The 114,872-nt window shown below is 50.6% G+C and carries 113 protein-coding genes and 1 riboswitch (1 of these 114 running past the window's edge); of the genes, 42 read left to right on the top strand and 71 right to left on the bottom strand.

The genetic code is table 11. The features are described 5' to 3' along the window. The 6 genes from EKM99_RS06615 to EKM99_RS06590 form a co-directional block, all read right to left on the bottom strand. On the bottom strand, window positions 1-1,354 hold the 5' portion of the coding sequence (locus EKM99_RS06615) for a glycoside hydrolase family 65 protein (protein WP_225419804.1). It extends 851 nt beyond the left edge of the window; the window shows 1,354 of its 2,205 coding nt (coding positions 1-1,354); it begins with the start codon at window positions 1,352-1,354; the stop codon falls past the left edge of the window. A 410-nt stretch (window positions 1,355-1,764) separates the two neighbouring features. After that, window positions 1,765-2,817 (bottom strand): alpha/beta hydrolase fold domain-containing protein, encoded by a 1,053-nt coding sequence (locus EKM99_RS06610; RefSeq protein WP_125582095.1) that lies wholly within the window; start codon window positions 2,815-2,817, stop codon window positions 1,765-1,767. Between the two features lie 216 nt (window positions 2,818-3,033). Further along, window positions 3,034-3,861 carry an alpha/beta hydrolase gene (locus EKM99_RS06605; RefSeq protein ID WP_125582093.1) on the bottom strand — a complete coding sequence of 276 codons (828 nt, stop codon included), beginning with the start codon at window positions 3,859-3,861 and terminating at the stop codon, window positions 3,034-3,036. After that, entirely contained in the window at window positions 3,848-5,224 is a 1,377-nt protein-coding gene (locus tag EKM99_RS06600; RefSeq protein ID WP_125582091.1) for an MFS transporter, read from the bottom strand. The genes EKM99_RS06605 and EKM99_RS06600 overlap by 14 nt, the downstream gene beginning before the upstream one ends. A gap of 752 nt (window positions 5,225-5,976) precedes the next feature. After that, window positions 5,977-6,759 carry a tyrosine-protein phosphatase gene (locus tag EKM99_RS06595; protein WP_125582089.1) on the bottom strand — a complete coding sequence of 261 codons (783 nt, stop codon included), beginning with the start codon at window positions 6,757-6,759 and terminating at the stop codon, window positions 5,977-5,979. Window positions 6,760-7,150: 391 nt separating this feature from the next. Further along, window positions 7,151-7,684, bottom strand: coding sequence for a PadR family transcriptional regulator (locus EKM99_RS06590; RefSeq protein WP_164511546.1), 534 nt, complete (start codon window positions 7,682-7,684; stop codon window positions 7,151-7,153). Window positions 7,685-7,886: 202 nt separating this feature from the next. Here EKM99_RS06590 and EKM99_RS06585 point away from each other — a divergent pair, with 202 nt between their 5' ends. Continuing rightward, on the top strand, window positions 7,887-8,423 hold the full coding sequence (locus EKM99_RS06585; RefSeq protein ID WP_125582087.1) for a phenolic acid decarboxylase: 537 nt from the start codon (window positions 7,887-7,889) through the stop codon (window positions 8,421-8,423). Window positions 8,424-8,495: 72 nt separating this feature from the next. Here EKM99_RS06585 and EKM99_RS06580 read toward each other — a convergent pair whose 3' ends face one another. From EKM99_RS06580 to EKM99_RS06570, 3 genes are all read right to left on the bottom strand, one after another. Then, on the bottom strand, window positions 8,496-9,101 hold the full coding sequence (locus EKM99_RS06580) for a Fic/DOC family protein (protein WP_125582085.1): 606 nt from the start codon (window positions 9,099-9,101) through the stop codon (window positions 8,496-8,498). Next, the gene (locus EKM99_RS06575) at window positions 9,098-9,547 is read right to left on the bottom strand and encodes a helix-turn-helix domain-containing protein (protein WP_125582084.1); all 450 of its coding nucleotides are present in this window, start codon (window positions 9,545-9,547) and stop codon (window positions 9,098-9,100) included. The genes EKM99_RS06580 and EKM99_RS06575 overlap by 4 nt, the downstream gene beginning before the upstream one ends. A gap of 92 nt (window positions 9,548-9,639) precedes the next feature. Continuing rightward, the gene (locus EKM99_RS06570; protein ID WP_125582082.1) at window positions 9,640-11,334 is read right to left on the bottom strand and encodes a subtype B tannase; all 1,695 of its coding nucleotides are present in this window, start codon (window positions 11,332-11,334) and stop codon (window positions 9,640-9,642) included. Window positions 11,335-11,512: 178 nt separating this feature from the next. Between EKM99_RS06570 and EKM99_RS06565 the strand changes: the two genes are divergently transcribed. Then, window positions 11,513-11,977 carry an NUDIX hydrolase gene (locus tag EKM99_RS06565; RefSeq protein WP_125582080.1) on the top strand — a complete coding sequence of 155 codons (465 nt, stop codon included), beginning with the start codon at window positions 11,513-11,515 and terminating at the stop codon, window positions 11,975-11,977. Between the two features lie 921 nt (window positions 11,978-12,898). Here the strand turns inward: EKM99_RS06565 and lepA are convergent. Together lepA and EKM99_RS06555 are read right to left on the bottom strand one after the other, a co-directional pair. Next, complete coding sequence (gene lepA, locus EKM99_RS06560) at window positions 12,899-14,695, bottom strand: translation elongation factor 4 (protein WP_125582077.1); 1,797 nt, start codon at window positions 14,693-14,695, stop codon at window positions 12,899-12,901. Next, on the bottom strand, window positions 14,673-15,347 hold the full coding sequence (locus tag EKM99_RS06555) for a TetR/AcrR family transcriptional regulator (protein WP_125582076.1): 675 nt from the start codon (window positions 15,345-15,347) through the stop codon (window positions 14,673-14,675). Before EKM99_RS06555 ends, lepA begins: the two co-directional genes overlap by 23 nt. Before the next feature lie 314 nt (window positions 15,348-15,661). On the opposite strand from EKM99_RS06555, the gene EKM99_RS06550 reads away from it, so the two are divergent. From EKM99_RS06550 to EKM99_RS06525, 6 genes are all read left to right on the top strand, one after another. Continuing rightward, a complete protein-coding gene (locus EKM99_RS06550) occupies window positions 15,662-16,792 on the top strand; it encodes a TcaA second domain-containing protein (protein WP_125582074.1) in 1,131 nt (376 codons plus the stop codon). Window positions 16,793-16,807: 15 nt separating this feature from the next. Further along, complete coding sequence (locus EKM99_RS06545) at window positions 16,808-17,248, top strand: zinc ribbon domain-containing protein (RefSeq protein ID WP_164511544.1); 441 nt, start codon at window positions 16,808-16,810, stop codon at window positions 17,246-17,248. Window positions 17,249-17,266: 18 nt separating this feature from the next. After that, the gene (locus tag EKM99_RS06540; RefSeq protein WP_125582070.1) at window positions 17,267-18,775 is read left to right on the top strand and encodes a zinc ribbon domain-containing protein; all 1,509 of its coding nucleotides are present in this window, start codon (window positions 17,267-17,269) and stop codon (window positions 18,773-18,775) included. A 16-nt stretch (window positions 18,776-18,791) separates the two neighbouring features. Continuing rightward, a complete protein-coding gene (locus EKM99_RS06535) occupies window positions 18,792-19,679 on the top strand; it encodes a zinc ribbon domain-containing protein (protein ID WP_125582068.1) in 888 nt (295 codons plus the stop codon). 131 nt (window positions 19,680-19,810) lie between these two features. After that, the gene (locus EKM99_RS06530; RefSeq protein ID WP_125582066.1) at window positions 19,811-20,338 is read left to right on the top strand and encodes a GNAT family N-acetyltransferase; all 528 of its coding nucleotides are present in this window, start codon (window positions 19,811-19,813) and stop codon (window positions 20,336-20,338) included. A gap of 182 nt (window positions 20,339-20,520) precedes the next feature. Beyond that, a complete protein-coding gene (locus EKM99_RS06525; protein ID WP_125582064.1) occupies window positions 20,521-21,180 on the top strand; it encodes an EAL domain-containing protein in 660 nt (219 codons plus the stop codon). A 60-nt stretch (window positions 21,181-21,240) separates the two neighbouring features. Here the strand turns inward: EKM99_RS06525 and EKM99_RS06520 are convergent, their stop codons facing one another. The 4 genes from EKM99_RS06520 to EKM99_RS06505 all read right to left on the bottom strand — a co-directional run bounded on the left by EKM99_RS06520 (window position 21,241) and on the right by EKM99_RS06505 (window position 25,751). Continuing rightward, window positions 21,241-21,954, bottom strand: a complete 714-nt coding sequence (locus EKM99_RS06520; RefSeq protein WP_125582062.1) for a response regulator — start codon at window positions 21,952-21,954, stop codon at window positions 21,241-21,243. Continuing rightward, on the bottom strand, window positions 21,951-23,555 hold the full coding sequence (locus EKM99_RS06515) for an ATP-binding protein (protein WP_164511543.1): 1,605 nt from the start codon (window positions 23,553-23,555) through the stop codon (window positions 21,951-21,953). The genes EKM99_RS06520 and EKM99_RS06515 overlap by 4 nt, the downstream gene beginning before the upstream one ends. Before the next feature lie 96 nt (window positions 23,556-23,651). Then, window positions 23,652-24,656 carry a 2-hydroxyacid dehydrogenase gene (locus EKM99_RS06510; RefSeq protein WP_125582058.1) on the bottom strand — a complete coding sequence of 335 codons (1,005 nt, stop codon included), beginning with the start codon at window positions 24,654-24,656 and terminating at the stop codon, window positions 23,652-23,654. Between the two features lie 21 nt (window positions 24,657-24,677). Further along, the gene (locus EKM99_RS06505; RefSeq protein WP_125582056.1) at window positions 24,678-25,751 is read right to left on the bottom strand and encodes an AEC family transporter; all 1,074 of its coding nucleotides are present in this window, start codon (window positions 25,749-25,751) and stop codon (window positions 24,678-24,680) included. A gap of 683 nt (window positions 25,752-26,434) precedes the next feature. On the opposite strand from EKM99_RS06505, the gene EKM99_RS06500 reads away from it, so the two are divergent. Then, window positions 26,435-28,084, top strand: a complete 1,650-nt coding sequence (locus EKM99_RS06500; RefSeq protein ID WP_125582054.1) for a peptide ABC transporter substrate-binding protein — start codon at window positions 26,435-26,437, stop codon at window positions 28,082-28,084. A 168-nt stretch (window positions 28,085-28,252) separates the two neighbouring features. Here the strand turns inward: EKM99_RS06500 and EKM99_RS06495 are convergent, their stop codons facing one another. The 6 genes from EKM99_RS06495 to EKM99_RS06470 form a co-directional block, all read right to left on the bottom strand. Further along, window positions 28,253-28,741, bottom strand: coding sequence for a hypothetical protein (locus EKM99_RS06495; protein ID WP_125582052.1), 489 nt, complete (start codon window positions 28,739-28,741; stop codon window positions 28,253-28,255). Between the two features lie 23 nt (window positions 28,742-28,764). Then, a complete protein-coding gene (locus EKM99_RS06490; RefSeq protein ID WP_125582050.1) occupies window positions 28,765-29,274 on the bottom strand; it encodes a hypothetical protein in 510 nt (169 codons plus the stop codon). Between the two features lie 108 nt (window positions 29,275-29,382). Further along, window positions 29,383-29,883, bottom strand: a complete 501-nt coding sequence (locus tag EKM99_RS06485) for a hypothetical protein (RefSeq protein WP_125582048.1) — start codon at window positions 29,881-29,883, stop codon at window positions 29,383-29,385. A 154-nt stretch (window positions 29,884-30,037) separates the two neighbouring features. Next, window positions 30,038-30,562: a hypothetical protein gene (locus EKM99_RS06480; RefSeq protein ID WP_125582046.1), complete on the bottom strand. Its 525-nt coding sequence runs from the start codon at window positions 30,560-30,562 to the stop codon at window positions 30,038-30,040. A gap of 11 nt (window positions 30,563-30,573) precedes the next feature. Beyond that, window positions 30,574-31,074 (bottom strand): hypothetical protein, encoded by a 501-nt coding sequence (locus tag EKM99_RS06475; protein ID WP_125582044.1) that lies wholly within the window; start codon window positions 31,072-31,074, stop codon window positions 30,574-30,576. 245 nt (window positions 31,075-31,319) lie between these two features. Continuing rightward, a complete protein-coding gene (locus EKM99_RS06470; RefSeq protein WP_125582042.1) occupies window positions 31,320-32,318 on the bottom strand; it encodes a LacI family DNA-binding transcriptional regulator in 999 nt (332 codons plus the stop codon). Window positions 32,319-32,556: 238 nt separating this feature from the next. Here EKM99_RS06470 and EKM99_RS06465 point away from each other — a divergent pair, with 238 nt between their 5' ends. Both EKM99_RS06465 and EKM99_RS06460 read left to right on the top strand, forming a co-directional pair. Beyond that, window positions 32,557-33,954, top strand: coding sequence for an SLC45 family MFS transporter (locus tag EKM99_RS06465; RefSeq protein ID WP_191983303.1), 1,398 nt, complete (start codon window positions 32,557-32,559; stop codon window positions 33,952-33,954). A 31-nt stretch (window positions 33,955-33,985) separates the two neighbouring features. Then, window positions 33,986-35,659, top strand: a complete 1,674-nt coding sequence (locus EKM99_RS06460) for a glycoside hydrolase family 13 protein (RefSeq protein ID WP_125582040.1) — start codon at window positions 33,986-33,988, stop codon at window positions 35,657-35,659. An 87-nt stretch (window positions 35,660-35,746) separates the two neighbouring features. Here the strand turns inward: EKM99_RS06460 and EKM99_RS06455 are convergent, their stop codons facing one another. From EKM99_RS06455 to EKM99_RS06445, 3 genes are all read right to left on the bottom strand, one after another. Then, on the bottom strand, window positions 35,747-36,298 hold the full coding sequence (locus EKM99_RS06455) for a phosphoribosyltransferase family protein (protein WP_125582038.1): 552 nt from the start codon (window positions 36,296-36,298) through the stop codon (window positions 35,747-35,749). Between the two features lie 3 nt (window positions 36,299-36,301). Then, window positions 36,302-37,378, bottom strand: coding sequence for an NCS2 family permease (locus EKM99_RS06450; protein WP_125582036.1), 1,077 nt, complete (start codon window positions 37,376-37,378; stop codon window positions 36,302-36,304). A gap of 191 nt (window positions 37,379-37,569) precedes the next feature. Further along, the gene (locus EKM99_RS06445) at window positions 37,570-38,250 is read right to left on the bottom strand and encodes a hypothetical protein (RefSeq protein WP_125582034.1); all 681 of its coding nucleotides are present in this window, start codon (window positions 38,248-38,250) and stop codon (window positions 37,570-37,572) included. Window positions 38,251-38,426: 176 nt separating this feature from the next. Here EKM99_RS06445 and EKM99_RS06440 point away from each other — a divergent pair, with 176 nt between their 5' ends. Together EKM99_RS06440 and EKM99_RS06435 are read left to right on the top strand one after the other, a co-directional pair. Next, window positions 38,427-38,849, top strand: coding sequence for a MerR family transcriptional regulator (locus tag EKM99_RS06440; protein WP_125582032.1), 423 nt, complete (start codon window positions 38,427-38,429; stop codon window positions 38,847-38,849). A 204-nt stretch (window positions 38,850-39,053) separates the two neighbouring features. Further along, window positions 39,054-40,322 (top strand): MFS transporter, encoded by a 1,269-nt coding sequence (locus EKM99_RS06435; protein WP_125582030.1) that lies wholly within the window; start codon window positions 39,054-39,056, stop codon window positions 40,320-40,322. 176 nt (window positions 40,323-40,498) lie between these two features. Here EKM99_RS06435 and EKM99_RS06430 read toward each other — a convergent pair whose 3' ends face one another. From EKM99_RS06430 to EKM99_RS06420, 3 genes are all read right to left on the bottom strand, one after another. After that, entirely contained in the window at window positions 40,499-41,686 is a 1,188-nt protein-coding gene (locus EKM99_RS06430; protein WP_125582028.1) for an NADH-dependent flavin oxidoreductase, read from the bottom strand. Continuing rightward, window positions 41,676-41,984, bottom strand: coding sequence for a hypothetical protein (locus tag EKM99_RS06425; RefSeq protein WP_125582026.1), 309 nt, complete (start codon window positions 41,982-41,984; stop codon window positions 41,676-41,678). Before EKM99_RS06425 ends, EKM99_RS06430 begins: the two co-directional genes overlap by 11 nt. A 78-nt stretch (window positions 41,985-42,062) precedes the next feature. Then, window positions 42,063-42,434, bottom strand: a complete 372-nt coding sequence (locus tag EKM99_RS06420; protein WP_125582024.1) for a winged helix-turn-helix transcriptional regulator — start codon at window positions 42,432-42,434, stop codon at window positions 42,063-42,065. A gap of 282 nt (window positions 42,435-42,716) precedes the next feature. On the opposite strand from EKM99_RS06420, the gene EKM99_RS06415 reads away from it, so the two are divergent. The 3 genes from EKM99_RS06415 to EKM99_RS06405 all read left to right on the top strand — a co-directional run bounded on the left by EKM99_RS06415 (window position 42,717) and on the right by EKM99_RS06405 (window position 45,475). Then, on the top strand, window positions 42,717-43,724 hold the full coding sequence (locus tag EKM99_RS06415; protein WP_125582022.1) for a carboxylesterase family protein: 1,008 nt from the start codon (window positions 42,717-42,719) through the stop codon (window positions 43,722-43,724). 216 nt (window positions 43,725-43,940) lie between these two features. After that, window positions 43,941-45,029 carry a S66 family peptidase gene (locus EKM99_RS06410; protein WP_125582020.1) on the top strand — a complete coding sequence of 363 codons (1,089 nt, stop codon included), beginning with the start codon at window positions 43,941-43,943 and terminating at the stop codon, window positions 45,027-45,029. Beyond that, window positions 45,026-45,475 carry an HIT family protein gene (locus tag EKM99_RS06405; RefSeq protein WP_125582019.1) on the top strand — a complete coding sequence of 150 codons (450 nt, stop codon included), beginning with the start codon at window positions 45,026-45,028 and terminating at the stop codon, window positions 45,473-45,475. The genes EKM99_RS06410 and EKM99_RS06405 overlap by 4 nt, the downstream gene beginning before the upstream one ends. 164 nt (window positions 45,476-45,639) lie before the next feature. Here EKM99_RS06405 and EKM99_RS06400 read toward each other — a convergent pair whose 3' ends face one another. Beyond that, entirely contained in the window at window positions 45,640-46,620 is a 981-nt protein-coding gene (locus EKM99_RS06400; RefSeq protein ID WP_125582017.1) for a cation diffusion facilitator family transporter, read from the bottom strand. Between the two features lie 392 nt (window positions 46,621-47,012). Here EKM99_RS06400 and EKM99_RS06395 point away from each other — a divergent pair, with 392 nt between their 5' ends. From EKM99_RS06395 to EKM99_RS06385, 3 genes are all read left to right on the top strand, one after another. Beyond that, on the top strand, window positions 47,013-48,185 hold the full coding sequence (locus EKM99_RS06395; protein WP_125582015.1) for an iron-containing alcohol dehydrogenase: 1,173 nt from the start codon (window positions 47,013-47,015) through the stop codon (window positions 48,183-48,185). A 549-nt stretch (window positions 48,186-48,734) separates the two neighbouring features. Continuing rightward, window positions 48,735-49,391: an HAD family hydrolase gene (locus EKM99_RS06390; RefSeq protein WP_125582013.1), complete on the top strand. Its 657-nt coding sequence runs from the start codon at window positions 48,735-48,737 to the stop codon at window positions 49,389-49,391. Between the two features lie 166 nt (window positions 49,392-49,557). Then, a complete protein-coding gene (locus EKM99_RS06385; RefSeq protein ID WP_125582011.1) occupies window positions 49,558-50,961 on the top strand; it encodes a DHA2 family efflux MFS transporter permease subunit in 1,404 nt (467 codons plus the stop codon). Window positions 50,962-51,056: 95 nt separating this feature from the next. On the opposite strand, the gene EKM99_RS06380 is transcribed toward EKM99_RS06385, so the two are convergent. Both EKM99_RS06380 and EKM99_RS06375 read right to left on the bottom strand, forming a co-directional pair. Then, complete coding sequence (locus EKM99_RS06380) at window positions 51,057-51,686, bottom strand: GyrI-like domain-containing protein (protein WP_125582009.1); 630 nt, start codon at window positions 51,684-51,686, stop codon at window positions 51,057-51,059. 441 nt (window positions 51,687-52,127) lie between these two features. Continuing rightward, window positions 52,128-52,598 (bottom strand): GyrI-like domain-containing protein, encoded by a 471-nt coding sequence (locus EKM99_RS06375; RefSeq protein ID WP_164511542.1) that lies wholly within the window; start codon window positions 52,596-52,598, stop codon window positions 52,128-52,130. 81 nt (window positions 52,599-52,679) lie between these two features. Here EKM99_RS06375 and EKM99_RS06370 point away from each other — a divergent pair, with 81 nt between their 5' ends. Beyond that, a complete protein-coding gene (locus tag EKM99_RS06370) occupies window positions 52,680-53,732 on the top strand; it encodes a helix-turn-helix transcriptional regulator (RefSeq protein WP_125582005.1) in 1,053 nt (350 codons plus the stop codon). Window positions 53,733-53,836: 104 nt separating this feature from the next. Here the strand turns inward: EKM99_RS06370 and EKM99_RS06365 are convergent, their stop codons facing one another. Then, window positions 53,837-54,376: a YbhB/YbcL family Raf kinase inhibitor-like protein gene (locus tag EKM99_RS06365; RefSeq protein WP_125582003.1), complete on the bottom strand. Its 540-nt coding sequence runs from the start codon at window positions 54,374-54,376 to the stop codon at window positions 53,837-53,839. Window position 54,377: 1 nt separating this feature from the next. Then, window positions 54,378-54,569, bottom strand: a complete 192-nt coding sequence (locus EKM99_RS06360; protein WP_125582001.1) for a DUF6440 family protein — start codon at window positions 54,567-54,569, stop codon at window positions 54,378-54,380. A gap of 254 nt (window positions 54,570-54,823) precedes the next feature. On the opposite strand from EKM99_RS06360, the gene EKM99_RS06355 reads away from it, so the two are divergent. After that, window positions 54,824-56,548 carry a phosphatase PAP2 family protein gene (locus tag EKM99_RS06355; protein WP_125581999.1) on the top strand — a complete coding sequence of 575 codons (1,725 nt, stop codon included), beginning with the start codon at window positions 54,824-54,826 and terminating at the stop codon, window positions 56,546-56,548. Window positions 56,549-56,639: 91 nt separating this feature from the next. Here EKM99_RS06355 and EKM99_RS06350 read toward each other — a convergent pair whose 3' ends face one another. The 5 genes from EKM99_RS06350 to EKM99_RS06330 form a co-directional block, all read right to left on the bottom strand. Beyond that, a complete protein-coding gene (locus EKM99_RS06350) occupies window positions 56,640-58,022 on the bottom strand; it encodes a sugar porter family MFS transporter (protein WP_125581997.1) in 1,383 nt (460 codons plus the stop codon). Between the two features lie 247 nt (window positions 58,023-58,269). Continuing rightward, complete coding sequence (locus EKM99_RS06345; RefSeq protein ID WP_125581995.1) at window positions 58,270-58,941, bottom strand: ABC transporter ATP-binding protein; 672 nt, start codon at window positions 58,939-58,941, stop codon at window positions 58,270-58,272. Between the two features lie 3 nt (window positions 58,942-58,944). Then, window positions 58,945-60,006, bottom strand: coding sequence for an ABC transporter permease (locus tag EKM99_RS06340; protein WP_125581993.1), 1,062 nt, complete (start codon window positions 60,004-60,006; stop codon window positions 58,945-58,947). A gap of 11 nt (window positions 60,007-60,017) precedes the next feature. Beyond that, window positions 60,018-60,527, bottom strand: a complete 510-nt coding sequence (locus EKM99_RS06335) for a TetR/AcrR family transcriptional regulator (protein ID WP_125581991.1) — start codon at window positions 60,525-60,527, stop codon at window positions 60,018-60,020. A 155-nt stretch (window positions 60,528-60,682) separates the two neighbouring features. Beyond that, complete coding sequence (locus EKM99_RS06330) at window positions 60,683-61,867, bottom strand: MFS transporter (RefSeq protein ID WP_125581989.1); 1,185 nt, start codon at window positions 61,865-61,867, stop codon at window positions 60,683-60,685. Between the two features lie 118 nt (window positions 61,868-61,985). Here EKM99_RS06330 and EKM99_RS06325 point away from each other — a divergent pair, with 118 nt between their 5' ends. Then, complete coding sequence (locus tag EKM99_RS06325) at window positions 61,986-62,459, top strand: hypothetical protein (protein WP_125581987.1); 474 nt, start codon at window positions 61,986-61,988, stop codon at window positions 62,457-62,459. 67 nt (window positions 62,460-62,526) lie between these two features. Here EKM99_RS06325 and thiW read toward each other — a convergent pair whose 3' ends face one another. Next, on the bottom strand, window positions 62,527-63,036 hold the full coding sequence (gene thiW / locus EKM99_RS06320) for an energy coupling factor transporter S component ThiW (RefSeq protein ID WP_125581985.1): 510 nt from the start codon (window positions 63,034-63,036) through the stop codon (window positions 62,527-62,529). A gap of 70 nt (window positions 63,037-63,106) precedes the next feature. Further along, a riboswitch (TPP riboswitch) is annotated at window positions 63,107-63,205 on the bottom strand. Between the two features lie 131 nt (window positions 63,206-63,336). Between thiW and EKM99_RS06315 the strand changes: the two genes are divergently transcribed. Then, window positions 63,337-64,143 (top strand): hypothetical protein, encoded by an 807-nt coding sequence (locus EKM99_RS06315; RefSeq protein WP_125581982.1) that lies wholly within the window; start codon window positions 63,337-63,339, stop codon window positions 64,141-64,143. A 53-nt stretch (window positions 64,144-64,196) separates the two neighbouring features. Here the strand turns inward: EKM99_RS06315 and EKM99_RS06310 are convergent, their stop codons facing one another. The 14 genes from EKM99_RS06310 to EKM99_RS16070 all read right to left on the bottom strand — a co-directional run bounded on the left by EKM99_RS06310 (window position 64,197) and on the right by EKM99_RS16070 (window position 76,851). Beyond that, window positions 64,197-64,472 carry a hypothetical protein gene (locus EKM99_RS06310; protein WP_125581980.1) on the bottom strand — a complete coding sequence of 92 codons (276 nt, stop codon included), beginning with the start codon at window positions 64,470-64,472 and terminating at the stop codon, window positions 64,197-64,199. After that, window positions 64,469-65,515, bottom strand: coding sequence for a tyrosine-protein phosphatase (locus EKM99_RS06305; RefSeq protein WP_164511541.1), 1,047 nt, complete (start codon window positions 65,513-65,515; stop codon window positions 64,469-64,471). Before EKM99_RS06305 ends, EKM99_RS06310 begins: the two co-directional genes overlap by 4 nt. A gap of 33 nt (window positions 65,516-65,548) precedes the next feature. Continuing rightward, on the bottom strand, window positions 65,549-65,881 hold the full coding sequence (locus EKM99_RS15785) for a hypothetical protein (RefSeq protein ID WP_164511540.1): 333 nt from the start codon (window positions 65,879-65,881) through the stop codon (window positions 65,549-65,551). Continuing rightward, on the bottom strand, window positions 65,871-66,524 hold the full coding sequence (locus EKM99_RS06300) for a response regulator (RefSeq protein ID WP_125581978.1): 654 nt from the start codon (window positions 66,522-66,524) through the stop codon (window positions 65,871-65,873). Before EKM99_RS06300 ends, EKM99_RS15785 begins: the two co-directional genes overlap by 11 nt. Then, on the bottom strand, window positions 66,517-67,566 hold the full coding sequence (locus tag EKM99_RS06295; RefSeq protein ID WP_125581976.1) for a sensor histidine kinase: 1,050 nt from the start codon (window positions 67,564-67,566) through the stop codon (window positions 66,517-66,519). Before EKM99_RS06295 ends, EKM99_RS06300 begins: the two co-directional genes overlap by 8 nt. 221 nt (window positions 67,567-67,787) lie before the next feature. Beyond that, window positions 67,788-69,506 carry a DUF5776 domain-containing protein gene (locus EKM99_RS06290; RefSeq protein WP_125581974.1) on the bottom strand — a complete coding sequence of 573 codons (1,719 nt, stop codon included), beginning with the start codon at window positions 69,504-69,506 and terminating at the stop codon, window positions 67,788-67,790. A gap of 190 nt (window positions 69,507-69,696) precedes the next feature. Beyond that, a complete protein-coding gene (locus EKM99_RS06285; protein WP_125581972.1) occupies window positions 69,697-70,590 on the bottom strand; it encodes a helix-turn-helix domain-containing protein in 894 nt (297 codons plus the stop codon). Window positions 70,591-70,601: 11 nt separating this feature from the next. After that, complete coding sequence (locus tag EKM99_RS06280) at window positions 70,602-70,925, bottom strand: metal-sulfur cluster assembly factor (RefSeq protein ID WP_125581970.1); 324 nt, start codon at window positions 70,923-70,925, stop codon at window positions 70,602-70,604. A gap of 35 nt (window positions 70,926-70,960) precedes the next feature. Next, entirely contained in the window at window positions 70,961-72,367 is a 1,407-nt protein-coding gene (sufB, locus tag EKM99_RS06275; protein WP_125581968.1) for a Fe-S cluster assembly protein SufB, read from the bottom strand. Continuing rightward, a complete protein-coding gene (gene sufU, locus EKM99_RS06270; protein WP_125581966.1) occupies window positions 72,367-72,834 on the bottom strand; it encodes a Fe-S cluster assembly sulfur transfer protein SufU in 468 nt (155 codons plus the stop codon). Before sufU ends, sufB begins: the two co-directional genes overlap by 1 nt. Next, window positions 72,815-74,059, bottom strand: a complete 1,245-nt coding sequence (locus EKM99_RS06265) for a cysteine desulfurase (protein ID WP_125582135.1) — start codon at window positions 74,057-74,059, stop codon at window positions 72,815-72,817. Before EKM99_RS06265 ends, sufU begins: the two co-directional genes overlap by 20 nt. Further along, entirely contained in the window at window positions 74,049-75,320 is a 1,272-nt protein-coding gene (gene sufD / locus EKM99_RS06260; RefSeq protein ID WP_125582137.1) for a Fe-S cluster assembly protein SufD, read from the bottom strand. The genes EKM99_RS06265 and sufD overlap by 11 nt, the downstream gene beginning before the upstream one ends. A 21-nt stretch (window positions 75,321-75,341) precedes the next feature. Next, a complete protein-coding gene (gene sufC / locus EKM99_RS06255; protein ID WP_125581964.1) occupies window positions 75,342-76,136 on the bottom strand; it encodes a Fe-S cluster assembly ATPase SufC in 795 nt (264 codons plus the stop codon). Between the two features lie 592 nt (window positions 76,137-76,728). Beyond that, window positions 76,729-76,851, bottom strand: a complete 123-nt coding sequence (locus tag EKM99_RS16070) for a hypothetical protein (RefSeq protein ID WP_263853862.1) — start codon at window positions 76,849-76,851, stop codon at window positions 76,729-76,731. A 154-nt stretch (window positions 76,852-77,005) separates the two neighbouring features. On the opposite strand from EKM99_RS16070, the gene EKM99_RS06250 reads away from it, so the two are divergent. From EKM99_RS06250 to EKM99_RS06240, 3 genes are read left to right on the top strand one after another with little or no spacing between them, the layout of a single operon-like run. After that, entirely contained in the window at window positions 77,006-77,233 is a 228-nt protein-coding gene (locus EKM99_RS06250; RefSeq protein ID WP_125581962.1) for a FeoA family protein, read from the top strand. 1 nt (window position 77,234) lies between these two features. Further along, window positions 77,235-79,223, top strand: a complete 1,989-nt coding sequence (feoB, locus tag EKM99_RS06245; protein ID WP_125581960.1) for a ferrous iron transport protein B — start codon at window positions 77,235-77,237, stop codon at window positions 79,221-79,223. A 14-nt stretch (window positions 79,224-79,237) separates the two neighbouring features. Further along, window positions 79,238-79,408, top strand: a complete 171-nt coding sequence (locus EKM99_RS06240; RefSeq protein ID WP_125581958.1) for a DUF1068 domain-containing protein — start codon at window positions 79,238-79,240, stop codon at window positions 79,406-79,408. Window positions 79,409-79,509: 101 nt separating this feature from the next. On the opposite strand, the gene EKM99_RS06235 is transcribed toward EKM99_RS06240, so the two are convergent. Continuing rightward, a complete protein-coding gene (locus tag EKM99_RS06235) occupies window positions 79,510-80,364 on the bottom strand; it encodes a glycosyltransferase family 8 protein (protein ID WP_125581956.1) in 855 nt (284 codons plus the stop codon). Between the two features lie 933 nt (window positions 80,365-81,297). Here EKM99_RS06235 and EKM99_RS06230 point away from each other — a divergent pair. From EKM99_RS06230 to EKM99_RS06220, 3 genes are all read left to right on the top strand, one after another. Then, the gene (locus tag EKM99_RS06230; protein WP_125581954.1) at window positions 81,298-82,560 is read left to right on the top strand and encodes an FAD-dependent oxidoreductase; all 1,263 of its coding nucleotides are present in this window, start codon (window positions 81,298-81,300) and stop codon (window positions 82,558-82,560) included. Then, window positions 82,560-83,831, top strand: a complete 1,272-nt coding sequence (gene preA / locus EKM99_RS06225; protein WP_125581952.1) for an NAD-dependent dihydropyrimidine dehydrogenase subunit PreA — start codon at window positions 82,560-82,562, stop codon at window positions 83,829-83,831. The genes EKM99_RS06230 and preA overlap by 1 nt, the downstream gene beginning before the upstream one ends. Before the next feature lie 222 nt (window positions 83,832-84,053). Beyond that, the gene (locus EKM99_RS06220; RefSeq protein ID WP_125581950.1) at window positions 84,054-84,623 is read left to right on the top strand and encodes a DUF1097 domain-containing protein; all 570 of its coding nucleotides are present in this window, start codon (window positions 84,054-84,056) and stop codon (window positions 84,621-84,623) included. A 670-nt stretch (window positions 84,624-85,293) separates the two neighbouring features. Here EKM99_RS06220 and EKM99_RS06215 read toward each other — a convergent pair. Both EKM99_RS06215 and EKM99_RS06210 read right to left on the bottom strand, forming a co-directional pair. Then, complete coding sequence (locus tag EKM99_RS06215; RefSeq protein WP_125581948.1) at window positions 85,294-85,539, bottom strand: antitoxin of toxin-antitoxin stability system; 246 nt, start codon at window positions 85,537-85,539, stop codon at window positions 85,294-85,296. 169 nt (window positions 85,540-85,708) lie between these two features. Beyond that, entirely contained in the window at window positions 85,709-86,722 is a 1,014-nt protein-coding gene (locus EKM99_RS06210; protein WP_125581946.1) for a C40 family peptidase, read from the bottom strand. Between the two features lie 440 nt (window positions 86,723-87,162). On the opposite strand from EKM99_RS06210, the gene EKM99_RS06205 reads away from it, so the two are divergent. Then, complete coding sequence (locus EKM99_RS06205; protein WP_125581944.1) at window positions 87,163-87,441, top strand: type II toxin-antitoxin system RelB/DinJ family antitoxin; 279 nt, start codon at window positions 87,163-87,165, stop codon at window positions 87,439-87,441. Between the two features lie 544 nt (window positions 87,442-87,985). Then, window positions 87,986-88,489 (top strand): DUF2798 domain-containing protein, encoded by a 504-nt coding sequence (locus tag EKM99_RS06195; protein WP_125581940.1) that lies wholly within the window; start codon window positions 87,986-87,988, stop codon window positions 88,487-88,489. An 801-nt stretch (window positions 88,490-89,290) separates the two neighbouring features. On the opposite strand, the gene budA is transcribed toward EKM99_RS06195, so the two are convergent. The 5 genes from budA to EKM99_RS06170 all read right to left on the bottom strand — a co-directional run bounded on the left by budA (window position 89,291) and on the right by EKM99_RS06170 (window position 93,843). Then, window positions 89,291-90,004 carry an acetolactate decarboxylase gene (gene budA, locus EKM99_RS06190; RefSeq protein WP_125581938.1) on the bottom strand — a complete coding sequence of 238 codons (714 nt, stop codon included), beginning with the start codon at window positions 90,002-90,004 and terminating at the stop codon, window positions 89,291-89,293. A gap of 231 nt (window positions 90,005-90,235) precedes the next feature. Then, a complete protein-coding gene (locus tag EKM99_RS06185) occupies window positions 90,236-90,802 on the bottom strand; it encodes a nucleotidyltransferase family protein (RefSeq protein WP_125581936.1) in 567 nt (188 codons plus the stop codon). Window positions 90,803-90,911: 109 nt separating this feature from the next. Further along, window positions 90,912-93,077, bottom strand: coding sequence for a hypothetical protein (locus EKM99_RS06180; protein WP_125581934.1), 2,166 nt, complete (start codon window positions 93,075-93,077; stop codon window positions 90,912-90,914). A gap of 149 nt (window positions 93,078-93,226) precedes the next feature. Continuing rightward, window positions 93,227-93,484, bottom strand: coding sequence for a Mor transcription activator family protein (locus EKM99_RS06175; RefSeq protein ID WP_125581932.1), 258 nt, complete (start codon window positions 93,482-93,484; stop codon window positions 93,227-93,229). A 104-nt stretch (window positions 93,485-93,588) separates the two neighbouring features. Next, a complete protein-coding gene (locus EKM99_RS06170) occupies window positions 93,589-93,843 on the bottom strand; it encodes a Mor transcription activator family protein (RefSeq protein WP_125581930.1) in 255 nt (84 codons plus the stop codon). An 89-nt stretch (window positions 93,844-93,932) separates the two neighbouring features. Here EKM99_RS06170 and EKM99_RS06165 point away from each other — a divergent pair, with 89 nt between their 5' ends. Next, the gene (locus EKM99_RS06165; RefSeq protein ID WP_125581928.1) at window positions 93,933-94,880 is read left to right on the top strand and encodes a helix-turn-helix transcriptional regulator; all 948 of its coding nucleotides are present in this window, start codon (window positions 93,933-93,935) and stop codon (window positions 94,878-94,880) included. 138 nt (window positions 94,881-95,018) lie between these two features. On the opposite strand, the gene EKM99_RS06160 is transcribed toward EKM99_RS06165, so the two are convergent. Next, entirely contained in the window at window positions 95,019-95,279 is a 261-nt protein-coding gene (locus EKM99_RS06160) for a Mor transcription activator family protein (RefSeq protein ID WP_125581926.1), read from the bottom strand. 257 nt (window positions 95,280-95,536) lie between these two features. On the opposite strand from EKM99_RS06160, the gene EKM99_RS06155 reads away from it, so the two are divergent. The 3 genes from EKM99_RS06155 (at window position 95,537) to EKM99_RS06145 (ending at window position 97,786) form a co-directional block, all read left to right on the top strand. After that, window positions 95,537-96,217, top strand: coding sequence for an N-acetylmuramoyl-L-alanine amidase (locus EKM99_RS06155; protein WP_125581924.1), 681 nt, complete (start codon window positions 95,537-95,539; stop codon window positions 96,215-96,217). Window positions 96,218-96,465: 248 nt separating this feature from the next. Then, complete coding sequence (locus EKM99_RS06150; protein ID WP_125581922.1) at window positions 96,466-96,789, top strand: DMT family transporter; 324 nt, start codon at window positions 96,466-96,468, stop codon at window positions 96,787-96,789. A gap of 214 nt (window positions 96,790-97,003) precedes the next feature. Further along, complete coding sequence (locus EKM99_RS06145) at window positions 97,004-97,786, top strand: SDR family NAD(P)-dependent oxidoreductase (protein WP_125581920.1); 783 nt, start codon at window positions 97,004-97,006, stop codon at window positions 97,784-97,786. A gap of 221 nt (window positions 97,787-98,007) precedes the next feature. Here EKM99_RS06145 and EKM99_RS06140 read toward each other — a convergent pair whose 3' ends face one another. From EKM99_RS06140 to EKM99_RS06125, 4 genes are all read right to left on the bottom strand, one after another. After that, the gene (locus EKM99_RS06140) at window positions 98,008-98,904 is read right to left on the bottom strand and encodes an ABC transporter ATP-binding protein (protein ID WP_125581918.1); all 897 of its coding nucleotides are present in this window, start codon (window positions 98,902-98,904) and stop codon (window positions 98,008-98,010) included. Between the two features lie 109 nt (window positions 98,905-99,013). Continuing rightward, a complete protein-coding gene (locus tag EKM99_RS06135; RefSeq protein WP_125581916.1) occupies window positions 99,014-99,886 on the bottom strand; it encodes an ABC transporter permease family protein in 873 nt (290 codons plus the stop codon). 54 nt (window positions 99,887-99,940) lie between these two features. Beyond that, the gene (locus EKM99_RS06130; protein WP_125581914.1) at window positions 99,941-100,738 is read right to left on the bottom strand and encodes a hypothetical protein; all 798 of its coding nucleotides are present in this window, start codon (window positions 100,736-100,738) and stop codon (window positions 99,941-99,943) included. A gap of 26 nt (window positions 100,739-100,764) precedes the next feature. After that, window positions 100,765-100,986, bottom strand: a complete 222-nt coding sequence (locus tag EKM99_RS06125; protein ID WP_125581912.1) for a hypothetical protein — start codon at window positions 100,984-100,986, stop codon at window positions 100,765-100,767. A gap of 983 nt (window positions 100,987-101,969) precedes the next feature. On the opposite strand from EKM99_RS06125, the gene aldA reads away from it, so the two are divergent. Both aldA and EKM99_RS06115 read left to right on the top strand, forming a co-directional pair. After that, complete coding sequence (gene aldA / locus EKM99_RS06120; RefSeq protein WP_125581910.1) at window positions 101,970-103,445, top strand: aldehyde dehydrogenase; 1,476 nt, start codon at window positions 101,970-101,972, stop codon at window positions 103,443-103,445. Between the two features lie 222 nt (window positions 103,446-103,667). Continuing rightward, window positions 103,668-104,792, top strand: coding sequence for an NAD(P)-dependent alcohol dehydrogenase (locus EKM99_RS06115; protein ID WP_125581908.1), 1,125 nt, complete (start codon window positions 103,668-103,670; stop codon window positions 104,790-104,792). Window positions 104,793-105,564: 772 nt separating this feature from the next. Here the strand turns inward: EKM99_RS06115 and EKM99_RS06110 are convergent. The 3 genes from EKM99_RS06110 to EKM99_RS06100 all read right to left on the bottom strand — a co-directional run bounded on the left by EKM99_RS06110 (window position 105,565) and on the right by EKM99_RS06100 (window position 106,740). Next, window positions 105,565-105,852 (bottom strand): helix-turn-helix domain-containing protein, encoded by a 288-nt coding sequence (locus EKM99_RS06110; protein ID WP_125581906.1) that lies wholly within the window; start codon window positions 105,850-105,852, stop codon window positions 105,565-105,567. Between the two features lie 162 nt (window positions 105,853-106,014). After that, on the bottom strand, window positions 106,015-106,524 hold the full coding sequence (locus EKM99_RS06105) for an AAA family ATPase (protein ID WP_164511539.1): 510 nt from the start codon (window positions 106,522-106,524) through the stop codon (window positions 106,015-106,017). Window positions 106,525-106,581: 57 nt separating this feature from the next. Beyond that, window positions 106,582-106,740: an AbrB/MazE/SpoVT family DNA-binding domain-containing protein gene (locus EKM99_RS06100; RefSeq protein WP_125581902.1), complete on the bottom strand. Its 159-nt coding sequence runs from the start codon at window positions 106,738-106,740 to the stop codon at window positions 106,582-106,584. Window positions 106,741-106,951: 211 nt separating this feature from the next. On the opposite strand from EKM99_RS06100, the gene EKM99_RS06095 reads away from it, so the two are divergent. The 3 genes from EKM99_RS06095 to EKM99_RS06085 all read left to right on the top strand — a co-directional run bounded on the left by EKM99_RS06095 (window position 106,952) and on the right by EKM99_RS06085 (window position 108,615). Continuing rightward, entirely contained in the window at window positions 106,952-107,281 is a 330-nt protein-coding gene (locus EKM99_RS06095; protein ID WP_125581900.1) for a toxin-antitoxin system HicB family antitoxin, read from the top strand. An 11-nt stretch (window positions 107,282-107,292) separates the two neighbouring features. Beyond that, the gene (locus tag EKM99_RS06090) at window positions 107,293-108,135 is read left to right on the top strand and encodes an SPFH domain-containing protein (RefSeq protein WP_125581898.1); all 843 of its coding nucleotides are present in this window, start codon (window positions 107,293-107,295) and stop codon (window positions 108,133-108,135) included. 93 nt (window positions 108,136-108,228) lie between these two features. After that, window positions 108,229-108,615 (top strand): MmcQ/YjbR family DNA-binding protein, encoded by a 387-nt coding sequence (locus tag EKM99_RS06085; protein ID WP_225419803.1) that lies wholly within the window; start codon window positions 108,229-108,231, stop codon window positions 108,613-108,615. 319 nt (window positions 108,616-108,934) lie between these two features. On the opposite strand, the gene EKM99_RS06080 is transcribed toward EKM99_RS06085, so the two are convergent. Next, a complete protein-coding gene (locus EKM99_RS06080) occupies window positions 108,935-109,180 on the bottom strand; it encodes a hypothetical protein (RefSeq protein ID WP_125581896.1) in 246 nt (81 codons plus the stop codon). Between the two features lie 5 nt (window positions 109,181-109,185). Beyond that, on the bottom strand, window positions 109,186-109,479 hold the full coding sequence (locus EKM99_RS06075; RefSeq protein WP_125581893.1) for a hypothetical protein: 294 nt from the start codon (window positions 109,477-109,479) through the stop codon (window positions 109,186-109,188). 608 nt (window positions 109,480-110,087) lie between these two features. Here EKM99_RS06075 and EKM99_RS06070 point away from each other — a divergent pair. Both EKM99_RS06070 and EKM99_RS06065 read left to right on the top strand, forming a co-directional pair. Beyond that, window positions 110,088-111,731 carry a peptide ABC transporter substrate-binding protein gene (locus EKM99_RS06070; RefSeq protein ID WP_125581891.1) on the top strand — a complete coding sequence of 548 codons (1,644 nt, stop codon included), beginning with the start codon at window positions 110,088-110,090 and terminating at the stop codon, window positions 111,729-111,731. Between the two features lie 164 nt (window positions 111,732-111,895). Continuing rightward, entirely contained in the window at window positions 111,896-112,405 is a 510-nt protein-coding gene (locus EKM99_RS06065; protein WP_125582131.1) for a GtrA family protein, read from the top strand. Between the two features lie 1,404 nt (window positions 112,406-113,809). Here the strand turns inward: EKM99_RS06065 and EKM99_RS06055 are convergent. Next, on the bottom strand, window positions 113,810-114,634 hold the full coding sequence (locus EKM99_RS06055; RefSeq protein ID WP_125581888.1) for a GW dipeptide domain-containing protein: 825 nt from the start codon (window positions 114,632-114,634) through the stop codon (window positions 113,810-113,812). Between the last annotated feature and the right edge of the window lie 238 nt (window positions 114,635-114,872).

The raw sequence follows: 114,872 nt of genomic DNA, 5'->3' as shown, positions 1-114,872 counted from the left end.
ACCGGTTTTCAGTACCCTCTTGATGCCAGGAGCCGAACGCTTCCCAGAAGTGAGCCGTTTCCAAAACCATTTCAAAGCCACACTGTTTGATGAAGTCGATGTCTCGGGTAATTTCGTAATACTTGCCGACCGCGTAAGCCACGTCAGCGTCGATGTGGTACTGCGCCGTGCCGGCCGGGTAGTAGGCCGAGGCCTCTTCACCGTTGATGGTCCGCCAAGCGAAGAGTGCCCCCGCCGAAACCCCCATGGCCCGCGCACGTTGCCGGGCTTTCGGCAGCGTTTGATAGCGGTACAACAGGAGTTGGCGCGCCATCTGCTGGTTGGTGTAAATGAAGTACGGCAACATGTACATTTCGGTATCCCAGAAGTAGTGGCCTTCGTAGTCGGACCCGCTGAGCCCCTTCGCCGCAATGTTCGTCCGCCCATCTCGACCGGCTGCCTGATTCAACTGGAAAACGTTGTAGTGAATCGCCAAATTCAGCTCGTCATTGCCGCTAACCGTGACCTCACTACGTTGCCAAACATCCTGCCAAAAGTCCCGGCTGTCCGCCAAGATAGCTGAAAATGAGTTGGCCATAAACGGTGCGGCCGGATCGATCGTATTCTGCTGACCAATTTCACCGACGTAGGCCTCGTAAGCCAGGCTGTGCGCGTCGTGATCACTCAAGTCGACCGTCTGCCGCAACAGACTGGCGCCCTCCGTCAACATCCCCATGTAAATCGTGACCGCCTGCTTGGTCTTCCGCGTCTTCACGTGATACCGTTGGAGGTTGCGCCCCACGAACTCGGTTTCACAAATCGGCAAGCCCGCCATCCGCGTCTTCCGGGGGTCAGCAGAGGCAATTGCTTCGGCCTCGGCCGGCACCGCAACGGCCTTGCTGACGACTAGACTCCCGGCATAATTGCCCGCGGTAAAGCCATAACTAGCAGCCCAGAATTCCGTTTGCGTTTGGCCAATCGCTGATTTCAAACTCATGGTAATCGTTTCGCCCTGCAGCGTTTGCAGCGTGTAGTGTTCGATCAGCGCCCCAGTGGTCAAATCCAGATCAACCGCCGTCCGTTCACTGTTGGTGAAGTCGTGCCCAGACGCCGTCGCCACGTGGATGTGCCGGAAGTCTGGTAAATTTAAAATCGTTTGGTGGTTCGTGGCGTAACCGATTCCCGCCTCCCCATAGGTGATGGGAGCGGTCTCATAAAATCCATTAATTAGCGTCCCACTAATGGGGTTGCCGGTAATCGGGTCGTTAGCCCGGACGCCGAAGTGGCCGTTAGCCAGTGAGAACACCGTTTCCAGGTATTCCGGCTGGTGATCAGCCACGTCGTGTAAAGTTAAGTGATAATCACGTAATGTCAAAGTTATCTCCCCCATACTTACTCTTTATTAACTGCTATGCGTACAACTGGTTGATAGATGGTACTTCATTGCGTCAGGTTCTGACGCCGCCGTATGCTATTGCTATGTGCCTGGCGCTAGATGGTAATCCCACACTGCAAACCTTTCAGACAACAACTTTTTAATCGAAGCCACTGATTTAAAGCTAAACCCAGTGTCAGCCGCAGGGATGGTGAAAATGGGTCAAGCCGTGGGAATTATCTTAGTAGCGCTTTTGGCTACTTAGATAATTGGTACCTTTGAGACTCGGGAAGCCGAGGCTCAAAGTAAGCCTGAAGACCGCCCTATGGCTTCAGGCGCCCGCCCACAGCGATCCGATCCCATTTTCACCATCCCGGAGGCGGTGGCAACCGCAACAACCAGTTTAGTCTTTAAATCAAACGCGCTGCCGTAGCCAAAGCGTCCTCCACCGCCGGCACGTTCCCAGTAAAGTTCAGGAAAGCGTGGCTGATACCGCCGTAACGGAAGTAGTTGGCGTCATCGTTGGCCTGCCCGACCTTGCGGATAAAGGCCTCATCCTGGAGCCGGAACGGATCGTACTCGCCGACCAGGACCGTAACCCGGTTGAACATTGCTGGATCTGCCAGCAGTGGTGACAGGAGTGGCGCCGTTAAGTCTACCGGCTGATCTGCCACGTAATAGCCACTCATAATCGTGTCCAACTGCTCAAACAGCTGGTAACTGCGGTGCAGCGCATCTCGTTGCTCTGCAACCACCGGAATGCTGCGGTCATCCCACAGCGGGCCATTTAAATCGGAGCCCTGAATCAGCGTTGGGTAGAACAGCATGTGGCTGGCAATCGTGCAGATGCCCATCGACTTGCAGAGCTGGCTGACGGCCAAGGCAATCGAGCCCCCAGCGGAGTCGCCCCCGAGTGAAATCTGTTGGTAACTCTGCGTCATGGCCGCGACCACCGCCAAGCCATCCAAGATACCCGCGGGATAGGCTTGTTCCGGCGCTAACGCGTAATCCACATTATAAACGACGCAGTTGGCTTGTTCCGCCACGAACTTCAGTGCCAGCAGGACATCTTCGGGTGTGCCGCCGTAATAGGCACCCCCGTGAAAGTAAATCAACGCCTTGTCCGCGGTCAAATGGTCCATCCGCGCAATCCGAATCACCCGGACCCGCCGATTCATCGACACAATCTGTTGCATTTCCACCTTCATCTCAACGTTGGTCAAGTCCCGTTGGCCCGAGGTTTCCGTCCCCTGACGCAGGCTAAACAAATCAGTTGGCAGCTGCGGATTCTCCTCGATTTCAGCAACGGTTTCCCAGACTAGCGGCTCAAACGTGTGGATCGGATCACGCTCCTTGATCCAGCTGGTGACGCCGTCTTCCACGCTCGTAACCCGCATTTGCTGTAGCCGTTGCAACTCGTCGTTGTACCCCAAAGACTGCTTGGTTGTCGTATCATTCAACATGATGATTACCCCTCTCAAAATAAATAACCATTACTCTCGATTAGTTATCGTTGAGCGCCCGTTCCGCAGTCCTGGTTTACCAGACGAATCCCCGTCCGTCCGGGTAAATGCGCTAATTCACTGACACTTAAAATTAACGTTCGGCTACGTTTTACCACCAAATGAAACCGGTGTAAACGGGTAACTAACGACTTTTAAAACTTTTTCAATCCGCACTCACCAGATCCGGTGAAGCCAGCGCAACTGCTCCGCAAACCAACCGGCAACGTCCGGCCGAATGTACTGCTGGCCAAAGATGGCATCGTGGGTGTGACCCGCCGCAAACGCCGTCACGTCACGCGCCAGGCTCAACGCGTGCGGACCGCGCGGATACAAATGAAATCGTACCGGCACCCCCAATTTGCGTAACGCCTGCACGTAACATTCGGCATTGGCAGGCGGTACCAGCTCATCGGTCGCCGTTGTCCAAACGAAGGCCGGTGGATTCTGGGCCGTCACCAGCTGGTCGGCCTCGGTCAAGCGCCACGTTCCGGCGATTCGCTGCTGTTCGGCAGCATCGTTAGGCCAGCCCAACCGCAACCCAATCACCGGATAGGCCAGGGTTGCCGCCCACACGGCACAATCCTGGCTGGCAAACCGCAACGTTCCGGCCAGTTGCGCCCACAGATCCGTATACAATGCCGCGAGTTGCCCGCCAGCGGAGAACCCGACCAGTAAAATGTGGGTCGCGTCAATTTCGTACTGCTCCGCGTGCCGGTGAAATTCAGCGACCACGTTTGCCAACTGATACAAAGCGGTTGGGTAGACCGGCTTTTGGCCAATCAGTTGGTAGGTGACGCTGGCGACCGCGTATCCCTGGGCCAGGTATTGCACGGCCACGATTTCATTTTCCCGGTCGCTGTGAAACCGATAACCGCCACCTGGCAGTAGAATCACCAACGGCCGCCGCGGTGGCTGGTTAAAGTCAGCGATGGCGGCCGGTTGGTAGAACGTCACGGCAACCGGATAAGCCGGCTGGCCGAATGTTAAATTAAGCGTTTTCATTTATTTTGTCTGCGTCTTCCTTCGCGGCCTTAGCGGAGGCAATTTCATCTTCATCCAACTGGTAACCGAAGAACAGGATGACCAGAATCAGCAAGGCCAAAATGACTGGTAACCAGACAAAGCTGGTACTGATGGCGGTAAGCGCCTTGGCGCCTTGAATCTTGGCAGTGGCTTGGAAACCACCCCAGGTCAGCAACCAACCAGAAACCAAGCCACCGAAGCCCATGCCCAACTTCGCCCCAACCATGGGAACGGAGGAGAGAATGCCGGGTTCGTCAATGTGCATTTCGGAACGGGCGTACTCAACCGTGTCAGCAATCATCACGAAGGAGATGGAGAACGCTGCCCCCATGGCAACCAGCGCGATGACGTTGCCGGCAAACAGTAACGGAATACTCTTGAAACTCATAATCGCTTCACCAATGGCAAACGTGATCATCGACAGGAGCATAACGTTTCTGTGTTTCATAAACTTACTAAGGAATGGAATGGAAATGTTCCCGATAACGGCCACGATAACCAGGCCGTTGAATGCCCCAACCAGGTCTGCTCGCTGGTAAACGTAGGTCAGATAGTAGACGGCGGTCTGCATCCGGATAACCCAGAACGTTTGTAACAGAATGAAGCTCAGACTCAGGATGACCCAAGGCTTGTTCTTGACGGCACCCTTTAAGGATTCACCAATGGAGAGGTGCCCCTTAATTTCTGGCGCGTCGGCGGAGTCATCTACGATATCATCTTGTTCACGTAAGTTGGCGAAGGCACCCAAGAACAGCACGATGATGGCGATCCCAATAAAGATCCCCCAAATCATCCAGCCCTTTTCAGCGTTCTTACCACCTAATTTCGCAACCATCGGTAAGGAAATGGCACCGATAATAGCGGTCCCAATGTTGGTCATTACCATCCGGGCACTGGCCAAGTTGGTCCGTTCGGCAGGATCCTTGGTCAAACTTGGCAGGATCGCCGTGATGGGCGTGTTGGCACCGGAATAAACTAAACTAAACAACGTGTAAACCAGGGAAATCCAAGCAAGCTGGAAAGTCTTGTTTCCCCCGAATGACGGGTTGAAGAACAGCAGCATGGTCAGAATCCCCAGTGGAATCCCAAACCATAAGAAGTATGGCCGCGCCTTCCCGTATTTAGAATGCGTGTGGTCAATCAAGAAGCCATAAACAACGCCATCAAAGGCATCAATGATCCGGACAACGAAGAACAAGGTCCCCACGAAGGCGGGCGAGATCCCCATAACCGTGGTGTAATAGAATAATAGATACAACCCAACAATTTGCCAAATCAGGTTCCCCGCCAGGTCGGTTGACCCGTAGAAGAACCGCTGTTTCCATAATTGCGCTTTACTCATGATGCTTTACCTCCCCCAAAGAATTTAGCCATCAACTAATATCTGTAACCGCTTACAAGTACATCATATCGGTTAAGGCCCTTAGCAGTAATCCTAAATTATGACCGGCGACTTACCTTTTCCAACCTCCTATCGATTTATCCCGTTTAGTTAGCCAGAATTGACTAACCAACCATTGCTATCGACCCTATCATACGCGATGTTGTCCAGAATCAGTAGTTGGGGGCCTTAATTAGTTATTCGTTTTAACCAAGTGAATTTGGTCTAAGTCAGCTGGGCGAAGCCAGCGCCTTACCGGGGCCGATCCACAAAATTAGTGGTTAATTGCCACCTGCGGCTGCCAGAGATTCCGTCTGCTGTGGGGACCGCCTGCGGCCTGAGGGACGGTCCTCCGGCTCGGTTTGAAGCCTGACAAAAATCGTCAGGCTCCAAACGCGTCCCACGCTGTAAGCTGGTGCCCAGCTAACACCGTCGACACAGCTGACTCCATCTCTGTCCTCCTCCAGTTATGATTGTTCTGTACCATGAAATTGATGTAACCATCGCTGACTTGGTAACTTTTGTCCACGATAATTGGTCACTATCTACGTAGACGTGAGTGAACCAAATTTTTGACATTATATCCCTACCACGTGGCGGGTTATACCAACGACTTTCTTTAGTTACGGACACAAAACAGCCGTATCCCTTAACGTGTAGCGGGATACGGCTGTTTAATCAGTCATTTAAGTTGTGCTCAAGTAACGTACGGCTTAGGCCTTCGTCAGGTAGTTAGCTTTGATTTGCTTGATTTGGGCTGGTGTGATCTTCAAGCCCTTCTTGATGTAATTGTTCATGGAACCATATTGATCCTTCACTTGGCTGTAGAACAAGTTCAGCAGTGCTGGCTTGGCCCATGTCACGTTCAGTTGCGTGTTGGATAATAAGTAATCGCGTTGGATGTCTTGCTTGCTAACGCCCAAGATGGTGTAGAGGATGGCTGCGGAAGTCCCCGTCCGGTCCATTCCGTGGGAACAGTGGAATAAGAGAGCGCCCTTCTTGTTTTTGGCAGCAGCGACCAATAATTTATGGTAGCTCTTCTTAGCGGCTGGCTTGTTGGCCATATCGCGGTACATGCCCTCGTCATCGTTGTCGTAGTTAGACTTCGTTCCTAAGATTGAAGACCCTAAGTACTTGGCACCAGCAATCTTCACGTCTGGCTTTTCAGTGATTTGGGACTTGGTCCGTAAATCAAAGACTTCCGTCACGTGGTATTTCTTAGCTAACTTTTTCGTGTCAGCCTTCGTCAGTTTGTCCAGCGAATCGCTCCGCAGTAACCGGTCCTTCTTCACGCGTTGGCCGGTCTTAGTCTTGTAACCGCCCATGTCCCGCATGTTTTCAGCACCCGCGAGCTTAATGGGTGCGTTGACCTTCTTAGAAATGGCAGGTTGCAAGTCCGCATCCGTTGGGGTGGTTGCTGCTTGAGCAGGTGCAGCGGTGACCCCGAGCAAAATTAAAGAACAACTGATTGAAGCTAAAACGGCACGAATTTTCATATAAATGTAATCCCCTTTCTGAGTAAGTTAACTTTACCAAGCCCACGTAAAGTTTCCGCAAGGTTCTTGTAAATTTTATGTATTAATCATTCGAAGTGTTATTTAAATATTTATAACGCATTATTTTTAAATTTATAACAAATGTGACTTGCAATGGCCCTGTGCAGAACCTGATTAATGGTCAACTTAAAAGGGTGAGCCACCAGTTAAGCCGGTTCACCCTTGCCTTGTTTTATGCGTCTGCTAATAACCAATCAACGATGTTGACCACGGGGATTCCTTATACCTCTATTGCTACAAATTTTACAATTTTTGGAAGTATACTTCCATTTCTACCGATTTCATGAGTTCTTGGAAGTTTAAATTCATTCCGTCAAGTTCAACGACCCACCTACCCCAAAAATTTCGTCAACCAGTCCACGTAGTACTGCTCCCGCCCAATCGCATGGTCCAAAATCAGGTAGTGACCGTACGCGCCATCGATGGCCGCCTGGTCCGGAAAGACCGTTTCCCGGCGTTGCTGTAAGTGGGCCAGCTGGGCACGATGCAAGACGGCTTGCTCCTGCAACATGGGCTGAAGTCGCGGATCATCAGACCTTTTAATGAAGTACAATTTTAAAATAAATTCATCCTTGGTCGCCGACAGTTCCGGTGACGGTTCGCCAACCCAGGTCACCAATTTCTCGTGTCCCGCCGGCGTGAGTGAGTACTGCTTCTTCGCCAGCTTTTCCCCGGTAATCGTATCTTCGTGGGTGATGTCGCCAGCCGTTTCCAACCGCTTTAACATCGGGTAAATTTGGCTGTGCTGTGCCTGCCAGAATTCACCGATTTCATTTTCAAAGGCCTTCGCCAGGTCGTAGCCCGTCTGTGGCCGTTGGTTCAGTAGGCCTAAAATAATATATTGTAGCCGATTTCGCTGACCGATAATCATCAGCCTCCTTCCGTGCGTTAAGCCGTGCCCGTTCATTCGGGCCAAACGCCTTGTCCTGTCTTAATTGAACCAGTTCCCACCCAAAACTTCAAGGAAAATTGTTGACAAGTGCGGTCGAAGTCGTTATGATAATCACGTAAATTAAAACATGTATTTAATTACATGTTTCTGACGCAGAATAGAAGGAGATTTTCATATGACTAAGACATTTAAAACCCTCGATGACTTCCTGGGAACCCATTTTATTTACACCTACGACAACGGCTGGGAATACGAGTGGTACGCGAAGAACGACCACACCGTTGACTACCGGATTCACGGCGGCATGGTCGCTGGCCGTTGGGTCACGGACCAGGAAGCCAACATCGTCATGCTGACGGCTGGCATCTACAAGGTCGCCTGGACGGAACCAACCGGAACGGACGTGGCGCTGGACTTCCTGCCCAATGAGAACAAGGTTAACGGCACGATTTTCTTCCCGAAGTGGGTCCAAGATCACCCAGAGATCACGGTCACTTATCAAAATGAGCACATCGACGTGATGGAAGCCGCCCGGGAAAAGTACGCCACGTATCCCAAGCTGGTCGTCCCTGAATTTGCCAAGATCACTTACATTGGCGACGCTGGCCAAAACAATGAAGACGTGATCAGTGAAGCGCCTTATCCTAGTTTGCCAGATGATATTCGTGCTGGTAAGTATTTCGATGCGGATTATCACCGCGTAAATAAGTAGTTGAAAAAGGTGTTAACCAGTCGGGGAAAGTCCCGGGGTTAACACCTTTTTACTGGCTATGATGACATGCTTTCAGTTGGCTTTAGCATGCAAGATCTGCTGGAACACGCCAGCCATCAGTTTGGCATCATCGGCGATACTGGCCGCCATGTAGGCCTCCTGATGCTCCTGGGTGAAGTCCAGCTGAAACCCTTTCTCCCGGGCCAACACCTCCGTGAAAACCCGCAGCGTCCGGCCGTTGCCCTCGCGAAAGGGGTGAAACATATTCATCTCCGTGACCAGCTCACCCAACGCGGCTGCGACGATGTCCTTATCGGCAGCCACGCTAACAAAGGCCGTTAACTGGCGCTGGATGTCCCACTCGGCATTGCCAAACAGCATGACCGGATGGAAATGTGTGACCTGATTGCCGGTAGTTTTGCTGAAGTCGACTTCCCGGTAATGGCCGGCCCAATCGTAGATGTCACCTAACAAAACGGCATTAATTTTTCGCAATTCGCCAACGTCCTTACCAGTTAACTGATAGCCATCGGGTAAAACGTAATCATTCTGCCGGATGAATTTTTGTTGAATCGCGCTAAAGTTGTATTCAATCGTGTGTAGCTTCTCAGCATCCGTAATCCCCAACTTGTTCTTGAGCGTGCCATTCGTCAGTAAATAATCCTCCCAGTTTTTCACTTGTTGGGCACCGAATTTCTAGCATTGATCTTGGCTAGAACCTCTTCCCCAGTCAATGGGCGGCCCAAATCGTCGGCTTCACGCGCCAACTCAATATCCGCCACCGTTGGTTCAAACCCCTCGTACATGTTACTGATAGTAGCGTCCAAGGTTGCCCGGTAAGTCTCTTCGGTACTGAACGGCACCCCCATAATCGTCAAAGCTTGGTCATCGTGTTCTAAATACATAATTTGATCATCCTCCTCTATACTAGTTAACTCCGTAAAAACCGCGTCATTTTTTGCCAAAAGTTGAATTAATTTTACCGCCGGACCGCTGGGCGTGTAATCCGCCTGTTCCCAATGCTGGACGGTTCGCACGGAAACGCTGAGTAACGCCGCCAACCGCTGTTGACTGATACCATAGTGTTGGCGGATGAATTTAATATTCTGAGCAGTTTGACTCATCGCAATCACCTCAGAGCTATTATACCCTTCAAGGGTAGTTAAACCTAAAAAAACACCCCGCTGATTTTCCCTGCGGAGTGCTTGTTTCAAATTTACTTGGCGATACTGTCGACCCATTTGAACATGTTGGTCATGTCGTAATCGCCCGCGTGACCGGTGTTCCACTGCACGTGGTAGTTCACGTCGACCCCAGCATTCTTCAATTTCTGCGCCAGTAAGGTTGGCACGGCAACGGAAGTGTTGCTGTCGGTCTCACCGTAACGAATCCAGAAATGCTTGGCCGTGGTGGCGGTCGACTTCTGCCCGATGTAATCCATTGGGTTCATTAATTTGATAATACTGCTGTCAGCCGTGGTCGCCCCACTCTTGGTGTTGTGGGTTTGGCTGAACTTGGTGAAATGCTTAGCATTCGTGGTGCTGTCCCCAAACTCAATGTTTTCAGCTTGGCTAACATCCAGCGCATCGAAGGCTGGTGGCGTCTTGGAACGGCCCACCGACTTGAAGTACTTGGTCAAATCAACGTTGGTGACCTTGCCACTCTTGATGGTCAACCACGGGTACTTGGACGCCTTGATGGTCGTGCCCTTATCCAGCGCGGTCTGAGCGGAATTCATAATTTGTTTTTTAATCAGGGTGGCAAATGAACCGGTGCCGTCACTGTTGAGTTTCAGCGTCTGACCATTGGCCTTGATGCCGGACTTGTTGACGTAGCTGACAAAGTCGCTCTGCAATTGCTTGGACAGCTTCTTTTGCTTGCTGGTCAACGTGGTCTGACTGCTGGACGCGCCCGGCGTCATGCTGGCACCACTGATACTGTTGACACCGCTAAATTCCCATTCGTAGGCCGTGTTGGCGTTATCCAGGTTGGTGATTGGCGCAAACACGAACGACGCGAAGATGTTGTCACTGGTGTTGGCGGCACCGATTGCCTTCAGGTATGGCTTGTAACCGGCACTGTTCCCGGTCGATCCCAGCAAGGCGGACATAGCACCCCCGGCACTGGTCCCATCGGAGATAATCTTATTGGTATTCCCAGCCAAGCGGGATTTGTTAAATTTCAAATACCGAACGGCGGCCTTCAAATCCACGATTGCGGACGGTGCCTTCCCGGTGTATTTGCCATTCTGCTTGGTATCGCGGCCCCGCGCACCCGGTGCGGCCACCACGTACCCCTTGGCCAACGCGGCTTGTGTGGCACTGGTACTGGAAGCACCACCGTTCGCGTTCAAGCTCGTGCTACTGGAACTGGACTTGCCAGAGGTGGTTGGTGCCTTGCCCGTAGGCTTGCTGGACGACTTGGTCCCGGATGGCGCACCGCCACCACCGCCCATGGCGCTCGCCGTTAATGTTCCGGCCGTTCCAGCCATGTACCCGCCAATATTGTTGGGCATGAAAATGGGTGCGGTCGACTTCGTGTAGCCGTTAATCTTTTTATTATGGAAGTATTTTTCCGGCACGTAGATATTCATACTTTGATATTTGGTACTGACGGGCTTGCTGACGTACACCAGATTCGTGTAGCAGCGCACCTTGATCTTCTTTTTATTAACGGTAATCGTCTTGGTCGTGTACTTGCTGGTATTCAGCTTCAGGCTCCGCACCTTACCGCTGTAACTGGTTCCCCCGCGATAATAACTGGCCTTGTGACTACTGTAGCTAACGTTGCTCAGCTTACCACTGGGCGCGCTGGTCGTCTTTTTGCTGGTCGACTGACTGCTGGAACAGGCCGCCAAACTCAGGACTGCCACCGCCGAAAGTGATAGCGCTAACATTTTTCGCTTAATCATGTGAATCCTCCTCGGTAGAAATGATTAATTGCACTTTCAGTATACCCGAAACCGTTCTGAAATGCAGTCCTTATATTGGGTAACTTATCCAGCCTATTACCGAATCCGTTGTGGTAAAATTCGCCATGCATTTGCGGTATACTGAAGGCAAATCTTCGGGAAAGTAGGTCATAGACTAATGGCAAATTATATTAAAGAAATCCGCAGCTTGGTGGGCCACAAGCCCTTAATTCTAAACGCATCGGCTGGCATCGTTGCCAACGACCAGCACGAGGTCCTGCTCAACCTGCGGACCGACACCCACAACTGGAGCCTGCCCGGTGGCTATCTGGAATACGGTGAAACCTTTGCCACGGCCATGGTTCGGGAATACAAGGAGGACGCTGGCCTGGACGTTGAGATTTTGAAATCGCTGGGCATTTTTGATCAAGGATTCACCGAGTATCCCAATGGCGACGTGACCCAGGTGATTTCGCAGTTGTACCTGGCGAAGCCAGTTGGCGGGCATACTTTGGATACCGCCACGGATGAAACGCTGGATCTGAAATACTTTCCGTTGGATGCGTTGCCACCGCTGTTGAACCAGCAGACCGCCGACATGCTCGCCGCCACCCAGTCTTACTTTGACGGGCTTTCGCGGTGAGGGGTCGCCTCCGGGATGGTGAAAATAGGACTGGAGCGCTGTGGGCGGACGTCTGAAGCCGGAGCGCGGTCTTCAGACTTAGTTTCGAGCCGCTGAGGTGCGCGTCTCAAAACTACCAATCCACTTGACGGCCCTTGCCGTCAAGTGGATTCCCACGGCTTAGCCTATTTTCACCATCCCTGCGGCTTACACAGCGTTAGCCCGTCAAAGACGGCGTGTTTTTCTCTGTTTGTGTTCAGTCGTTTGGACTGGTTCGCTGTGGGCGGACGTCTGAAGCCGTAGTGCGGTCTTCAGACTTAGCTTTGAGCCGCTGAGGTGCGCGTCTCAAGGCTACCAATCCACTTGACGGCCTCCTGCCGCCAAGCGGATTCCCACGGCTTAGCCTATTTTCACCATCCTTGCGGTTGACACAGCGTTAACCCATCAAAGACGGCGTGCGTTTCTCTGTTTGTGTTCAGTCGTTTGGACTGGTTCGCTGTGGGCGGACGTCTGAAGCCGTAGTGCGGTCTTCAGACTTAGTTTTGAGCCCCTGAGGTGCGCGTCTCAAGGCTACCAATCCACTTGACGGCCTCCTGCCGTCAAGTGGATTCCCACGGCTAAGCCTATTTTCACCATCCCTGCGGCTTACACAGCGTTAGCCCGTCAAAGACGATGTGGCTTTTCTCCTATTAAGATTGGATGTACCACTTACATTAGCTCAAAAAAATTTAGCCGAACTCTTCAATAGCTGACACAACATTAATCTATCGACACATTTCTCTGTTTCAGCAACACGTTCCAAAAGTTTTGATACCTTTTCCATTACACCAATCATCATCCCCAACCGTTCCACCATCTAAAAAGCCTGCCGCCGATTCAATCCGAATCATGCGCCAGGCTTATCTTTTGACCTTTTCTCAATTGCGTTTCACTTGTTCCAGTCTACTTTTCCAAATCCAACACCGCGTTGAAAACCTCCTGCGGCAACTCAATGTCACTATGGGCTGCCTGGCGCTTGTTCACGCTTTGGCGGCGGAGCAGGGCTTGCTTCTTGGATGTGCTGCGTTTTTCACCGTTGGCCGCGGCGTTCTTACGTAACGGTGGCACGTCAACTCTGGCCAGTGCTTTCCCCTCCACCACCGATTGGACCGGCATGGGGTTCAGTTTGCGGGGAATCACGAACTTTAATTTGTGCACCAGCTCCTGGGCCATCTGCGGCGCGTCTTCTCTGTGAACCACGAACGACAGGGCATCGACTCTGGCGTAATTCACGTGGACTTCCACCTTGACCACGTCGGCGATGTCGTAGCCCGCCAACTCGGTCGTCAGCGTCGCGTAGCCGTGAGAAACCGACTTCAGGGCGTTGAAGAAGTCGTACGCAATTTCCGCGAACGGCAACTGGTAGTCGAGGACCACCAAGTCCCCCTGGTTGCGCATGTCCTGGAGTTCACCCTTGTGCTGGGTCGCTAGCTTCATCACGTCGCTCAGGCTTTCACTGGTCGTGGTGATGGTCGCAATCGCCAGCGGTTCCTCCACGTAATCAATTTGGCTGTAATCGGGGAACTTGATTGGATTGTCAACGATGAGGGGTTCATCCACATTTTTCACATGCACGCGGTAGGTCACGTTGGGCGCCGTGGTTAAGACGTCGAGGCCGTACTCGTCATGCAGGCGTTCGCGGATGATTTGTAAATGGAAAATGCCTAAGAACCCGCAACGGAAGCCGGCACCCAGCGCATCGGAGCTCTCTGGTCGGTAGTGAAATGACGCGTCGTTCAACGCCAATTTTTCCACGGCCAATTGGAGGTCGTGGTAGTGATCTCCTTGCGGATAGAAGCCCGCGAAGACCATCGACTGGGACGGCTGGTAACCGGGCAAAGCGGTCGCCGTGGGTGTTGCTACACTGGTCAACGTATCCCCGACACGCAGTGCTTGTGGGTCCTTCAGGCCGGTCACCACGTAGCCCACGTCGCCCGCCACGAGCTGTTTGGCCGCCACCCGTTGCGGGGCAAAGATGCCGATTTCGTTGGCAGTTACCGGTTGCTCGGTCGCCATTAATTTCAGCTTATCGTTCGGCTTTAATTGTCCGTCCATCAGCCGGACGTAGGCGATGATGCCCTTGAAGGCGTCATACTGCGAGTCAAAAACCAGCGCCTTGAGTGGCTGCTGAGCATCACCAGTCGGCGCCGGAATCGTGGTGTGGATGGCTTCCATGACGTCGTGCACGCCCAGCCCCGTCTTGGCGGAAATCTTAAGCATGGTCACGTCAGCAAACTCTGGGGCGAGCGCACGAATCTGTTCGGCGGTCCGGTCAACGTCAGCGGCGGCCGCATCAATCTTGTTGATAACCGGGATCACGGTCAGATGGTTCTCCTGAGCTAACCGTAAGTTAGCGACAGTCTGCGCCTGAACGCCCTGGGTCGCGTCGACCAGTAACAGCGCGCCGTCACTGGCGGCCAGACTCTTAGATACCTCGTAGGTGAAATCGACGTGTCCCGGGGTATCAATAAAATTATAGGTGTACTCCTGGCCGTCATCAGCCTGGTAATAATTACGGACGGTTCGGGATTTAACGGTGACCCCGTGGGCCTGTTCCACGGCCAAATCGTCGAGTAGTTGCGCTTGGCTTTCGCGGTCGGACACGGTTTTGGTCTGTTCCATGATGCGGTCGGCCAGCGTTGATTTACCGTGGTCGATGTGGGCAATGATGGCAAAGTTACGAACGTTTTGAATTTGCATGAAGTTCCTCCTGAAGGATGCCGTCGAGGTAGTAGCCAAACGTTTGGCGGGCCTCGGTTTCTAAGTTAACTTGAAAGGCGGGAAAGTCCGTCTCAAGGGCGGTACGGTTGAAGCGGTCCAACCCCGTGAGGTTCATGAGACCACTTATGATGGCGCTTTGGCTCACGAAGAGGTGACTCGCCGCGGTCACGCTGAGACCGGGCAATTGCGTCGCTAGTGTCTGCCCTAATGCCAGGTTCGCGGCGTACAGGGCTTGGCGACCGGCCAAGGTTTGTTCCCGGTCGGCGTGCGGTTCCAGCACGGGGCCCCGCAGCGCGTTGAGCCGTACCAAAGTGGCGTGGTCGGCAATCAGATGGCTAGTCTCTGCCAGCAAGCGTTCCTTGAGCTGTTGGGCGGTGTGCACGGGATCGTCACGGAATGTCGCGCTTAGCGTCACAAAATATCGCTGATAGCCGTTTAAGAGTAACGTCATGAAGATATTTTCCTTGGTGTGGTAGTAGTTAAACAGGGTCCCCTTTGCCACGCCAGCGCGCTGGGCAATGTCGGCGACGGAGATGTCGGCGAATGCCTGCTGGGTGAAGAGTTCCCCCGCGGCGGTCGCGATGTGCTGGGCTTTGGTATCCTTCTGTGCAGTGGACAAGGTATTACTCATTAGGGACCTCCTTCAAAATTGACCACTAGTCATTTTACAATACGCTTACTCTAGCCGTCAACATGACCAATGTCAACTAATTTGTGAAAACAGGCCTTCCACTGAACTACTATTAGCGTATAATAGTAAACGTAGCAAAAACTTAATATTTTAGTAGCGTGTTGGGTAGTAAGTATTTTCGTGATCGTCTGTTCAGGACATACATAATCAAACGTCGCTTAATCTAATGGGCTGAGCTAACGCGGAGAGCTTCAAGAAACGCGAATGCCAGCCTTTTTTCGTCCCCTGCACGCTACGCCTGAGGAGGAACACAATTGAAAACTTGTCCAAACTGCCACCAATCCGTGGCTGCCGATAGTATTTTCTGTGAACATTGTGGCTTTGACCTGCGGACCGCCCCAGCACAGGCGACGGCCACGAAGCCCCATCGTTCACGCCACCACGGTAAGGCACCCAAGCCTGGCAAACACCGGTCGAAGTGGTTCACCCGCGGTGTCTGGTGCATCCTCGCCGTCGCTGTGATTGTCGTGATCGTCCTAGCCGGCTCCTTTTACAACAAACAGGCTGGCAAGGAGAAACAGATTGCCACGATGACCGACGACATTACCGAAAACCAGAGTAACGATTTCGCCAAAAAATTGGTTAGCGACAATCCTAATTTAAAGATCACCGGTGACACGGTACAGCTGCTGTTAACGTACGCGCGGCAACATCCGAACTACGTTAAGGCCATGAAGGCCGACCTGCAAAAGTCCGGTGAGACCCGCGACCACACGTTTACGCTGGAGACGGCCGGCCACAGTTTCCTGATCTTTCCAATTTACAAATTGCGGGTGACCACCATGCATCCCGTGCTGACGACCAACGTCGCCAACGCCACCTTGATGGCCAACGGCAAGGCGCTGGTCACCTCGAAGAACGACCACTACACCTACAAGGCGGGCCCGCTGTTTCCCGGTCACTACACGTTTAAGCTGTCCGGCAGTCAGTCTAAGGCCAGCGTGAGCGCCAATTTAGTCGCCAGCAACGCCGTGAATAAGTCGATCGACCTGATTGTGACCAGCACCAAAAAGGGCCACGACGTCACCAACGACAACGAAGACGAGTCGACCGTCACCGACGCAACCGGCGGCAAGGTCGAGGACAATACGACCAACAGCGACGATGACGACGACAGTAGCGACACGGATTCCGGCGACAGCTATGATGACCTGTCCGTCGAAGCTCAAACGGCCATGGACGAACTGAGCGACGCCGACGACATCGACGAAGACGATTACACCTACACCGAGTCCTCACCGGCCGCCCACGTGACCGAAATCAAGCTGTACGACAACGATTCCGGTGATCACGAAGGCACGTATCGCTACGATGATATCCACGATATTTTAGCTGAATATAATTCCGCCGATGGCAAATTTGAAACCGTTGACGTCGACGATTAGGAAAGGATGAGTCCCATGAAACAAACCTACTACCGGATCTGTTCCAAGTGCGGCAACCAGAACGCCGCGGACGCTAACTTCTGTTTGAAATGTGGCACCACCCTGACGACCGCCGACGAGTACGCGCTAATTCCCCACGCAGCCGACCAGACGTTTCCCCTGTTCGACCTGGAACTAACGCCGGATGAAGTGGCCCAGACCAAGAATTTTAAAATCACGGCGGACCAAACCATCCCCGCAGGCTACCGTTCCGCGGGTCTGATGTTTGCCGAGAGCGACGTGACCCCGCAAGCTGGGGCGAAGGCCGCCTGGGAAGATTTGATGAAACACGTTTACGCGCTGCTACTGGCCAAGGGCTACGACGGCGTGACGCGGGTCACCATTCAGCCGGAACCGATGCAGCCCAGTCAACTCTGCCTGTACGGTGAAGCTTTAATTGTCGATACGCAACATTAATTACTGGAGGATTCAATCATGCATTTTACGAAATTAGCAGCCCCCGCCAATGATCAGCCCGGCGGCGGTAACACCAACTTTTGTCCCAACTGTGGGCAACCCGTGGCGGTGACGGACACCTTCTGTCAAAACTGTGGGTACAACCTGCAGACGGCGCAGGAAACCAGTGGCCAAGCGGCTTCTGACCAATCCCAAAAAACGCAACAAGCCTCACAACCGGCACCAGCCAGCCGCCAACGGACCACACCTCAACGGCCGGCACGGCAACCTCGCCAACCCTGGTCCAAGAAAAAGAAAACCATCTGGTGGAGCGCCGGTGTTGTGGTCGTTGCCCTGATTGGCTTCTTCGTTTGGGGCAGTAACCACTACTCCCGAGCGGCCACACTGGACCGGACCATCAACGACATCAAGAGCGGCAAGCACCTGACCGCCGACTTTACCAGTGCCAGCAGTGATCTGACGCTGAGTAAGTCGAAATTGTTGCCGATCAATCGTTACTACAGCGACCACGCCAAGGACTTGAACACGCTGAAGGCCGACCTGGCCAACGGCGGGCGGAGTTCGGATGGCAACTTCGTTTACGAGCAGAGTGGTCACCACTTACTGTTCTTCCCGAAGTACCAAATCAGCGTGAGCCCGGTCTACCCCACGGTGACCACCAACCATACCGGTAACGTGATCACTCTAGATAACCAGAAAATCGCCACGGCCACGACCGACGACTTCACGAAGAAGCTGAGCGCCATGGTGCCCGGGGAATACCACCTGCAATCGAAAGGGAAAATTGGCGGGCACAACCTGACCAACAGTAGCGATTATCACATTACTAGTAGTAAGACGTATGACTTGGAACTGACCACTATTTCAGTGGAACTAGACACTGTGCCGGGAGCCGACGTTTACCTGAACGGCAAGAAGCTCGGCACCACCAACTCTTCCGGAACTTACCAAATCAAGAATGAGCCGTGGACGTCTGACATGGCCGTCTATGCTGCGTACACCTCGAGCGCCGGCAAAGCCACCACGCCCACGACGAAGCTGACCAAGAACGATGACCAAAGCTACGTCAACCTGGACTTTAAGGACATGATTTCTGAAAGCGACGCCGATGACCTGGTGTCGAACGTCTTTACGGCGGCGGAGAGCCTGTCCAACAGTGGTGACATGGATGAGGCCACGGATGACGACGGAGATGCCATGGCGGACTTCTTTGCCAATGGCGAGAGCAATGAATACTTTAATGATCTGAAAAAGATGGCTCAGGGCTACTACCACAACGATGATCTGGACGGCGTGGACATTTCTACCAACGTCGATGGCGTTAAGCCCGGACCAAATGGAACCAGCGAAGTCACGTTTACCGTGGAATATGACTTCAGCCTGAGTGATTACGATTACGACCACGTGCAAGACTTCCAGTACACCGCCACGATTCAGCCTGCCGGCAACGATAGTTCCTCGCAGAGCTATGAAATTGTGAAATACGGTCACGCTGTGAAGACCGACGACCGCCACGAAGACGCTTAAACCAAGGAGAATTTAGATGACTAACCAAACCAGATTTTGTCCCCACTGTGGAAATGAATTAAAACCTGACGCCAAGTTTTGCCCGAAATGTGGGTACGCTTTAGGCGCCACGACTGAACCGACGACGCCCAATGAACCCGACCGGCCAGCTGCTCAAGCGGCGGCTTCCCAGCCACAACCACAAGCACAGCCGGAACCAACGGCGGCACCGAGTGGCCCAAATAAATTTCAGAAATTCTCTGGCAATTATTTTAGCTGGTACTTAGAAACCCTGCGGCACCCCAGCCAACCCCGGGTCGACGCGCACCGCTTCTTTGGCCTGATCTCCCTGCTGGTGGAAGCCCTGCTGCTGGTCCTCACGTTTATGTTGCTGGGGCAAAAGGCCATCAACCTGGCCAACAGGATGATGAGTTCCTTTGACGACAGCACGCAGTTTGCCAGCTACCTCAACCTGAATGGGGTGCTGTTCAAGACTGGGCTGATTCTGTTCCTGATCATCGTATTCATCCTCGCCATCTACGTGGGCATTGCCTACGCATTCCGGCGAGTCATGACCAATCTGCCGCTAAACTTCTGGGACTTCACGAACCAGTTTGCCGGCACCACCAACCTGCTCATGATTTTCAACCTGATCACCTTCCTGCTGGGCTTGATCACCGGTTCCGGTAACTTTTCCAGCCTGACGATTCTGATGATCTTTATGATTCCCGCGAACCTGATTCTAAATGCTGCGTTTATCTTCATCATTGTTGATGACGTCGATCAGGCGCGCATGGATAAGTTCTACACGGTGCTGTTGGCGGAACTGTCACTGGTGGTGGCCCTCTTCATCTTCAGCCTCATCATTGGGAGTGTTGTTGGTGGCTCCATCATGAATGATATTCAATCGCTCTATAATAGTTAAAAGCGTGTGTCAGCAACAGAGATTGGGAGACACACCGCGAGTCTGGAGAATACCAGACTCGTTTTTTGTTACGCATTTTTTCTGACAAGTGGTATTCTAGAATTTATAAGAGAAACAATGGAGGACGAACAATGAGTTTAATTTATTTGAAACGCGCAACGGCGGCTGACGTGCCAGCCATCATGCCAATTATTGCCAACGCTAAGGCCCTGTTGAAGGCCGATGGCAGTCCCCAGTGGCAAGATGGCTACCCGGACGAAGCGGCTATTAGACGCGATATTATGGCCCAACAGAGCTGGCTGTTGATGATTGATGGTCAAGTGGCCGGGACCGCGGCCCAGGTGGTCGGTGACGACCCCAATTATCACGAAATTGATGGGAGCGGTTGGCAAAACACGACCGCCCCGTACGCCACGATTCATCGGATTGCCTTGAGCGCCGACTTTGCTGGCCAGCACCTGAGCCATTTCTTCTTCTCTAACCTGATTAGTCAGGCCTACCAGCAGGGTGTCCGTAACTTCCGGATCGACACGCACGCCATGAACCAGCGGATGCAGGCGATTGCGACCAGCCTGGGTTACCAGTACCGCGGCGAGATTCACGTGGACGAGCCCGGTGACAATCTCCGTCACGCTTACGAACTGAATCTGGCGGACTAAAGTCACAAGTGTTACCCTTTTGCCTAGGTCAACCGTTCACTTAGCGGACGACCCTGCCAAAGTGGGGTGACAAATTACTAAAGTCGTGCACCATTACGGCTATAAATCAATTGCGGGATGCGGTATAATACTCAGTATGACTTTATCACCCGCAATTTTTGGAAAGGGGATTTTCTTTTAAAATGTATCGCTTTTTCGTCCAGCCGCAAGTCAACGCGGTCACGCAAAAATTAGCTGGTTATGAATTATTACTACGTTCATATCATCACGACTACTGGGTCACGCCGACCGATTTCACGGCGCTCCCAATGGACCAGCAAGTCTCACTGTCCTACCAAGAGATCACGAACATTTTAAAGGATCACAAGGACAATCCCGAGATTTCATTTAATCTGAACCGGGCGCAATTCACGGACCGCGAAACGATCGGCCACCTGATTCACCTGAAGAAATCCATTAAAAATTTAAACCTAATCATTGAACTGACGGAGGCGCCTAACCTGGAAGAACTCCACCGCTACGTGCCGTTGTACCGCTCGTTTGACATCAAATTGAGTCTGGATGACGTCGGCACGGATAACCCGTGGTGCCCGGCCATCCAAGACGTGCTGCCGTTTATGGACAGTATTAAATTTGCCATGCAGAACTTTCGCCTGCAGCACCGGCAAAAGGAATTGCTGCCGAGCTTAAACGCCTGGCGCAAGATTGCCGACATGTACCAGCTGGGCTTCACGCTGGAGGGCATCGAAGATCAAAGCGACGTGGCCTTGGCGCAGCAGTACAACGCGGAGATCGCACAGGGGTATTATTATAGTAAACCGGTGCCTTACTGCGCGGGGTAAATTTATTGTGAGATGCAAAACGGAACGCTGGCCCTTGGTTGGCGTTCCGTTTTTTTGTGGCTACAAATAGTCGTGAATAACTTGCACTTGTTGCTGATTAATGGCAAATTTGGTCAGCGGTCGGCCACTCTTCTGGTAAACAATTTCTGAGTTAAGATAGTCAATTTCAGCCAAGAAATCCAGGTACTTCTTCGTGGAGACTCGTGATAAACCGGTATGATCAGCGACTTCTTGGTTGGCAAACGTCGCGGGAAACTCTTGTAGGGCTGCCACAATTTTTCGGAGCGACAAGCGTGACAAGCCTTTAGGCAACGCCTTGCGACCGCCACTTTGCACGGCCGTCACGTCCCCTAAAAATAGGCTATCCAAATCCGTTTGCGACACCGTCGTTTTATGATCAACGACCATCATCTTCAGGTACTTATCAATCGCCTTTTGAAAGCGGTCAAAGGAAAAAGGCTTGATTAGGAAATCCAAAACGCCGTAATTCACGGCTTCCTTCAACGTTTGCTGGTCATTGGCAGCCGTCATCATGATCACTTGCGGATGAAGTTGTCGTTGCACTAATTCACTGAGAAACTGGGTCCCGTTAATCTGCGGCAAATACATATCTAACAGAACCAGCTCGTAATCCGCCAGATCAGGTAAATCTAGGGCCGCAACAGCACTCTCACTTTCCGTCACCGTTGCATCCTTCAATTCAGCGATTCGCTCTAGAAATCTATGATTAATCATGCGGACCATCGGATCATCTTCTACGATTAAGATCTTCATACTGTTATCTCCTTCACTTCGACCACTGCCGTCAGTCGGCTTCCCTTGGGATGATTGTCTGCAACCGTTAGCTTGCCTTTCAGTTCGTCAACCGCTGAACGAATCAAGGTCATCCCGTAACCCCGATTATCTCCTTTGGTCGAAAATCCCTGCTCAAACATTTTCTTCCGTACCGCCGGCGAAATTCCGTGACCATTATCGGCAACGCTAATCTTTAATTTGGCAGTCTCCGCTTGAAATTGCAGCTGCAAACTGACTTTATTTTCAGGACTCATGTTGTCAAACGCTGTTAAAGCATTATCTAACAGGTTGGAGACAATCCGCAACAATAAGACTTCCACGTGACTCTCCAGCAACAGCTGTGGCACGTACGAATCCGCCGTAATTTCAAACGAAATCTGTTGTTCCTTAGCTTCTTTGCTTTTCCCAAGGAGCAAACCCACCATTGCCGGCCACTTAATTTTATCCGAGATGTAACCCACGTCCTGATGATAGGTATCCGTGATCTGCTGAATAAATTTTGTCACCTCAGGGTAGTCTTCTAACTCCAGGAGGCCATTGATCACCTGTAGCTGATTCATAAACTCATGCGTCTGGGCCCGCAGTGAAGAAACGTAATGCTCCGTTCCGGTTAATTTATTCAGTAGGCCGGAGATCTCCGACATATCTCGAATTAAGACGACTTGACCAATCTGGCGTTCCCGAACTTTCAGACTATTGGTTGAGAGCAATAATTGTTTATCCTGAAACTCTATTTCCGAACCATTGTCAGTGTTCGCGGCAACCTCACCAGGAAACAGCATCGTCTGCAGGTTTGCCGGAAGCTTTTTATTAACGGCCAGCTCAGTTCCAAAGAGATCAACCGCCACTTGATTGGCCGAAATCACAATTCCATGGTTGTTAATCGCCACAATACCTTCTGGCAATGAATCATCAATCAGTGTCTGTCGTGCCGTTCGCTCCGCGATTTCTTTGGGGGTCATCCCCAGCAAAATGTAGCGAAGATACATCCCCAATAAGAATGCTAATATCGCGCCGGTAATGATGCCGACGAGGCCCCCAATCCAAATGGGCCGCGTGCGTTTGGCTATCTGATCACGTATGTTTTTTTGCGTCATCCCCACGCAAACGACGCCAACAACGCTTTTACCACGATAGACGGGATAAAACACCCGGTATTCCGGGCCTAATATTCCCGGCTCTTGCGAGTAGTGAACATGCCCGTAAAGTGCCGGAACTGGATCCTTGAGCGAACTAAAATGGTGACCGACCCCACTATTTTTCGGATGAGAAAGCCGGATTAAGTTATGATTCAAAATAACAATGAAATCGACATCATCCCGTTTAACCAGACTTCTGGAAAATTTCTGTAGATTCTGATTGGAACCCTGATTAGATTGTTGAATCACCGCCTTGACTTCCGGCATTTTGGCCGTAGCCCGCGCTACCCGCAGGATCCGGTGTTGTGTCGTCTGCTTACTTTCAGCAACGGTATCTCGCTGAATTAGGACGGTTGTTGTTGCCACGGAAAGACCAATTGTCACCGTCATAACGGCAATCACAATCACCCAAAATGGTATATGTCTCTTGAAAAATGCCATGTGCGCCACCTCGTCCTTAATCATACGTGATTCAGCCTACCGAAAACAATAGACCCGTCTCGAATTGCCAACACAATTTAAGACGGGTCTACTGTTTTATTTAGCTTTAATTTCGTTTTTCGTCGTGCCCGTGGTCAGTGCTTCATTAAAATTATCATAACTGATACTGATCATGTCTTCCAACGCCGGTTCCGTGTATGACCCCACGTGTGGCGTAATCAAGACTTTCGGGTTAGCAGCTACTAACCGCCGAACGCCGGCATCGGGAATCGCTGCTTCGGTATCAAATGATTTTCCAATGATATTAACCTCGTCATCCACGACGTCGGCCCCATAACCACTAATTTGGTCGGTGTCCAGGCCGTTTAGAATGGCGTCCACGTTAGCCAGTTCGCCACGCGCCGTATTAATTAGCACGGCACCCGGCTTCATTTTACCAATAAAACTGGCATCCACGAGGTCCTCATTTTTGCCCGGGAAGTAGGGCACGTGAATGGAGACAATGTCACTTTGTTGTAGCACGTCCTCTAGCGTTCCCATCTCTGCTAAGTCCTTCGCGGCATCTGACGGATATGGATCGTAGGCCACAATCTTGGCCCCCAAGGCTTTGTACAGCTTGGCTTCGGTATAGCCGATACGGCCGATCCCCACAATGCCGACCGTAGCCGTATGAATTTCTTTGCTAAACATAGCTGGTGAGATGGTGAAGTTGCCCTGGCGCGTTTGACTGATACCGAGATTGACGTGACGGAATAATGTCATTCCTAGCGTAAATGCCAGTTCAGCCACCGCATAGGGTGAGTAGCCTGGCACGCGGGCCATTTGGATGCCTAACTCAGCCGCACTCTGTAAGTCCATATGGTTGTAACCAACGGAGCGGGTGAACACGCGCTTAATGCCCCAGGCGGCAAATTTTTCCAAGTTCTGTCGATCAACCACACAATTTCCGCGAACTAAAACGGCGTCAGTCCCCTTAGCAGCTTCGACATTGTCGTGCGTCAGCAGGTCCTCAACGTACGTCATCTCAAAGTTATATTTATTCAGTTTGTCAAAGTAAGGTTTCTCAATGGGACGGACCCCATATGCTGTGATTTTTGTCATTTTTATCTGCCATCCTTTTTCTTATTTGAAGATTCCAAGGCCACTGATTACCTGCAAGACGGCGATCCAAATCGGCATCATCACAACCGCACAGATGGTCGAGATGAAAGCGGCATTGGAGGACATAACCGCTTCTCTATCAAAGCTAATCGCATACGCCGATGCAACCGAAGCCGTTGGTGTTGCCATCATAACCACGACCGTCGCCACGGCGACAAAGCTGAGTGGCAAGATTCCCGTGACGTTCAGCAACCAGAGAATGACCAGGTTCAATAAGGGTACCATAACAACTTTGTTCAAGGCGTAATACCATGGCGTCTTGTCCTTAGCAGCATCCTTGAATGAGATTGAACCCAGGGTCACACCAATGGCCAACCAGGCTAGTGGTGATGAGAGATTTGCCAGGTAAGAGAGCGGCTTGTAGAGCCACAACGCGGTTTGGTCAATTCGGTAAAAAGCAACGGTTGACAAGCCAGTCGTTTGAACACCATTGACTGCCGTGGTCACCGTCATTTGTGGCACCATGTGTTGGGCTAACCACATGAAGAGCCCCAAGAAAGTAGCGATAACAATTGGGTTGGCAAACATCTTCTTAATGTTTTTGGCTTCCATTTTCAAGCCAGACATCTTGATGTAGGCATACGAGTACAGGAAGATTCGATAGCCAATGTTGAAGATGGAACTGTACATAACCCCTTTGGCGCCATAGACTGCACCCACAATGGGAATCCCGAAAAATGTGGTCGAACCAAACGTCGTTAAGATTGCTAAAACTTCACGTTCTCCCTTAACGTAACGCTGGTAGAGAAACGGCGTGACCAGAATCAAAAGAATATAAATCACAATCCCCCAGACCAAGACACCCATTCCTTGCTTGAAGGCATCGCCATCCATGGGTTGCATGAATGAATTGAATGCCAAGGCAGGAATGGCAACCGTCAATGCGACTTTGGTCAAAACCTTCCCAAAGTTTGCGCCGAACGTCCCCCGTCGCCGAAGGAAGAATCCCAGTAAGATAATGAAAATCGTCGATGTGATGGAACTAATAATTGCTGCATTCGTGAAAGTTGACTCAACTGCTTTTAACACGCTCATGGTGTCGCCTCCGTATGTTTTCCAATTGATGACCTTAGTTTACTGCCATCTTGCTCAGTAATATACATAGCGAAAGTTTTGCAATTAATGTAAGTTATGTAAGCGGTGGTCTAACCAGTTACTTGTTTCACAAAATGAGGTTGAGGGGCGCACACATTTTTGAACCGCAAATCAAATTAATCATATCCAAGTACCACGTTTTACCCTGCATAAAAACCCAAAACAATCACCCATTTCCAAAATGTGAATTCCATGATAAAAATAATTATATTTTCCACCGCCCAATCCCATCTCCTCCTATAAGTACCCCGCATCCCCGCCACCAAGCCTTTAAACAAATTCAACTTTCCCTGTTGACAAACTCACCGCAGCTCGCTATTATTAGAGCCATATTAGAAAACACGAACGCATCACCAGGAAGAGTAGCCGTTCCCGCTAAGTTCAGAGACCACCGGTAGCTGAAAAGGTGGCTTACAACGGAGCAGCGAAGATGAGCCTGGTAGCTAACAATTGGTGGAAGCTGATTGTTCGATTTGAAGCCCGTTACCGCTTCCGACTTTTGGCAACAGAAGTTACGGAGATGGTGGATGTGAGTCCCCCATAAATCAAGGTGGTACCGCGAGTGAAATCGTCCTTATGTTTAATTACATAGGGACGATTTTATTTTGAGGAGATGCATTGGGATGAAGAAAAAGGGAACGATTTTAACGGTGGCGGCTTTGAGCCTCTTAACCTTAGCCGGGTGTGGCAGTCAGGCCAGCACCAGCGGTAGCAATGGCAGTAGTAAGTATGCGGACAAGCAGGTTCTCAACTGGACGGAGTCTTCCGAGCTAGCGACCAACGATATCGCCCAAGCCACGGACACGTTGAGCTTCACCGTGCTCCAGAACACGCAAGAGGGCCTCTACCGCCTCAACAGTAAGGGCACCCCCGCCAACGCGCTGACCACCAAGACCAGCGTGACCAACGGCGGCAAGACCTACACGTTTAACCTCCGCAAGGGCGTCAAGTGGTCCAACGGCGACGAGGTCACGGCCAAGGATTTCGTTTATTCCTGGCAACGGACCGTGAACCCCAAGACCGCGTCACAGGATGCCTTCTACTTCTTCCAAGTCAAGAACGCCGAGGCCATCAACAACGGCAAGAAGTCACTCAGTTCCCTGGGCATCAAGGCCGATGGCAAATACAAGCTGACGGTCCAGCTGACCAAACCCGTTTCCTACTTCAAGAAGCTACTGGCCTGGCCCCTCTTCTACCCGGTCAACCAAAACGCCGTGCAAAAATACGGCAAGAAGTACGGGACCAGCTCGAGCACGACCGTCTACAACGGGCCCTTCCGTCTGAGCAAGTGGAACGGCACGAGCACCACCTGGACGCTCGCCAAGAACCAGACTTACTGGGATAAGAAGGCCGTCCACCTCACCAAGATCAACGAGGTCGTGACCAAGAGCACGACGACCAGTTATAACTTATTTAATGCAAAAAAGACCGACGAGACGTTACTCGACGGCCAACAGGTCAAGAACAACAAGAATAACGAAAACTTTGTTAAACGCCTCCCAACCGGGACCCAACGGCTGAGTCTCAACGAAAAGACGGTGCCCGCCTTCAAGAACGTGAACGTGCGGAAGGCCTTCTCCCTGGCCATCAACCGCAAGCAACTGGTCGATGACGTCCTGCAAGATGGCTCGACCGTTTCCAAGGGTTACGTGCCAGCCGGCATGGGCAACAACCCCAAGACGGGCGAAGGCTTTGACAGTGAAGCTGAAGTGAAATCCGCCGTTTCCTACAATTTGACTGAGGCCAAGAAGCTTCTCGCTAAAGGGCTGAAGCAGACCGGTAAGAAATCGCTCAACGTGTCCCTGTTGGTTTCCGACACCGACGCCAGCAAGCAAACGGCCGAATTCCTCCAGAGTTCGCTGCAAAAGCTGCCCAACGTTAAGGTCTCCATCAATACGATTCCTTACGTGCAACTGATCACGCGCCAACATAACAAGAATTATGATTTGACGCTGAGTGGCTGGCAATCCGTTTTCGCTGACCCAATCAACTTCCTGGACGTTTACGAATCCAACTCGAGCTACAACACTTCCAGCTGGTCCAACAAGCAATACGACAAGCTGCTCGATGAATCCGAAAACAAGGATGGGAACCAAGCCTCAAAGCGTTGGAGCAAGCTGGTTGCTGCCGAAAAGGTTCTGATGAACGATCAAGGCACGATTCCACTGTACCAGGCCGCTAAGTCACAACTGTTGCGGAAGAACGTCAAGAACATCAACTACAACCCAGCTGGTGTGCCTTACGACTTCAAGACAACTTATATTGCAAAATAAATACGCGTAACCTTAGTCCAACGCAACACGCTGCCCCCTTGGCGTGCGGTTGGCAGGCCCCATCAGCCAGCACCCTGTCGCTTCAGTAAATGTCTTTACTATAGTAGAAATAGGTTCCAACCGGCGTTTGAAGTGCGCATCGGTTGGAACCTATTTTTGAGTGATTCGTTAACTAAGTTGGTAAAAGCCAACGGCATGACTGGCCACGGCCCGGCGAAAGGCCGTTAGTTTCGTTCCCTGCATAGTCACCTTCAAAGCGGTCATGGATTTTCCATGAACCTTGGCCTTCGCCCGCTTCAGCGTCCCCACTTTTTGCTTGTTCGTCCACATCACGTAGCCGCCCGACCGCTTCTGATAACGCATTTGGAAGTTTGCTGAGAGCCGCTCAGTACGGCCCGTGAGCGCTGAATTCTTGCTGAGATATTGCGTCACTTTTAAATGATGGCTGGCAAACTGGAGCTTCTCCACGCTATAGAGGCGCGGCGAACCAGCTTCCTTGAAAGAGCCGTCATACACGTACCAGGTCCCGCGGTAGCTCTTGGTCAACGTCGCCGACTTGCTGGGTTGACTGGCGGCGTGGGCGGTCGCGGTGTCGCTGAGGCCGGCTAGACTAACACTGGCTAGTAAGACGGCCAGACTGGTGATTACTTTTTTCATGAGTGGTGACTCTCCTCTCCAAATTAATCCAACAACGTGTCCATCGCATGACTCTGTAACGGCCGGCGGAATGCGTAAACCAGGTCACCATCGAGGTTGATGCGCAACGCTTTAACCCGCTTATTCAAGACCTTGACCTTCACCTTGGTCTTGCCTAGAATCGCAAGCGACTCGCCTTCCATCGACCGGGGAAGGACCCGATAAACTGCAGGATGCCCCTTCTTAATCCTCTTAGTATAGGTCACCGGCGAGGCAATACTCAACTGCCAAGCCTGCGATTTGAGATCCGGCGTATTGGTGGTATAGACGCCGAGATTCAGCTTTTTCGACTGTAACTTTAATCGAACGACCGTGAAAACCGGTAGCTTATTGGCACTATCCATCGAAACGCCACCGTAAAGATACCAGGTTCCCCGATAACTCTTGGGTAGCGCAACGGTCTTGCTGGCGGCTTGACCAGTGGTGGTGCCAACGACCGCAAAGAAGCTGAAACTGGCCAGCACCAGTAGGCACCCTTTAATCAATTTATTCATCTTAACTCCTCCAAGTCATGATTTTCCCACGCAAGCACCTACTTTCAGGCGTCGCGTGGCTGTGTTAATTAATTCCCGACGTCCCAAAAATAGGCTCTAGTGGCCGCCTTAGAAGTAGAAAGTGTTCCAGCAATGGGTGCGTTGCAATTTACGAAAGGCATACACAACATCGTCCCCATCCTCATCATCCCAGGCCAATGCCGTTGTGGGTTTTCCCTGAACCTTAACCGTGGTGAGCCAATACTTGCCTAAAGAAGTTTGATCCCGCAACATCCGGACGCGATAACTCACCCGGTTTTTCTTGGAAACCGTTCGCTGATACGTGACGCCAATCTTAGTGGTCGCTTGCGTTGTTGCGTGTGATAAATTGGTGTGAGAACTGATGCCATACTTCGTCGTCTGCAACCGATCAGTCATCCGCAATTGATACGTGTAGTAATATTTCACATGATGGGTTCGGTCCGTTACTAAGTAAGCATACCAGGTACCGCGGTAGCTCTTGGGTAGAGCGACAGTCTTGCTGGCGGCTTGGCCAGTGGTGGTGCCAACGACCGCAAAGAAACTGAAACTGGCCAGCATCAACAGGCAGCCTTTGACAAATTTATGCATATACTAACCCCCTGTGTCAGGCACTTTTTCCCCACGCACACGACCTAGGCAACATCGCTGTCTGGGTCGTGTTCTAAATAATCAGATTTCTTGTTATCACTAGGATTAAAACAACTATTAGTGGCGTTAAACCTTTCCACAATAAGTTCCGCTCCTATTCATCTGTTGGAATCATGTCCTCATAATCATCGCCCCAAGCCCAATCGCCAGAATTGACGGGCTGCCGAAACGCTGAAACTGGGAAACCACCGCCACCCCAGAACTTTAGCCGAGTTTCATTCTGACCAGCAACCTTGACTTGAGACAACTGCATTTTGTTAACGTCTAATGAATTAAAAGCTGATGCATCAAAATGGTAACCAAGTTGTTTATGTTTACGGTAATTCTTGCTGTAGGTGACTCGAGTCCGCTCGCCCCACTGCCATACTAAACCGCTAAGATCTGGCTTGGTCGTTTTCAGAAAATTGTAATCTAACTGGTTGTTCGTTATCTTTAACTGAATAACGTAATACGTTTTTACATGATTTACCCGATTGGCATAAGCATAACCGTACCAAGTTCCTTGATAGGCCTTAGGTAGCTTAGCATTAGCTTGTGCTCTCGGCCCAATTAACAGTAATGCAAAAATCAGACTGCCTAATCCCAATAATAAATTTTTGCCACTTTTCATTGTTCTCATCCCCATCCTACTCAGTAATAAATATACAGCTCATCTTCATGTTCAAAACCCCAAGCATGACTGCGAGTTGGTTTTTTAAAGAGATATAAGTCTTCATCATCCGTATGTAGAACCAGTGCTTGGATCTTCTTGCCATTAAGCTTAGTAACCGTCAGTCGAACGCGTGCTAAAACCTCGTCAGAATAAACTGGCGTATAAATCCGGTAATTCTGTCGGTTCTGCTTGTCTGTCTTAGCTTTATAGGTTGCTAACGCACTTGCTCCCCACTTCCACTGAAGCTTCTTCAATTGCTTGTTCCCGGTGTAAAAATAGTCATACGCCACTTGATCACCAGTCAAAGTTACCTGGCCCACATAATAATGACGCTGCTGGTGAACCTTTTCAGAACTGATATAGCCGTACCAGTTCCCTTGATAGTCTTCAGGTAACGTATCCGCCTGCGCAGAAATACTAATCGCAACGCTCCCGGCTATCAGGGCCATACTCGCCAGTAACCATTGTCTTATTTCCACATTATTCCCCTGCTTTCTCCTCGAAATAGTTGTTTCAACTAACTAATTTAAAGATAGTCCAAGCGCGTTAATAATACAAGATGTTTTTGGTTCGTCAAAAATATCAACGGCACGCACTGATAAGAAGCCAATTCACTAACATACACAATTTGTAGGTTGCGTAACGATTTTGCTTGTGAAAACACGAAAAAGGCGTGCGTAGATTTTTTTCTACTCACGCCTAGTTTATTCTATATTCTTGCCCCTTACTTGGGCGTCACCATCCGCACGCTCTGCCGGGATACCAACTTAATTGGCGTAATCTTCTGTGGCAAGCTTTCGGTCGACCGCAGTTGTTGGACCCCCGCGATACCCATTTCGTAAAAGTTTTGTGACACACTCGTGAGTTGTGGCTGCACCAGGCTACAGAGTTCCGTACCATCAATGGCCACGATGGATAGATCCGCGGGCACCAACAAACCTAGGTCACGAGCCTGGTTCATCACGCCAATGGCGGCCATGTCACTGGCACCAACAATGGCGGTCAACTCTGTCTGGCCACCGTACGCCCGCATCGCCGTCTGGCCGGCAGCGTAACTGTAATTTCCCAGCTGAATCCACTCGGCCTGCGGCGTAATTCCAGCATCCCGCAACGCTTGCGTATAACCCAACACCCGTTGACGGCCGGTATGAAAGTCCCGGTCGACTCCGGCTAGCCCAATTTTGCGGTGGCCCTGATTGAGCAACGCCTGTGTGGCTTGGTACCCCACCTGCCAGTCATCTGACGTGATGTAGGGCAACTGCTCGCCATCAAAGGAAATCGAGAGAAAGCAGTACGGGATTTGGGCGTTCTGCAACAACGTTAAGTTCTCCGCCGCCAGGTCAACTGACAGAAGGAGAATGCCCATCACCGGCCGTTCGATCACGGTCATCAGCGCACGTCGCTGTTGCTCGGGATCGGCATCCCCGGCATACAAAATGATCACGTTCAAGTCATGCCGGTGCGCTTCTTCTTGGATACCTTCAATAATCTGATTGGCAAAATTAGTCTTGGTCGAATTGACCACGGCCGCAATCACGTGGCTGTGGTGCGTCACCAGTTCCGCTGCCGCCGTATTCTTCTGATACCCCAGGCTAGTGGCGGCATCCTGCACCTTCGTGGCCGTGGCCGCACTGAAGAATGCCGACTTGTTCGCCAGCACCCGAGAAACGGTGGCCGTTGAGACCCCCGCCAATTTCGCAATATCCTTAATCGTCGCAGCCATCACGGCCACCTCGCTTTCACATCATTTCGTCTTCAGGTCTTATTCTACCGTTAACCGTGCGAAATAACAAAGCCAAATGCCAGGAAATGGCCAGTTCTACACAAACGTTTGCTTTTCTTGTTTTAAGCCATTGTAAACGTTTGTGTAAAGTGCTAGAATTCAATTTGTAAGCGGTTACTTGATTCATTGAATTCGTGATAGCAATTATAGAATTTTCATTTTTTAAGGAGGAATCACAATGGCTCAAAACACAGCCTTAGAAAGTGAGCAAGCCCCGACGACCGCAACCACGACCGCCAGTGAAAACTCACTACCAAAATTACCCTTGAAGACCATCTTCGCCATGACCTTCGGCTTCTTCGGGGTCAACATGGCCTTCTCCCTGCAGTCCTCGCAAATGGGCCGGATCTTCCAAACGATTGGCGCTGATCCCACGAAGCTGGGGTTCTTCTTCCTATTGCCACCGTTGGCCGGAATGGTCGTTCAACCCTTGATTGGGAAATACTCCGATATCACCTGGAATCGCTTCGGTCGGCGGATGCCTTACCTGATGATTGGGGCGCCCATCGCCGCTCTGGTCATGATTCTGTTACCAAACGCTGGATCGTTTGGCTTCGGTTACGCGTCCATCGCCGCCTTGATGTTTGGGGCCGTCGCCATTCTATTCATGGACCTGTCATCTAACGTCTGCATGCAACCGTTCAAGATGATCATTGGTGACATGGTCAACGAAGACCAAAAAGATTTGGCCTGGTCTTGGCAACAGTCCTACTCGAACTTGGGTGGCGTGTTGGCCACTATCTTCCCGTTCCTGTTGACCTGGTTTGGGGTTTCCAACGTCGCTGCCAAAGGGACCGTCCCTTTATCCGTGCGGTTAGCCTTCTACATTGGTGCCGGAATTCTCTTGTTAACGTCCATCTACACAATTATTTCAGTGAAAGAATACGATCCCGAAACGTATAACCGTTTCCACCACGTTAAGGCGGAAACCAAGCAAAAGACCGCAAGTCTCTGGCACCTCGTCAAGACGGCACCACGCGCCTTCTGGGAAATTTCCTTCGTCCAGTTGTTCGACTGGTTTGCGATTCAATATCTCTGGACTTACGGGACCGGGGCCATCGCCGACAACGTTTGGCACACCGCCAACGCCGCTTCTGCTGGCTACCAGGCTGCCGGTAACTGGTTCGGGATTCTCTCCTGCATCCAGTCCTTGGCCGCCGTTGTTTGGGGCTTTGCCGTTCTTTCCCACACCAAGCCGAGCCAACGGAAATTCTGGTTCCGCATCAGCCTGGTGATGGGTGGCCTGGGTATGATCTGGATCTACTTCATCCACTCACAATGGCTGTTAGTCTTACCTTTCTGCTTGATCGGTATCTGCTACTTAACCATGCAAACGCAGGCCATGTCCCTCTTCACGGAATCCCTCAACGGGGAAAACGAAGGGGCCTACCTGGGACTCTTCAACTGTGGGATCTGCTTACCACAAATCATCGCGTCTCTGGCCAGCTTCGCAATTTTCCCAGCTATCGGTCAATCAATGCCCGGTATGTTAGTCATCGCCGGCATTTCCTTCTTATTAGGTGCCGTGGCTGTGAGTGTTATTCATCCCAAATTATCTGCAAATTCTGTAAACTAGCATTAGTTAATCTATTAGGAGGTTTTATTTTATGTCAAAGCAATGGTGGAAAAATGCCGTCGTCTATCAAGTCTACCCCCGGAGTTACCAGGACAGTAACAACGATGGGATTGGGGACCTCCCAGGTCTGACCCAACGACTCCCTTACATTAAGAAATTGGGGGCCGACGTCATCTGGCTCAACCCGATTTACAAGTCTCCCGATACCGACAACGGTTACGACATCAGTGACTACCGCAACATCCAAGACGTTTACGGCACCATGGCCGACTTCGATAAAATGCTGGCCAGTGCGCACCACCAAGACTTAAAGATCTTAATGGACTTAGTGGTCAACCACACTTCCGATCAACACGAGTGGTTTAAACAAAGCCGCCAATCCAAGGACAATCCTTATTCGGACTACTACATTTGGCGCGACCCCGTCGATGGTCATGCGCCTAACAACTGGGGTTCTTACTTCAGTGGGTCGACTTGGACCTTTGAACCTAAGCGGGGTCAGTATTACCTGCACCTCTTTGCCCCTGGTCAACCCGACTTGAACTGGGAAAATCCTAAGGTCCGCCAAGAAATTTGGGGCCTCATGAAGTTCTGGCTGGACAAAGGTGTCGACGGCTTCCGGATGGATGTTATCAACTTAATTTCCAAGCCAGCCGACTTCCCTGACGCCCCACAAGCACCTGGTGCCCAGTACGGCAACGTTGAACCCCTGGTCTCCGATGGCCCGAAGCTCAACGACTACCTGCGAGAAATGAACGACGAAGTCTTGTCCCACTACGACGTGATGACCGTGGGTGAAATGCCTGGCTCAACACCTGAAGACGCGCTCAACTACACCGGTTTCGATGCCAATGAACTGAACATGGTCTTCCAGTTCCAGCACGTTGGCTTATCCGCTAACCCCGACAAACGTTTAGGCAAGTGGAACGACGCCCCGGTCAAACTGACCGAATTAAAGGGTGCCCTGTCCCGCTGGCAAAAAGCTTTAGACGGCAAGGGTTGGAACAGTCTTTACTGGAACAACCACGACCAACCACGGGCCGTTTCTCGCTTTGGGAACGATACCCCGGCTTACCGGGAGTTATCCGCTAAGATGTTGGGAACCACGTTGCACATGCTGCAGGGAACCCCTTACGTTTACGAAGGGGAAGAGTTGGGTGAAACCAACGTTCACTACACCACGCTTGACCAGTACGAGGACCTTGAAAGTCTGAATGCTTACCGGCAACTCGTTGACGACGAAAAGATTATTGACCAACCAACGATGTTGAAATACCTCTCGCACATGTCCCGGGATAATGCCCGGACACCAATGCAATGGGATACGTCCAAGAACGCGGGCTTCTCCGCTGCGAAGCCGTGGTTCGCGTTGAACCCGAACTACACCGACATCAACGCAGCCGCCGAAGTCGACGATGACAACTCCGTGTTCAACTACTACCGGCGCCTGATTGCACTGCGGCATGACAGCGACCTGATTGTCCACGGGTCCTATGAAGAACTCGACGCCGACGATGACCAAGTCTTTGCCTACAAGCGGCACTACCAAGGCCAAACGTTACTGGTCATCAGTAACTTCACCGACCAAACAGTGACCCGTGACTACGACCAGGCTAACGCCAGCGAAGAACTCATCGGCAACTATTCTGACGATCAGGGAACCACGCTCCGGCCTTACGAAACCAAAGTTTACCGCTTCAAATAACCCCTTCGATTGACATCAAGAATAACCGAAAGCACCCCGAATGACTGACGACTGTGAGCGTTGATCATCGGGGTGCTTTTATCTGGCTTACGATTCCAGGGGAAACAGGGGGAGCTCCGCCAGATACTGAATATCTGAGCGGTCAACCGCCGCCCCTTCTGCCAAAATGGCCATTTGCCCCACAATGGTGGCGCCTGCTCGCTCTAGTAGCTCTTGTGCGGCGGTTAATGAGCCACCGCTACTGATGACGTCGTCGACAATGACGACCTTCTTAGCGACGAGTCGATCCGCGTCAGTCCCATCTAGCACCAATTCTTGCGGCGCACTGGTAGTGATCGCCGTCACGGGAACCCTTAGCGGAGCACGCATGTAGTCCTTGGCTGCCTTGCGTAAAACCACAAACTGCGGGTGATCCGTTAGGCGACTTAGTTCTTGTGCTAACGGAATGCCCTTACTTTCCAACGTGACAAAGTAGTCAAACTTTTTCGGTACTAATTTTGCCAGTTCCTCTGCCGCATAATCCGTTAACTCGGCATCCCCCAATAACACGAACGATGCAATGGCTAAGTCTTCGCTAATCGGGACGATCGGTAACTGCCGGGTCACCGGTCCAATTTTCAATTCAAACGTCTTTAACATGAGTTAGACCCCCAATCCCAAGAGTGGTAACGCAAATTTCAATAGGCCACCCGTCAACAGGCCTGCAAACGGATCGGCCACGGCGGTCACCACTAAGGTGATTGCCGCCACGGTCGCATCCTTCCCCTGCAGAGCGGTTGCGGCGTCGGCCGGAAAGATAACGACGGTACCCAAAATGAACAAGAAACCCGCAATCGACGCACTGGGGACGTATTTCCCCAGCTTGGGCAACCAGCCCACGGCCAGAATGACCGCCATGATCAGCATCATCATGATGCCGGCCACGACGGGTTCTGGGGCACTGGCCGTGGCCGAGATAATCGCCTCGACTGGCGCCCCACCTAAGAGACTCGTCCCCATATCTGCCAACGATTGCGTGATGGTCAACAGATTTAAATTAACCGGATTCGGCTTGATTCCTGTCATCTCACCAGTAATCAACCCGTACGAAATGTTGGCGCCGATGTTTAAGCAAGCCAGACTCAGCGCACCACGAATCACGCGCGGATTAATCGTCGGCTTGGTAAAGACGAAGCGGCGGGCCGTCACGTGGGCTGGCAGTTCAGCCCGATAATGGGTGATGAACACGGCCGCCAAGCTAGACCCGACCACCGACAAGACAATGGTCCAGACTAAGTCCTTCGTCAGCAGGTACGTGAGCACGGCCAGTCCGACCGATAGCCAGCCGGTGAGCCGTTCTTTTTTCGCCAACCCAAACGCAATTTTGGCCAACATCAGACCGACACCGGCCATCATCCCCGCCATGATGCTGTTTCCCAGCACCGCAACGATTTTGGTCAGCGTCCCCGTCACCCCGATCAGTAGCATCACCACAGAACCCCCGAGGATGATCGACGTCCGTTCCCGCAAGTCACGCCCGAGATTTCCCGTCAACGCCAGGGATTCAGCCTGAAACGACAACGGTGCCACGGTGCCAAATGCCCCGTTCACGGCTGAGGCGAAAATAAATGAAAACATTGTCGGAAAAACGGCGAACCCCAGGGACATCGCCATGATGCCTTGGGGAATACCATTCAATACCACACCAATTGCCGCTAACACGTCCGCCAGCCAATGCATTGTCGCTAGTTCCTCTCGTATGTCATTTGATTATTCGTTTTCTCTATTAGCATACGAGATGTTCTGGTGAAAGTCTATCTTTTTCTGATATTTTCACGAACATTTATTATAATTTTACTAATTACTTTCGTGTATGATTTAGGCACTAAAAAAGTGTGACCCACTATTCATCAGGCCACACAACTAATTCGTCATTCTGATCGTTTAAGGTGTTTTTCCAATCCCGCCACCCGCAATAACCGCCAGGAGGCCGGCAATCGCAGTGCCGTTAAGTTGCCCTGCGCCAGCGCCACGGCTTCTTGCGCCAATTGACCCGCATGGGTGTCACACCCGGCCGGTACGTAGGCGTCACTCTGTTCATTTTGCGTTAATAACTGCTGCAATAATTGGCGCAGAACCGTCACACCCTGTGGCAACAGGAGTTGGTGCGCCGTGACGCCGGCCTGTTGTAGCCAACACTGTGCCTGACTGGAAATCCCGGCGAGCACCTGTTTCGTGGCGGCCACGCCCTTCATTTGCGTGACCAAGAGGCCCACCAGTGCACCCGTCGTCGCCAGCACCGTCGCGTGGCTCACCTGGGCCAAGTCCAACAGGAGGTAGGTGCTCGGCGTGATTGCCCCGTCTTCTCCCGTTGGATTAGCCGCGGCGACCTGGGCCCCCAACCGGCCATAAACCGAATCGCCCAAACGTTCGAGCAACGTTTCCAGACTCACCTGGGGGACGATGGCCATCTGGTCGACGGCCTCATCCAGCAACAACAAGTCCCGCGGTTCCGGGGCCAACAAGGCTGCCGCACTAACGCTGGGGTCAGCCGACCACGCCAATAACGGGACGAAATCCTGTCCCGCCACTTGTACGTTAAACTGTTTCACGTGAACACACCTCCTCTTGATTCTCATTGAGTGTACCCCCTTCGACCTACTTGAAGGCAACCCTTTCGTCTAAAAAGTTTCAGGACATTAATCCTTGCATGAATCGCGACGGACGGGTATGATGAGAGACATCACTTACAGTTAGTCGAACGCTAACCCTTTAAGGAGGGACCCCCATGTCTTATACCATTCATGAAGTCGCCCAGAAGATGGGCATTTCAACCTACAGCATCCGCTACTACCACGATCACGGTATGTTACCCTTCGTCCAAAGGGATGAGAATAACAACCGCGTGTTTAACGACGTGGACCTGGAATGGTTGAACATCATTGTTTGCCTGCGTGCCACGGGGATGCCCGTCGAGCGCATTCAACACTACCTGGACCTGGTTCAAGAGGGCGACTCCACTGTTCCCGAGCGTTACGAAATGATGCAAGCCCAACAGGAGCGGACACTGAGTGAAATCTCCGACTTGCAAAATCACCTGTCGACCATCAACTTCAAGGTCGACCACTACGCAGAAATCATGAAAAACCACGAACCCGATAGTTTTGTGCCGTCGAACCTGCGCGACACGACCGCTGACCAAACGGCTTAAACTTGACCGGCTCCCACTAGCATTAACCACAGTCTCGCAGCCTTGCTTACGGGATCACTAAATGAGACGACTGAAGGCCAGCACCAGCGACCTGCAGCCGTCTTTTTTTGCGAGGCCGTTTTCTTGTACCCCCTTTACTAATATGCTAATATTAACAGCCTGTGAAGTAGTTATCATAATTTTTATAAATAGGGGGGCTGACCCGTGGAAACCGCAATCCTGCCGCACTGGCGGCGCAATATTTATTTATTTTTAACCAGCCAATTTCTCTCAGGGATCACCAGCATGGTCGTACAATACGCCATCATCTGGTATCTGACCAAGCAGACCGGCTCGGCCACCGTCCTTAGTCTGGCGACGCTGTTGGGCATGTTACCCATGGTCCTTCTGAGCCCGTTCGTTGGTCCCTTTGTCGACCGCCTCAACAAGAAGGCGCTGTTGATTGTGCCCGACGTGGTTGCCGCGCTCTTTGCCATTATTCTCTCCGTTGTGGGAACGCTTCAGGCGACCTTTCCCTTATGGCTGATCTTCATCTCGCTCCTGGTTCGGTCCATCGCACAAACCTTTCAGATGCCCACCATCCAGTCCATCCTACCGACGATGGTGCCCGCCGACGAGCTGACCCGCATCAATGGTCAGCTAGGGATGGTCCAGTCGGCCAACATGATCATCTCGCCAGCACTGGGCGCGTTCCTATTTGCAATCGTTCCCATGAATTTCTTAATCCTAGTCGACGTTCTCGGCGCCATCATTGGGATTAGCCTCCTGACCTTCGTCATGATTCCGGAACATCCCGTCATCGACGAGCGCGTGCACATCCTAGCCGATGCCAAATTTGGACTGGCCAAGCTCCGCAACACCCGCGGCCTCTGGGCAATCACCATGATTGGCGCGACCTTCACGCTGATGTTCATGCCCGCTGCCAGCCTATATCCCCTGATGACCATGGGCTACTTCCACGGCACGGTGGGTCAGGCCGGCCTGATCGAAGTCATCTACTCCGTGGGGATGCTGGGCGGCGGCGCGATTATCAGTATCTTTGGCAATTGGCGCGACCGAATGAAACCCATCTTCTGGGCAACGATTGCCATGGGCGTGACCTTTGGCGGCAGCGGCTTTCTCCCTGGCAACCAAACCGGCTTCATCTGGTTTGTCATCCTCAACATCTTCGCCGGGGCCGTGACGCCGTTCTACAGCACCCTTTTGATGGCCATGATTCAGCAGAGTTTTCCTGCCGAGCAACTGGGCCGGGTCTTGGGCGTGCTAAATTCACTGACCAGTGTGGCCGGTCCCGTCGGCTTAATCTTCGCGGGACCCCTAGCCGATGCCATTGGGGTGGAAAAACTCTTCATCATTGGCGGCGTTGGCTCCCTGCTTTGTGGATTGGCCATGTACCTCCTGCCCAGTGCCCGTGAATACGACCAGCAGTTGCAGGCGCGCTTAACCGCGGAGACACTGACAGTTGAGGACTAAATCCACGCCTACCTAAGCGCTTAATAGTGTCAGTTTTAACTAAAAATTTCTCTAAAACAGAGACAAAACGGGTATGCTCTTCCACTAACTTCGGAAGAACATACCCGTTTTTACTTGGCGGAAACTAGTTGCACGATACAAGCTATTTCTATTCGCGAAACTAATAACCGGTCCGCTTACATTTTCTTCTCAAAACCTTCCATCGGTGCCGCTTCGTTTTGGTAATCAGCCGCAACGGCGGGATCCGTGGTGAAGTGCATGACGGAGTAGAAGGCTCCCTTTAGGTAGTATTGCATGGCAACTGGGATCTTCAACTCGGTCATTTCAGATGGCGAGAGTTGGTAACGGATGCTGGCTTCATCCCCGTCTACCACCTTTTCCATCCACTGAGGTTCGCGAATCATTTCCCGGCCCATTGCGACCAGGTCGGCACCCATGGCCAACACGGCCTCCGCGTCAGCCGGCGTCTCAACGGAGCCCACGCCAATCAATGGCTTGCGCCCAGCTAATTGGGCAACAAATTTCTTCATAATTGGCTCGTGGTCACTCTTGTCGTTCAAGGACGTCCGCTGAGCTGAACCCATGGACATGTGCAGGTAATCCACGACGGAATCGCCCAGCATGTCGACGAAAGCCAGACTGTCAGCCAGCCGGATTCCTGGCGTTTCAATTTCTTCAGGCGAGATGCGGTAGCCAAACAGGAACGGCCGGTCCGCGTAGGTGTCAATCGCCCCGTGAACGCTGGCAATCACGGCTTTGGCAAAGGCCATCCGCGCGTCCCGGTCGCCGCCCCACTTGTCCGTCCGCCGGTTAGAGTTCGGGGAGAAGAACTGTTGAAGCAGGTAGGTGTTGGCCCCATGAAGCTCCACACCGTCAAAGCCGGCTGCGATGGCCCGCCGGGTGGCTTCACCAAACGCCACAATCAGGTCGTCAATTTCAGCCGCGGTCATTTCCCGTGGTGTCTGTGAGTCCGCTGGAAAGGCTGCTTTGACGGCGCTAGCACTAACCGGTTGGGCGCCGCGTAGGATGCTGTCATTGGACTTTCGCCCGGCGTGGAAAATCTGCAGCACGGCCTTGGTGCCGTTACGCTTCATGGCGCTAGCCAAGCGGCTGAGGCCCTCGATGTCGGTGTCGTCAGCGATTGACAGTTCACCTTCAAAGCCCTTACCACCAGGAATCACGTTGGCGACTTCGCCGATGATCATGCCGACGCCACCAGCCCGCGCACTGTAAAAGTCAATCTCATCGTTGGTCACGTGGCCGTCGTAAAAACTGGACATGGTGGTCGTTGGTGACATGACCATCCGGTTCTTTAGCGTGATACCATTGCGAAATGCGTAGTCCTGTTGAAAATTATAAGTCATGTGTTTTTCCACCTTTCTGATTTGCGGTACAAGTTTGAATAGCATTTAAAATGGGGCGCAGCGTTTCACCGGTCGGCGTTAGTTGCCACTGCCGTTGGCGCCAATGAAACGTCACGAATTGGTGGCGTTGGAGTTGCCAGAGGCCCCGGCACACGCACCACCAATGTTGTCCACAGGTCTGACGCCACAACCCAATAACCCCTTGTGGGCCCCGGGACAACACCAGTAAGACTTGCCACTGCGCGGGGTGCGTAACCACGGTTTGGGTCGTGTGTAATCCCCGAATTGTCGGCTCCAATTTGCCACCTCCTCAACGAAACCTAGCATAACTGCTCTCAGACCAGAAAAAAAGAAGGCACTTAAAAGTACCTCCCAATTAATTTTCTAATAATCGGCTGAAACCGCCGTGGCCATCGACAATCTCCATGTCCGGTACCTGACTGGCGCGATGCTCACCCCAGAGGGACATCTGCACCAGAATTTCACCCAGCGAACGGCCCAGATCCGTCAGTTCATAGGTCACCTTAAAGGGCGCGCGGTCCCCGGAAATATGGCGGGTAATGATGCCATCCCCCTCCAGTTCTCGTAGTTGTTGCGTTAACACCTTTTGCGAAATCGTCGGTAATTTTTGGCGGAGATCACACGTTCTTTGCGGCCGATTGCCTAAGTGGCACAACAGTTGCGGCTTCCATTTACCACTGATAATTCCTAGCGTTGCCTCGACCCCATTGGTATATGACTTTTTCACGTGATGACCTCCCAGACTTTTCGTCCATTGTACGCCTAACCGCTACTTTTGGGGAGTAGGCACCTTTTGGTAACCATCAATTCTGAAAAATTCAAAGAAGCTCCTTAAGGGGCGCCACTAGTTTGACCGCTGCGTTCCGGTTAAACTACGGTTATCTCGTTGAAGGAAGTCCCGCCAGCAACCGATAAAATTGTGAGTGCGCTTTCTTCTTTGTTTAAGGAAAGTGTGCTACATTAATCGTGAACGGATTGCAACCATTCATACCATTTAGGAGGATTCCCCATGCAGCATGTCAAAAAAATTGGCCTACTCCTGGCAGCGTTTGTGCTAGCCGGAACGTTGGTCGCTTGTGGTAAATCAAGTTCTACCAGCTCCAAGAGCTCATCTTCATCCAGCAGCAGTGCCACGTCCAGTTCCGTCACCAAGACCGACACCAACGACGCGGCCGCCACACCGGCCTTGAAGACCGTGTTGAAACAGGTTGAATCCAAGTACATTCAGCTGACCTACACGGATCCCAAGACTGGCGTGAAATTGGCCTATAACCTCTACGTACCCGACAATTATAACAAGAACAAATCTTACCCATTAATCACCTTCATCCATGACGACAGCATCGTGGGTAAGAGCACCAAATCCGCGTTAACTCAAGGCTACGGCGGAGTTATCTGGGCCACCAAGGCCGAACAGAAGAAGCACACCAGCTTTGTCCTGGTTCCCGCTTTTAAGAAGTCAACCGTGTCCGGCGGCATGGGCCAATCCGGGTCCAGCGTCGTCAAGTCGCAGGTCAACACTTACCTCGACCTCTTGGCTTCACTGCAGAAAAAGTACAGCATTGATAACAAACGCCTGTACGCGACCGGCCAATCCATGGGCTGCATGACCATGCTCTACCTGAACGCCACGCACCCGAACCTGTTTGCGGCTAGCCTCTATGTTTCCGGGCAATGGGACGTCAGCCAGCTGAAGGCCCTGCGCAAGCAAAAATTCTTCTACATTGTCGCTGGTGGTGATTCGGAAGCGACGTCCGGTCAGACCAGCCTAATCAACAGCTTCAAGAAAAACAATATTAGTTATACCGACGCCACGTGGAACGCCACCTGGAGTGCCAGCAAGCTCAATACGGCGGCCAACAAGGCCATTTCACAAAACAAGGACCACAACTTTGTGACTTGGAAGACCGGTTCCGTGCTGACCGGCTCGAGTCAAACGATGGAGCACATGGCCTCGTTTGACCACGGCTACACGGTTCCCGCCGTGCGCGACTGGTTGTATAATCAAAGTAAGTAAGTTAGCGTTATTCTATTAAATTAACCAGAACGACGACCGTTATCCCAGCAGATAATGGCCGCCGTTCTTTTGGATTGCGTTTGCCAGAACTGCCGTCACTCTTCGAGGGCTTTAATTTCAAAACGCAAACGGACGCAATCACGCCGCCAGATAACGATTGACCCCACCCGCCAGAAGCGTACAATGTAAGCAATTTAATAATTGGGAGGTCCTTACATGCAAAAACCACCTGCACTACATACCGGCGATGCCGTTGCCATTGTCAGCCTTTCCAGCGGGGTTCTCGGAGAACCCTTTGCCGCACACGAACTGCAACGGGGACTGGCCCGGATCAACGACCTGGGCCTAACGCCCGTCATGATGCCCAACGCCTTGAAGGGCCAAGACTTCCTCGCCGCCCACCCAGAAGCGCGCGCAGCCGATTTGAAAACGGCGTTCACCGATCCCGCCATTAAAGGGATTTTCTGTGCCATCGGCGGCATCGACACCTTTCGTCTGGCGCCCTACCTCCTTAACGATCCCGAGTTTGTGACGGCCATTAAAACTCATCCCAAGCTGTTTACCGGCTTTTCCGACACGACCGTTGACCACTTGATGCTATACCGGTTGGGGCTCACCACCTACTATGGCCCCAACGTCATCAACGACCTAGCCGAGTTGGCCACAGACCTACTCCCCTATACCAAACGTACCCTCGAACACTACCTAGAAAATACCGCAACCACGCCAATTGCCAGTAGCCCCATTTGGTACGAGGAACGCGATGACTTCTCAAAGGATGCCCTCGACACGCCGCGAATCAGTCATCCCGAAACCCGCGGCTATCAAGTCCTCCGCGGTCACGGCCAGGTTACCGGTCGTCTGCTGGGCGGTTGCATTGACAGTCTAAATAGCCTGTTGACGGACACGCGCTACCCCGACGAGCCCGTCATTGCCAGAAAATACGGTCTGCTTCCCAGTCCAGCAGAGTGGCGGGGGAAGATTCTTTTCCTTGAAACTAGTGAGGAAAAGCCAACCCCGGCAGCCTACCGAACCATGCTCCAAAACTTGAAGCAGGCGGGCATCCTCGGCAACGTCAAGGCCATTATCACCGGGAAGCCACAAAACGAAGTCTACTACGACGACTACTGCCGCGCCCTGCTGGACGTGACCCGGGACCTCGCCGTACCACTCATGACCAATTTAAACTTCGGCCACGCCTACCCGCGGACCGCGCTGCCGTATGGCTTAACTGCCAAACTCGACTGCGACGCCAAAACGTTGACCATCACGGAACCCTTCTTTGCCGGGGAGGTCACGCGATGAGTTCTTGGCGAGACAATCGGATTCAAGCGGCAATCGATGGCACCAACCCGATGGTCATGGCAACCTTGCCTGGTGGCTTCGCAGTTTATGGCGACACCCAATTTCTCCCCGGCTACGCAATCCTGCTACCCAAGCGAAACGTCGCCGCACTAAACGACTTAACCCTAGCCGAAAGTACCGCCTTTCTTCAAAGCATGCGAGTGTTGGGCGATGCCGTCCTGCAGGCAACTAGCTGTGAACGCATCAACTATGATATTCTGGGCAATACCGATCAGTTTCTGCACGCCCACGTCTTTCCCCGTTACGCCACCGAACCCGCGGAGCGTCGTGTCAAACCGGTCTGGCTTTATTCACCAGACCATTGGTTCGCCGACCAGTATGAGTATGATGCCGAGCGCGACGGGGCGTTGCGGGAACGAATCACTGAATTATTAATTAGTAACTAATAAAGACTTTCGAATGTATACTTGGCTACTTAAACATTGTTTAATAAGTTTTAAAGCCACTACTGAATTGAATAATAACTAGATATTGATAACAAAAGGAGGCACAACTAATAATTGTGTCTCCTTTTTATACTACAAGTTTAATTAACTACCGTTCGCTTCGCCTACTCCTCAGCCGGCACCGCCATCACGTTGGTGTCCACGACCCCGAATTCCCGGCGCATGGCAGCTTCAATTTCCTCGCCCAGGCGATAACTGTCTTGCACTTCCATATGGGCGTCAACCGCAATCACCATGTCGACCGTGACCACGTTGCCGTTGTAGTGGGCCTTGAGGTCCTCCACCCGTTTGACACCGGTGAAACTGGCGGCCATTTGCCGAAATTGTTCTTCCACCTGCGGATCAAAGTAATCGGCCAGGTTCAGGCTGCTTACCCGAAAAATCTTGATGCCCGCCGTCAGAATGAAAATCCCGACCAAGATACTGGCCACGCCATCTAGCCAACTGAGTTTAAAGGCCAGGGCGCCACCAATCGCTACCATGGTCCCCAGACTGGTGACGGCATCACTCAGACTATCCTGCGCGGCGGCCGTCAACGCGGCGTTTTTCAATTTCCGACCGGCCCGCTTGTTGAGCCACCAGACGCCCAGCATGACCACGGCCGCGATGCCCGCTCCCAACAACGTGATGGGTTGCGGAACTTCCTGTTCAGCCGGATTCAACAGGCTTTTGATACCACCGTAGATGACGCTCGCCGCAATCGCAATCATCACGATTCCCGTAATCATGGTGAACACCGTTTCGTAATGAAAACGCGTCAGCTGGAGGCGCTGGCCACTGTGGCTGTAGTCTTCCGGCAACGGTTGGCCCATCAGATCATCGTCGTGGATATCGCGGGCGATGTAGATACCGATTAATAACAAAACCGACGAAATAATCCCGGACAAATTGTTCAGCGCGTCGGCCCGCAACGTTTGCGAGTGCCCAATAATGGCTAAATAAAATTCAATCACCGAAATAAACAGGTAGGCCCCCACGTTGAGATACAAATGATGCTGGGCGCCATGGAGCTTGGCCAGCTCGGCTTGTTGGCGTGCCTGCCACTCAGCTTGTTCCTGTTTGCGATGCGCATTCAATTCTTTCATACACCAATCCTTCTTATCCACTTATTAACTCCATTATAGCCATTTTTCAGCCACTTGATTAACCCATTCCTACTCCCAGAACCCGTAAATTGCGTTAGGGGGTTCACGGTCCGCTGAAACCTCGTGAAGCACGTGCTCTAGTCGAAAAATCACTTGCAAATGAGACCTATTTGTTTACTCTTTCATTAACCCGTTTCCATTTTTGTAAGCGATAAATAAATTTTCTTTGGGCAGAGTGAATACCGTTAAACCGGCGATACACTCAGGTTTTCTCAGACAACTAACGAACCTTTTACCGAAACCGGTTGCAAACTGTAAATATTTTGGTTATAATTGCTTTGTGAAATTGGTACCAATGATTTTCAAAACTTCCGAAAGAAGGCATTTGTATAATGGCTGAACGTAGTTATGACTTTCTTATGCCCAGTGTCAATTTCTTTGGCCCTGGCGTAATTAGCAAGATTGGTGACCGTGCAAAGATGTTAGGGATGAAGAAGCCCGTCATCGTAACGGATAAGTTCCTCGAAGGAATGGAAAACGGTGCGGTTGAACAGACCTTGGATTCTTTAAAGGCTGCTGGTGTTGACTACGTTGTATACAACAACGTTGAACCGAACCCTAAGATTCGCAACATCAAAGAAGTTAAGAAACTTTACGAAGAATCAGGCGCTGACTCCATCATCACTGTTGGTGGGGGTTCTGCTCATGATACTGGTAAAGGTGCCGGCATTATCTTGACTAACGGTGATGACATCACCAAGTTAGCTGGGATCGAAACGCTCGACAAGGCTTTGCCACCACTGATCGCCGTTAACACGACTGCTGGGACGGGTTCAGAATTGACTCGTCACGCCGTTATCACGAACGAAGAAACCCATTTGAAGTTCGTCGTTGTTTCATGGCGGAACATTCCGTTGGTTTCATACAACGACCCTACTTTGATGCTCGATGTTCCTAAGGGCTTAACCGCCGCTACTGGGATGGACGCCTTCGTTCAATCCATCGAACCTTACGTTTCCGTTGACCACAACCCAATCACCGACTCACAATGTATCGAAGCCATCAAGTTAATTGAAACTTCCTTACGTGAAGCCGTTGCTAACGGCCACAACCTTGAAGCTCGGACCAAGATGGTCGAAGCTGAAATGTTAGCCGGGATGGCCTTCAACAACGCTAACTTAGGTTACGTTCATGCCATGGCTCACCAATTGGGTGGTCAATACGACGCGCCTCATGGTGTTTGCTGTGCCTTACTCCTGCCTTACGTTGAAGAATACAACATCATTGCTTGCCCAGAACGTTTCGCTGAATTAGCTGAAATCATGGGCGAAAACACTGATGGTTTGTCAACGCGTGACGCTGCTGAATTGTCCATCAAGGCCATGAAGCAAATGTCAGAAGACGTTGGTATTCCTAAGTCCATCAAGGAAATCGGTGCAAAGCCAGAAGACTTTGAACTGATGGCTGAAAACGCCTTGAAGGATGGGAACGCCTTCTCTAACCCACGTGTTGGGACTAAAGAAGATATTATCAAGATTTTCCAAGCAGCTTACGATGCAAAGTAGAGTGCGGAGAGAGCCGTTAAGCTCCCGAGCATTAACGGCGTAACGGGAATCTCCCCGTTTCTGGGAGATTTTCGTTACGGTGTTAAGCGGAAGGAGCTGGCTCTCGGAGCACGTTTCGGAAGCCGCAAGCCTCCGGAACAGAAACGTGTAGAACCAACCAAACGGGCTCAACTAATCTGAAGCTTCGAGGAACCTAACCAGTCCCAAAAATCTCAAAGAAGTCGTCCCCCCCGCTGGCTCTACGCGTTCTCGACCAGTACCCCCAAACCCAAGCCCTGCCGGCCAGTCCCGACAGCCACCTTGCCTTTGAGCCACGCCCGCAAACCCAACAGCCCCCCGCTGTCTCGTCTGTGACGTGCGTACGGTACTGATCTGCTTGCCGGTTAGCGCTAACCACCTAACCGGCTGGAAAATACGATGGCCACCTGGTTACCCCCTCGTGGTCATCCCTAAAAATTGATTGATTGTGCATTACAGCCACGCAAAAACCACCTCTACAGGTGGTTTTTTGCTTACGCGGCTTAACTACTCGTAAAGGAAGTTATTTTGATGACTAAATTTCTCACCTTTGACTGTTACGGCACACTCCTCCGCGAAGAGGGCACCTACGCCGAAATCATGCGGATCGCGCACGAGATCGGCGTCGACGCCACCCTGGCCCGCCAACGTTTCATCGCCTACCAGGACGACCGCAACAACATGCATCCCTACCTGGACTACGACCTCCTGACGCGCAACAACCTCATTCATTTGGACTACCAGTTTGACCTGCAGCATCAATTTGAACGCTACTATCCGGAAGTGTTACTAGCTCACCGCGCTCTCAAGCCATTTCCCGAAGTGATTCCGACCTTGAAAACGTTGCGGGACCGCGGTTACCACCTGATCATGATGTCCAATTCCAGTTGGGACATCATCCCCGCCAACGCCGCCGCACTTGAGGTACCGTTTGACGTTTGGACCGCCGAGGACGTGCACGCTTACAAGCCCGACCACACCTTCTTCAACGCCGTGACCACCCACTACGGCCTCACCCCCGAGAACCACTGGCACATCGCTCAGGGGTACGCCAGCGACATCGTTCCCGCCAACGAACTGACCTGGCCATCCATCTGGGTCAACCGGGAAAATGCCCAACCAACCGCGACGGCCCGCCCGGTTCACATGGTCCAAACGCTGGACGAAGTGCTCCAGTGGCTAAAATAACGTTTGAAATATCCTGAATTTTCGGGGTATACTGAAGGTATCACGTCAGGAAAATAACGATCAAAAACAACAATACTTGTACATCCTGGAACGACCTCCGTTACCCAGGAAAAGTATGATTTCGTCGTAAATCGTACTTTTTCCTGACTAATGGAGGTTTTATTTTATGGCTTCAAACGCAATACCATCCGCAACTAAATTCGCCATCTTCGGGACGGCCGGGCTCGCCTTCTGTGGGGTCCTGGTGGAAACGTCCATGAACGTGACGTTTCCCACGCTCATGCACCAATTCTCAGCTTCGCTCAACGCCGTGCAATGGGTCACGACGGCCTATCTGCTGGCGGTCGCCGCAACCATGGCCGTGACGGCGTTCATCCAGGGGCGCTTCCACCCCCGAACCATCATTGGCATTGGTGGGACAGCCTTTCTGGTCGGCGGCGTGCTCTGCGCACTGGCGCCTTCCCTGCTGGTGCTCCTCTGTGGCCGAATCATTCAGGCCGTCGGGACCGGCTTTGCCATGCCCCTAGTCTTTTCTTTGATCATGCATCAGGTGCCATTTGCCCAACAAGGACGCTTCACCGGGACCGCCGGCATGCTGATTGCATTGGCACCGTCACTGGGTCCGACCTATGGTGGCTTAATGACGCAATTGTTTAGCTGGCGCTTAATTTTCTGGTTAACCCTCCCCATCGGTCTGATTTCCTGGTGGGTCGCGGCCAAACACCTGACGGCTACGGGCGACACGCACCGGCAACGCTTCCCAATCGGCCAGTTTCTGGTGATTGTCGCTGCCCTGGGTCTGGCCACGTTAGCTGTCAACAATGCCGGTAGCGCTGGCTTTGCGGCCCCCGGCTTCTACGGTCTCTTCCTGGCAGCCTGCGTGGCGCTCGGCCTGTTCATCTGGCTGGCCAACCGCAGTGCCGCTCCGTTGCTCCAGCTCAGCATTTTCAAGCAAGCCGCCTTCAGTAAGGCGCTCCTGCTGTATTTTTTGATTCAGTTTGTCCAAATTGGCTTAACCTTCCTGTTGCCCAACTTTGCGCAATTAGTGCTGGGGAAAAACGCCATGGTCTCGGGCCTGATGCTCTTGGCCGGGAGCTTGACGTCAGCGGTGCTCTCACCCGTGGCCGGTAAAACCATGGACCGCCGTGGCGTGCGTTTGCCCTTACGGTTGGGGGCCGGCTGCTTACTGTTGACGATGGGTTTATTTGTCTTCGTGGCCAATCATTTATCGGTTCCTTTGATTATCGGCTTATTCATTCTGTTTCAAATGGGTTTCAGCTTCATGTTCAACAACCTCTTAACCTTTGGCCTGCAACAGCTACCCCGCCCACAATTGGGTGACGGCAACGCGGCCTTCAACACGCTCCAACAGTACGCCGGCTCGCTGGGAACCGCCATTATGGCCGCCCTATTAGCAATTGGCGGCCAACTCCGACCCGCCAGTAGCGCCGTTGCCCAAACGCAATTGGGCACGCAACTGGCGCTGGGCCTGGGGCTGGTGGTCATGGTGATTGTTGTGGCCGTCACGTTCACGATTCGGGATAAGCAGCGTGTGGCAGAGGGCGCTTAGCTGATTTCACACTATAAAGTCAAGCACGCAAAAGCAGGGTCGCGACAACCGTCGTGGCCCTGTTTTCAGTCTCTAAATTTTCGTGACTACCTAACTCACCCGTTCGATTGGACCCGGTACCGCAACACCGTTTTCGCCTTCTCCGGTGCGGTTCGACGGGTATCGGTCAGGTAGATTTCGCGGTGCCAGTAGTCGCCCATGGTGGGGATGACCTGAAAATTTTTCTCAGCCAGGACCGCCTGCAGTTTGGCAAAAGTGGCCGGTTCCGTGTCAAATGGACCTTGATGTATTGTCTGTAGGACTTGCCCCTCCGCGTAGGTTTCCCAGGTCAGCTGGTCGAAATAGGGATTGGTCTTTTTCGCCTGTACTGTGGCTAAGGCCTGCGCAAAGTCCGTCGCCGTCAATTGGTCTGGTTGGCGCAACATGATTTTGTATTTCAGCGCCGCCTTGTTTAGGTTTTCACCTCGCGAGCCGTCCGTCGTGGTCCAGACCCCTTCGAGCGGATAGACCGTGTACTCGTAAGGCACACCCAGCTCGCCCCGCTTCAGCGCCATTCGGAGTTGGTAGGCCACCGGATACAGGGCCGCAATGTGGTCGCTAAAGTCCGGCTGATTGGGATCGCCCAGCCCCTCGACGGTGATAAAATTGAGCGCTGGTAACGTCAAAATCGTGGGTTGCTTGGGCAGGTACCAGTCCTTTTCTGCCTTGCGCCATTCATGTTTCATGGAAAGCCCTCCTCGTTGTTGGTTAGGTCCATTATACTAAAAAATCGTCAGCCAGCTGCACTAACGATTCGTTAAAATGATGATCCTAGAAATTTAGGTGGGCGATATTTGTTACGTCGTTTCAAGGCCCCGTAGTAGCTGTTCTCGCCAGTCCACTTACCAAACTAAGCTGGACAACTAGAATTAGGATGGAAATCTGCTTCAATTTAGTGGTTAAGAATCAATCGTAGCCGGAGGCAGCTGGAGATGCAGGTAGCTGTGACGACGGCGTTGGCTGAGCGGTTTACTCGGCCTACACCGTGGGACGTGTTTGGAGACTGATGGTTTTTATCAGGCTTCAAACCGAACCGGAGGACCGCTTCTCAGGCCGCAGGTGGTCCCCACAGACGCCGGAATCTCCAGCAGCCGCAGGCGATTGGCTAACGCTAGCTAAATTTCAGCCTATTTCGCCACCAACGGCACCAGCATTTCGCCGTGCACGCCAGCGTCGTCGCTGCCCGTCATGTAAGAAGTGTTGGGGCCACCCACGTAGGCGTAGTCGCTCAGTTGCGGTAAAATTTCGCCGAACGCCGGACCTTCGAGGGCGTTGTACAAGCCCATTTGGTCGGCTGCGGCACCGGTGATTACCAAATATTTGCCCGCTGGAAATTCAATCAGGCGTTGGCCTTCAGCGGCGTTCGTGTCCGCTGCTACTTGCCGGCCGGCGTAGTAGTGGAACTCGCCGTTGATGGCTTCGTTGACGGCAAAGGGGTAATCGTTGATGCCGGCCAAGTTGTCGAGTGCGTGGTCAGCGTTGACCTTTTGCCAGAAATCAGCCTTCTGCTGGCCCATTTCTGGGAAGTTGCCTGTTAAAATCGTGTCTAATCCTAAAACGGTAAATGCGGGTTTTGTTTCAATTGTATAATTTGCCATGTTGTCGTGGCCTCCTTTAGATGTTAGACTCATTATAGAAAGTAATAGTACCAAAAACTGACACTGTTAGGAAGGAAAAATATGACAAGAACAGCTCGCGTTAATACCATGATGCGCTACATTAATAACCGCCAATTTTTTACGATTGCGGAACTGATGGCGCAGTTTCACGTGTCGCGGAGTACGGCCATTCGCGACCTCAATAGCATCCAGGAGTTGGGCATGCCGCTGACGGCGACGGTGGGCCGTGAAGGCGGTTACGCCGTGATGCAAAACCAACTGCTCCCCGCGGTGCAATTTAACAGCGAGGAACTGAAAGCCCTGTTCGTCAGCTTTCTGGCGACGCTCAACACGCAGCTCCCTTATCTCCAAAATCGCAACACGTTGACGGAAAAATTGTTGGCCATCGCCTCGCAGACGCAACAGGACGACCTGCTAACGCTGCAGGAATTATTAGTCTTTAGCCACACCAACCGGGCCAACACCAAGCTAACGGAACTGACGGACCACGCGCCAGCCATGCTCAAGACGATTTTAAACGCCTGCCTGGCCAACCGCCAACTAAAACTTCAGCTAGCGGAATCGACCACCATCACCGTCTGGATCCGCCACGTGTTCAGCCGGCAGGATGCGTGGTATTTGGATGCCTGGGACCTCACCAATCAGCGGTTGCAGGAAATTGCGGTCACCGCTGTTCAGAAAATTATCCCGGTCAGCCAGGAACACACACTGGATCCCGCGACGATCACTGCCGCCATTAAAGCGGCCACACCCGAACCCAACGTCGTAATCAACTTAAAGGGCAGTGCGCTGCAACAATTTCGGCAACACCCGCACCCCACGGCCCCGCTGCAGTTCTTGGATTCCTTTCAGCAGACGGCCAAGCTGGAATGCTACTTAGATCCCACCGACGATCAAAAAATGTTGGCCTTTGTCCGCTGGTTCTTGTATCTGGGACGAGATGCCACCTGGGTCACGGCGCCACGTGCGCTCTACTTAGCAACGCAGGATGAAGTCTTCCACCAGATGAGTGCCTTGTCGATACCGCTGTACAAAAATCCTGAAGAGGACGCACGCCAGGAGGCGCTAACGAGCAACGCTGACGAAGAAGGTTCGGATTCAAACGAAAAATAACCCACCCAGCAAAAAGACACCGTCGTCATTAACCATGACCGCGATGTCTTTTTAGCGTGGATTTTAAAATTTAGCGGAGCCCTGATTCCTGATTCGAGCTGGCCCTAATTTTTCGGCGCGTAAGTCAAATAGGCGTGGGCCTGTTCAACTAGCCCGGTGTCCAAGGCCTCCAGAAACTGGTTATAGCCAAATCCCGGTTGAAGTGGCAACGTCGATTTCAGACCGTAAACGTCCAACCGATAGTTGTGCGCGCCCTGCCGTGGCCGGGGACCCGTGTAGTGTTGGGTCAGGTCGTAGGCGAAGTCAGCCGGCTTGTTAATCTGGTCAATGATGTTGGCCATACTGTTGGTTCCTTGGAGAAAAGCACTTTGCCGACTGGCATCGGCGGGGATGACTACCCGATTGCCCAGCCGCCGCTCCACGGGAACGTTGGCGCCCAACCAGTGAATCCACGGGTAGCCAACGACGGGAATCGCATCGTAGTCGATCAGACTAAACGCAACGGTCTGCGTGGTGGCCGCCAGGTTGGTCACTTGAAACGGCAAGGAACAGAGATTAATCCCGTCAATCAATTTGTCTTTGGACTGATTGATCCCATATTTATCTGGAAAAATGAACCCTTCAAAGGGAAATTCAATGAACATATTAATGGTCAGCGTCCTTTTTCAAAAGTGGTTTACCCTCGGCATCGACAAGCACCGTCATCCCCGAGCCCAGCGTCGCGTACATTCCCAGCAGGTACTGCACGCCGGTCTCCTTATCCGTGATAATCTGCACGGTCGTGGCGCCCTTCGTCTGAGGTGAGTCAACCTCAAACCGCAGCTCCTTTTTAGCCATCGTGTCGCCTCCTTGTGAACTGATACCCTTAGTGTAGCATGCCACCCGCTCAAACTGGCTGTTTTACGCGCTATTTCCGCCAAATATAAATATATTTATCCAATTCTTGGCAGAGGTAAATACGAACACCACGTACAGGTTTCGTGTGAATGCTGTATCGATTCGATTAACCCTACTGACAACCGGCTCTTCGTCCGTTATGATGGGTGAGTACTAACAAATCACTCCCCCAGAAATTGAAAGGTAGGAATTTTATGAAAAACAGACAGCACACTTGGACGAAGCGAGTTGCCATCATTTCATTAATGGCCGTCACGTTACCCATGGTGACCAACGTCGCTCAGGCCAGCAGCACCGCAGCTTTAGCCCCACACAAAGGGGCCTACGGTTATTTTCAGGATACATATAAACAAAATGTTGAGGGCAACACCACGGTGCAAAATAATCCGGTCGTGGGCGAGATGTCAGAATTTTCTAAGTACTGGTCTAACGGTCAGACCTTGAACGCACCCCTCTTAAAAGAAAACATTGATAAGGCAGCGAAGGTCACTCAGACTCGAAGCTACGCTGAAACGGAACGTTCCTATTTAACTGACTGGCGAGACCTTCGTTATAATCTGATCGATGGCCTGGGCCCCTACTCATCCGCATTTATCAAGAACGCCGACGCTAAGACGGATTACATGTCGATGCCCACGACTCCCGATCCCGTGAACACCCCGTGGAGCAAGACCCAATGGGCCTCACCAACCTCTAAGCTGGGGCCAATGGTTAAGTTAATGAATACGACTTCCTACCAGCCTTTCACCGCAACCGGGGTGGTCAAGCACGTGGTTAAATACCTGCGTCCTTACCGTCAAAGTAGTGAAGTCAAAGTGGTGCCAGCCCTGGCAAAGGTCATGGCCGCAGCACCCGCGGATGATTACGATTTCCCTAGCGGCCACACCACGGCTGGCTTTGAAACGGGGATGACGCTGGCTTACCTGGTCCCAGAACGTTACCAACAACTGTTGACCCGTTCCTCTGAAATTGGCTACGACCGGGTCCTGGCTGGTCGGCACACGCCGTTAGCAACCATGGGTGGCCGGATGGTCGGTACCGCCATGGCCGCTGCAGCCTTAAACGATCCTGCCAACCAAGCTTTGATGACCGAAGCTTACAGTAACGCCCATTCATCCGCCCTCCTTCAGAGCAGTGATGCCACGGCCCAAGATCAATTTGGCGACTACCAAAAGAACCGGGCTGACTGGCGCTACCGCATGACTTACGGCTTCAACCAAATTGGCGATACCCATCAAGCCGTCCGAGTACCTAAGGGGGCGGAAGTCCTGCTGGCAACGCGTTTACCATACCTGACGGACACACAACGGCGTGACGTGCTCTTCACCACGGGGATGCCTTCTGGTTATCCCGTGATGGACGACGCTGAAGGCTGGGGTCGCCTAGACCTCTTCTCCGCTGCCAACGGTTACGGCCAATTTAACGATACCGTTAAGGTCAACATGGATGCCAAGAAGGGCCAATTTGCGGCTAAGGATAACTGGCGCAATGACATTGGCGGGAAGGGTTCCCTGGTTAAGTCCGGCACCGGCCTGCTCCAATTAAGCGGCAAGAACACCTTTAGCGGTGGCACCACCGTTAAGGGTGGCACCTTGCAATTGACTTCGAACACGGCCGCTGGCCAAGGTAAAGTCACCGTTCAAGGTGGTACCCTGCAATTGACCAACCAAAAGGTCACCGTCAAAGGGACTTACCAACAGACCAAGCGGGGCCAACTGAAGCTCGCCAAGGATACCAAAGTAACCATCAACAAGTCCGCTAAATTAGCCGGTACACTGCGGTTGACTGGCGGCAAGTGGAAGAACGGCACCTCCCTGCTGACTTACAAGCACCACGCCGGCAAGTTTACCCACGTCAAGGGTCTGCCCAAGGGCCTGCACGTTGTCTACACGAAACACGCCGTTAGGCTTGCTAAGTAACCCGTAAGCTCTCGGTATGAGATAAGAAAAGGTCGCAGAATTTTGAAAATTCCGCGGCCTTTTTTGGCGATTAAATTAAGTTAATTGTGGCTTACTTGCCTGACATCTCAGATTGCTGATCCTTGTGGCGCAAGGCCATTTCAATTTCTTCCAATGACTTGCCCCGTGTTTCGGGAACCAAGTAGTGGACGAAGAACATGGACAACACGGCAAACACAGCGAAGACGGCGAATGGCCCACCGACGTTGTTGTGGAAGTAACTCAGCATGACCAGGAAGAATTGGGAAACCAAGAAGTTCCCAATCCAGTTGGCCGCGGACCCAATGGATGACCCGATTCCCCGAACACTCAGTGGGAAGATTTCACCAATCGTGACCCAGGCAATGGGACCCCAAGAAATGGCGAACCCGAAGATGTAGATGGCAATCAGAATCATGGTTGGGACGGCCGTGGTGTGAATATCCATAGTGAAGTTCATCACCGCAAGAATTCCCAGTGAAACGGCCATGACGATCGAACCAAACATCAAGAACGTCTTCCGGTTGAATTTATCCATGATAAACGTTGCCAGAACGGTGACCAGGAAGTTGACGATCCCAATCCCAACTGAAATCCAGATGGCACTGCTTTCCTGGAAGCCAAAGCCCTTGATAAAGACTTGTGGCAGGAAGTAAATGACGGAGTTGATCCCGACCAACTGTTGCAGCAACATGATGCCGACCGCAACGATCACGGCTGGTCGCGCAATTGTGAACAGTTCCTTGACGCCACCCTTTGGTTGATGGGCAACGGTTTCAATCTCGGCCAATTCCTTTTCAGGATCATCGGCCGTATTCTTCCGTAACATTTTCAGAACACTTAAAGCCTGGTCGGTATGCCCCTTTTCCGCCAAGAACCGCGGAGATTCGGGTAATAACAGACCACCAATCAACAATAAGGCCGCTGGAATCAAGGCAGATCCCAACATCCAACGCCAGTCGCGCATACCCAACAGGTTGTGGTGCAAGAAGCCCAGGTTAGACACGTAGGCCAGTAAAATTCCCAAGGTGATCATCAACTGGAATAACGTCCCCAGTGAGCCCCGGCGTTCGGCGGGAGCCAATTCGGCCAGGTAGGCTGGCGTCAGTGCAGAAGCAGACCCAACCGCCAGGCCTAAAATAATCCGTGCGATGACCATGGACCAGAAGCCCACGGCGACCATGGATAACGACGATCCCAAAAGAAACAGGATGGCGGCCAAAATCAGCAGGTGTTTCCGCCCGTATTTGTCAGCCAACGGACCCACGCCCAGCGCCCCGACGGATGACCCAATCAGCACGGATGACGTAATGAATCCCGTCTGCGCGATGTCCAAATTAAAATTACTTTCGATCAGTGGCGAGGCCCCGGAAATAATCCCCGTATCAAAGCCAAACAAGAGGCCGCCCAGCGCACCGAACGTGAAAATGAAAAATGTACTTAAATGTCGATTCATGTTAACTTTCCTCACCCTTCATAAATAATCAGCAAATCTACGATAACACGCGTTTAGCGAGTTGTAAACGCTTACTCAAGGGTGAAAAAGGCACAGCTAGTTCTAATCTTAGTCGGAATTGCTCTATACCAAATCCGCATCTAAAGCCTTAGAAAAAGGGCTGCCAGTTAGGCAGTCCTTTTGTGTGGTGTAGACCAATCTCGCACATTGGTGCACAAACTTAGTGCGAAATTTTATAAAAATATTTTTAAGCCAACGTCATTTTGCCGTCCATGATGGCGTAGGTCTTATCGGCAAATTCCTGTAGTCGCAGATCATGGGTCACGACCACGATGGCTTTATGGTGTTGCTTGGCCAAGTCGTGGAGCAGCTGACCGACCACCTTGACCCGATCACTGTCGAGTGCCGCGGTGGGTTCGTCGGCGAGGATGATGTCCGGATTCTGGTAGAGCGCCCGAGCAATGGCGACCCGTTGCGTTTGACCGCCAGATAACTCGCCCGGGTACTGGTTTGTCAGGTTGGCAATGCCGAGTTGGTCCAGCAGCTTCGCCAATTCGGCCGGCGTCAGGTTCCCCTGTGGCTTCACCCGGTCGACCAAGGCAAATTGATCCTTGACTGACAGATAGGGAATCAAGTTGTAAGCTTGCAGGATAAAACCAATCTTGTTTAACCGCATGGCGTCCCGGGCTTTCCCCGCCAGCTGATCTAGCGATTGATTTTCTACCCGGACTTCACCGGCAGTTGGCGTTTGAATCCCACCGGCAATCGTTAAAAACGTGCTCTTCCCGGAACCAGAAGGACCAATCACCAGACTGACCTGCCCCGCTTCGGCTTCAAAGTTGACATCAGTCAGGACGGTCACCTCGTTGGTTGCGTGGCCAAATTTTTTATTTACGTGTTCTAAAGTCAATGCTGGCATGGTTTAACCTCCAATCACGCTGACGGGGTCAACGTGCAAAATAATCCGAACAGGAATCAACGCGCCCACGACGCCAGTCAGGAGAATCCCTCCGGTGACGCCGGCTAATAATGGTAAATTAAAGCTCATCGGTAGGCCGGCGGGTAACGCGAACACCGTCGCCGCAGTCAGCGCGGCCCCAATAATCAGGCCCCCGACAACCAGCAGGAGCGCTTGGCTGATGGTCGTTGAAACCAGCACCTTCGCTGGAATTCCTTGCGCCCGCAATACCGCATAGTTTGGCAACTTTTGCATGGTCAAAATGTACAGGAAAACGGCAATCACGACCATCGCGATCACCATTAGAAAGGCAATCATGAAGGTAAACGTCGTGTTCTGGGCGGAATAGCCGGGTAACTTATTAATGAATTGATTCATGGTGAGGGTCTTCAACGCACTATTTTTAGCGGTGAAATTAGATCGGGTCGAAACGATTCCGCCAGCCTTAAAGTCACTGGTGACGTGACTCAATGTCCGCCATGTGCCCAGCGTACCGTAGATGACGGGCGCCACACTCATTTTGGCATTGTGGGTGAAACCGACAATCTGATACTTACCGCTGGTGGCGCCGAGACTCACCTTGTCGCCGAGGTGGTAACCGTTGTCCTTAAAGCTATCGTCCACCAGAATCTGGTTGGCGGCGGTCGGCTTGTGCCCACTCGTCACGCTTAATTTTTGGTAGATAAATTGGCTAGCGTTAATTCCCAAGAATTGGGCGGATAACTTCGGCTGGCCCTTGGCTTTGGCCACGACACCGGCCTGGCCGATATAGGCCTCATCCTTGGTCAGGGTCATCTGTTGGGCCGTTTGCTTCGTGATCAACGACTGCGACAAGCTATCGTTGGCATCGCTGGTCACCGCAATTTTTTGCGCGTCCCAACTCGAAATGGCTTGGGTGTTCTGTTGTGCCAGGCCATAAGCCAAGCCACTCAGGACAAAGACCAGGTAACTGACCAACACGACCATCCCCACGATGAGGCCGTAACGCAGCTTCTCGTGGCGAATCTCTTTTAAGGCTAAAAACATGGGGGTTCCTCCTATTCTGCCAGTAGCTGTAAGGCTTGCTGGAACCGCGTTAACGCCGCGTCCCGGTTGGCTGGCCGTAACATAATTTCTTTAATAGTCGCATGGCTCAAAACCATGGCGGACCAATCCGCAGCCGGTAATTGTACGGGAACTGGCATCTCCGGCAAGAGACTTTCATTCTCACGATAGTGGCGCTGAATCAATTGGTCATATTCACTGTCCGTAAAGTGATCAACGAAGGCCACCACGGCGTCGTAGTACGCTTGGGGCGCAAATGTCCCGGTTGGCGCGGTCTCAACGTCACGGTGAATCGCAGCCATCGCCGAGTGGTATAGCGTTTGGTAGGCATCGGTCAGGTCATCGAAATATTTGTAAAAGGCGCCGCGCGCAATGCCGGCCGCGGTCACGATCCGTGCGACTTGGGCATCGGCAAGTCCGTGATTGGAAAACTCCGTTAGTAAGGCCGCCATGACGCGGTCCTTCTTTTCAGGATTTAGATTTTCAAAAGTGGTGGAAGGCATGGTGATAAGCTCCTTTCAAGCTAATAGTGACATCGTGTCACTTATCTATAAACAGCAGTTTAGCACGTAGGTGACACCGTGTCAACTTTCAATCAAAAAAAGAGCCCCGTTCAGACGCAAACGGGATTCCATCATTATTTTTATTAGTAAACGCGCTAATCCGTCACCAACTTTTCGGGTTCGCCAATCAGCAAGTGGCCCGCCACGGCAATGACCAGAAAGACCACGGCCACGCCACAAACGCCAGTCCACCCGGCATGACTCCAGGCCCAGGTCGCGGACAACGTCCCAATTGAACCACCTAAAAAGTAGCTGAACATGAAAACGGAATTGTTCCGGCTACTCTGCTGGCGATTCAACGACTGCACAATTGCCTGACAGGAGACCTGACTGAATTGTGTACCCAAGTCGAGTAGAACGATACCGATAATCAAGCCCAACATCCAGTGGCCAATCAGCCAGAACAGACCAAAAGCAACGCCGGAAAAGACCATCCCCAGCCCCACTGTCAGTCGCGGCGACCGTTGATCCACCAAGGTCCCAATCAGGGGCGCCGCCAGAACACCGGCAATCCCCAGGAGTCCCAGCAATCCGGCAACACTACTGCCGAGATGGTACTGGGCCGCCAAATAAAAGGCCAGCGTCGACCACAAGACATTTGACATACCAAACAGGCAAAAGCCGTTGATGGCCGCACCACGCAAGGGCTTTTGGCTGGCAAATAAGTGCGGTAACGTCCGAATAACCGGCCAATAAGACAGATCCTGGTGACCGCGTTCGTCATGCGGCAAGTAAAAGTGGACGACGACCAGGAATACCAAATCAATAGCCGCCGCAACGAGGTAGATGTCTTGCCAGGGCATGATACTGCCCAGCAGGCCACTAAAGGACCGGGATAGCAGAATCCCCGTCAGTAGCCCGCTCAACACGATCCCCAGCACTTTCCCCCGTTGCAGGCCCGGCGCCAAATACCCCGCATACGGGATGATAATCTGCGGCGCCACCGAGGTGATGCCCACCAGACCCGTGGCCACGGCAAAGACGCCGGCGTTCGGAGCCCAGTGCGCCAATAACAAGGAAATAATAGATAAAATCATCATGAATTGAATCAAGTGGTAGCGGTCAAAGATGTCTCCCAGGGGCACGATGAGCAGTAGCCCAAAGGCGTACCCCAACTGGGTGACCATCGCCAACATCCCCACGACGGCCTTCGACAAATTAAAATCCGCCGCAATCAAGTTTTCAATTGGTTGAATGAAATTCAGGTTGGCCACAATGACCCCCGTCACGACTGCCATTAGTAAAATGGTCTTTTTAGATAACGTTGCTTGTTCTTTCACGTGACAAAACCTCCTGCTAAAAGTGTAGAACTTTTACGGAGAAAAGGCCACACCTGCTTGCCTTAGGGTCACCTTGACGCGTGAAATTTGGTATACTATTGCTATCGGAGGGGATTTTATGATGAACAAATTTATCACGGGGACTATCGTAACGGTTGGCCTTATAACCGGGCTTGGCTGGTCGACTACGGCCCAGGCCAAAGCCGTGAAATGGACGACGGGCACGCCCAAAGCCATTCGCGGTGCTTGGTACGCCAAGCAGCGGGTACGGCATATTGGCAATGATACTGAAATTACCAACAACGCCATGATTCTGACGCCCAAGTGGCTGTACGTGATGTATGATTACGGAACACACGACTATGGTGGCAACCGGCTGGCCTACCAGAAAGTTGGCAAACAATACCGGTTGCGAGCGTACGACAGTCTTGATAAGACCTGGTCCTACACGAAGATTCAGCGTCAGGGGAAAACGTTGCAGCTTCAGAAATACGGGACACGTAAGGCTGGTAAGTCGTTTAAGGCGCACGCCGGTCACACCTACAGCTTACAATTCAAGTCCAAATTTAGTGCGCAACTTTCAAAAAAGTGAGCAAACGAAGAGCCGTGACAATCTGTCAGGGTTCTTTTTTAGACTCAAATCAATCGCCGCTACCCACTTATTTCCCCTGCAGCTTCCCCAATCGTGGCGCAATCACGGTCGACCACATGCTCTTCAGGATGGCGTAGCCCAAAATTACCCCAACCAGGGCGCTCATAAAGAAGCTGGGCAAGAACAGCCAGACGGCACCAGTGGTCCCCATCAGCCATGCTGCGACCGGATAGGCCACAAACGCGCCAATGACCCCGGAGCCCAGCAACTCGCCACAGACGCCGGCTAAGAGCTTCCCCGTTCGTTGAAATAACCAACCGCTGAGAAAGGCCCCAATCATGCTCCCGGGAAAGGCCAATACCGTCCCCGTGCCCATGATATTGCGGATCACCGAGGTTAAAAATGCCTGGGCCAACGCCCACCACGGGCCCAATAACACGCCAGAGACCACGTCAATCAAATGTTGCATGGGTGCCACCTTGGCCACCCCAATGGAAAAGGAAAACACACTGCCGCCAATAACGGCTAATGCCACTAACATGGCGGTCAGCGTCATCGGATACACTTTCTTAGACATCTTGTCACACTCCTGCATCAAATTACCAAAAAAGTCCCCGTCCCCCACGACGGCGGCTCCCCTGGCATTTCCAGCAGACCGCACACTTTCCTACGCGAGCGTTAACTCAACAGGTTCAAAGGGATTGGCACACGTCCATCTCAGCCGATTGGCACCCCTAGTGTCTTTTTCAGTTAACCCCGACTATACCGGGTCTAAAAATAAATTGCAACTCATAATACGCTGGACTGATTGATCCTTAATTTGATTGTTCCCCACAATCAATGCTGGTCTGCTATACTAAAGGCCGGAGGGGATTCTATGTTGAAAAAGAGCGTTATCTTAACTATTCTAGTTCTAGCCAGTCTCTTGGCCTTACCCACGCCGGCCCGGGCCAGCCAGTATGTCGCAACCGATTCCTACACGTTATGGCAGCCGAAATCCTATCACAACCGTGATACCAAGACCCACTACCTGTGGAATCAGCAGCACACTTATAAATTACATAATACCAAGTACTACCCGCACACCACCTGGGTCGCCCAAAAATCAGCTCTGCTGAAACACGGCACCCATGCGGCCCGCTACTACTACGTTGTCAGTAAGAATCACCGGACAGCCGGTTGGATTTGGCATGGCTTCCTGAAATCGGGGACCTACCGCTACCAGCAGTTAGCCACGGATGGCTTGCACTTAACGCCCGCCTTGGGGTCCGACGATCAAAACAAGCTGGACCTTTTCATCATGAACAAGCTCCAAAGTGACGGTTATGAAAATAATAATCACCTGGACATGATGTATGATTACTACTGGTCACATGATCTCACGCCCGACCAAATGGCCATGGCAGACGTCATCAAGCTTGTTCGCATCAAGAACCTGGACGCCGACAAGATTACCGTGGCTCATTTGCCAGCAGTAACCAATTTGGCAACTTGGATCGATCCCAAGGGCCACGATGCCACGCTAGAAACCACGGGCAAGGGCCAACTGGGCGTCAAAATTGTCTCAACCATTGAACAGGCAATGGTGGCCAATCACGCCACGACTTACTGCGTGGCCGCGCACCTCAGTGGCAATCTGACGGACGGCACCGGTCGCATTGATTTCACGCTATTTCTTTATTAGTCGACTTATAAATAGAAGCACGCTTGGGCCAATCAGCCTGAGCGTGCTTTTCGTTACGCGGCCTTAACGACATACGCCTTCAGCAGCCAAGCCTTGTGGCCCTTTCGATCCTGGACCTGATAATAAGTCTGCTTATGCCCGCTGATTTTCACCCGTTCAGACTTAACGATGCGCCACTTCTTGGCAGATTTTTTCGGCGTCTTACCCGTGCCAAACGCCTTTGACAGTCCCGCATTCTTGAACCATTTCTTTTTACCTTTCAACTGATAAACAAATTTTGTCTGCCGCTTCTTGGTCGACAGGATTTTAACCTTGGCCTTCTTTTTCACGACTTGGTCGCCATCCCCGTGACCTCCGGCGTTGGTTCGGGCGACGTGGTTTCTCCCGTCACGTCTGGCTCCGGGTCCGGCTGACTGGGCGTCGGCGTGGGGTTGGGGTTGGGGTTGGGGTTGGGGTTGGGATTGGGATTAGGATTGCCCGGCGTGGTCGTTCCCGGGTACGGCGTGTTTTTGCCATCAGTCGAAATTAGATACTTGGCCTTGAGCCGCTCCTGTTGCGCCGGTGAGAAGCCGATAACTTGCGAAATGTACTGGTGAATCGAACCATAGTTCCGTTCAATTTCAAAGTAGTAGCGCGAGATCCATTCAATTTTGACGGTCCGTTGGGTGTACTGCGAGAGCATGAAATCATTGACGATATCCTGCTTAGGAACACCTAAAATGGCCATGATCAAGACCGTCGCAATCCCGGTCCGATCCTTGCCGGAGGAACAATGGTATAGTGTGGACCCACTCGGATTGGTCAGCAGCATGTTCAAAAATTTTCGATACCCCATCACGGCGGAGTAGCCGAAATTCAAGCGCTGGTTGTAGAAATCACCATCACCGTCGATACCATCCGTATAGGCGTGCGGCCCCAGCACGGAAATTTCCGTATTGGTGGCGCCCGGAATCACCTTATCCTTGGCCTTTTCAATCTGGCCAGGCGTCCGGAAATCCACGATTGACCGCACCTGGTAGTCGTTGGCCAGCGTCTTGATATCTGCGCTATTCAAATTGCTCAGCGCGGCCGACCGAATCAAGCTGTGCGAGCGAATCTGCCAGTAGCCATCCGCCGTTTGGTACCCGCCAATGTCCCGCGTATTTTTCGTCTTCTCCAGGGGAATCTTGTACAAGGCTAAATCGGCCTCGTTGGACTGATCCTTCAGGTTGGGAATCACGACCGGTCCCTTGCCGCTCTTCCAATCCTCCGCCTCCTGCTCAACAACGGGTGCGGCCGCCTGAATTGCCGCAAAACCAGTGGGAATCCCGCTCCCCGCCAACATCAAGCCGACACCGATAAGACTGATTGCTTTGATCCACGTATGCTTCATGGTTACCTCCTGCCATGCTTGACCAAGTCATATTCACGTTTCCGGGAGTAGCATACCAAGCTCGCTTATAAGTATCGTTGTTTTCTTGTATTTTTTTGGTAAAGGTCCCACGCGATGATGCCCCTTCACAAATGTAAATGCCGGCAATTCAGCGTTTGCATTTGGCACCCCCAATGGACCACTAAGCCCATAACCAGGTTGTTGCTTAACGGACCCCCTAAGCGAAAGATAATCTGCTATACTGACCCAACTGGCAGAAATGGTTGCCGGATAAACGATTACTTTTTCAATAAATTGGCGCGCAAAAAAGCCAGCCTTTCCCTCATTCAGAGAAAAGCTGGCGCACTGATTGTCACTAGAATTCAATTAACTGATGATGAATCGCGTACCGCACCAGATCCACGTGGGACGTCAAATCCAGCTTCCGCATAATACTGGCCTTATGAGCTTCCACCGTCTTGGTCGTAATGTTTAGCTTGGCGGCAACTTCCTTATTGGAGTAACCCAACGCCACCAAAGGCATGACTTCTCGTTCCCGTTTAGACAACGGGCTGTGGCCCCACAGATTGGTCTTATCCACGTCCGTTAGAATATTCTTGATGTCCGCCTTCAATAGAATCACGTTCTCATCCACATAATGGCGGCCGTGCACCACCGTGGTGATGGCGTTAATAATCTCGCTATCCGGTGAGCTCTTCAACACGTAACCCGCGGCCCCATTCTTAATGGCCTGATCCACGTAGTCTTCCTCACCGTGCATTGATAGAATGATAATCCAAATTTTCGGATACTGATTGTGAATCCGCTTCGTCGTCACCAAGCCACTTTCACCCGGCGGCATGCTCAAATCCATAATAATCATGTCAATGTCACCCTGACCGGCACGGACAAACGTATCGTTGCCGTTGGCCGCTTCGGCAACGACTTGATAATCCGGTTGGTCATCCACAATTGCTTTCAGTCCCGACCGCACAATCGCGTGGTCGTCGGCTACTAAGACTTTATACATTTTGAAGACTCCCCTTACTCATACAAACTGGAAACTTCACCGATACCGTGGTCCCCACGCCCGGTGTCGAATCCAGATGAAAGATACCACTCAAGGACTTGATCCGTTCATTCATATCGCTCAAGCCCAACGAATGGCCGTTAAATTGGGAATGTTCAGCCACATTAAAACCATCCCCATCGTCAATGATTTGGAGCGTGATAAAGTGATTGTGTTCGACTAACAGTAACATGATTTCACTAGCGTTGGCGTGCTTCACGGCGTTATTGATAGCCTCTTGTGCCACCCGGTACATGGCGCTTTGAATAGCTTCAGACAGGCACGCCGGCTGGGCATTACCACTGACGGAAATATCGATGCCAGTGGTGGCCTGTAGCCGCGTCGCCAACGCTCGTAGGGCCGCAAACAAGCCGAAGTCGTCCATGACAGATGGCCGGACCTCTAGCGCCATGTTCTTGACCTCGGCCAGCGTCTCCTGTAATTGCTGGGTAATCGCGGCCGCTTGTGTCTGCCGTTCGTCTGAACTCAGGTCACAGTTGGCCAATCGTTGGACTCCAGTCATGGCAAAATAGAGTCCCTGCGCGATGTTGTCGTGGAGGTCTGCCGAAATTTGGTGGCGGTCCTCTTCATTAGCTCTAACCACGTAGCGACTGATTTCTTCGTTTTGCGCCAAACGTAGGCCCCGATTGAGGGTCCCACAGCTTTTCAACGTTAAGGAGGTGATGTGTTGCCGCAGATCCAAGGCCTTGTAAAACATCATGTAGCCCGCATCAATGGAGTCGTCTTCAGCTGACAAAACGGGGACGACGACCTCACGGACTTGCTTGGCAATCGCACAGCTTGGGCAATCCGTCGCAAGATTCCCCTGCTGGTCGACCGCTGCTTGGGCAATTTCATATAAATAATGCGGATCAAAGTGTAGCTGTTTTTTTAAACACCGCGCTGCCCGATTACACGCTAGCATCTCATCTTCCTGAAATAAAATAATGGCAACGGGGGCATTCTCAAAGTAACGCGTGATCCACTTGTCGTTCTCAGTCAAAGCCCATCCTCCTGTCCTATTTCTGGTTCATTCTCTAAATGATATTAGCCGCCATTGATTGGTCATGGTCACAATCATTTAGCGGCATACCTACTATAGTTGTAGTATAACATATCACTCGTAAAGCGTTTTCAGTTTCCGAACAATCTTTCCAACTTCGGTCTAAAAAAGCAGACTCTTCTAATTGAAAAGTCCGCTTACACTAGCTGATTTTATGGCGGCTAACGAACCTTTACCAGGGTTTTATTAGCCGTAATGTAGCGCCCATTTGTTAAAACCAAACGCATGGTCAAATGATAGTTAACGAGCCTTTTGACTCGCAGAACTTGCCCCTTACGATAGTGCTTAAGCCGGCGGGTCAAATTAACTTTCTGGTAAGCGCTAATCCCCTTGGGATTGATGATTCGAATCCGCTTCGGTGCACGTTGATAATACGTTGGCACCACATAGGCTGTTCTCGCCGTTAGATAGCCCCGATGATTGAACGTTACCGAGTGATGGTTAACATCACGAACCTGGTAACGTAGCCGGCCCTGCTTAGAACGGGCGTACCCGGTGACAACAAATTGTGGCCGGTGGATACGCGACTCCCGGGGATAAAAGTTTTGCCGACTCCGCTGTGTAAACGTCGGCTGGCGGTACAACCCGACCTTCTTTAACGCATAGACTGCCTGCCCCTTTTTCGCAATCTTGGGCCCAACAGATTGCGAAGCAACACTACTTTGCGCTGCAGCTTTGTCACCGCTACTGGTAGCGATTGACGCATGACTCTGGCTACTCTCACGAGTCAAAGGAATCTTCACTAAGGTGCTAATTGGATAGCCTTGTGAGAAGCCGTTCGCCCACTCCGAGCGAATCGTCAACGACTGAACATTGTTTGGAATATTCTGAACGCTCGTCTGACACAGATTGAAAATATCTTCTGGCGCAAGGTCTGACAAATCAGCACCGTTTGCGAATTGTGCATGGGCCCAGGGATAAACGTTTTGCCAATCGTGATTGTTAAAGTCGACTTGGTTTAATGCGTTGAGCTTAGCAAATGTCACTGGTGAAGCAACATTCCCCTCAGGCATTCGCTTCAAATTATCCTCGGTTGCATTCTGCAAGTAATCAGCAGTTTGTGCCGGTGTCTCTAGCCGAAAAAGCCCAACTCGGTCATTCTCACGATTGATCACAGCCTTGGGCAAAAGCTCCGCACCCGGAACACCACCCTTAATCACAACGCTACTATTGTGAACCATTAAGGCTGAGGATTCTTCTACAGATCCGCTCTCTCTTATGCCCGTAATAGGGGCATTCAAGCCACTATTGGGTAGCCTATCAATCGCTGAAAAGTCCGTAATCTGATTGTCCTTGACCCCCAACTGCTGCAGGCCAAATCCCAATTTAGTCAGGTCAATTAATTGATTAAATCCGGTTGTCGTCATGTCATCTCCATTAAACGTCAGCGACAAATCAGCATTGGCATGTCCCACCTCTTTGACTAACTCAGTAGCCTTCGTATTAAAGTCTGGTTGATCATCAACTTCAATGACTTCAAAGAAATCTGCCAGTGCGCTTAATCCCGTCCAATTTGAAACGGTCGCCGTGCCAGGCGTCTGGTCTGAACTAGGCACAACACTGAATTGCGTATTATATTCTTGACCTTTGTACGCATCCATCAATGTTTGTAAATTCGTGTCCACGCCTTGAAAATCCCCTGCATGTAACCCATCTGCGACAATCTGAGCCAACTTTGGATCCTTAAAAACATCCTTAATTGGTTGATCAGCACTCACCGGATCAGTTATCTCTTTCTCAAACTCTGCATCAGATAACGTTGTCGCGGCACTGGTCTTCGTCGCCGTAGAAACCTGTGTAGCCGCTCGTGCCGGCACAACTGGTGAAAATGACATCCCCGCTACCAACCCAGCACCCATGCACAAACCTGCAAGCCACATGAACTCCTTATTTTTCCAATACCACACTTGATAACATCCCCTGAAATCATTTGTTTCAATTTGGTATAGAGCACCCATTAATTACATTATAATATTCCTTACTGGCAATACAATCGTCACCGTGACGGATTAATCCGTATAAAAAGGAGCGGGCCGCATTCTGCGATACCCACTCCATTAGTTGTCTAATCTATTTATTCTCAGCCAACTGTCGATTGAACTGACACTTCAAAGCGGCCAACTTCACTTCAATAACTTCATTCTGATTGATCCGGGTAAACGCCAACGTCTCGTCCATCAGCCGTTGAATCGTGGCTGGTTGCTTGCCCTGATTGACTGCATTCTGCGTTGCCAGAAACTTCAAGCGTGGCAGGTAATACGTCACCCGCTCATCGGAACACAGCTGCACGCCCGTATCCACCAGTTGATTGCTCAGCCGGTACTTTTCTTGCCCCGCATAGAACTCCGCGGTGAAGAAAATCAGCGTCAGCATGCGCAGGTAGTAACGGTTGGGTTCATCCAGATGGTCGTCCGGGTGATAGGCCTTGATGTGCTGGTAGACCTTCTCAAAGTAGAACTCCGCTTGCTGGGTCTCCTGGTGACGCGCGTACATGATGCCTGATCCCAGGAAGGCCAACTGAGTAAAAATCGTTTGGTGGCGCTCATCCAAATCGTTTAGGATCTGCGCGAAGTCAAACAAAATCTTGTCCGGTTGCTGGTTGATCAGCGCGTTCACGCATCCCCGCAAGTAACAGAACTGCATCTTCACGTTGATCTCATCAATTTGGTTGGGCTTGAACTTTTCCAGCCGTTTCAAAACGCACTGATAATTCTCCATCATCAGTTCCTTTTCAATATTGTCTAGGTCGTGCCGCAGCTGCACCGCAGTCGTCGCACTTTCCTGGTAGAGATCGTCCACCGTAAGCCCTAAGCGTACGCAAAGTTTGCTGAGAATCGACAATGACGGCACGCGATTATTATTTTCAAATTTACTGAGCGTCGCCTGGGTGCAGATTCCCGTACACAGCTTGACCTGTGAGATTTTGAGGGCCTTCCGGCGAGCCACAAAGATGCCAATATTCATTTTAACTCACCCTATTCATGAATGCCTAAAGCTACCTTGGCGTAGCGGGACATCATGCCCATGTTCCACGCCGGTTCCCAAATCAACTTAATGTCGCAGTGTTCAATACCTTCAACGGCTGTCACCACTTGAATAATGGCCGCGTCCAACGCATTGCTCAACGGACAGCCCATCGTGGTCAACGTCATGTCGACCCGACAAGTATCGCCATCAACGTGCACGCCATAGATTAAGCCTAGGTTAACCAAGTCGATGCCCAGTTCTGGATCAATCACCATTTCCAAGGCCTTCATGACCATGATCTCGGCTGGCGACAATTGTTTTGTCTCATCCATCTGTGATGAACCTCCTCTTCGCTCCCGGGTCCGGCCTAGCCGATTGACCCTTCCATTTCAAAACTAATCAACCGGTTCAATTCAACCGCATATTCCATCGGTAACTGCTTGGTGAAGGGTTCCACGAAGCCCATGACAATCATTTCGGTTGCCTTGGCTTCTGAAATTCCCCGACTCATCAAGTAGTACAATTGTTCCTCTGAAATCTTCGAGACCTTGGCTTCGTGTTCCATAGAAACGTTGGCGTTAGAAATTTCGTTATACGGAATCGTATCCGACGAAGACTGGTCATCCATGATGATCGTGTCACATTCCACGTGCGCCTTCGACCCATCGGAGTGGCGGCCAAACCGTACCGTCCCGCGGTAATCGGTTGAGCCCCCGGTCTTAGAAATCGACTTGGACACGATGGTACTCGACGTGTTCTTGGCGTTGTGAATCATCCGAGCACCGGAGTCCTGGTGAATATTGTTGCTGGCAACGGCAATCGACAGCATGGTTCCGCGAGCACCCTCACCGTTCAGGTAAACGGACGGGTATTTCATGGTGACCTTCGAGCCTAAGTTACCGTCGACCCATTCCATCGTGGCGTTCTCGGCAGCGGCGGCCCGCTTCGTTTCCAAACTGTACACGTTGTTCGACCAGTTCTGAATCGTGGTGTAACGGCAATAAGCGTCCTTTTCCACGTTAACCTCAACCACGGCGGCGTGCAGGCTATCCGACGAGTAGTTCGGTGCGGTACAGCCTTCCACGTAATCCACGCGGGCACCTGGTTCAACGATGATCAAGGTCCGTTCAAACTGACCGGAGTTTTCCGAATTCAGCCGGAAGTAGGATTGGATTGGCGTCTTGGTTTCCACGCCAGCTGGCACGTAGATGAAGGAGCCCCCAGACCATACGGCGGCGTTCAAAGCGGCAAACTTGTTGTCGGCCGGTTGGACCAATTTGCCAAACCACTTCTTAAACAATTCGGGGTATTCCCGCAATGCGGTATCCGTATCGGTAAAGATGATGCCGAGCTTGGCGAAGTCGTCACGCATGTTGTGGTAGACCACTTCTGATTCGTACTGTGCGGAGGAACCCGCTAAGTATTGCCGTTCGGCTTCTGGCACGCCTAACCGATCGAAAGTCTTCTTCAGATCAGCGGGTACATCGTCCCAGTCCCGGTACTTCTTGTCGGTCATCTTTTGGTAGTACAACATATCCTTCAAGTCTAAGCCGGATAAATCTGGACCGTACTTCGGCATCGGCATTTTCTTGTAAATTTCGTAAGCGTTCAAGCGGTAATCCAGCATCCACTGGGGTTCCTTCTTGGCCGCGGAAATTTCACGGACGGTCTGTTCGGTCAGGCCCCGGCCCGTAGAATAGGCGGGTTCAATATCATCGTGGAATCCGAATTCATAGTCCTTGTCTTTGACCACTTCTTCTGGCATGTCTGACATTATGCTTCCTCCTCATCTGTGGGCGCGTCTTCTTCAAGTAAGGCCCGTTGTAAGGCCCACCAAGCTAAGGTTGCACACTTGATGCGGGCCGGAAAACTCATGATACTGGATAAAATGGCAGCGTCACCCAATTCGTCGAGGTCTGCTTGGGGGTGTTCCGTTCCCATGACCATGTCGGAAAAGGTCTTGGCCATTCGCAAGGCGGTTTCTTTATCCTTGCCCATGACGGCATCGGTCATCATGCTGGCGGACGACTGACTGATCGTGCAGCCATCCCCACTGAAGCCGATGTCCGCGATCTTGTCCTGATCATCCATTGCAATGGACAGGTTAATCACGTCCCCACAAGTGGGATTTTTTAAGGTAATCATATTCGTACTGTTTTCTAAATCGTGTTTGTGCCGCGGGTGATCCGCATGATCCAGGATGACTTCCCGGTACAAACTATTAAGCTTTGACAGCCCCATGGTTGAAGAACTCCTTTGTTTCGGCCAGGGCGACTAACAATCGGTCAGCGTCCTGCTGGGTATTGTAAAGATAAAAGCTAGCGCGGGCGGTCGCAACCAACCCGAGGTACGTCATTAACGGTTGGGCACAGTGGTGGCCCGCCCGAACGGCGACCCCCTCCATGTCGAGTGCCGTCGCAATATCGTGGGGGTGAATGCCCTTCACGTTAAAGGCAATCACACCGGTATGTTTGGCGGGATCGTGGGGCCCATAGACTTCGAGGTCTGGGTCCGCCACTAATTTCGGTAATAAGTAATCGACAATTGCTTGCTCGTGCGCTTCGACGTTAGCCATGCCCACATTGGTTAAGTAGTCCACAGCGGTGCCCAGTCCCACGGCGCCGGCGATGTTTTGCGTGCCGGCCTCAAATTTATAGGGAAGCTGTGCCCAGGTACTGTCCTGTTCGTGAACGAAGTCGATCATTTCGCCACCAAATTGGTACGGTGGCATGGCTTCGAGCAACGCCCGTTTGCCATACAGTGCACCAATTCCAGTGGGTCCCATCATCTTGTGCCCCGAGAACGCGTAGAAATCCACGTCCAAGGCCTGCACGTCGACGGCCAAATGGGGAACGGCTTGGGCCCCGTCGCCGACGATGATAGCGCCATGTTGGTGGGCCAATTTGGCCAATTCCGCCAACGGATTGATCACGCCCATAACGTTGCTGGCGTGGGCAATCGCCACGATCTTGGTCTTGTCGGTAATCTTTTCAGCTGCGTCGGCCATGTCGAGTTCACCATCAGCCGTCAAGCCAATGTACTTTAAGGTCGCGTGCTTCTTGATGGCCAACTGTTGCCAAGGAATCAGATTGCTGTGATGTTCCATAATGGAAATCACAATCTCATCGCCAGCCTGAATATTGGCCTCGCCATAGGTGCTGGCCACCAGGTTCAAGCCATCCGTGGTTCCCTTGGTGAAAATCACTTCTTCGGGTTCGGCGGCGTTGATGAACCGTTGGACCTTGCGCCGCGCATTTTCGTAGTCCTCGGTCGCCCGTTCGGCCAAAGTGTGGACGCCCCGGTGAACGTTGGCGTTATCGGTCTGGTAGAAATGAACCAGACTGTCGGTCACCGCCGTTGGCCGTTGGGCCGTAGCGGCATTATCCAAATAGACCAGTTGTTCATCATTAACTTTTTGATTTAAAATCGGAAAATCTTGACGTAAATCCAAATTTTTAGCGGCCATTTTCAAGTTTCCTTTCGATGACATCGATCAACTGACTCCGAACGGCTTTCGCAGGAATCGCGCTCAACACGGCCCCTAGGAAGCCCCGAATAACCAAACGTTCCGCGGCTTCTCGCCGAAGGCCCCGACTCATCAAGTAGTAGAGTTGTTGCTCGTCGACCTGGCCAACACTCGCAGCGTGGCCGGCCATGACGTCGTTTTCGTTGATCAACAGAATCGGGTTGGCATTCCCGTGAGCGTTGCTGGACATCATCAGTAGGCGGTTTTCCTGTTCGGATTCTGAACCGGAAGCCCCGTGGATGATGTCGCCGATCCCGTTGTAAACCAGTTCTGAGTCTTCGAGGATGACCCCGCGCTGAAGAATATTCCCATTAGTATGCTTGCCGCGATTGGTAATCTTGGTGTTCACACCCATCCGCTGGTCGTGATCGGTAATCGCAATCACCTTGGCGTCCGCGCGTGACCCGACACCGTTCAGTTCGGTATCAAAGTTACCAATCGTATCGCCTTCGTTCATGAAGCCGACTGCCCAGTTAACCGTGGCGTTGTCTTCAGCGAAAGCCCGGCGTTCCACGTAGGCCATGGTCTTTGGTCCCAACTCATCCAGCGTGGCAATGGTCACGTGGCTATTTTCACCCGCAACCACTTCCATTAAACAGTTAGCCAGGTTGGCGTTGTCCCCGACCGTAGTCAGGCGCTCGCTAACGGCCACTTCGGCGTTGCGACCCGCCACAATCAACACGTGGGAGTTCAGTGCTTGATCCAACGTGTTATCTTGAATCAACTGAATATCAATCGGTTCACTGATGACCACGTTGTTCGGCACGTAGAGGAAGACCCCAGCGTTCAGGTAAGCCGTGTGGTAACTGGCTAGGCGGTTTTCATTGGCCTGCATCGCTTTGGTCATAAAGGCTGCTTGGACCAGGTCCGGGTAGTCCTTGACCGCCGTGAAGAAATCGGTTAAGACCACACCCTGTTGTTGTAATTCTTCTGGCAAATTCACCCGGACGGTCGTCTGACCAATCTGGACAATTTGCACGGAACTCGTGGCCACGTCGGTCAGGTCACTTTGGGACGCTTTCCACTGGAGTTCGCCAGGCATGAGTTCCCAGTCCCGGTACTTGAAGCGTTGGACTAATGGCATGGGTAGGTCTGCCATCTGATCCAAGGCCGTCAAGCGCTTGTTAATCAACCAAGTTGGTTCGTGATGCTGCTGGGCAGCTGTTTGGACCGCTGCTGCAGCTTCTGTTTGCGTTTGCATGGTATCCAATCTTGCCACCCCCTAATTTTCATCCACGAGTGCCACGTCAATGTCCAGATCGTCCCGTAAACCAGCGTAGCCTTCTTTTTCCAGCCGCTTGGCCAGTGAGGCATCCCCAGTCTTGACGATTCGGCCACCCATCATGATGTGGACCACGTCGGGCACGATGTAGTTCAACAGGCGTTGGTAGTGGGTGATGATCATCGAACCAAAATTGTCGCCACGCATGGCGTTAACGCCTTTGGACACAACCTTCAAGGCATCAATGTCCAAGCCAGAATCGATTTCATCCAGCAGGGCAAATGACGGTTGAATCATCAAGAGTTGGAGGATTTCGTTCCGTTTCTTTTCCCCACCCGAGAAGCCTTCGTTTAAGTAACGTTCCGTCATGCTTTCACTCATGTCCAGAATGTCTAAGTTCTTATCTAACATTTTTAAGAAATCCATGACCGAGATCTGGTCATCCTTGGCGCGGCGTGCGTTCACGGCTGCCCGTAAGAATTCAGCGTTGGTCACCCCTTGGATTTCAGCGGGGTATTGCATCGCGAGGAACAGGCCTTTGCGGGCGCGCTCATCGACTGGCATGTCAACGATGCTTTCGCCATTCAAGAGAATATCACCCTGCGTAACGTGGTAAGATGGCTGGCCCATGATGGTCTGGGACAACGTTGATTTCCCGGTACCGTTAGGCCCCATGATGGCGTGGATTTCGCCGGTCTTCATGGTCAGGTTAACCCCTTTTAAGATTTCCTTAGCCGTTTGATTTTCTTCATCGGTCACTTCAACGTGTAAGTCTTTAATTTCTAGTGTTGCCATTATCCATCAACCTCCGTTAGTTATGAAATTCACTGGTGTGGCGTTGCCATCACAATTTTGTGCGGTTTTCACAAATTATGCCCGCATATTCCAAAATGTGTGCAAATCCATATTCCAAGTAATTCCGCTTTAAACCGCTCTTTGTAAGCGCTTGACATTATTATAGGCAGAATATTCCTGGAATAATATTAGGCATTTCCCTAATATATGTGAAAGTGCTTACATGGTAAGCTAGACCCATCAATTGAAATAACCGCTTGTTAGTGTTGGTTCAAAACGTAGTCTTCTCCATCGCCTCCGGGCTGGTGAAAACTGAGCCGGAACGCTGTGGGCGCACGCCCGGAGCCAAAGGGCGGTCTCCGCGCTTACTTTGAGCCGCTATGAAACGCGTCTCAAAGATAGCAATTGCCTAAGCGGCTCACGCCACTAAGGCAATTCCCACGGCTGAGCTCATTTTCACCAGCCCTCCGGCTAAGACTTGTTTGGCCCGCCACCAAGCCGGTTCTTTCACCTGATTGGCCGCTGACCACTCCATTGGCTGGCCGTCCTACGCTTCATAACTTAGCAATCATGACTTTAGCTTAGCAACGAGTCACACGGACAATTGACTGGCCTGCAGCCGACCGAACGACTTCATATCATCTACTCGGTCGCCAAGCACCACAACGTAACTACCAGTCCGGCCAACGACCACCACCCCAACCAAATCCAGCACGGGCTAACACAACGTTAGCCGCAAGCCGTGGGAGATTGCCTTTCGGCTCCGGGCGCTCGCCCACCGCGATCCGGTCTCATTTTCACCCGGCCGGAGGCGAAACCAACACACTACTTAACCAGAACACTTACTTAATTTGAAAGGCCTGATGAAAATGCAACTACGCTATTCAGATTCAGCCTACCCAAGCGTCACCGTCGCACAGATGGCGACCCTTGACGGCCAGACCGCTCACCGACTACATAATCTTGGGATTCATCCCGGCAGCCAGCTGACCGTACTCCGCCAATATCCGTTTCACGGCCCGGTCATCGTCGAATTTGACCAGCAGAAGATTGGGATTCGCTACGTCGTTTTCCGTTCACTCTTAGGGGGGCAATAGCATGACAACCGTTGCCCTCTTAGGAAATCCAAATACTGGCAAGACCACGCTATTTAACGAGTTGACCGATAAATATGCCTACGTTGGTAATTGGGAAGGGGTAACCGTTGAAAAGAAGCTGGGCCGGATTCGCCACTCGGAAATGGTGGTGGTCGACCTGCCCGGCATCTACTCCCTCACGCCCATTACCAAGGACGAAGCCGTCGCCTGCAATTACCTGTTGAACGACTCGCCCGACATGATTTTAAACGTGACCAACGCCAGCCAGCTGAAACGCAACCTGCTCCTGTCCATCGAGCTCCTGGAGTTTGGCCGGCCGGTCGTCTTGGCCCTCAACATGATTGACGACCTCAAGGCTAACGGCATCAGCTACGACTTTGCCGAACTGGCGAAACGACTGGGGTGCCAGGTTCGCGCCACCAACGCGCGAAAAAAATCCGGCTTGGATCAGCTGCGTCAGGAACTGCTAGCCACGCCACCCGCGACGACCGCGCCCCTGCACCTCGCCTACCCGGCCGCCGTTCAGGCCGCCATCGACACGGCCAAACATCAGCTGGTCACCGACTTCAACCTGACGCCGACGTTTGCCAATTGGCTGGCGATTCAGTACATGAACCGCAATCAAATCGTCCGGCGCTACGCCACCAAGCACCAACTGACGCCGCTTCTCGCTCAGCAACAGGCCTACGACGACGCGGACTTTGAAGAACAAATTTTCCAAACGCGACTGGCCTTCATTGACGAAACGCTGACGGCGACCACTAAGTACCTGCACGAGGTCTCCAACGATAACTTGACGGCCAAAATCGACCGGATCGTGACCCATCCCCTCTTCGGCCTGCCCATTTTCGTGGGTATATTCCTGTTAATGTTCAAATTATCCTTTGACTGGATCGGCACCCCACTGTCGGACGTCTTGGACGGCTTCATTTCCGGCCCGCTCTCGACCACGGTCAGTCACCTGCTGACCAGCGTCGGTGCCATTCCGTTTCTGAAATCCTTAATTGTGGACGGCATCATCGCCGGCGTCGGTGGGGTCCTAACCTTTATCCCACAAATCTTCGTGCTCTTCGCCTGCATCTCCATTCTGGAAGATTCCGGCTACATGGCCCGCGCCGCGCTAGTGACCGACCGTTTGATGCAACTGATCGGCCTCAACGGGAAAGCCTTTATCCCGTTAATCATCGGTTTTGGCTGCAATGTAACCGGTATCATGGCTGCCCGGACAATCGAACAACCCAAGGAACGGCTGGTCACCACGCTGATTTCGCCGTTCATGAGTTGCTCGGCGCGCCTGCCCATCTACGGCTTGTTCGTCGCCGCTTTCTTTAAACGGGACCAAGCGCTGATCGTGCTCTCCCTGTACTTCTTGGGGATTGCGATGGCGCTGTTGATGGCCAAAATCTATCAGTGGGTATTTAAAATTAAAGAGAACTCCGTCTTCATCATCGAATTGCCTAAATACCACATGCCACGGCCGGACATCATCGCCATGGGCACCTGGGAAAAGGGCAAGGGGTTCATTCGCAAGGCCGGTACCGTCATTTTCGGCGGCACGGTCCTTATCTGGCTGCTGTCCAACTTAGGCCCAACCGGCATCGTGACCAACATCGACGCCAGTTTCTCCGCCATGATTGGCCGCTTCGTCCTGCCCGTCTTTGAACCGATCGGCATCACCTCGTGGCAAACGATCAGTGCGCTGATGACCGGTATTTTAGCTAAGGAAGTCATCAGTTCCAGCATGATCGTCCTCTTTCATTTAAGTGGTCAGACCGGCCTCATCGCCACCTTCAGTTCCCTCTTCACCCCATTGTCCGCCTACGCGCTACTGGTCTTCATCCTGATCTACGCGCCCTGCTTTGCAACGTTGGCCGCCATCAAAGCGGAAACCAACTCGAAAAAATGGGCACTGTACTCGGTCGTCTCCAGCACCGTGATTGCCTACCTGGTCGCGCTACTCATCTTCCAGGTCGGGTCGCTGTTCATCTAAAAGGAGCGCTCTCTATGTCAGTCATTATTAATAGTGTTATTGTCATTGCCATCATCGGTGGCGCCGGGTTCGTGCTTTACCGGCATTTGAAAAAATCCAGCCAAGGCAGTTGCCCGGCGTGCGATTACGATTGTCCGGCCAAGCAACAGATGAAAAAGCATCAGGCTGAGAAGCACGTGGGTTAGGCGTGCGCAACCTATTCTCACGCCTACCTAAACTAGTTTTCCTCCCCCAAAACATAAAAAATGATTGCCAACCCAGCCAACGGGTTCGCAATCATTTTTTGTTAAAATTCAGCTGGCGCCTGGCCCAACGCTGCCGTCAGCCGGTGCACCTGTTGCTGATAATGCAGAAACAAGCCGGTAAACTTACTGTCGCTGCCAGGAACCCACGGCTTGGGCGTTCCACAATAATGCAGGATCGCCGTGTTGGCCATCACCCAGTGAATGTCGTGCTGGTTCAGGCTGCGCGTTTGGTAAACCAAATATTTGCGCGTGTCGTAGTTCCAGATTTCCTCCGGGATTTCTAAAATCTCTAACCCATACAGGAAGTTGAGAATGTCCTGATCCGGTAAAATAAGCTCGCTTTCATGCTGCTCAATCGCTTGGGTGATGTCGCTGCGGGTAATCTTGGCGCGGGCCTGAACCAGGTCAATCACCAGCACGCCGGAGTTAAAATAACTGGTCGTCGTGCCCAACCGCAAGTGATTCACGCTGTCCACCAGCTTGGTCACACCGCGATGAACGGCCGCCGCCAACATGTGCCCGTCTAAGTCTAACGTCCAGAGTGGTCGCAACGAATTGATCACCAATAAATCCGGGTCCAAATAGATGACGCGCTTCACCGTTGGCGGTAAAATTTGCCCGCTCAACAAACGAAAGTACATCTCCGGCGGATACCGCTTGATCAACGGCACACCAGCCATAAAGTCCGTCGTCACCCGTTCTGCGCTCAGCTCCCAACCAAAGGCCGCGGTCAACTGCCGCACGCTAGCCACCTCGGCCGCCGTCAGACTGGCATGCACCAGCCACAAGTGGATGCGCTCCCCCGGATTATTGGCGTGCACCGAATACAACATCACTTTCAGCGGCGCCAAATAGCCCGCATTCAGGGTCACCAACAAATGAATTTCATCAGACAAGACTGCCACCGACTTCCTTGAGTAATCACGTTACTCCCAATTAAATCACGTTTCACGAAAATAGCCAGCCAAACGGTACCAGCCGCCGCAATCCCAACACTCACGGACACCACCCGACCACTTTCAAAAGCGGCATAACCCAGTCGAAAGTTCCAACCACAACAGTGAGTGACCAGAGGCGTAAGACCGCCTCCCAGGCTGGAGCCGTGCCCCACAGCAGGGCAGCTTGAAGCCGCCGCCGGGAACGAAATCTCACCCACAACCCCAACCACACAGTGTCAGCGGCATTGTTTGGTTTGAGGCCCCACCAACATCAGCCGGGAGGGCGCCAAAAAATGGGTTCAGCCGTGGGATTTACTGAGTGCCTTTCTCAGTAAATGGCGTCTTTGAAACTCGGGCTGGGAGGTTCAAAGCGAGGTTGAAGACCGCTTCTCAGGCTTCGACCGTCCTGCCCACAGCGTTCCGACCCATTTTTTGTCGCCCGGTAGGCGCTGACAACGCACCCCCCCGCCTCAAACCAAATTATGCCAGCCGTGGGGAAATGGCGCATAAAGGCGGGAATAAAATGCCGCCAGTATTTTATGCCAAAATAACATGGAAAACTTTCGCCCCAACACCAGAATTCACCGCAATCACTGATAATGCAAGCTTTCTCGGCATTTACGCCAACCAAAATATTAGGCAAAACCCTTAATTATGCCAAATGGTAGGTGATTTTTTTACATACAAAAGTATATAAAAACCGCTTTCAATCGCGAATATCCGCCAGAATTTCCAGGAATTTTTTACCGCGACCCCCTTGCCATGCTATTCTCTAAGTGTTCAAGGCACGTGAAAGAAATTACAAGGTACATAACCAGACTCATACCAACTGCCACGCGCCTCATCATTATAGCAATCAACCAAATCAAAAAAGATAGTGAGGGTATCAGCATGACTAAAAAATACGAAACAGAAGCCCCAGGATACACTATGACGACCGTGATGGAAGAAGCCGCTCGTTGCTTACTCTGCCACGATGCACCTTGTTCCAAGGCCTGCCCTGCCGACACTGATCCAGCGCGCTTCATCCGTAGCGTGCGCTTCAACAACGTCAAGGGTGCTGCCGAAACCATCCGTGAAAACAACGCCTTGGGTGCCATCTGTGCCCGCGTTTGCCCAACGGAAAAGTACTGTGAACTGGCCTGCTCCCGGACTGGCATTGACTGCCCAATCGATATTGGTGGGATTCAACGTTACGTCACCGACTTCGAACAAGCTGCCAAGATGGACATCTTGAAGCAAGGCAAGTCTAACGGCCACCACATCGCCATCGTTGGTAGCGGCCCTGCTGGCTTGCAAGTTGCCACCACCATGCTGACCAAGGGTTACGCCGTAGACATTTACGAAAAGAACGAAAAGGCCGGCGGTTACTTAACCTACGGGATTCCAGAATACCGTTTACCAAACGATATCGTGGAATACGAAATCAAGCGGATCGTGAACTTGGGTGCCAACGTGCACTACAACACCACGGTTGGCGAAGACATCATGATGGCCGACTTAAAGGCGAACAATGACGCCGTTGTCGTTGCCGTTGGTGCTAGCGAAAGTAAAGTCCTTCCTATGTTCGCTGACAACGCCAACGTTGAAACGGCCGTTGGGTTCTTGGCTCGTGTCAAAGAAGCCAAGGGGAACATCACCGACTTACCTGAAAACGCCGTTGTTATCGGTGGTGGGGACGTTGCGATGGATGTTGCAACTACCTTACGTCGCTTAGACGTGAAGAACGTGACCGACATGGCTTACGAAGAATTTGACGAATTCAGAGCTTCCAAGAAGGAACTCAAGGGTACCCGTGAAGCCGGCGTTACCATCGTCGACGGCTACGTGCCAACCGCTGTGAACGGCAATGAAGTCACCTTCAAGCACCGTCACATTGATAGCGAAATGACCATCAAGTCTAACAAGATCATCCTCGCCATCGGTCAACGCGTGAACGCCGCTAACCTGGGCATCACCATTAACAAGAACGAAGAAGTTCCTTACGCTGGTTACGGGACTGCCGATGCCAAAGTCTTCGTCACTGGTGACATCGCTCAAGGCGACAAGACCGTTGTTTGGGCCGTTCGTAAGGGTAAAGAAGTCGCTGAACAAATTGATAAAATGGTTATGGGTGAAACCCCAGCAGCCGATTTGGTAGGAGGTAACGAATAATGATTAAAAAAGACTTATCCGTAGATTTCTTAGGCGTACATTTTGAGAATCCGTTCCTACTATCTTCTTCACCAGTAGACAACTGTTACGAAATGTGTGCGAAAGCCTTTGATGAAGGCTGGGCCGGCGTTGCCTTCAAGACCATCGGACCTAAGCATTTCAAAGTTGACGAAGTTTCTCCCCGGTTTGACGAATTAACCAAGGAAGGCACCCCATTCGTTGGGTTCAAGAACATGGAACAAATTGCCGAACATTCCCTGGAAGAAAACCTGCATGACTTAAAGAAGTTAAAGGAAAACTACCCAACCAAGATCATCATCGCCTCCATCATGGGGACCAACGAACAAGACTGGGAAGAACTGGCCCAATTAGTCACCGAAGCCAAGGCTGACATGATTGAAATGAACCTCTCTTGCCCACAGATGACCTCCCACGACATGGGTTCTGACGTTGGGACCAACCCCGAATTAGTTAAGAAGTACTGTGCCGCCGTTCGTCGCGGAACTGATTTACCAATCTTAGCTAAAATGACACCTAACATCACCGACATGGTTCCTGCTGCTAAAGCCAGCATGGACGGTGGTGCTAACGGGATCGCCACGATCAACACGGTCAAGTCTATCGCCAACTTAGACATCGACCGCAAGACGGCCTTACCAACGGTTGACGGCAAGGGCTCCATCTCCGGTTTCTCCGGGAAAGCTGTTAAACCCATCGCCCTGCGCTTCATCCAACAATTACGGGAAGCTGCCGGCATGGAACAACTGCCAATCTCTGGGATCGGTGGGATTGAAACTTGGCAAGACGCCGCTGAATTCCTGCTGTTAGGGGCAACGACCTTGCAAGTTACCACCTCCGTTATGCAATACGGCTACCGGATTGTCGAAGACATGAAGAACGGCCTGATGCACTACATGGAAGAACAAGGCATTGACCACCTGTCAGAAATCATCGGCGCTGCCAACAAGAGCATCGTGCCCGTTGACTCTCTGAACCGGGACTACAAAGTTTACCCTAAGATTGACTGGGACAAATGTATCGGTTGTGGCCGTTGCTACATTTCCTGCTTCGATGGCGCGCACCAAGCTATCCAATGGAATGAAGAAGCTCGCCGCCCAACAGTTGATATCGACAAATGTGTCGGCTGTCACCTGTGCAACCTGGTCTGCCCGGTTGGCGCTATCTCAACTGGTGAAGTTGTGATGAAGCCTGGTCGGGAAGGCAACCCAGAAGACATTAAGATTGAATCACCACGCTTGACGCATTTCTAAAAATTAAAGCGTGTCACGCCTGCTTGCCGGGGGATTAAGAAAATGATTGAACGCGGGGCGTGACGAACCCCGAATGAGGCTGGGCCAAAACGTTAAGTTTGGGTGCCAGCCTCATTTTGGGTTTAAACGTTTTACTTAAAGTCCTTGCGCCGTTCTACGTAATTAGTTACACTGTAATTTATGTAGAAATGGAAGCGCTAACTAGCAAAGGGGATTACACTCATGAAAATTAGTAAAAAAGTTTGGTTCGACTCCATTGGGGTCGGTGGCTTCACCATCGTTTACAGCTTAATCATGACGGGCTTTTCACTCTGGATGGGGGCGGCGGCCTTCATTGCCGTGTCCTACTTCTTTGGGGCCGGTTTCCCGAAGGATAAAATTTGGAATATTATGTTGAGCTTCTGCCTGGGCCTGATCTGGGGTCTGCTGGCGTTCTCACTCTTGCACGTGTCCTGGATTTCCGGCTTGGTGGCCTCCTCGATTATGTTTGGGATTCTCACCTTCCTGGCCCTCTTCTTGCAAGGGACCATCCTGCCGTTCACGGAAGTTCCGGCTTGGCTGATTACTTGGGGGACGACCATGCTGATCATCTCCAACATCACGATCAAGAGCTGGCCAATGTTCTGCTTTGAACTGCTGGCATCCATGTTCATGGGAATCTTCGTGATTGGCTACGCGTCGGACTACTTTAACAAGGTCATGTTCAAGTTCTTCCCGGAAAAGGAAGAGGACAAAGACGGTAAGGACCACGACAACACGGATAAGAGCGAGCCTGAGGACCAAATGGGCTAACTGGTATAACTTATTTTGGATTGTGTGTTGAGGGCCTGAGACTGGCGATTTTTGCTGGTCTCAGGCCCTTTTTTCTAAAGCTTGAAGTCCAAACCAGCTAACACAGATTCAATTCACAAACTAGTGGTTAATTACCACCTGCGGCTGCCAGAGATTCCGTCTGCTGTGAGGACCGCCTGCGGCCTGAGGGGCGGTCCTCCGGCTCGGTTTGAAGCCTGTCCAAAACCGGCAGTCTCCAAACGCGTCCTACCCACAGCGCTCCGACCTAAATTTAGCGAACGATAAGCGGTAGATTTAGACCGTGTTGCCAATATCCAGCGTTATGTCCCTACTAGCTAACGAGCTACGTCGACAATTTAAGTTTCAACCTTTTGGCCCTTTTAATAAATCACCAGCAAATGGCAAACTGGTCTGAGATAGCTTAAATGGACCACCCTTCTGCATTTAGAAAGGTGATCCATTTGTTGTTCTATATTAAGTTGTCTTTTAAAACAAAAACTACCATTCGTCGGCGAACGGATGGTAGTGAGGTGAACACAACGGTTCTCCTTTTCCAATTTCATTTTACCATGAGACGCAGTAAAGAAGATACTTGGGATTTTATTTTCGTAACATCTTCAAATTTGAAACAACAGGTGAACTTCGCGCAGAAATTAGTCGCCAAAAAGTCCTAACACCCTGAGTTGGCCCCACATCCAGGAGTCTCGTTACCAATCATACGTCCAGCAAAAGCTTCCTTTTGTGAAAAATCATGTGTGGCTACAAACACCGGATCTAAAAATGGATTCGGTGTTGTAGGGATGTAAATGATTTGTCCATCCTGCCCCTCACAGACTTCATATTCAGCAGCCGTCACCATGTCACTGGGTACCGTTAAAACCGTCGATTTGCCTACCTTACGCGCTTTGATTATCAATCCAGCCACCCCTTTCAACCGGTTAACACAAGTATCTATGAATCCCGCTATTTTACAAGCGTTAGGCTTCGCTCCAACTCTCAAATGCAGTTACCAACGACAACTAGCCTGTTAATAACCAAAAAAAGCCGTCACCCACCGGCAACGACTTTCTCAAAAACGCATTCAGTTAACCCACTAACCGGCGAACATTCCCGTTGAACCGGCTCTTCCAGTGGCTATCGTTCAAGCTGGAGATCCCGACGCCACCAGTATCTGAACTTGGTGAATCGTGCAGGAAGACCTTGTTGCCCATGTAAATGGCGACGTGACAATTAGCCCCTTCGGACTTGTCGTTGAAGAAGAAAATGTCGCCACGTTTCATGTCCTTGGCCTTAATTTTCCGGCCCATGTGAATCAGCGTGTAAGTCGTGCAGCTGGATGCAGGTCCTAAGCGCACGCCTGACTTGGCGTAGATCCAGTGGATGAAGGACGAGCAGTCAAACCGCCGTGCCGCGATGCTGGAGCTCGTCCGGCCGCCACCCCAGAGGTACTTGGATTGCCCGACCAATGCGGAACCCGTCTTGATGGCCTTTTCAACCTTCTTGATGTTTCCCTTGAGAGCCTTTTGATCCATGGTCATGTACTTGGCCCGGATCCAGTAATTCTTGTCGCCGACGTTGATGCGGTAGTACCCGGACTTCGATGGCGTGGTGTTCAATTCCACCCGCTTGTCCACGTGGTACCAATGACCGACGAGTTGCTTGGTACTGGTACTCCCTATCACCTTGGCATCCTTCAACCCCTTAGGCTTGTTGTAGAGCAAAATGTGGCTCTTGTTAACCTTCATCGTGTAATTCATTTTGTTGGTATAACGGACCCACTTGTAAAAGGCATCCTGACGAATCCACCCTTGGTTTGTCTTGTAGAAAACGCCATGCCCGTTCTTAGCAATCCGGGTAACCTTGAAGTTGTGTTCGTAGTCGTATTTAGCCGACGCCGAACGCTTCATCCCCGTCTTATAAAGATTCTTGTAGAAGCTGTACTTGGTGTGATACAGCGTCTTGGTCTTCTTATAAGCCTTGTTATAAACGACTTTGTCCGCACTACTGCTAGCTTGGGCAGTGACTGGTTGGGCCGCAAATCCCGTAACCATTAAGCCGAGCGCGAAGAAGCCGCTCAATATGTACTTAACTTTGTGCACTGTGAATCCCTCCTGATTGGTTAACTATTTAGTTATGAAACCATGAATACAGGATAATCCTACTAAATTTCGCGGTTCGGGGGTAATGTGGTTTACCTTGCAGAATGCGGTCGTTCCTTCACGGACTTAGGTGGTGGGAATGGCTATGTACTTCCGCTAAGACTGAGATAGCGTTGTACGTACAGGTTTTCAAGTCGTAACGCTTACTGGCGGTCATCTAGTGTCTGCTTACCTTAAAAATAGCCGCTGACAGCTTTGTCAGCGACTATAGGGAGTTCGAATTTTTACGCGGGAAATGACGAAATTGATAGCAGCTGGCCTAGCTGCCTGTCTTCGCACCCAGTGCCAACCGCTTTTTCCCGTAGACTCAGTTTGAACATGAGCGAATCGTTTCCGTATGTACGACTATTGGTGTACACTGATTTCAAGAGGTGAGACTAATGAAACCAAATGCAATCGAAAATGACCGGGTAAACACCCGTATTCGCCACGATATCAAGCTAAAGGCTCAGGCTAACATTGAAAAATCCGGCTTGACACTATCTGAGTACATGCGTATCATCCTGACCCAAGCAGCTGAAAATGGTCTACCAGATGATTTCGCCTTACCCAATCATCAAGTGATCGAATCAATCGGACAATTTGCGGATTCTCTGGAAGGTGGTACCCCTTTAGAAGGTGGTACCGTCGATGAATTTGAACGCGCACTAAACTCATGACCCACAAAGTGTACTTTACCGCAAACTTTAAACGACAATACAAAAAGGTTCGTAAAAGTTCCCGATGGCAACCAATCTTTGAAGGTAACTTACCATTTGATGGGAAAAATCGCTCAGCGTGGCGTTACATCCTTGATTCATTTGAAGAACGCAATCCGCTACCTGAATACTTCTACGTGCATCCTCTTCACGTCCCTAAAAGCCTGATTCAGCGACTAAAACGGGATTTTGGTCTAAATAATCATGCAACAATAAAGGTACTAGAATTGCATTTAGATGGCCACAATGGTAATCATTTGCTCGTATACTATGACGATGAACGAATAACGGTATTCCTGGGTATCGGAACGCATAGCGATTTATTTGAGTAATTTATTTCAAAGCACGCTTACTAATCCTGAAAACGGTTAGCAAGTGTGTTTTCATGGCTTTTCACTCTGTATCACCACTGTTATCAACTAAGTCATCACAAATAATCCTTACACGAATCGAAATTTTGTGGTACGCTAGCATCTCGTGGGAAATTTAAACGAGGAGCAACACAATGCCTAAAAATTTCAAAGAAGAATTACTTTTCACTGCTGTGATGGCGGGCCTGATGGTCTTGGTCATGGCTGGTTACAACATCGCTTTAGCCGACGGGTTCTCCAACCACTTCATTCGTGAAGTCTTGGTTGGCTACCCACTGGCCCTCATCGTCGCCGCTATTTGCGACTTGGGGATCATCGGCCCCGGCGTTAAATACATCTTCTTCCACTTCATTATTAATGATTACATGAAGAAGAAACAAATTCGGATTGCCCTCACCATTTCCGTGATGATGGTGGCCGGGATGGTCACGCTGATGTCGCTGTTTGGCATGGTGGTCACCCAAAACTTTGGCGGCAACGTCTTCCTCACTTACCTGCACACCTGGATTTTCAACCTGTTCATGGCCTTGCCACTACAGCTGTTGATCGTTGGGCCCATCGCCCGCGCCATCCTGGGTGCCGTGCAGAAGCGGACTGCCCCAGCCGAAACTTTAGAAACGAAATCAATCGAAGATTAATCAACTAAACGTCGCCGCTACCACCAAGTAGTCGGGGACGTTTTTTATTTTTCAGTGGTCCCACGCCAACGAAAAAATAACCAGCCCCAATCGCCGTAAATGGCGGTTGGAGCTGGTTTTAGTTTACTTAGAAACTTTGCGAAATGCTGTTTGGCTAATGGTGACAGCTGCCTTTTTGGCAGGGTTAGATTACCCAATAAAAATTGACAGTCAACCTGCCCTAGTAAAAGATATCTGGTCTATCCCCGCAAAAAATCTCAGATGGTCTATTTACAATTATATTTATACGATAAACTTGTTGATGTGTGCCTGTTTTAGGACTATTATCTATTCAAGCTGGTAGAACCAACCAACTTAAATTCGTCGGTGACCTCTGAATGCATTCAGGAGCAATTGCCTAAAACGATTGAAGGTGCTGCCCATGTTTCACGCCATTTTTCCCTTTTGGCCGGCCATAATCGCAATGGTCGTTGGCCTATCGCTCAGACATCTTATCCTCAAACGATCCCACCACAATAAATTACTGAGGAAATTTTTAACCAGTAGTTGGCCACAGTTTATTATTATTTTTATCCTGTCCGTTTTAGCCATCCTGCTAAATTTCAAACACATCACACCAGCAATCGTTTTTTGGTTCATTGTCTTTAATTTAGGATTTGACGCGTTAACTTTTTGGTTAGACATGCCAACGAAAAAATAATCAGCCTGGGTCGTATGAAGGCGATCGGGCTGATTTTATTTTTTTCACAACTCCCTGTCAAATCAACGACGGCCGGTATATCGCCAATTTTCCATCCCGACTCACCGCTCTGCCCGGTGCACATCGCCGGTAATATCATCCGCTCCAAAATCATGTTGCCGGTACGCCTGGTCGTCCACGGGCAGGTGCTGCTCCAGCGTGGCAAAGGGCTGAACGCTCACTTCACCGTCGACACTTTCAAAGTCGAGCAAGTGGCCGCCAAACGAGTGATCATCCGCTAGAAAGTGGTCGTGGAATCCGGCAACCGCGATGCCGTCATAGAGTTCCGGTGCGTAGTAGCCAATCAGCGTCCCGGTGACTTCACCGCGTGAGAACACCCGTTGCTGCTGGGCGGCCTGCGCCAACGTTTGGTACGGCGGTTCCGACTTGGCGACGGCCCGGGTGCGAATGGCCGTGAACAGACCGGTCACCTTGACGGAGAAGAAGGCGTTGTCCAGCTGAGCCAGCGCGCGAATCTGCTGGTTGAGGTCGGCCTGACTGGCGCCCAGCACCGTCATCAACGGCTGGTAGTCGGCGTAGTGGACGTTGGCAAAGGGCAGGGTAAAGTCCCCGGGAACCTCGCAAACGTCGCCATGGGCATTGACCTGGTACGGGTGACCGTCAAGAATAATCAGCTCCCCGTCGAGCCCTTCCCCGGTACCGATGCCGGTGTCCCCGTGCCGCAATAGTTCGGTCATCGTCAGCGTGCCGGCCAATAATCCGGGCACCAGCAACGCCAGCGTTCCGTGTTGGTAGAGTGTCGCTGTCTTTTTCATTTGGAAGCTTCCTTTCGTTGTGCTTTGCCTCTACGATACCGCGTGGGGCGGGGATTGCAAGGAATTGGGTAGTCAAAAATGACCAGCCATCCGTATACAACTGATCATTTATCCTGCTAAATTTTATGTCTAACGATAGCGGATCGGGGGTCTTTAAACTATTGAGTAGTCTCCACAAATTTCAAAGACAACGAAACGTCAACCGCCCAGTTTCATCCCCCACCCGCAGCTTTAACTCTCCGACACGACCAGCCGTGGCCAGGTCTTCTGCCACTGCTTCGCCGCCATGCGCTGACGAAAGAGGGCCAGGTGTTGGGCGTCCTGCTGGTAAAAGGGAATCGGTCGACAGCGAAAATGAACCAGGTCGGCCACACCATGGGGTGCAATCAGCCGAACCGTCTCTCCGTCCTCGTCCAGGTAGGCGCCAATGCAGGTGGGCACCTCGATGAAGTGGCCAATGGCGTCGGCCACGGACGTGAACTCGGGCGCGTCTGGGAAATTGTAGTGGGCCATATAGACCTCATTTTTCACTTGCCACTGGTACTGTGGCGCCAGCTCGGTCAGGTGTGCGTAAATCTTCAGGTCATCACTGGCCGGCCGCTCGGGGTCGAAGAATACCACGTCAATGTCGCTGAGGAGTGCCACCGGCTGCCCGCTCAGCACCTGCCAAACCGTATTGCGAATACTACCGGCCGCCAGCGCTCCCTGCTTGAGGTGGCAGTCGCGGATGAGTTCCAGGATGTGCATCAGCTCAGGGTTGGCGGTGATGATGGCTTGGACTTGGGATTCGGGTGTCATGTTTTAGGGCCTCCTATAGCTGTTTAACGTATAGCCAAAGAAAAAATACAGCGTAGTTTTTCTTAGCTATGACAAAATTAGCAACACAATCTGGATATACAAAATTTCATTAAGCCGATACATAGTCATTCTTAGCCGTTGCATAGGCGTCGATAACTTCTTCATTCGTAATTTTTTCACGTTTGCTGAGAATATCTGAAACTGCCTCACTCACTAAAATGTTTCTTGCAAAGTTCCGCGAATCATTAGCAGCAAACATATCCTTTAACCACGAACCAAGCTTCTTGTTCTGGAAGGTCATTTTTAAAATCTCTTGGAATTCTTCGTGAGTAAGTCCGGACACCATGACCACATCTAAGAATTCTTCTTTAAACACTTGATACATTTCTTTGGCATCATCTTCGACAAAAATATCCAAAACCTTTTTGGTAAAGTATCCAGCGACTGGTGCCGTAATTATTCCCGCCGGACCGGAAACAAGACCAACTGCTATAGAAACGCTACCCAAAACAGATCCTTTAAATAATTGTTTCGTTGAGATTCGTCCCCGAAGAGCATCAACAGTTAAAGGTCCAAAGGTTATCGCCACGGTTATAATATTACCGGCGTACTTTCCAATATCTTCAGCCCCCTGTTTCAGGCCTATGCTTTTAGCCAATCCGGAGCTTACCAATTTTTGACCGATTTTAGACTTTGCGGCTTGACTAGAAAACAAAATAGCCCCCGCTGACATGACGCCCGCAGAGATTGCCGAACCCCCAGCAATTTTTGCAGCATCTTTCTTTTCAGCTCCCTGCCATCTTGCAGAAGCATAAGTCATTATAAATGTAATTCCAATCGTTGGTAATGATTGTTCCACGGCATTTAAGGAATCTACCGTGAGGGATTCAATGGTTCCTGCCTTCACGATTCTAGCATAGCGGTCCCCCTCGAAAAGGCCACACTTGACTAACTTTGAGGCATCGTTGGGATCTGTATGTCCTTCAACATTTCCCTTTTCAATTTGTTTTCTCATGTACTCAATAGAGCTACGGTACTGGTCTTTTGGAACCTCCGTAGGCATTTCTCCATATTGATATTTCCCCATTTTTTGCGTATTTCCATCTTTGAATGCCAACTTAATGCTGTCAGCACTATTTTTCCCGGCATATTGGCCATTACTATCTAGCCTAATAGACGTTTTGACTTGTACCTTTTTGCCAAAGCTTAGCCGGTCTGGTCCGTGCTTAGCATTGTCCTGACCTCGTAATCCACTATTCGTTAAAAAACCACCATCTAACACTGAATTAGCATATTCTGCCGCGACACCATGACCTTGGCGTCCATTTACCATTTGATTGATTTGAATGTTATGTAAATTTCTGGCCGAAGTACCCCCTGCTTGCGCACGAGAACCTGTATTAATAGCGCTAGCATCAGCACTGGCGTTCAGATTTTTCTCAGCTACATGACTATACTCATCAAACATAGCCTTGCGATTATCGTCCCCATCCTGTTCGTCAGCCTCAAGGTTAGCCAAATCATTATCTAAACTCTGATTGAACTTTTCATCAATCAATCCGGTATATAAGTCACGTGTAAATCCCGCCTTTATTAGTCTATCCGTATTGGCAACTAACAGGCCGTAATTGAGAAGTGGATACTCCTCTAACTTTATTTTTGCTTCTTTTAACCCTGAGCAAATCGTTATAGTCTGCTTTTCTTCATCATAGGTAACAAACCACATACCAGAAAATAAAAGTTCAACACTGTCGACAACGAATCGGGACTCTTTATCTTTGGTATCCTTCGAGAGAACTTGTGTCGCAATCCCAATACCACGGTTAGTCACAACAATTCCATATTCACGTAATTCCGAATCAATTGAACTCCGAATTGGATAGTATCCGTATACGATATCTCCGTTCCCGAATATATTCTCAAACGAAGACGCAAAGTACTCAGCCCGACCAAAAGGAACCTCATCTCCTGAAAAAGGCAACGCTCTTCCAAGCCCCTCCATTCTTTCAGCAATGCCATCATAAGTATAATTGCTTTCAGAATTTTGCTTGATCCAGGCGTTAAATCGCCTTTCCATTCTTTTCGATTTAACAGTTTCACTATTCGAATAGATTAGAATTCCAATAGTAGCAACTAAAATCAAAATGATTATAGGATGATTCCCAAACATACCAAATACGAGCAATGCTACCGGCACTCCGATAATCCACTTCCAGTATTTCTTTCCTACAGTTGCAGCAATCACAACGATTGCAATTATTATGATTAATTCCATTCTTGTCACTTCCTCGAATTCATCTGTCTCTAGCTCAAAGAGTCGTCTCCCTTGCAAGCTATACTCTTTAATTATATTACTGCCAAGCGAGCTATTCTAGCATTAAAAAAATTGTTTACTCAATATAAGTTTCGTAATTTTATGCCCCCTCACTTCTCCCGCCCCAACTGAATCATCTGCCGCACCCAACGCTGAGAATAGTCATATTTCCGCGTCAGATCAGCGATGTTGTGGCCATTGTATTCAATCCGGATTTGCTCCGCCACCTTGTCCCGGGCGTAGAGGCGCATGGGAAACGACACCTGCTGACCGCGATACAGCTGAAAAATCTTCTCCGTCAGGTCTTCACCCACTAATTCCACCAGCTGAGCATACGTATCCTGTAATAAATCGACTTGCATTTTCATTTAAAATTCCTCCTTCACTGATTTCTACACTCCACAGAGTAGCAAACGTTCAATGCTAGCTAAAATGGCGTTGGCCGTACACCCCACCGGCAAGTTGCCAGGCACTACGCCTGAGGTCTTGCCAAGATTCGGCGAATGCTGCGACTGGCGTAATTGTGCTTTCGCGCTAGCGCCACCACGCTCATCCCCCTTTGATATTCTTCCCGAATGACCACGGCCTCTTTTTGCTGGTCCCACAAGCGCTTGGGAAAACTGATCTGTGAACCACCAAAGTAGGCGCACAACTTTTTCGTGGCACCGGGCCCGATAACTCTGGCCAACTCCCGATACTGCTCGTGCCAGTTCTGCATTTCATCCATGTCGATTCCTCCATTGCTAACTGAATGACTTGAGTTTACAATGACAACTAGACAAAATATGTCCACCTACAAAAAAAGGAGGCCGCCAAATGAATGCCGCCTACCGTCAACTTATTATTTTTCAATTACTACTAACGCATCACCTGGTACAGAAATCAGAAATGGCCGAACGCTTTCACGTCAGTCCCCGCATGATTCAACGGGACTTCAGTCAGATTCGCCAGTTCATCACGGACCAGCGCTTATTTTATCAACTAACCTATCACCGTCAATCCGGCGGCTACCAGCTTGAAACCACCCAAGCCACCGTCTCCAAGCAAGCCATCCTCTTGCTCATCAAGATTGTGTTGGCCAGCCGGTCGTTGACCACGGTTGAAATGACCCAAACTATTGATGGCCTGCTCCAACTCATCCCCGCCACTGACCAGGCTGAGATTCAACCCATCATCAAAAATGAACGTTTTTACTACCAGCCCGTCCATCACGGGCAGCCGCTCCTGAACAGTGTCTGGGAACTCAGTCGCTTCATCAGCCAACGACAAACGCTGACCATCACCTATCAGCGCCAACACCGTGAAATTGTGACCCGCACGATTCTCCCCGAAGCCATTATCTTTTCGGAATACTACTTTTACGTGGTGGCCTACAACGCCAAGTACCAAAACAACCTCTTCTACCGTGTCGACCGGATTCGCCACATCCAGGTCACCAATCAGCAGCCCATCACGCGCACCCGAGCAGAACGGTTTGAGGATGGCGAAATGCGCCGGCTGGTCCACTACATGCAGCCGGGAAATAAAATGACGGTTCGCTTTAAATTCTGGGGCATCGTGGAGGCCGCCTTGGATCGCTTTCCTACGGCCAAAGTCATTGCCCGTTACCCTGACGAGGATGCCGCCTTGATTGAAGCCACCACCTTTGACCGTGGCGCCAAGATGTGGCTACTCAGCCAAGGCGCCATGGTTCAGGTCCAGTCGCCCAGCACCTTTGTCGCCGACGTCCGGAACGAGCTGGCACAGATGCAGGCCCGCTACTAACATTGGCTCCCGAACCAGTCAGCTACTCCAATGGATGCCCCTTCAGAACCACTACCGTTCAGTGTATCTGGTATGAACGGCCATCGCTAATGCTGTCGTCAAAAAAAGACGCTTGGGCACTTGTCCAAACGTCTTTTCCTATTGCTCTTCCCGGTGCTTCTGAATAATCTGGCGAATCCACCGCTGGGAGTATTCATACTTCTTGGTGAGCTCGGCGAGATTGTGGCCATCGTATTCCTCCACAATTTGTTCAGCCACCTTATCGCGGTTGTACAAGCGCATGGGAAATGAAATTTGCCGTCCCCGATACATTTCATATATTTTTTCGGTTAACTCTTCACCCACTAATTCATACAATTGGGCGTACGATTCTTGCAGTAAATCAACCCGCATTGCCATTGGCCATTCTCCTCGCTATAATGTTTTTTGCCTTTATAGCGTACCAAAGGTGTACGGCTCTTAAAACTGTATTCGGCCTTACACCCATAAGGTATTCTTCCCGTCTACTCCGCTGTTTTTTGTGAATTCCGTCTTGTATAATTCCTTTTCTTTTAAATGTCCCCTACATTTTCCATGCCATTTAGCGTATGCTTAAGACCGTTCAGTAGCGAAATAGCCGCCGAACGATACGATAAAAATAAGGAGCGACTTTACATATGCGAAAATGGCAACTAGGCCTCGTCACGGCCCTACTCTTACTACCCTTGGCGTTCAGCATCACCCCAGCTTCCGCCAAGACCACGACAACCACAACAGCAGCCAAGACGGCTAAAACGGTGAAGCAAACGACGCCGAAGAAACATTACCTCATCGTCATGGGCCACGGGGCCGGCGATCCTGGCGCCCGCGGTAACGGCACCACCGAAGCCCATTTTTTACGGCAATACATGTTGCCCCAGCTCCGCAAGTACGCCAAGGAAGTCACCCACAGCACGATCACCTTCTACAATCCCAAGCGCAACCTGGTCAGCGACACGCTCTACCATCACCAGGGCTCTTACAACATCAACAAGCACACGACCGTCATCATGTTCCACTTGGACGCGCCGGCCGGTCACGGGGGCCACGTCATCATCCACAAGAAGCACCCCACGGCCCGTGACAAACGCCTGGCCAAGGTCATCAAGAAATACGTTGGCCTGAACCGCGCTTACAACGGCTACAGCTTCCGAACCAACCTGCGGAACTGTAACGTGCTCCGCCGCCGGGGCATCGACTACAGCCTGGTCGAATCCGGTTTCATCACGAACAAGCGCGACGTGACCCACCTGAAGAAACACATGGCGAAGATTGCTAAGGCTGATATTGAAGCAATCACCAATGAACAGCTGAAATAAGCCCCGCCGTTGCCCACCAAACTGAATCTGAAACCCAAAACCAGACTCCCGTTCTTTCCACTAACTGGTGACGTGACAGCTGGCCTAACTATCACTAATTTTATAAAAACGGACCCGAGCCCTCACCCGCTCAGGTCCGTTTTGCCGGTCAGATTACAAATTTCATTTCTCAATCGTCCACCGTCGCCAAAAACTGGTAGACTAGATGAGCAAAGAGGATTCACACGAAACACAAGGGGGCGTGGCGGATGCCGTACATCTACTTAGGAACTGCCATTATTGGCGAATTGATTGGGACAAATCTACTCAAGGCGGCGGCCGGCTTCTCGCGATTCTGGCCGTCGGTTGGCGCGTTGGTGGCGTATGGCTTATGCTTTTTCTTCCTATCGTTGGCGATGAAATTCATCGACCTCAACGTGGCCTACGCTATCTGGGCGGGGGTCGGCATCGTGATCACCACGGCCCTCTCACTGGTCCTGTGGCACGAATCACTCAACCTGGCCAGCGTTCTGGGCATCGCCCTTGTCGTCATCGGCGTTGTGGTGCTCAACCTGTACGGACCCAGCCATTAAAGTAGTTTTACGATAAGAATATTTATAAGCGAAATCACTCGCAGTGGGCCACGGAAAAAGCGTATACTGGTGCCACGTTGTGCGTTCGTTCTGGCGGCACAGCGTGGTATCACATCACAGGCTTTCACTCAGGGTGACCGTCATTTTTTTCGTTTCCAGCGACGGGATTCCCTGAGTTTGACTGGTAACCCATACGAGAACTGGAGGCTTTACTATGACAGAAACGGTCGTCATTTTAGGCGCAGGATCAGGATTTGGCTTCGCGATTGCACAAGCTTTCGGGCAACAAGGGAAGCACGTGGTCCTGGCCGCTCGGCACGAGGACGCGCTACAGCGGATGACCACGCAACTCCGCGCCGCAGACATCAGTGCAGATTGGCTCGTCGCTGACGCCACCAATTCTCAATCGACCGCCGACCTCTTTCGGCAGGTCGTGCAACACTTTGGCATCCCCGAGACCTTCGTCTATAACGTGGCTAATACCACGTTGGACCAGCCCCGCGAGACGCCAACTGAGCGGATCGACCAGGCCTTTGACAGCAACGTCTTGGGGGCCATTCGCGCAACCCGCCAGTTCCTGGACCTCGCCGATACCACCGTCCCCCGCAACATCCTGATTACCGGGGGTGGCGCGGCGTTGCATCCCGTCCAGGCGACCACGACGCTCTCCCTGACCAAGGCGGCGCTGCGCAGCTACTGTTATTCACTGGCCGATAGTCTGGCAGACACAGCCGTTTACGTGGGTTTGATCACCGTGCAGGGCATCTCGGGCACCAGTGAAGCCATGCAGCCGGAAAATGTGGCTCAGGCGTACATCCAGGCCGTGACCGACCGCAACCAAACGGAAACCTTGTACCCGGCGGGCGAGCAAAAGACGTCCGAGTTCACGGCACTCAGAGCCGCCACCCGTGACCCCGCAAGCCTCCAAGCCTTCCTCAAGGAACATCCCGCGGCGAAAAGCTTCTTGGAGACCCATCCGGAGTTTTTGCAGGAGTAAGTTACGTTGGGTGAAGTGCACTGGTTGGTACGCTTGGCTGGCGGTCTATTGCGATTTTAGAGATTTCTATTAGTACAGAAAAAGGTGCGACATAGAAGCAATCCGGCGATTAGCTGGACACCTTCTATGTCGCACCTTTTATTATCCTAAATTCTCTAAATTTAACGATCAAGTTTAACATACTCAATGAGCTTCAAACAGTAACCACTAAAACAGCGTCATCACCGATTCACTTCAACTTCATACTTGAAGATTTCTTCCAGGCTAGGGTAATGTTGATTAAAGACTGGTAGGTAACCCTCGCTGGTGACTTTATTAAACAATAACTTTCCGTCAGACTCACTCTGAAGTCTTATGTGGATTGGACCGTTATTGTCTTGATTTAGTCTTTCAATGCCCGGCAGCGTTTTAAGTTTAGAAATATCAGAATAACCTTCTACTTCAACGCTTAGTCGCCCAAATTCTTTGTAAACGTCGTCAACGTACCCTTGTAAAACCGTTTCTCCATGACTTAGCATGATAATATAATCGGCTAATTTTTCGACATTAACCATATTATGCGTGGAAAATATGATCATTGTCCCTCTTGCTTTCGCTTCCAAAATTGCCTCAATCAGAAGGTCCGCATTAACTGGATCCAACCCTGAAAATGGTTCATCCAATATCAATAGCTTGGGACTAAACATCAAACACGCAATCAGCTGAATCTTTTGAGCATTGCCTTTAGATAAGGACTCAACCTTATCTGATGGCTTCCCAACAACATTCAGTTTCTCCATCCAATACATCAGTATTTTTTCTGCCTCTCGTTTCTTCATACCATGAAGAGCGGCAAAAAATATAAGTTGCTCTTTAATGGATTCTTTTTGGTATAACCCACGCTCTTCCGGCATATAGCCAATTTTCCTTCTGAACCGCCAATCCATTACCTGACTGTCCCAAAGAATCTGCCCTTTATCTGGTTGAAAAAAGTCTAAAATCATGTGGAAAGTTGTCGATTTTCCTGCCCCATTTTGACCAATTAAACTTACAATTTCGCCTTCTTTTACCTTGAAAGAAAGATTTTCAACCGCTGCAAACCGTTTAAATCTCTTTCGAACGCTATTCAATTCAAGCATAATCTTCCCTCCCACTGAATATTTTTCGACTATTCTTACCTGATCATCCTAATCGTGTTCTTCGGCAAATCCCTGTAAACACTCGTACAAGAGCATCTAACTTTGCTCATCATTTATATTTCTCCCTAGAATTCATTGAAAATGCCCTGAACATGGGACTTCCGATTTTCTTAGACAACATTCCCTCACGATACTGTTTGACACTTTTCCGAAAGATTGCAGTCGTAATGAGCAACTCCAATACTAGGTTCAGTAGAGCTTCCCAATACGTCACACTCTTTTCTGCTAATAGTGTCGGAAATAGTAATGATCCAATTGGTGGAACTACTAAAATCACGTTTATATACACCCTCATAGTAGAGATTCCTGACGAAAAATACACCGGACTATTAAAGAAAATTGCTACGACCGCCCCTGTGCCGATTAGTAGCATCACAGGAATGATAGCGGCTGGTATTTGGCTCTCATCATTGATGTAAGAGGCAAATTCAGTCGTCCAGATTAAGGAAATAAAAATCGCAACAATTGTATCCAAAACAACATATACTAAAAGCCAACTTGGCGTTTTTGCAAATAATTCTATCAAGAATCTACTACCTGTCGATTCTCCATAAATCTTGAAGAACAAAAGATATATCAGCATCTGCCCGCCTAGCAACAAGTATATGCTCATAATCTTACCGAACAACTGTTCTTTAGCGTCCACCATAACTATTAGTATTTCACCTAACTTGCTAGTTTTGTCAGTAGCCACGGAGCTGGCAATAATTGATACATAAGATAGGCACACCATAAATATGAAGCCTGGCAAAACATTTCCCCATAGTTTCTCTACTTCAAAACTTGAGAGACTATCGATATTAAAATCAGCACCTTCATATCTATCAAAAATTGATGTAAACAATAACGGCCAAATTATTATTGTCCAATAAGATATCGACGTCACCTGATTATAGGTTTCATGCCTTGCTATAACAATCATTTGAGCTATATTGGATTTCCCTCCATTTGAAATAATATCCCCTCCGATATCAGCTTATGAGTACTTACTGTATAATCTTAAAACAAACCACGAATAGACCAACCATAGCGCAAATTGGACAATCACTGACAAGAGAACCATTAGCATTGAATCAACGTGAATCAATACCCTATGAAACTCAAACAACTGTGATAAGACTGGCAACCCCCAAACCATCTTTTTGATCAGATTCCCCCACTGGGATTCCCCGCTCAGTTGTGCGTTGACAACACTACAAATTATGGTATATGCCGGAATCACTGAAATTGCTTGTGACAAATGGCTTTTATTCTTTACAAGCATACCAATATTTGCTGACAAAACTAGTATCCAGAGAGTGGCTTGCAACAATAGACAGGCACCAATAACACCAGTCACTGGTTCAAACGCTTTAAATGCGTCTCGCAACCAAGCGCTATATTCGTTTAGGATGAAAAAAAACAGAATATAGAGTGACATACTAAATATCATCAGCAATATCACTCCCAAGAATCTGCCAATTAATTGCGTACGCGGACCACTCATTGACCACAATAAGTCACTCACCTTTGACGAACGGTCCTTCTCTGATTCACTACCCATTATCGGTGAAAATACCAATCCAATCGTGATAACACTCACCGCTAGAATCACTTCAGCACCTTTAAAATCAACAACCATTCCTTTTGAATCACCATATAGCGGTTCCAGGAAGAAGACTGAAATCAGCACAATCACGGAAAAGGGCCAAATGATTCCCGACCAATACGAACTTTTCCTCACATCTCGAATAAAGGTAAATCTTGCCACTGCACCTATTTCTTTCATTAACATACTTATTGAAAACAAAAAATAGAAAGTTAAAGCTGAATGTAGGGATATACCTCCGGCCTCGTGATGTACCATATTCTACTTGTGATGTTTCTTTTTCTTGTTATTGTAGCAACGGCAATTGCCGTTGCTACAAATGTAAACGTAAACTCAGTAACAGGAATTGTCCAAGCAGTATTAGCTTCCATCTTCCCATTTGAAACCTTAGAAATGCGGGAAAGCCGATCCATATCAACTTTTCTATTATTCATTTTCTTTTCACTCCTCTCATACAAAGTAGCCCAACGGAGGATACCACCAAAGTTAAAAGAAACAGCAATTCAGCATCTTGATTCATGCTGTGTTTCCTAATTGCGTTTCTAAAAATCATCCTAATGCTTTATTGAAAAAATTTTGAATTGGAAAGAACCTGGCTGTTTCCAAGACGACTGTCGCCGATACTAGCAACATGAACAAGCCGACTAACAATGACACTCCCGAACAATTATTGAAAACTATATTGGAGAAAAAACATTCCAATACGGAAAATAAAGGAAATTATTAGAATCATAATACATGTTTTTTATAACGTTCGCCTCATATCTGTACTCTTAGTTTGATAGCTACTAGAAATAGAGTACCGAATCAAAAAAGCATTGTCAACAGGTAAACCGTTAATATTATTAAATAAATATTGCTTTTACAAAATGTGAAAATCGTTATTAAGAAATCTACTATCCATTGATTGAAAACAGGCTTAATTTCCAGCTGAAATGAGGCCATTATGGTTACGTGGCTACAGAAGTTCTCAAGCTTGGAGCTTGTCCATTCATGACGGCGTAAAATTTTTCAGCAACACTATTGCTAAAGCAAACTCAAAAATCATTCAAATTTCAGATAGACTTCAATACATTGGAACAGGAATTTCTCCAAGACAAACCAGTCACCTGTTCCTATCGGAAGATTACACCAGAAAGAAACTACTTTCACATAATGACTTAATAAACTAACCTTACAAACTACCAAGACCTACGCGCAGCAAGGTTTCATCGAACTCCCACCTTCCTGAAACAAAACTATTTGTGAAAAAACTCACATTCTTTCCCAAAACGCGTTATAACTGAAGTTGAGGGATAGTTCCGCAACGTATTGCCTAGCCGTTTGATGTACCGGGTGACGCTAGTTCCATCACCTCAGCGTGTTCTTTGGGGTCAAGTTAGTCCGTCTTGATGATGTTGAAGGGAGTCTTATAGTTATGTCTAAGAGTTCAGTTGCATTAAAACACTATCAAATGTACATCAACGGTGAGTTTAAGGATTCATCATCCGGTAATTTAATTACCGTGCTCAATCCCGCAACTGGGGAACCGATTTCCACTGTTCCTAGCGCAACACTAGACGAATGCCGGGAAGCCATTGACGCTGCCTACGAAGCACAGAAGTCCTGGAAGAAAGTTCCTGCCGCAACCCGTGGCCAGTATCTGCACGACGTTGCCACAGAAATTCGGAAGGACTCCGCTCACCTGATCGCCATGCTCCAAGAAGAACAAGGTAAGGTCAAGGGCTTGGCTACCACTGAAATTCTGTTCTCTGCCGACTACTTCGACTACATGGCCAGCGCATCACGGACCTACGAAGGCGAAATTCTCCAGTCAGATAATCCAAACGAAAATATTATGATTGCTAAACAACCTATTGGTGTCGCTGCCGGCATCTTACCTTGGAACTTCCCATTCTTCTTAATTGCTCGGAAGATGGGTCCAGCCTTAGTTACTGGGAACACCATCGTTATGAAGCCAAGTACCGACACACCAAACTTAGGCTTGGAATTTGCTAAAATTGTTGAAAAAGTTGGGATTCCTAAGGGTGTTGTCAACATCATCACCGGTCCCGGCTCCGTCATTGGTGACGAATTATCACGTAACAAGAAGATTGGCATTATCAGCTTGACCGGTTCCGTCAACTCTGGGAAGCGGGTCATGGAAGCTGCTGCAACCCACATGGCCAAGGTTTCTTTGGAATTAGGTGGGAAAGCACCTGCCATCGTCTGCAAGGACGCCGACATCGACTTGGCTGTCCAATCCATCATCGACTCCCGTGTCGACAACAACGGGCAACTTTGCAACAACTGTGAACGGGTTTACGTTCAAGAAGACGTTGCGGCTGAATTTACTAAGAAGTTAGCCGACAAGATGGCTGCCGTAACCGTTGGCGACCCAATGCAAAATGAAGACATCGGCATGGGTCCACTGATCAACCAGGGCGCCTTAGACAAGGTTGCTGGCATGGTCGACCGCGCCGTTGAAGCTGGCGGCAAGCTGGAAACTGGTGGCCACAAGGTTAAGATTGCCAACGGCTTCTACTTCGAACCAACCGTTATTACCAACGTCAAGCAAGACTCTGAAATTGTGCAAGACGAAATCTTTGGCCCAGTTCTGCCAGTCTTGACCTTCAAGACCTTGGACGAAGCCATCGACATGGCCAACGACAGTGACTTTGGGTTGACCTCATCCATCTTTACCGAGAACATCGAGAACGCTACCCGCGCTGCCAATGAACTCGAAGATGGTGAAACTTACATCAACCGCTTTAACTTCGAAGCCATGAACGGGTCTCACTCCGGCTGGAAGGAATCCGGTATTGGTGGTGACGATGGGAAGCACGGGATTGAAGAATTCCTCAACACCCACGTCATTTACCTGCAGGGTCACCCAGAAAAGACCTTAGCTTAAGCGTGCTGAAAGAAGATTATTCCCTTGCGAATGATCTTTTTTCTGTGAAAGTTACCCTTATTTGAAATTGGGGTCGTGCGCGGCTAACGGCCGTCGCCTCAGTGGTCATCGCCATTTGTTAGGCGTAACCGAAACGGTGGCTTTCATGAAAGCGCTTGCTTTTACCGCTGATTGTGACATAATTATCAAGTGTAAATAACTTTTAAAAACGAGGTGCCAATTATGAAGATTCAAGCTGCAGTTGTTGATAAGCAAAATGCTGATTTTGAAATTCGTGATGACGTTGAACTGGCTGACATGGGCGCGGACGATATCCAAGTCCACATGGTTGCCAGTGGGATTTGCCACTCCGACGAAGCCCTGCGTACCGGGGTTGCCACCATTGATTACCCAATCGTCTTGGGCCACGAAGGTTCCGGGATCGTGGAAAAGGTCGGGCCAGAAGTTACCCAATTCAAGCCAGGCGACCACGTTGTTTTAAGTTTCTACGGCTGTGGGAACTGCAAGAGCTGTCTGTCCGGGATGCCAACACAATGTGAAAACTACGCGGCCAACAACCTGTCTGGGGTCCGTCCTGACGGCTCCGCTCACTTTACTGAAGCTGGTCACAACGTTGCTGACATGTTTGACCAAAGCTCCTTCACCTCAACCACGGTGGTTCGTGAACGGAACGCCGTTAAGGTTAGCAAGGACCTCGACTTACGGAAGCTCGGCCCGCTGGGTTGTGGCTACGTAACTGGTTCTGGGACTGTGCTCAACACCTTGAAGCCAAAGCCTGGTGACACGATTGCCGTCTTTGGGACTGGTGCCGTTGGGTTGGCTGCTATGATGGCCGGCCGGATTTCCGGTTGCACCAAGGTCATTGCCATTGACATCGTCGACTCTCGTTTGGACTTAGCCAAGGAACTCGGCGCTACCGACGTCATCAACAGTAAGAAGGTTGGCGACGTGGTCAAGGCTGTGCAAGACTTGACCGGCGGCTTTGGTGTCAACTACGCGGTTGATACAACCGGTGTTTCCAGTGTGATTGCTAGCTCCATCCAAGCCTTGGCTCAAGGTGGGGTCTCCGCAGCGATTGCCGTTACCGACCAACACATTGACCTCGACACCTGGAACGACCTCTGTGTCAACGACAAGGCCGTCATTGGGGTTAACATGGGCGACTCCGTTCCACAAATCGACATCCCTCGTTTGATTGAATTCTACAAGATGGGTATGTTCGACTTTGACAAGACTGAAAAGTTCTACAAGTTCAGTCAAATCAACGAAGCCAACGCTGATTCCGTTTCCGGGAAGACCATCAAGCCTGTTCTGGTCATTGATGACAGCTACGTTCCTGGGAAATAACACCTTTAAAATTTAGCGTCATGAAGCCGGACAATCCTGTGAGATTGGCCGGCTTTTTGCGTTCGCTCAGGTTTGAAAAGCCAAAGGCCCAGCTAACAGAGATTGAATCCACAAGATTAGTTGTTAATTGCCACCTGCGGCTGCCAGAGATTCCGGCTGCTGTGGGGACCACCTGCGGCCTGAGAAGCGGTCCTCCGGCTCGGTTTGAAGCCTGACAAAATCGTCAGTCTCCAAACGCGTCCCACGCTGTAAGCTGAAAAATCTCAGCTAACACCGTCGACACAGCTGCCTACATCTCTGTCCTCCTCCGGTTAACCTAGGTTCTTCAACGTGACATTGATGGAACCCATCGCTGGACCGGCAGCTTTTATCCAGAATAATTGATCGCAGCCGTGGGGATTTTCATCATAGACAAATACTAAAAGGGATTGACCATGGCCATACCGGTTCCCCAACATCGTACCTTAGTCAAAGTTCTCTGCACCCATATCCGTTTGTCAGTCTGTTTCTGTAATCGCAAGGCTTTACGAATTACTTTAGGAACAGTAATCTGATTCTTAGACGTCACTTTAACCACAGCTGAGCGCTGCGCCTTCATCACCATCAACTACAGCATCGCCGGTGGGCCCCACCGCCACAATTGATACGTCAGACTTACAGAAACTAAAAAGCGTTGCCCGACAACTCAGTCAGACAACGCTTTTAACGACTACACCAACTACACCAAAGCAACCGACTGTGAACTTTAAGATTGATTGCTTTTACTACCTCATTACACATTGTTTGGCGTAAATCCAATACTTAATCGTGCCCCCAAAGCGAAGGCAATCTTTGACATGGTATCAATACTAGTGTTATCTCCCCGCTCAATTCTAGCCATCGTTGACTGAGGAACATTTGCCTTCTCAGCAAGCTCCCGTTGCGTCAAGCCAGCCGCTTCCCATGCCTTCATGGTTACCACTGCACTAGATAACTTTGCACTTTCAATTTCGTACCCCGCCTTAAACTCTGGATCTTGCAACTGGACTTTTAAATAGTTATTAAATTTAATTGTTGCCATCCTAACTACTCCCAGTACTCTTTAAGAATAATATGTGCATACTTCATCTGATTTGTTGGTGTTTTCTGCGACTCCTTAGTAAATCCGTGAGTAATTATCATTTAATTACCCTCTGCCTGGAATTTCTTCTCAGGCGCTTTTTATACGGGTAACAACTATTAACTATTGATTCTCTGTCCCCGCAATTTCCTTTAAAAGCCGCTGGCACTGCTCCGCCACCGTACTACACTCATCAAAACAAATATCTTCACTGCCCAGTAAATCCCGGCCCAGCCACCACTGCGCTAGCTGTGCACGACTAAACGGTTGGGCCTTGATCTGATTGCGTTTCACTGTGGTCGCAAAGGTCACGTCAAAATAACCGATCACCATGGCGGTGTCCCACGTTTGTTTAAGGGTCCGCAGAAATTCGCCATACACCGAACGCTTCAGGATACCTTCTAAAATAATGATGGTGAATCCCTGCGCCCGGCCCCAGGCAATCAACTCGGCCATGACCGCGATGGCCGGCGTCCCTGCCGTATCCGGGGCGTGCAAAATTTCACGACGGACCACATCTTGGCTGATCAACAGCGCTGTCGGCCCCAGAACGCGCTGTAACTCCCGTGCCGTCGTCGTTTTTCCGGACCCGGAATTCCCACGTAACACCACCAGTTTTGTCACGCGTTCCATCCCTTTCAACATTCTCAAAAGAAGCGTTTCAGATTTTTAATGATACGCGCCATATCTTTATCTGCAAGTTTCCCAGCAATTTTCTTCTTTAATACTAAACTTAAATTTATCCTGCTTCCTTATTTGTAGGGCCTCACGCACGGACTTAGGCACTGTGATTTGATTCTTAGAAGTAACTTTTGCGACCGCTGACTGTTGCTGATTTCTCACTGTCATACGCTCATCTCCAAATCACTTTTAAGTTGAGTCTAGCAGGCAGCAGGTCGTAAGGCAAACGTAAGGAATTTTAGCTTTATTTTTGAGAACGACTTTGACAAACTCACTAATTTCACCATAAAATTCGGACATTTACAACTTTAACCGTTCAGGGGACTGGTAAAAGTGATATCATCGTGATATCATTAAGCTATCAACAGGAGGGAGCTATATGGCAAAGGAACCACAAAAACGTTTTCTATTACGGCTGGATGAAAGCCTTTTTAAACGGGTCTCTGCGGCGGCCGACGCTGATGGTCGGAGCATCAACGCCTACATCGCTCAGGTGCTAGCGCGCGCGGCACCACAGGGCAATTGGGAACAACGACAGCTGATTGGTCGGGCCATTTCGGGGAAGGAATTGGACGTCAAATCTGGCTTGGTTTTGATCTCTGGCATCTACTACCGTTACCTGCTGGAATCACCTGAAAAACCAGATAAAGCCGCAAACTATACGGTCATCGAGAGTCACGGGAATATTTTAACATTGAAGAAAATCTAGGGGGAATCGCCATGTTTGGGATTAGAATTGTTCGTCAAAATAATGAAGGTTTAGTAGAAACGCTTGGCAAATACAAGCACACGGTCTTACCCGGCGTGCATTTTTACCTGCCCGGCATCCAAAAGATTCGGACCGTCAGCCTGGCCATGTCGCCACTGGCGCTGCCCAATTACTCGGTCATTACCAAGGATAACGCCGACGTCTCAGCCAGTCTGACGCTGAACTACCACGTGACCAACGCCGTGAAGTACCAGTACGAGAACACGGACTCCGTGGAATCCATGGCGCAACTCGTTCGGGGTCACTTGCGCGATATCATTGGCCGGATGGACCTCAACCAAGCGTTGGGTTCCACAGCAAAAATCAACCTCGAACTCGCCACGGCCATTGGCGACTTGACCGATACCTATGGCATCAACGTTGACCGGACCAACATCGACGAACTGACGCCTTCTAAGGCCATTCAATCCGCCATGGACAAGCAGTTGACGGCCGACCGGGAACGGATTGCGACCATTGCCAAGGCCGAAGGGGAAGCCAAGTCCATTGAGCTGACGACCAAGGCCAAGAACGACGCCTTGATGGCCACCGCAACGGCTCAGGCGACGGCCACTCGGACCCGGGCTGACGCTGAGAAATACCGGATTGACACGGTCAACTCCAGTCTGGGAACGGCCACGCATGAGTTCTTCGAGAACCAATCCATTTCCGCCTTCAGTGACCTCGCCAATTCACCCGCAAACGTGGTGGTGGTGCCGAGTGATCACGTCGCTGACCTGGGACAGATCCCGGCGATTGGCGCGGCCTTGAAGACCGGACTAGCGGAACCCAAAGCACCCGCAGTCAAAAAATAATCTGACACGACAACAGCTCCCCAACGACCACACTGGCCTGCTGGGGAGCTGTTGCGCTGTCCGGGGTCAACTGGTGTAAAATGAACCTATCCCGTGTTCAACCAGAAAGGTCGCGAAATGATGGTCACTCGCCAAGCTATTTTCACCTACGCAGAAGACACGTACGGCATCACCCCGGAATATCTCTTCAAGTCGTACCCTAATTACGCCGTGCTCAAGAACCGCCAGGGCAAGTGGTTCGGGGCCGTGATGAACGTGCCACAAGCCAAGCTGGGCCTCCCGGGTACCGACGAAATCGATATTCTCGACATCAAGGTCGATCCTGAACTCGGTAGCATTCTGCGGGCCAAGCCAGGATACCTGCCCGCCTACCACATGAACAAGGAACACTGGCTGACAATTGTCCTGGATCGACAGGCGGATGCGGCGGGACTTTTCCTGTTACTGGATAGTAGTTATGCGTTAGTGACTAAACAGTGATTGGATTGTTGATTATCAATATTAACTTGTGATTAGCAGCAACATTTGCTTCATAATTAATTACCAGCACAAGCTCGTTAATAGCAATTATATATGGCTTGGAAAACTACCACCCAGCTACTCACGAATGGAATTGTTATAGATTAATAGTTATTTATTTCAGTCGAAGCAATCCCTTTATATCTAAATTTTCAGTAATAGCATGCGACTCAAAAGGGAGAGGTCTAAATCGACTAAAGTCGATTCAGACCTCTCCCCTTTTCGTTAGCAAACTGTGTTGCTGAACAATCCGGACTTCAGGTATCTTCAGATTTTAAACTCATTCGAGACCTTGCTTCACTTTACTATCAATGTTTAAATTTTCGGAAGCCTTGACACTTAGAAGAATCGTATCATTATCAGTAGTCAAAGAAAACACCGCTTGGCATGTGCCCAGCATCGTTAATATAGCACTCAACTGCGGCAGTTCAGTAACTGGAAGTCCGATATTGATAACGGAGATGCGCTCATCAGTTTGGATAAGTGACTTATTTTGAATAATCATTTTAAAAAAGATAAGTAACATTTCCATTAAAATCTACCCGCTAACCATTCCCGCAAATTTTCACTTTCTTTTAAGTTAATGTGCACCTGAATATGACTTATTTTCCCTTTAGAATCTAGTATATCCGTAGTCCCAAATTTTGCCCCATGCCTTCCCAAAACATTAAAGCAATGGCACAGGCCTTCAAGTTCAGACACACGTAGATGAGCGTAAACGTCGCCTTCTATAGACGAAAATCTACTGACGTTCCTTCTTCCTAAATAGTAACGAAATATCATATTTAGCCGGCTTGCAGCCAATCTATCATTCAATATTTCCATCCCCCAGTGCCCCTAAAATAAAATAATGAAGATGCTCTCTCCATCGCTCTTAAAAAAACAATAACACACCCATTGACTATAGTAAAGTACATTTAATATAAATAGTATTACCTTAATTGCTAAATGCAATTACCCCTACTCTTGCCCTCCATCTACGATACCCTTTTCAAAAATTTCCAGTTGACACCCGCTTTTTCCAGGGGTACACTAGCCTCAATTCAATAAATCGTCCGAAACAAACCATTGAGGTGGAGATCAAGATTATCGTGCACGTTAAGAGAGCCGTCGTTGCTGAGAGTACGGCCGAACGCAGGTAGTTAAATGGACCACCGAGGGCTTCCCCGAACCAATTTGCAGTACGGGAAGACGTGCGACATACGTCAGTTGTCAGGGAAATGCTAGTTTCCTGTGGAGAGGGGCGCGGTCTCTTTTTCGGGGACCCGTCTAATTAAGGTGGCACCGCGGTTAAAACCGTCCTTAACACATTGGCTGTTGAGGACGGTTTTTTGTCTACATTTTTTTCGAGGGGGATTCACTTATGACTAACCGATGGCAAAGCTCATTATTCTTTCTAACCGACAAATTCAATCTATCTGGAGGAAAAAATGATGCGCTTAACACAACACAAGAAAGCACTCGCCCTTTGCGGCGGGATTATTCTAATCGGTGCCGGGATCTTCGCAATCACCGGCCACTCACAATCAACTAAAAAGGCCGTGGCTCAACACCTGAACCTGTACGAAACGGCCACGATTTCCAGTCTCGACGTCGCCAAGATTACCGACAGCGTCTCCGGCAACACTCTGAGTCAAGTGGGTGAAGGCCTTTACCGGCTGAACGCCGACAGTCAGGCGCAAAATGCGCTGGCCACCAAGACCACCGTTACCGATAGCGGCCACCACTACACCATCAACCTGCGGCACAACGCCAAGTGGAGCAACGGTGATCCGGTCACGGCTCAGGACTTCGTTTACTCCTGGAAACGCACGCTGAACCCGAAGTCCAAGTCGGAGTTCACCTATCAATTTGCGAATATCAAAAATGCCAGTGCCATCGCTGCTGGGAAGAAGTCGCCAGCCACACTGGGCGTCACCGCCGTGGGCAAGTATCAGCTGAAGATCACGCTGAGCCAACCCGCCGCTTACTTCAAGCAAATGCTGGCCAGCACCACCTACTACCCGTTGAACCAGCGCGCCGTTAAGCAATACGGCAGAAAATATGGGTCGTCCGCCGCAACCACCGTTTACAACGGGCCGTTCGTTCTGAAGAACTGGAACGGGACCAGTGACAGCTGGACGTTAAAGAAGAACCCGACCTACGTCGACGCGAAGTCCGTTAAGCTGAGCAGTATCAAGTACCAGGTCATCAAGACCAGCTCGACGGCGTACAACTTGTACCAGTCCAAGCGACTAGATGCGGTCACCCTGGATGGCGAACAGACCACCCAGAATAAAAACAACCCGAACTTAAAGTCGTTAGCCGCTGGCCGGATTGGCTTCATTCAATATAACGAGGATAATAAAATCGCTGCCAATAAGAACCTACGTCTGGCTATTTCTTTGGCCATCAACCGGCAACAGTTGGCCGACCACGTCCTGAAGAACGGCTCCCAGCCAGCCAAGACATTTGCCATTCATCACATGATGACCAATGCCAAGACGGGCAAGGACTTCACGACCGACGCCTACGTCAAGAATACCGCCGACTACAACCCGACGCTGGCCAAGCAGACTTACCAAAAGGCCCTGAAACAGTTAGGCAAGAAGCAGTTGAGCGTCACCATTACCTGTGGCGACGACGATACCACCAAGAACGTCGCGGAGTTCATCCAGAGTACCGTTTCCAGCAAATTAGGGCTCAAGGTCAACGTTTCCGCAATGCCATTTCCTTCCATGCTGAGCAACGTTTCCAAGGGAAACTTCGAGCTCAACCTGACCGGCTGGAGCATGGACAACGCCGACCCGATTCAGTCCCTGCAAATTCTGGCGTCGACCAACAACTCCAACATGGGGCACTATGACAGTAAGACCTACGATCAGGCGCTGGCCAAGTCTGAGGGCAAAGACGCGTTACGCCCAACCGCGCGGTACCAAGACCTGTTGACGGCCGCCAAAACGGCATTGACCGACCAAGCCGTCACTCCCCTGTACGAGGCGCGAACCAACACGCTGGTCAACCCCAAGGTCAAAGGGGTCGTTTATAACAAATTCAATGGCAGCCCGGATTACCAGCACGCCTACGTCACTGATTAGCCAATTTGATTTCATAGGGTGTTCCCATTGCAGTGCCAGCTAAATACGGTATAATTAAGCTAGTAACTACAATTACACGTTTTCATAACTCAGGTGGGGCCCGGGGACTTTTCATAGCGGTTTCACCCAGCTAAGTGAAACGTCACAGAAAGGTTCCGGAATCTATGGAAAGTCAACCCTTACGTCACGATCACTACCCGGCCTCGCAAGAAGAGTACAAAGCTGAGTTAACCGAAACGGAAAACGAATACGCTGCTCAGCTACAAGAAGTCGAGGACAAGGTTCAAGGCCAAGCCGCTCGTTACCTGTTGTTTGGGGCCATCTCAGTTGTTATCAACATCACGTTGTTCTACCTGTTCTACCACACGATGGGCATCGGCTACCAGTTAGCCAACTTCATCGACTGGCTGATCAGTGTCCAATGCTCCTTCTGGTTGGACCGGACGTTTGTCTTCAAGCACAAGTCTGACAAACCAATGCGCGAAATGGGGACCTTCTACATGACCCGGGTCGCCACGTTCCTGTTGGAAACCGTCATCCTCTTCATGGGGATCTCCTGGCTCAACGCGAACGGTACGATGACCAAGGTCATCGGCCACGCCATTGCCTTAGTTTTGAATTTCTTCCTATCTAAGAAGCTCGTCTTCAAGAACCAACCTGCTCCGGCAGATTAACTTTAATTGGCGATAGCAAAGGTGCTTAGTCCCGTGATTTTGGGGATTAAGCACCTTTTTTGGTGGCGTGGCAATGTTTGCACGTATCCTGCCGAAGAAAAAAATGCTAACTGCCACAAACTGGCAATTAGCATCCCATTCTACCTTAACCCTTAGAATTCTCCAAACTCTCCTCAGCTTTTAGCCGCCTTAGCTCTGTAATCCCGATAAGCTTCATACGCGAAGAACAGACAAGACAGGCTTAAGATTAAATCTTGAATCCAGAAAAAATCTTGCACGTAAACGTTAAGGTAGCCAAACAAGACCGTCCCCATTACCCCTACGACAAACAGGAACCAGTTTGGCACGCGCTTAATCAAGATAGCTACACCCCAAAACAAGTTAACCCACATCTGAATGTTGACAAATATCCAGCCTATTTTCCATGGTCCTGGTCCCATTCCTTCATTGCCTTCCAAAATGCTTATCCCATTTACCAGTGCAATGAACAACACTAAAACGGCTATGATGATATTTAGTCAGGTTGGGATTTTTCTTTTTCTGTTCATGTTTAGCTCCTTTTACCGATAAGCCACCACTTGACTACCTTTCTCGGTAATCTCTGTAGGTCCCGTATACAAAATAGCCACAAACGATTGTGAACACTAAGACTCGAAACCAGAAGAAATATTGAACATAGTAATTGAAATAAAGGAAAAAGGATAATCCTATCACACTCACAACCAGTAGCATCCAGTTGGGTATGTGCTTTACGAAAATCAAGATACCCCAAAGGAGGTCTACCCACATCCCGATGTTCACAACTGTCCAGCGTATTCCCCAAGGTTCCGCCCCCGCCCCAGCGTTACTCGCCAAGATTTCTAACCCATGGCCTAGCGCTAGAACCAATACCACAATACCCAAGATTAGGTTGAGCCATTTATTGCTAGTTCTTTTTCTGTTCATCATGCATTCCCCTTCTTCGCCTGCATGACGCTACTCCATGCTTTTGCTAGTTGTCTGCGGATGCCTGCCTAAGAGTTAAGGCCCAACATCGGCTGCTGGAAAAGCTGTGTAGGTTTTATCACCCTTGTCCAGTTTGTGGACTCCCAAGGTATGTGCTTGCATGCCACCCAAACTTATATTAAAGGGAATCAATATGTGATAGTAAGCCAGGACATGTCCCCCGGAATAGCCGGCGCTATCTTCCCTAGTCATTTTCATAGGAAATGCAAATACCGCGCTAACCGGATGTCCATTTTCCAATATACACAGTCGCACAGCATTCCTCGGCGTATATGGTACGAACAAGGCAGGCATTATCACAACTGCCATTCCAATGATCAGCAGAACCCGTCGCCAAAGCTTTTTCCTACCAGTTTTCAATAAAGTCCCCACCTTCCATCCCCGTTGCCGCTACTTCACTCAAACATAGAACAGAGTCTTGACCTTCTCAACTGACGAAAAGTCTCCTGCTAAGTCTACATTCACCAAGTAAGTGACATCAGGATTTTTGTCCGGCGTTATCATCCACAATCTAATCTGTCCCGCTTGACTGTCAAAGTTCATGTTATCAAGATTCTTACTCTGAACGTACGAATTGAATTCTCTTTGCTTAGTGCGGACATGGTTGCTCTCCATTTGAAAATACGTATTAGGTCCACCATTCCATAGGACGACGATCGCCGTGCCATCAGAATTCTGAATAATCAATTTCTTCAATTCATGTTTAGTGACTAAACTGGTCACCTTCACCCGTGAGTCTTGTGGGTTAACCCAGGTTGTTTTCGTTAGGGACGTCCCACGAGTTAAATAACGCGTCGGATCCTGATACGGTCCAGCTCCCAGCGCCTGACGATTAATCCATCCCAGTTGTTTTCCCGCTTTGGTCTGCACCTTAAGATAAGTCCGCTTCTCCCACGTCTTTGCTTGACCGACAACGTAAAGCGTTTTTGCAGATTGCTCAGCACTCGCGCGAATTTCTAGGTTATGCTGAACCGTACCATACGGATGAGCCCAAAAGTTGTAAGCCGTAGTTTTCAGCCAGTATGGTTTGGGTGCCGACTTAGCTTGAGTTAACAGTAATTTAACACGTTTAACAGATGAACGCCGAACATAACCACTTGGAATGCTATAAAGAACCTGACTGCCGTCGAGACGTTCTGTTACCGGCCAGGCCAACTTAACATAATTAATCCCCTTAGCGTGAACAGACCCTACTGCAAAGTAAACCGTTTTCGTTGTCCCCACCCGGCCCAAATACTTTGCGTGCGCATGTAATTTCCGCGGATAACTGTACATTTTGGTAGCCTTATTTTTAAAAAGGTAGCCAGAATTACTGCTGCTATGGGCGCTGGCTACGATTCCGGGTGTCAGTAGCGAGGCGGCCACAATAACTATGCATCGTTTATCCTGGATTATTCACCGTAAGCTAGAAAGTCTCAACCAGCCCTTTGTGGCTCTGAGGTTTTCTAGCTTTTTTGGTCTC

It is taken from the genome of Levilactobacillus cerevisiae, from assembly GCF_003946245.1.
GTDB lineage: Bacteria > Bacillota > Bacilli > Lactobacillales > Lactobacillaceae > Levilactobacillus > Levilactobacillus cerevisiae.
Note: the sequence above shows the minus strand (reverse complement) of the source record. Positions and strands in the feature narration are given on the sequence as shown.

Excerpts from the sequence above, each read along its gene's own strand:
- EKM99_RS06610 (WP_125582095.1), bottom strand. The coding sequence starts at position 2,817 with ATGTTGAATGATACGACAACCAAGCAGTCTTTGGGGTACAACGACGAG.
- EKM99_RS06605 (WP_125582093.1), bottom strand. The coding sequence starts at position 3,861 with ATGAAAACGCTTAATTTAACATTCGGCCAGCCGGCTTATCCGGTTGCC.
- EKM99_RS06600 (WP_125582091.1), bottom strand. The coding sequence starts at position 5,224 with ATGAGTAAAGCGCAATTATGGAAACAGCGGTTCTTCTACGGGTCAACC.
- EKM99_RS06595 (WP_125582089.1), bottom strand. The coding sequence starts at position 6,759 with ATGAAAATTCGTGCCGTTTTAGCTTCAATCAGTTGTTCTTTAATTTTG.
- EKM99_RS06585 (WP_125582087.1), top strand. The coding sequence starts at position 7,887 with ATGACTAAGACATTTAAAACCCTCGATGACTTCCTGGGAACCCATTTT.
- EKM99_RS06575 (WP_125582084.1), bottom strand. The coding sequence starts at position 9,547 with ATGAGTCAAACTGCTCAGAATATTAAATTCATCCGCCAACACTATGGT.
- EKM99_RS06570 (WP_125582082.1), bottom strand. The coding sequence starts at position 11,334 with ATGATTAAGCGAAAAATGTTAGCGCTATCACTTTCGGCGGTGGCAGTC.
- EKM99_RS06565 (WP_125582080.1), top strand. The coding sequence starts at position 11,513 with ATGGCAAATTATATTAAAGAAATCCGCAGCTTGGTGGGCCACAAGCCC.
- lepA (WP_125582077.1), bottom strand. The coding sequence starts at position 14,695 with ATGCAAATTCAAAACGTTCGTAACTTTGCCATCATTGCCCACATCGAC.
- EKM99_RS06555 (WP_125582076.1), bottom strand. The coding sequence starts at position 15,347 with ATGAGTAATACCTTGTCCACTGCACAGAAGGATACCAAAGCCCAGCAC.
- EKM99_RS06545 (WP_164511544.1), top strand. The coding sequence starts at position 16,808 with ATGAAACAAACCTACTACCGGATCTGTTCCAAGTGCGGCAACCAGAAC.
- EKM99_RS06540 (WP_125582070.1), top strand. The coding sequence starts at position 17,267 with ATGCATTTTACGAAATTAGCAGCCCCCGCCAATGATCAGCCCGGCGGC.
- EKM99_RS06535 (WP_125582068.1), top strand. The coding sequence starts at position 18,792 with ATGACTAACCAAACCAGATTTTGTCCCCACTGTGGAAATGAATTAAAA.
- EKM99_RS06530 (WP_125582066.1), top strand. The coding sequence starts at position 19,811 with ATGAGTTTAATTTATTTGAAACGCGCAACGGCGGCTGACGTGCCAGCC.
- EKM99_RS06525 (WP_125582064.1), top strand. The coding sequence starts at position 20,521 with ATGTATCGCTTTTTCGTCCAGCCGCAAGTCAACGCGGTCACGCAAAAA.
- EKM99_RS06520 (WP_125582062.1), bottom strand. The coding sequence starts at position 21,954 with ATGAAGATCTTAATCGTAGAAGATGATCCGATGGTCCGCATGATTAAT.
- EKM99_RS06515 (WP_164511543.1), bottom strand. The coding sequence starts at position 23,555 with ATGGCATTTTTCAAGAGACATATACCATTTTGGGTGATTGTGATTGCC.
- EKM99_RS06510 (WP_125582058.1), bottom strand. The coding sequence starts at position 24,656 with ATGACAAAAATCACAGCATATGGGGTCCGTCCCATTGAGAAACCTTAC.
- EKM99_RS06505 (WP_125582056.1), bottom strand. The coding sequence starts at position 25,751 with ATGAGCGTGTTAAAAGCAGTTGAGTCAACTTTCACGAATGCAGCAATT.
- EKM99_RS06500 (WP_125582054.1), top strand. The coding sequence starts at position 26,435 with ATGAAGAAAAAGGGAACGATTTTAACGGTGGCGGCTTTGAGCCTCTTA.
- EKM99_RS06495 (WP_125582052.1), bottom strand. The coding sequence starts at position 28,741 with ATGAAAAAAGTAATCACCAGTCTGGCCGTCTTACTAGCCAGTGTTAGT.
- EKM99_RS06490 (WP_125582050.1), bottom strand. The coding sequence starts at position 29,274 with ATGAATAAATTGATTAAAGGGTGCCTACTGGTGCTGGCCAGTTTCAGC.
- EKM99_RS06485 (WP_125582048.1), bottom strand. The coding sequence starts at position 29,883 with ATGCATAAATTTGTCAAAGGCTGCCTGTTGATGCTGGCCAGTTTCAGT.
- EKM99_RS06480 (WP_125582046.1), bottom strand. The coding sequence starts at position 30,562 with ATGAGAACAATGAAAAGTGGCAAAAATTTATTATTGGGATTAGGCAGT.
- EKM99_RS06470 (WP_125582042.1), bottom strand. The coding sequence starts at position 32,318 with ATGGCTGCGACGATTAAGGATATTGCGAAATTGGCGGGGGTCTCAACG.
- EKM99_RS06465 (WP_191983303.1), top strand. The coding sequence starts at position 32,557 with ATGGCTCAAAACACAGCCTTAGAAAGTGAGCAAGCCCCGACGACCGCA.
- EKM99_RS06460 (WP_125582040.1), top strand. The coding sequence starts at position 33,986 with ATGTCAAAGCAATGGTGGAAAAATGCCGTCGTCTATCAAGTCTACCCC.
- EKM99_RS06455 (WP_125582038.1), bottom strand. The coding sequence starts at position 36,298 with ATGTTAAAGACGTTTGAATTGAAAATTGGACCGGTGACCCGGCAGTTA.
- EKM99_RS06450 (WP_125582036.1), bottom strand. The coding sequence starts at position 37,378 with ATGCATTGGCTGGCGGACGTGTTAGCGGCAATTGGTGTGGTATTGAAT.
- EKM99_RS06440 (WP_125582032.1), top strand. The coding sequence starts at position 38,427 with ATGTCTTATACCATTCATGAAGTCGCCCAGAAGATGGGCATTTCAACC.
- EKM99_RS06430 (WP_125582028.1), bottom strand. The coding sequence starts at position 41,686 with ATGACTTATAATTTTCAACAGGACTACGCATTTCGCAATGGTATCACG.
- EKM99_RS06415 (WP_125582022.1), top strand. The coding sequence starts at position 42,717 with ATGCAGCATGTCAAAAAAATTGGCCTACTCCTGGCAGCGTTTGTGCTA.
- EKM99_RS06410 (WP_125582020.1), top strand. The coding sequence starts at position 43,941 with ATGCAAAAACCACCTGCACTACATACCGGCGATGCCGTTGCCATTGTC.
- EKM99_RS06405 (WP_125582019.1), top strand. The coding sequence starts at position 45,026 with ATGAGTTCTTGGCGAGACAATCGGATTCAAGCGGCAATCGATGGCACC.
- EKM99_RS06400 (WP_125582017.1), bottom strand. The coding sequence starts at position 46,620 with ATGAAAGAATTGAATGCGCATCGCAAACAGGAACAAGCTGAGTGGCAG.
- EKM99_RS06395 (WP_125582015.1), top strand. The coding sequence starts at position 47,013 with ATGGCTGAACGTAGTTATGACTTTCTTATGCCCAGTGTCAATTTCTTT.
- EKM99_RS06390 (WP_125582013.1), top strand. The coding sequence starts at position 48,735 with ATGACTAAATTTCTCACCTTTGACTGTTACGGCACACTCCTCCGCGAA.
- EKM99_RS06385 (WP_125582011.1), top strand. The coding sequence starts at position 49,558 with ATGGCTTCAAACGCAATACCATCCGCAACTAAATTCGCCATCTTCGGG.
- EKM99_RS06380 (WP_125582009.1), bottom strand. The coding sequence starts at position 51,686 with ATGAAACATGAATGGCGCAAGGCAGAAAAGGACTGGTACCTGCCCAAG.
- EKM99_RS06375 (WP_164511542.1), bottom strand. The coding sequence starts at position 52,598 with ATGGCAAATTATACAATTGAAACAAAACCCGCATTTACCGTTTTAGGA.
- EKM99_RS06370 (WP_125582005.1), top strand. The coding sequence starts at position 52,680 with ATGACAAGAACAGCTCGCGTTAATACCATGATGCGCTACATTAATAAC.
- EKM99_RS06365 (WP_125582003.1), bottom strand. The coding sequence starts at position 54,376 with ATGTTCATTGAATTTCCCTTTGAAGGGTTCATTTTTCCAGATAAATAT.
- EKM99_RS06360 (WP_125582001.1), bottom strand. The coding sequence starts at position 54,569 with ATGGCTAAAAAGGAGCTGCGGTTTGAGGTTGACTCACCTCAGACGAAG.
- EKM99_RS06355 (WP_125581999.1), top strand. The coding sequence starts at position 54,824 with ATGAAAAACAGACAGCACACTTGGACGAAGCGAGTTGCCATCATTTCA.
- EKM99_RS06350 (WP_125581997.1), bottom strand. The coding sequence starts at position 58,022 with ATGAATCGACATTTAAGTACATTTTTCATTTTCACGTTCGGTGCGCTG.
- EKM99_RS06345 (WP_125581995.1), bottom strand. The coding sequence starts at position 58,941 with ATGCCAGCATTGACTTTAGAACACGTAAATAAAAAATTTGGCCACGCA.
- EKM99_RS06340 (WP_125581993.1), bottom strand. The coding sequence starts at position 60,006 with ATGTTTTTAGCCTTAAAAGAGATTCGCCACGAGAAGCTGCGTTACGGC.
- EKM99_RS06335 (WP_125581991.1), bottom strand. The coding sequence starts at position 60,527 with ATGCCTTCCACCACTTTTGAAAATCTAAATCCTGAAAAGAAGGACCGC.
- EKM99_RS06325 (WP_125581987.1), top strand. The coding sequence starts at position 61,986 with ATGATGAACAAATTTATCACGGGGACTATCGTAACGGTTGGCCTTATA.
- thiW (WP_125581985.1), bottom strand. The coding sequence starts at position 63,036 with ATGTCTAAGAAAGTGTATCCGATGACGCTGACCGCCATGTTAGTGGCA.
- EKM99_RS06315 (WP_125581982.1), top strand. The coding sequence starts at position 63,337 with ATGTTGAAAAAGAGCGTTATCTTAACTATTCTAGTTCTAGCCAGTCTC.
- EKM99_RS06305 (WP_164511541.1), bottom strand. The coding sequence starts at position 65,515 with ATGAAGCATACGTGGATCAAAGCAATCAGTCTTATCGGTGTCGGCTTG.
- EKM99_RS06300 (WP_125581978.1), bottom strand. The coding sequence starts at position 66,524 with ATGTATAAAGTCTTAGTAGCCGACGACCACGCGATTGTGCGGTCGGGA.
- EKM99_RS06290 (WP_125581974.1), bottom strand. The coding sequence starts at position 69,506 with ATGTGGCTTGCAGGTTTGTGCATGGGTGCTGGGTTGGTAGCGGGGATG.
- EKM99_RS06285 (WP_125581972.1), bottom strand. The coding sequence starts at position 70,590 with ATGAATATTGGCATCTTTGTGGCTCGCCGGAAGGCCCTCAAAATCTCA.
- EKM99_RS06280 (WP_125581970.1), bottom strand. The coding sequence starts at position 70,925 with ATGGATGAGACAAAACAATTGTCGCCAGCCGAGATCATGGTCATGAAG.
- sufB (WP_125581968.1), bottom strand. The coding sequence starts at position 72,367 with ATGTCAGACATGCCAGAAGAAGTGGTCAAAGACAAGGACTATGAATTC.
- sufU (WP_125581966.1), bottom strand. The coding sequence starts at position 72,834 with ATGGGGCTGTCAAAGCTTAATAGTTTGTACCGGGAAGTCATCCTGGAT.
- EKM99_RS06265 (WP_125582135.1), bottom strand. The coding sequence starts at position 74,059 with ATGGCCGCTAAAAATTTGGATTTACGTCAAGATTTTCCGATTTTAAAT.
- sufD (WP_125582137.1), bottom strand. The coding sequence starts at position 75,320 with ATGCAAACGCAAACAGAAGCTGCAGCAGCGGTCCAAACAGCTGCCCAG.
- sufC (WP_125581964.1), bottom strand. The coding sequence starts at position 76,136 with ATGGCAACACTAGAAATTAAAGACTTACACGTTGAAGTGACCGATGAA.
- EKM99_RS06250 (WP_125581962.1), top strand. The coding sequence starts at position 77,006 with ATGCAACTACGCTATTCAGATTCAGCCTACCCAAGCGTCACCGTCGCA.
- feoB (WP_125581960.1), top strand. The coding sequence starts at position 77,235 with ATGACAACCGTTGCCCTCTTAGGAAATCCAAATACTGGCAAGACCACG.
- EKM99_RS06240 (WP_125581958.1), top strand. The coding sequence starts at position 79,238 with ATGTCAGTCATTATTAATAGTGTTATTGTCATTGCCATCATCGGTGGC.
- EKM99_RS06230 (WP_125581954.1), top strand. The coding sequence starts at position 81,298 with ATGACTAAAAAATACGAAACAGAAGCCCCAGGATACACTATGACGACC.
- preA (WP_125581952.1), top strand. The coding sequence starts at position 82,560 with ATGATTAAAAAAGACTTATCCGTAGATTTCTTAGGCGTACATTTTGAG.
- EKM99_RS06220 (WP_125581950.1), top strand. The coding sequence starts at position 84,054 with ATGAAAATTAGTAAAAAAGTTTGGTTCGACTCCATTGGGGTCGGTGGC.
- EKM99_RS06205 (WP_125581944.1), top strand. The coding sequence starts at position 87,163 with ATGAAACCAAATGCAATCGAAAATGACCGGGTAAACACCCGTATTCGC.
- EKM99_RS06195 (WP_125581940.1), top strand. The coding sequence starts at position 87,986 with ATGCCTAAAAATTTCAAAGAAGAATTACTTTTCACTGCTGTGATGGCG.
- budA (WP_125581938.1), bottom strand. The coding sequence starts at position 90,004 with ATGAAAAAGACAGCGACACTCTACCAACACGGAACGCTGGCGTTGCTG.
- EKM99_RS06185 (WP_125581936.1), bottom strand. The coding sequence starts at position 90,802 with ATGACACCCGAATCCCAAGTCCAAGCCATCATCACCGCCAACCCTGAG.
- EKM99_RS06180 (WP_125581934.1), bottom strand. The coding sequence starts at position 93,077 with ATGGAATTAATCATAATAATTGCAATCGTTGTGATTGCTGCAACTGTA.
- EKM99_RS06175 (WP_125581932.1), bottom strand. The coding sequence starts at position 93,484 with ATGAAAATGCAAGTCGATTTATTACAGGATACGTATGCTCAGCTGGTG.
- EKM99_RS06170 (WP_125581930.1), bottom strand. The coding sequence starts at position 93,843 with ATGGATGAAATGCAGAACTGGCACGAGCAGTATCGGGAGTTGGCCAGA.
- EKM99_RS06165 (WP_125581928.1), top strand. The coding sequence starts at position 93,933 with ATGAATGCCGCCTACCGTCAACTTATTATTTTTCAATTACTACTAACG.
- EKM99_RS06160 (WP_125581926.1), bottom strand. The coding sequence starts at position 95,279 with ATGGCAATGCGGGTTGATTTACTGCAAGAATCGTACGCCCAATTGTAT.
- EKM99_RS06155 (WP_125581924.1), top strand. The coding sequence starts at position 95,537 with ATGCGAAAATGGCAACTAGGCCTCGTCACGGCCCTACTCTTACTACCC.
- EKM99_RS06150 (WP_125581922.1), top strand. The coding sequence starts at position 96,466 with ATGCCGTACATCTACTTAGGAACTGCCATTATTGGCGAATTGATTGGG.
- EKM99_RS06145 (WP_125581920.1), top strand. The coding sequence starts at position 97,004 with ATGACAGAAACGGTCGTCATTTTAGGCGCAGGATCAGGATTTGGCTTC.
- EKM99_RS06140 (WP_125581918.1), bottom strand. The coding sequence starts at position 98,904 with ATGCTTGAATTGAATAGCGTTCGAAAGAGATTTAAACGGTTTGCAGCG.
- EKM99_RS06135 (WP_125581916.1), bottom strand. The coding sequence starts at position 99,886 with ATGATTGTTATAGCAAGGCATGAAACCTATAATCAGGTGACGTCGATA.
- EKM99_RS06130 (WP_125581914.1), bottom strand. The coding sequence starts at position 100,738 with ATGTTAATGAAAGAAATAGGTGCAGTGGCAAGATTTACCTTTATTCGA.
- EKM99_RS06125 (WP_125581912.1), bottom strand. The coding sequence starts at position 100,986 with ATGAATAATAGAAAAGTTGATATGGATCGGCTTTCCCGCATTTCTAAG.
- aldA (WP_125581910.1), top strand. The coding sequence starts at position 101,970 with ATGTCTAAGAGTTCAGTTGCATTAAAACACTATCAAATGTACATCAAC.
- EKM99_RS06115 (WP_125581908.1), top strand. The coding sequence starts at position 103,668 with ATGAAGATTCAAGCTGCAGTTGTTGATAAGCAAAATGCTGATTTTGAA.
- EKM99_RS06110 (WP_125581906.1), bottom strand. The coding sequence starts at position 105,852 with ATGGCAACAATTAAATTTAATAACTATTTAAAAGTCCAGTTGCAAGAT.
- EKM99_RS06105 (WP_164511539.1), bottom strand. The coding sequence starts at position 106,524 with ATGGAACGCGTGACAAAACTGGTGGTGTTACGTGGGAATTCCGGGTCC.
- EKM99_RS06100 (WP_125581902.1), bottom strand. The coding sequence starts at position 106,740 with ATGACAGTGAGAAATCAGCAACAGTCAGCGGTCGCAAAAGTTACTTCT.
- EKM99_RS06095 (WP_125581900.1), top strand. The coding sequence starts at position 106,952 with ATGGCAAAGGAACCACAAAAACGTTTTCTATTACGGCTGGATGAAAGC.
- EKM99_RS06090 (WP_125581898.1), top strand. The coding sequence starts at position 107,293 with ATGTTTGGGATTAGAATTGTTCGTCAAAATAATGAAGGTTTAGTAGAA.
- EKM99_RS06080 (WP_125581896.1), bottom strand. The coding sequence starts at position 109,180 with ATGTTACTTATCTTTTTTAAAATGATTATTCAAAATAAGTCACTTATC.
- EKM99_RS06075 (WP_125581893.1), bottom strand. The coding sequence starts at position 109,479 with ATGGAAATATTGAATGATAGATTGGCTGCAAGCCGGCTAAATATGATA.
- EKM99_RS06070 (WP_125581891.1), top strand. The coding sequence starts at position 110,088 with ATGCGCTTAACACAACACAAGAAAGCACTCGCCCTTTGCGGCGGGATT.
- EKM99_RS06065 (WP_125582131.1), top strand. The coding sequence starts at position 111,896 with ATGGAAAGTCAACCCTTACGTCACGATCACTACCCGGCCTCGCAAGAA.